71 protein-coding genes, 5 tRNA genes and 4 pseudogenes are annotated in these 80908 nt (G+C 41.3%); 28 read left to right on the forward strand and 52 right to left on the reverse strand.

Annotated features, from left to right (window positions below; all coding sequences use genetic code 11):
• Window positions 1-68: 68 nt before the first annotated feature.
• The 9 genes and pseudogenes from HYG89_RS09020 to HYG89_RS09060 form a co-directional block, all read right to left on the reverse strand.
• Window positions 69-539, reverse strand: a complete 471-nt coding sequence (locus HYG89_RS09020; RefSeq protein ID WP_178867179.1) for a DNA double-strand break repair nuclease NurA — start codon at window positions 537-539, stop codon at window positions 69-71.
• Between the two features lie 8 nt (window positions 540-547).
• Window positions 548-1747 carry a hypothetical protein gene (locus tag HYG89_RS09025; RefSeq protein ID WP_218644938.1) on the reverse strand — a complete coding sequence of 400 codons (1200 nt, stop codon included), beginning with the start codon at window positions 1745-1747 and terminating at the stop codon, window positions 548-550.
• Window positions 1748-1821: 74 nt separating this feature from the next.
• On the reverse strand, window positions 1822-2778 hold the full coding sequence (locus HYG89_RS09030) for a helicase HerA domain-containing protein (RefSeq protein ID WP_178867181.1): 957 nt from the start codon (window positions 2776-2778) through the stop codon (window positions 1822-1824).
• Window positions 2779-2882: 104 nt separating this feature from the next.
• Complete coding sequence (locus HYG89_RS09035) at window positions 2883-4475, reverse strand: Tn7-like element transposition protein TnsE (RefSeq protein WP_178867183.1); 1593 nt, start codon at window positions 4473-4475, stop codon at window positions 2883-2885.
• Window positions 4476-4578: 103 nt separating this feature from the next.
• Window positions 4579-5886, reverse strand: coding sequence for an aminotransferase class I/II-fold pyridoxal phosphate-dependent enzyme (locus tag HYG89_RS09040; RefSeq protein ID WP_109426805.1), 1308 nt, complete (start codon window positions 5884-5886; stop codon window positions 4579-4581).
• Window positions 5887-5907: 21 nt separating this feature from the next.
• Window positions 5908-6382, reverse strand: a pseudogene (locus HYG89_RS09045) (hypothetical protein).
• Window positions 6379-7566, reverse strand: coding sequence for an aspartate aminotransferase family protein (locus tag HYG89_RS09050; protein WP_109426804.1), 1188 nt, complete (start codon window positions 7564-7566; stop codon window positions 6379-6381). Before HYG89_RS09050 ends, HYG89_RS09045 begins: the two are co-directional and overlap by 4 nt.
• Window positions 7563-7823, reverse strand: a complete 261-nt coding sequence (locus tag HYG89_RS09055; RefSeq protein ID WP_004910162.1) for a hypothetical protein — start codon at window positions 7821-7823, stop codon at window positions 7563-7565. Before HYG89_RS09055 ends, HYG89_RS09050 begins: the two co-directional genes overlap by 4 nt.
• A 3-nt stretch (window positions 7824-7826) precedes the next feature.
• Window positions 7827-8567: a YggS family pyridoxal phosphate-dependent enzyme gene (locus tag HYG89_RS09060; protein WP_109426803.1), complete on the reverse strand. Its 741-nt coding sequence runs from the start codon at window positions 8565-8567 to the stop codon at window positions 7827-7829.
• Between the two features lie 172 nt (window positions 8568-8739).
• Here HYG89_RS09060 and HYG89_RS09065 point away from each other — a divergent pair, with 172 nt between their 5' ends.
• Window positions 8740-9369 carry an FMN-binding negative transcriptional regulator gene (locus HYG89_RS09065; RefSeq protein WP_004910158.1) on the forward strand — a complete coding sequence of 210 codons (630 nt, stop codon included), beginning with the start codon at window positions 8740-8742 and terminating at the stop codon, window positions 9367-9369.
• A 5-nt stretch (window positions 9370-9374) separates the two neighbouring features.
• Here HYG89_RS09065 and HYG89_RS09070 read toward each other — a convergent pair.
• The 3 genes and pseudogenes from HYG89_RS09070 to HYG89_RS09080 all read right to left on the reverse strand — a co-directional run bounded on the left by HYG89_RS09070 (window position 9375) and on the right by HYG89_RS09080 (window position 11582).
• A pseudogene (locus tag HYG89_RS09070) lies at window positions 9375-9827 on the reverse strand (hypothetical protein).
• A gap of 82 nt (window positions 9828-9909) precedes the next feature.
• Entirely contained in the window at window positions 9910-10794 is an 885-nt protein-coding gene (locus HYG89_RS09075) for a dihydrodipicolinate synthase family protein (RefSeq protein WP_109426801.1), read from the reverse strand.
• Window positions 10795-10799: 5 nt separating this feature from the next.
• A complete protein-coding gene (locus HYG89_RS09080; protein ID WP_004910147.1) occupies window positions 10800-11582 on the reverse strand; it encodes an aldolase in 783 nt (260 codons plus the stop codon).
• Window positions 11583-11686: 104 nt separating this feature from the next.
• Here HYG89_RS09080 and HYG89_RS09085 point away from each other — a divergent pair, with 104 nt between their 5' ends.
• Window positions 11687-13141 (forward strand): PLP-dependent aminotransferase family protein, encoded by a 1455-nt coding sequence (locus tag HYG89_RS09085; protein WP_004910143.1) that lies wholly within the window; start codon window positions 11687-11689, stop codon window positions 13139-13141.
• Between the two features lie 145 nt (window positions 13142-13286).
• On the forward strand, window positions 13287-14078 hold the full coding sequence (locus tag HYG89_RS09090; protein WP_004910141.1) for a DUF4145 domain-containing protein: 792 nt from the start codon (window positions 13287-13289) through the stop codon (window positions 14076-14078).
• Window positions 14079-14122: 44 nt separating this feature from the next.
• Here HYG89_RS09090 and HYG89_RS09095 read toward each other — a convergent pair whose 3' ends face one another.
• The 3 genes from HYG89_RS09095 to HYG89_RS09105 all read right to left on the reverse strand — a co-directional run bounded on the left by HYG89_RS09095 (window position 14123) and on the right by HYG89_RS09105 (window position 17148).
• Entirely contained in the window at window positions 14123-14578 is a 456-nt protein-coding gene (locus tag HYG89_RS09095; protein WP_004910135.1) for a GNAT family N-acetyltransferase, read from the reverse strand.
• Window positions 14579-14696: 118 nt separating this feature from the next.
• The gene (locus HYG89_RS09100) at window positions 14697-15884 is read right to left on the reverse strand and encodes an MFS transporter (RefSeq protein ID WP_109426800.1); all 1188 of its coding nucleotides are present in this window, start codon (window positions 15882-15884) and stop codon (window positions 14697-14699) included.
• A gap of 67 nt (window positions 15885-15951) precedes the next feature.
• A complete protein-coding gene (locus tag HYG89_RS09105) occupies window positions 15952-17148 on the reverse strand; it encodes a benzoate/H(+) symporter BenE family transporter (RefSeq protein ID WP_004910129.1) in 1197 nt (398 codons plus the stop codon).
• A gap of 104 nt (window positions 17149-17252) precedes the next feature.
• Here HYG89_RS09105 and HYG89_RS09110 point away from each other — a divergent pair, with 104 nt between their 5' ends.
• Complete coding sequence (locus tag HYG89_RS09110; RefSeq protein WP_178867186.1) at window positions 17253-18740, forward strand: PLP-dependent aminotransferase family protein; 1488 nt, start codon at window positions 17253-17255, stop codon at window positions 18738-18740.
• A gap of 283 nt (window positions 18741-19023) precedes the next feature.
• Here HYG89_RS09110 and HYG89_RS09115 read toward each other — a convergent pair whose 3' ends face one another.
• The 13 genes and pseudogenes from HYG89_RS09115 to HYG89_RS09175 all read right to left on the reverse strand — a co-directional run.
• Entirely contained in the window at window positions 19024-19470 is a 447-nt protein-coding gene (locus HYG89_RS09115) for a hypothetical protein (RefSeq protein WP_004777553.1), read from the reverse strand.
• A gap of 129 nt (window positions 19471-19599) precedes the next feature.
• The gene (locus HYG89_RS09120) at window positions 19600-21099 is read right to left on the reverse strand and encodes a TnsD family Tn7-like transposition protein (RefSeq protein ID WP_178867188.1); all 1500 of its coding nucleotides are present in this window, start codon (window positions 21097-21099) and stop codon (window positions 19600-19602) included.
• Between the two features lie 2 nt (window positions 21100-21101).
• Entirely contained in the window at window positions 21102-22784 is a 1683-nt protein-coding gene (locus HYG89_RS09125) for an AAA family ATPase (RefSeq protein ID WP_004777549.1), read from the reverse strand.
• 29 nt (window positions 22785-22813) lie between these two features.
• Entirely contained in the window at window positions 22814-24955 is a 2142-nt protein-coding gene (locus HYG89_RS09130) for a Mu transposase C-terminal domain-containing protein (RefSeq protein WP_004777546.1), read from the reverse strand.
• The gene (locus HYG89_RS09135; protein WP_004777545.1) at window positions 24939-25742 is read right to left on the reverse strand and encodes a heteromeric transposase endonuclease subunit TnsA; all 804 of its coding nucleotides are present in this window, start codon (window positions 25740-25742) and stop codon (window positions 24939-24941) included. The genes HYG89_RS09130 and HYG89_RS09135 overlap by 17 nt, the downstream gene beginning before the upstream one ends.
• A gap of 154 nt (window positions 25743-25896) precedes the next feature.
• The gene (gene glmS, locus HYG89_RS09140; protein ID WP_178867190.1) at window positions 25897-27738 is read right to left on the reverse strand and encodes a glutamine--fructose-6-phosphate transaminase (isomerizing); all 1842 of its coding nucleotides are present in this window, start codon (window positions 27736-27738) and stop codon (window positions 25897-25899) included.
• 12 nt (window positions 27739-27750) lie between these two features.
• Window positions 27751-29115 (reverse strand): bifunctional UDP-N-acetylglucosamine diphosphorylase/glucosamine-1-phosphate N-acetyltransferase GlmU, encoded by a 1365-nt coding sequence (glmU, locus tag HYG89_RS09145; RefSeq protein ID WP_004974345.1) that lies wholly within the window; start codon window positions 29113-29115, stop codon window positions 27751-27753.
• A gap of 18 nt (window positions 29116-29133) precedes the next feature.
• Entirely contained in the window at window positions 29134-29655 is a 522-nt protein-coding gene (locus tag HYG89_RS09150) for a phosphatidylglycerophosphatase A (RefSeq protein WP_096902633.1), read from the reverse strand.
• Complete coding sequence (gene thiL / locus HYG89_RS09155; RefSeq protein WP_178867193.1) at window positions 29621-30550, reverse strand: thiamine-phosphate kinase; 930 nt, start codon at window positions 30548-30550, stop codon at window positions 29621-29623. Before thiL ends, HYG89_RS09150 begins: the two co-directional genes overlap by 35 nt.
• A gap of 25 nt (window positions 30551-30575) precedes the next feature.
• Window positions 30576-31025 carry a transcription antitermination factor NusB gene (nusB, locus tag HYG89_RS09160; protein WP_004974349.1) on the reverse strand — a complete coding sequence of 150 codons (450 nt, stop codon included), beginning with the start codon at window positions 31023-31025 and terminating at the stop codon, window positions 30576-30578.
• Between the two features lie 4 nt (window positions 31026-31029).
• Window positions 31030-31500 carry a 6,7-dimethyl-8-ribityllumazine synthase gene (ribE, locus tag HYG89_RS09165; protein WP_004974350.1) on the reverse strand — a complete coding sequence of 157 codons (471 nt, stop codon included), beginning with the start codon at window positions 31498-31500 and terminating at the stop codon, window positions 31030-31032.
• An 11-nt stretch (window positions 31501-31511) separates the two neighbouring features.
• The gene (gene ribBA / locus HYG89_RS09170; protein WP_096902634.1) at window positions 31512-32633 is read right to left on the reverse strand and encodes a bifunctional 3,4-dihydroxy-2-butanone-4-phosphate synthase/GTP cyclohydrolase II; all 1122 of its coding nucleotides are present in this window, start codon (window positions 32631-32633) and stop codon (window positions 31512-31514) included.
• Between the two features lie 346 nt (window positions 32634-32979).
• Window positions 32980-33149, reverse strand: a pseudogene (locus tag HYG89_RS09175) (secretion protein HlyD); the annotation flags it as partial.
• Window positions 33150-33392: 243 nt separating this feature from the next.
• Here HYG89_RS09175 and HYG89_RS09180 point away from each other — a divergent pair.
• Window positions 33393-34043, forward strand: coding sequence for a response regulator transcription factor (locus HYG89_RS09180; protein WP_178867195.1), 651 nt, complete (start codon window positions 33393-33395; stop codon window positions 34041-34043).
• Window positions 34044-34901: 858 nt separating this feature from the next.
• On the opposite strand, the gene HYG89_RS09185 is transcribed toward HYG89_RS09180, so the two are convergent.
• Window positions 34902-34992, reverse strand: a tRNA-Ser gene (locus HYG89_RS09185).
• A 119-nt stretch (window positions 34993-35111) separates the two neighbouring features.
• On the opposite strand from HYG89_RS09185, the gene HYG89_RS09190 reads away from it, so the two are divergent.
• Window positions 35112-36992 (forward strand): potassium transporter Kup, encoded by a 1881-nt coding sequence (locus HYG89_RS09190; protein WP_004974367.1) that lies wholly within the window; start codon window positions 35112-35114, stop codon window positions 36990-36992.
• Between the two features lie 83 nt (window positions 36993-37075).
• On the opposite strand, the gene HYG89_RS09195 is transcribed toward HYG89_RS09190, so the two are convergent.
• Entirely contained in the window at window positions 37076-37681 is a 606-nt protein-coding gene (locus HYG89_RS09195; protein ID WP_004974369.1) for a hypothetical protein, read from the reverse strand.
• Window positions 37682-38025: 344 nt separating this feature from the next.
• Here HYG89_RS09195 and HYG89_RS09200 point away from each other — a divergent pair, with 344 nt between their 5' ends.
• The gene (locus HYG89_RS09200) at window positions 38026-39102 is read left to right on the forward strand and encodes a DNA/RNA non-specific endonuclease (protein ID WP_004974371.1); all 1077 of its coding nucleotides are present in this window, start codon (window positions 38026-38028) and stop codon (window positions 39100-39102) included.
• Window positions 39103-39151: 49 nt separating this feature from the next.
• A complete protein-coding gene (locus HYG89_RS09205; RefSeq protein ID WP_004974374.1) occupies window positions 39152-39397 on the forward strand; it encodes a hypothetical protein in 246 nt (81 codons plus the stop codon).
• Window positions 39398-39549: 152 nt separating this feature from the next.
• Here HYG89_RS09205 and aqpZ read toward each other — a convergent pair whose 3' ends face one another.
• Both aqpZ and HYG89_RS09215 read right to left on the reverse strand, forming a co-directional pair.
• On the reverse strand, window positions 39550-40200 hold the full coding sequence (gene aqpZ / locus HYG89_RS09210) for an aquaporin Z (RefSeq protein ID WP_178867229.1): 651 nt from the start codon (window positions 40198-40200) through the stop codon (window positions 39550-39552).
• Window positions 40201-40353: 153 nt separating this feature from the next.
• Window positions 40354-41355 (reverse strand): AraC family transcriptional regulator, encoded by a 1002-nt coding sequence (locus HYG89_RS09215; protein ID WP_178867198.1) that lies wholly within the window; start codon window positions 41353-41355, stop codon window positions 40354-40356.
• 127 nt (window positions 41356-41482) lie between these two features.
• Between HYG89_RS09215 and HYG89_RS09220 the strand changes: the two genes are divergently transcribed.
• Entirely contained in the window at window positions 41483-42097 is a 615-nt protein-coding gene (locus tag HYG89_RS09220; protein ID WP_178867200.1) for a hypothetical protein, read from the forward strand.
• Between the two features lie 352 nt (window positions 42098-42449).
• Here the strand turns inward: HYG89_RS09220 and hisF are convergent, their stop codons facing one another.
• Window positions 42450-43208 carry an imidazole glycerol phosphate synthase subunit HisF gene (hisF, locus tag HYG89_RS09225; RefSeq protein ID WP_004974384.1) on the reverse strand — a complete coding sequence of 253 codons (759 nt, stop codon included), beginning with the start codon at window positions 43206-43208 and terminating at the stop codon, window positions 42450-42452.
• 113 nt (window positions 43209-43321) lie between these two features.
• Here hisF and HYG89_RS09230 point away from each other — a divergent pair, with 113 nt between their 5' ends.
• From HYG89_RS09230 to HYG89_RS09240, 3 genes are read left to right on the forward strand one after another with little or no spacing between them, the layout of a single operon-like run.
• Complete coding sequence (locus HYG89_RS09230; RefSeq protein ID WP_154320233.1) at window positions 43322-44272, forward strand: homoserine kinase; 951 nt, start codon at window positions 43322-43324, stop codon at window positions 44270-44272.
• A 12-nt stretch (window positions 44273-44284) separates the two neighbouring features.
• On the forward strand, window positions 44285-44914 hold the full coding sequence (locus tag HYG89_RS09235; RefSeq protein WP_154320234.1) for a DUF1294 domain-containing protein: 630 nt from the start codon (window positions 44285-44287) through the stop codon (window positions 44912-44914).
• A gap of 40 nt (window positions 44915-44954) precedes the next feature.
• Window positions 44955-45359: a hypothetical protein gene (locus HYG89_RS09240; RefSeq protein WP_178867202.1), complete on the forward strand. Its 405-nt coding sequence runs from the start codon at window positions 44955-44957 to the stop codon at window positions 45357-45359.
• Window positions 45360-45414: 55 nt separating this feature from the next.
• Here the strand turns inward: HYG89_RS09240 and HYG89_RS09245 are convergent, their stop codons facing one another.
• The 6 genes from HYG89_RS09245 to hisB form a co-directional block, all read right to left on the reverse strand.
• The gene (locus HYG89_RS09245; RefSeq protein WP_178867204.1) at window positions 45415-46323 is read right to left on the reverse strand and encodes a DMT family transporter; all 909 of its coding nucleotides are present in this window, start codon (window positions 46321-46323) and stop codon (window positions 45415-45417) included.
• A gap of 92 nt (window positions 46324-46415) precedes the next feature.
• Complete coding sequence (gene hisA / locus HYG89_RS09250; RefSeq protein ID WP_004974395.1) at window positions 46416-47147, reverse strand: 1-(5-phosphoribosyl)-5-[(5-phosphoribosylamino)methylideneamino]imidazole-4-carboxamide isomerase; 732 nt, start codon at window positions 47145-47147, stop codon at window positions 46416-46418.
• 67 nt (window positions 47148-47214) lie between these two features.
• On the reverse strand, window positions 47215-47892 hold the full coding sequence (locus HYG89_RS09255) for a hypothetical protein (RefSeq protein ID WP_004974396.1): 678 nt from the start codon (window positions 47890-47892) through the stop codon (window positions 47215-47217).
• A 169-nt stretch (window positions 47893-48061) separates the two neighbouring features.
• The gene (locus HYG89_RS09260) at window positions 48062-48532 is read right to left on the reverse strand and encodes a DUF805 domain-containing protein (protein WP_004974398.1); all 471 of its coding nucleotides are present in this window, start codon (window positions 48530-48532) and stop codon (window positions 48062-48064) included.
• 248 nt (window positions 48533-48780) lie between these two features.
• Window positions 48781-49398 (reverse strand): imidazole glycerol phosphate synthase subunit HisH, encoded by a 618-nt coding sequence (gene hisH / locus HYG89_RS09265; protein ID WP_004974401.1) that lies wholly within the window; start codon window positions 49396-49398, stop codon window positions 48781-48783.
• The gene (hisB, locus tag HYG89_RS09270; RefSeq protein ID WP_096902642.1) at window positions 49398-49991 is read right to left on the reverse strand and encodes an imidazoleglycerol-phosphate dehydratase HisB; all 594 of its coding nucleotides are present in this window, start codon (window positions 49989-49991) and stop codon (window positions 49398-49400) included. Before hisB ends, hisH begins: the two co-directional genes overlap by 1 nt.
• Before the next feature lie 96 nt (window positions 49992-50087).
• Here hisB and HYG89_RS09275 point away from each other — a divergent pair, with 96 nt between their 5' ends.
• The 5 genes from HYG89_RS09275 (at window position 50088) to HYG89_RS09295 (ending at window position 52671) form a co-directional block, all read left to right on the forward strand.
• Window positions 50088-50465 carry a GNAT family N-acetyltransferase gene (locus tag HYG89_RS09275; RefSeq protein ID WP_096902643.1) on the forward strand — a complete coding sequence of 126 codons (378 nt, stop codon included), beginning with the start codon at window positions 50088-50090 and terminating at the stop codon, window positions 50463-50465.
• A 525-nt stretch (window positions 50466-50990) separates the two neighbouring features.
• Window positions 50991-51066: transfer RNA gene (locus HYG89_RS09280), tRNA-Phe, on the forward strand.
• Between the two features lie 134 nt (window positions 51067-51200).
• Window positions 51201-51276: transfer RNA gene (locus HYG89_RS09285), tRNA-Phe, on the forward strand.
• 166 nt (window positions 51277-51442) lie between these two features.
• Window positions 51443-52177, forward strand: a complete 735-nt coding sequence (locus tag HYG89_RS09290) for a class I SAM-dependent methyltransferase (RefSeq protein ID WP_131260652.1) — start codon at window positions 51443-51445, stop codon at window positions 52175-52177.
• A 98-nt stretch (window positions 52178-52275) separates the two neighbouring features.
• Window positions 52276-52671 carry a hypothetical protein gene (locus HYG89_RS09295; protein ID WP_004974410.1) on the forward strand — a complete coding sequence of 132 codons (396 nt, stop codon included), beginning with the start codon at window positions 52276-52278 and terminating at the stop codon, window positions 52669-52671.
• A 104-nt stretch (window positions 52672-52775) separates the two neighbouring features.
• Here the strand turns inward: HYG89_RS09295 and HYG89_RS09300 are convergent, their stop codons facing one another.
• The 3 genes from HYG89_RS09300 to ompR all read right to left on the reverse strand — a co-directional run bounded on the left by HYG89_RS09300 (window position 52776) and on the right by ompR (window position 57001).
• Window positions 52776-54299, reverse strand: coding sequence for an acetyl-CoA hydrolase/transferase family protein (locus HYG89_RS09300; RefSeq protein WP_178867206.1), 1524 nt, complete (start codon window positions 54297-54299; stop codon window positions 52776-52778).
• A 308-nt stretch (window positions 54300-54607) separates the two neighbouring features.
• On the reverse strand, window positions 54608-56068 hold the full coding sequence (locus tag HYG89_RS09305) for an ATP-binding protein (protein ID WP_178867208.1): 1461 nt from the start codon (window positions 56066-56068) through the stop codon (window positions 54608-54610).
• 168 nt (window positions 56069-56236) lie between these two features.
• Entirely contained in the window at window positions 56237-57001 is a 765-nt protein-coding gene (ompR, locus tag HYG89_RS09310) for a two-component system response regulator OmpR (protein WP_104852661.1), read from the reverse strand.
• Between the two features lie 347 nt (window positions 57002-57348).
• Here ompR and HYG89_RS09315 point away from each other — a divergent pair, with 347 nt between their 5' ends.
• On the forward strand, window positions 57349-59700 hold the full coding sequence (locus HYG89_RS09315; RefSeq protein WP_178867211.1) for a Tex family protein: 2352 nt from the start codon (window positions 57349-57351) through the stop codon (window positions 59698-59700).
• Window positions 59701-59788: 88 nt separating this feature from the next.
• Here the strand turns inward: HYG89_RS09315 and HYG89_RS09320 are convergent, their stop codons facing one another.
• From HYG89_RS09320 to HYG89_RS09335, 4 genes are all read right to left on the reverse strand, one after another.
• Window positions 59789-60100 (reverse strand): hypothetical protein, encoded by a 312-nt coding sequence (locus tag HYG89_RS09320; protein ID WP_019838218.1) that lies wholly within the window; start codon window positions 60098-60100, stop codon window positions 59789-59791.
• A 99-nt stretch (window positions 60101-60199) separates the two neighbouring features.
• The gene (locus HYG89_RS09325) at window positions 60200-60496 is read right to left on the reverse strand and encodes a hypothetical protein (protein WP_004974421.1); all 297 of its coding nucleotides are present in this window, start codon (window positions 60494-60496) and stop codon (window positions 60200-60202) included.
• A 199-nt stretch (window positions 60497-60695) separates the two neighbouring features.
• The gene (locus HYG89_RS09330) at window positions 60696-61583 is read right to left on the reverse strand and encodes an SDR family NAD(P)-dependent oxidoreductase (RefSeq protein WP_004974423.1); all 888 of its coding nucleotides are present in this window, start codon (window positions 61581-61583) and stop codon (window positions 60696-60698) included.
• A 307-nt stretch (window positions 61584-61890) separates the two neighbouring features.
• Window positions 61891-63168 (reverse strand): O-acetylhomoserine aminocarboxypropyltransferase/cysteine synthase family protein, encoded by a 1278-nt coding sequence (locus HYG89_RS09335; RefSeq protein WP_178867213.1) that lies wholly within the window; start codon window positions 63166-63168, stop codon window positions 61891-61893.
• A gap of 281 nt (window positions 63169-63449) precedes the next feature.
• Between HYG89_RS09335 and ettA the strand changes: the two genes are divergently transcribed.
• Window positions 63450-65111 carry an energy-dependent translational throttle protein EttA gene (gene ettA / locus HYG89_RS09340; RefSeq protein WP_004974427.1) on the forward strand — a complete coding sequence of 554 codons (1662 nt, stop codon included), beginning with the start codon at window positions 63450-63452 and terminating at the stop codon, window positions 65109-65111.
• Window positions 65112-65238: 127 nt separating this feature from the next.
• Here the strand turns inward: ettA and HYG89_RS09345 are convergent, their stop codons facing one another.
• From HYG89_RS09345 to HYG89_RS09365, 5 genes are all read right to left on the reverse strand, one after another.
• A complete protein-coding gene (locus HYG89_RS09345) occupies window positions 65239-65580 on the reverse strand; it encodes a hypothetical protein (RefSeq protein WP_178867215.1) in 342 nt (113 codons plus the stop codon).
• A gap of 154 nt (window positions 65581-65734) precedes the next feature.
• A tRNA-Glu gene (locus HYG89_RS09350) sits at window positions 65735-65810 on the reverse strand.
• A 36-nt stretch (window positions 65811-65846) separates the two neighbouring features.
• Window positions 65847-65922, reverse strand: a tRNA-Ala gene (locus tag HYG89_RS09355).
• Window positions 65923-65979: 57 nt separating this feature from the next.
• Window positions 65980-67488: a glutamate--tRNA ligase gene (gene gltX, locus HYG89_RS09360; RefSeq protein WP_154320243.1), complete on the reverse strand. Its 1509-nt coding sequence runs from the start codon at window positions 67486-67488 to the stop codon at window positions 65980-65982.
• A gap of 141 nt (window positions 67489-67629) precedes the next feature.
• The gene (locus HYG89_RS09365) at window positions 67630-67917 is read right to left on the reverse strand and encodes a hypothetical protein (RefSeq protein ID WP_178867217.1); all 288 of its coding nucleotides are present in this window, start codon (window positions 67915-67917) and stop codon (window positions 67630-67632) included.
• A gap of 504 nt (window positions 67918-68421) precedes the next feature.
• Here HYG89_RS09365 and HYG89_RS09370 point away from each other — a divergent pair.
• The 8 genes from HYG89_RS09370 to HYG89_RS09405 all read left to right on the forward strand — a co-directional run bounded on the left by HYG89_RS09370 (window position 68422) and on the right by HYG89_RS09405 (window position 77639).
• A complete protein-coding gene (locus HYG89_RS09370; protein ID WP_096901291.1) occupies window positions 68422-69435 on the forward strand; it encodes a sulfate ABC transporter substrate-binding protein in 1014 nt (337 codons plus the stop codon).
• Window positions 69436-69631: 196 nt separating this feature from the next.
• Window positions 69632-70543, forward strand: a complete 912-nt coding sequence (rsmH, locus tag HYG89_RS09375; protein WP_178867219.1) for a 16S rRNA (cytosine(1402)-N(4))-methyltransferase RsmH — start codon at window positions 69632-69634, stop codon at window positions 70541-70543.
• 11 nt (window positions 70544-70554) lie between these two features.
• Window positions 70555-70884 (forward strand): cell division protein FtsL, encoded by a 330-nt coding sequence (gene ftsL, locus HYG89_RS09380; protein ID WP_372595708.1) that lies wholly within the window; start codon window positions 70555-70557, stop codon window positions 70882-70884.
• Window positions 70885-70896: 12 nt separating this feature from the next.
• Complete coding sequence (ftsI, locus tag HYG89_RS09385) at window positions 70897-72720, forward strand: penicillin-binding protein PBP3 (RefSeq protein WP_131260649.1); 1824 nt, start codon at window positions 70897-70899, stop codon at window positions 72718-72720.
• 10 nt (window positions 72721-72730) lie between these two features.
• Complete coding sequence (locus HYG89_RS09390) at window positions 72731-74224, forward strand: UDP-N-acetylmuramoyl-L-alanyl-D-glutamate--2,6-diaminopimelate ligase (protein WP_178867221.1); 1494 nt, start codon at window positions 72731-72733, stop codon at window positions 74222-74224.
• Between the two features lie 9 nt (window positions 74225-74233).
• Complete coding sequence (murF, locus tag HYG89_RS09395; RefSeq protein WP_178867223.1) at window positions 74234-75643, forward strand: UDP-N-acetylmuramoyl-tripeptide--D-alanyl-D-alanine ligase; 1410 nt, start codon at window positions 74234-74236, stop codon at window positions 75641-75643.
• A complete protein-coding gene (mraY, locus tag HYG89_RS09400; protein WP_168418907.1) occupies window positions 75644-76762 on the forward strand; it encodes a phospho-N-acetylmuramoyl-pentapeptide-transferase in 1119 nt (372 codons plus the stop codon).
• A 73-nt stretch (window positions 76763-76835) separates the two neighbouring features.
• Entirely contained in the window at window positions 76836-77639 is an 804-nt protein-coding gene (locus tag HYG89_RS09405) for a putative RNA methyltransferase (protein WP_178867225.1), read from the forward strand.
• A gap of 106 nt (window positions 77640-77745) precedes the next feature.
• On the opposite strand, the gene ponA is transcribed toward HYG89_RS09405, so the two are convergent.
• Window positions 77746-80298, reverse strand: a complete 2553-nt coding sequence (gene ponA, locus HYG89_RS09410) for a penicillin-binding protein PBP1a (protein WP_178867227.1) — start codon at window positions 80296-80298, stop codon at window positions 77746-77748.
• 169 nt (window positions 80299-80467) lie between these two features.
• Here ponA and pilM point away from each other — a divergent pair.
• A pseudogene (gene pilM / locus HYG89_RS09415) lies at window positions 80468-80788 on the forward strand (pilus assembly protein PilM); the annotation flags it as partial.
• Between the last annotated feature and the right edge of the window lie 120 nt (window positions 80789-80908).

The raw sequence follows: 80908 nt of genomic DNA on the forward strand, positions 1-80908 counted from the left end.
TACATAGTGCACTAGGTTATGTGCCACCTTTTGATTTTGAAGCAATGTACTATGATAAAATTAATCCGTTAGGTCAGGTGGCCTAACTTAAATAAAAAGTCTCCGACAAACCCGGTACGGTTCACTTTGGCATCTTTCTCAGAATCTAAAATAACATTATACCCAGGGAATACACTTTCAAGGGTTGAGGCTTTTTCTGTTTCTCGAAATTTTTTGGGTTCAATAAAGTCTTGTTTTTCCAGTTCACTAACTTGGACCAAATCAATTAATACTGAAGCAATAGTTACATATCCAAATTCGGCACCTGGGAAACCATTTTGAACTTTATGTACTTGATAACTTCCATCAATCGCTAAAATAAGGTCAGGTTGTAAAGAGCTTTCAATTAATTCAGATTTTCTGATAATTGAAATTCCGCATTCTTCTCCACTTTTTTGTTGCTGTCTTATTTTTAAACGCTCTTGAAGTAATTTGACTTTTTCACTATCAAGTAGTCTTCTTAATGGATCATAACTTGCGAATTCGCCTTCAAATCCCATTTTCTTCCTTAAACCTCAAATTTATTTACTTGAACAGGTATTACAAAAAGATTACTCAAAGTTTTCACTCTCAGAAAGCCTTTATCTTGTGCTCTTCTAATAGATGGTTCAAAATCTATAAAATCATAATATTTACAGAGTTCTTTAGTCTCATCAGTATTATTCAAATGGCTAATAAACCAGTTAGCAGTATTCTTCAAAATATTTTTTTGAATACTACTAACTTCTTGAGTTGCATATACCATTCCAATACGATATTTGGATCCCTCTTTTGCTGTTCTTACCCATACATCTGTTAAATCTAGATCATTACCCGCAGGTAAAATATTGTGAGCTTCTTCTAAATAAACTAGAATCTCAGGAATATCAGTTTTTCCGTGAATAAATTTACGCTGATTATCCTTAAAAATTCTCGTCATAATTCTTTTAGCAGAAGATTTATTTAATTCAGGTTCACCGCTTGATTGGTCAATGATGACTAATTTACCTTGTACTAAATGATTGTAAATATCTTCTGCGTAGTCGCTTGTTGTATCTGCACTATGTTGTTCTGCTGCTTTTCCGATTTTTCTTGTTCCATTTGGGTATTGGAAAATACCTATGATTTTTTTCAAATCTTCATCTGCCCATCTGTCTCCTGAACTGTTTGCACGATTAACATAAGCTGTTTCAAATGCTTGATAACCACTTTTACTATCACGCATAAACTTATCAAGAGTTTCAAAAGCATTCGCAAGTTGTCCCCAAGTTGGGGCTGAATTCCCAAAAATTTGTGCTGCTGACTGATACTCTGCTGCATTGTCACCTGTACTATTTTGTAAGGCATCTCTTAACTGTTGATTGAAAAGGCCTGTTGTAACTGGTCTTTGGTTTTGTGGAATGGTAAAGCCTGCTCTTGCTAACATAGCTTTGTATGCTAAAACTCTGCGATTATGTCTTGTTAAAGCACTTCTATCATTAGCGGCAGGAGGTTCAAAACTTACTTGGCAAAAGTTTTTTATGTACGTTGTGCTATCTTCGAAAAGAATACTGTCAATAATTTCTTTGCCAGTCTGAAGATTCTCTGTTTCAAAGAAATTTAGAAGCATTAAAGTTCGGTCAGGATCATTTGGGTGCTTTGTAATACCATAAGTAATAACTTCATTTGCTTTTATTCCATCTGGAAGAAGTTGCCAAACATTTTTTAATGCTGAATGGCTTTGTTGCATAAATATGTAAGCATCTGATTTAAATAAATTTAATTTTGGATCAAAAAATAATCAAAACTTTTAAAATCATATAGTTATGAAATCTTTGTGCAACAAAGCCATGCTGAATTATTGTCTTGCACATTTTCATTTGCATATTCACCATTTGGGTCAAAAATGATTTGACCAATTCTAATATCTTTATTTTCCTTATCTCGTAACTTTCTTAATTCGAAAACAGATTTGGCAATAATTTTTGTTGTATTTGATTTCCCTGTTCTTGTCATACCAAAGAGAGCCGTTTTTTGATTCAGCAGGTCCATTGGGTGAATATAAACGGGTACATCATCTATATTTTGATACTTTCTATTGGTAGAAGCATATCGAACATGTCCAATTTGTACTTTGGCATCTTTTGCTACATTTCCATAGCGATTCTTTAACTCTAGAATATTTGATGGATCAATATAATTGACAATACTGTTTAGAGCATCCCCGTTAGGTTTGTAAACTTTTAAACCACGATTTGGATAATAGTTAGAAATGTCACTTCCGAATTTCAAGTTAAGGGGAGCATTTTCTTGGTGTCCACTTGCTTCAAGAAAAAATGTTCCAATGATTCGACATTGAACGCCAGCGAATCCAAGTAAATTCTTTGTTCTTGCATCCATTGCACTAGCATGATCCCAATGTTTTTCAGTTTCACCACTGATACGTTGAGCAGTTTCCACTCTTATTCTTTCTGCTTCTTTATCTTGTGGTAATGAAGCAGCATCCATGACCCTTAATAAAATGAATGAGGCGTCTTCTGTTTTGAAATCAATATTTGAACTATTAGGGTCTACTCGAGATGCAATTAAAAAACTTAGGCTTGGAATTCCTCCAACCTTTGCACGATAAAAGTCATGAATAATTACTCGTGCAGTTTCGTAGTTAATCGAGTATAAATCTCCAACGTACTCATTAGGTTGTATGAGCCTTTGAAACCATTGTTGAGCATCAGCTTTTTTATCATCCTTTAGTCTTGAGATAAGTCCTTGCTCTATATTCATAAATTTAAACCATTTTCATATTCTTTTATCAAAGAATTATATCTAGATGTTAGATAGCACTAAAATCTATTTTTGATCTATTTGTAACACATTGATAAAAATAATTATAAATTCATCAAAATATCCCCAAACCGTCTCCCCCAATTTTTAAACTCTTCATCAGACTCAGCCATTTCAACTAGATTTCGTGGATGATTAAAGGTTTTCCTTATCCCTATATTTTGTAGAGATTTAGCGGTTGGCCAACGTAAAGAGCGTTTAACGATTTGCTTCCGAAAAGTTGGAAAATATGAGTTCCATGTGTCTGTATCTGAGATTTTGACAATCAGTGTAGAAAGAGGCTTTAGATTATCGCTGGTATCTATTTCCAGAATGACAAATTTTTTGCCTTGAAAACTAAGTTGGACTTCAATAATACACCTCGGATTACCATCATGGGTTCTATGTAGCTTGGAACGATTGACCGCAGGCAGCTTATGTACATGAATGATGGGCTGAATACGATGTTGTGATGCAAATTGTTCAACCATGGCTTTGAATGCTTCAAATCTTTTCATGAAAAATGCAAGGTCATCACTATCATCATGGACATTCTCAAATTCTCCACGGCCAATTTCACCAAAGATCGTGGCTTCACCTGTACTCACACTATGATCAGGTAGAATTTCAACATCATTATGATTCGGTATACCTTTCTTACCTGAACGTTTAAGTGTTGCCTTTTTTGTTTCATAAGGACTGGCAAGGGACATAGTGATTTTTGGAGATTCAATTTGGGTAATTTTCCGATCACTATCCGCTTCTTTTTCATCATCAATGGTTGGATCATCGTTGGAGGTATTACGTCCTCCAGAGTTTCCACCTGTTTTTTCATAACTATTTTTTACGGTAAATTTTGGACTACAAAAAATCACTTCATTAGAAATATCAGTCGGTAAATTAGCAATCCCAATGATTTCATTCACATAATATTGTTGGCTTTTTTCACTGAAGTAAACTTTCATTGTAATTTCAGCCCCTATTAGTGAGGGCGGTGCAAAATTGAAATTCCAAAAGGTTTGTGTTTTAGTTTTAACTTGCTCAATCGAAAAATGTTTGGAGATACTTTCATAGGACGCTCGTGCCTCAGTATCAAGTAATATCCATGACAGTAGGCGACGCATACCAACACTATCATATTGATTGGGGGGAAAGCGGCAAAATTCATGAACGTGAATAATGGTTTGATGTTCTTCTGGGACAATATAATATTCTGTTGTTAGCTTTCTTTGATCTAAAGCTGCCTTAGATAAATAAGCATTATGGAAAAACAAAACTCGTGCCAGTTCTATGTGTGGTAAATGGATTTGAATATCCTTATATGTACCTTTTAAGTCGCTCACAATGTAGCTAAATATGTACTGTCCTGATTTATTTGTTGTTATTTTCCAATTGTTAAAATCATCAATTTGAATGGTGATGATCGATTCATTGTAGGAGGGGATTTCTTTGGTTTGATTAAATCTTCTATTTTTTGCTAATAGTGGCATGTTGGAAAAACGAGCATGTTTTACCATATATTTTTCATAATCTGGTAAATGGGTATAGTGATTTTCTAAACCAATATGAATATTCCATTCACTATTTTTATGATCCTTAAAAATAGAGCCGAGAAAGGTAATTCGGGCATTTTCTGGAAAGTTTCTAATCTTTATCATATTGCATCCCTATTATTGATTTACTTAAATTGTATTGTCAGAAATAATGGAACTATGCCCTACAAGAACACTATTGCCAGATTCTTTAAGAGTAAAAACCTTTTTATAAATTAACCACCACCTCATAAATTTGTTGTAGCTGCTGACAAAATTCCTGCATCTGTGTTTCTGTCATGTCTGAGGTGCTGACTCTGATTGCTGATATATCCTGATTCACTCTAAAGTCTTGTCCTGAACGCACTAACCAGCCTCGCTGCCGTAGAATTTGAGTCGTTTTATCTGCATAAGGGAGGGATAACCAGATATTTAGCCCATCATAATGGGTTGCACAGGGGATGCTAAATTTTTGTAAATAATGAACAAATTTTTGATTTTGTTGTTGATAGTAAGATTTGGCAGTGTGTAGTGTTTCAGGGAACTGTTCTGAGCTGAATAGTTGATAAACCATTTCCTGAATAATATGGCTGACCCATGTTGAACCCGCATTCAGCTTGAGGTGTAGTTTTTCTGAAGTTTCAGAGTCGCAACATACAAATGCAAAACGGAAATCAGGAGATAAATATTTCGATACTGAACGAATGACTGCCCAGTGCTTCGTTGAGGGCGGAATAATATGCTGGTATTGAGCCTGAGCTAATAATGAGAAATGATCATCGACAATGACCAGTACATGTGGATAGTCTTCAAGGATGTTATAAATTTTTTCAGCCTGTACTGTATCCAGACTATAACCTGTCGGATTCTGCGAGCGTGGCGTAATAATCACTGCTTGCACATTTGCCTGTAATGCTTGCAGTAATTCATTGAGATCAAAACCCTGTTCACTGACTGTAAAGGGATACATTTTAAACTGTTGTTGTTCAATGGCAGAAATACTGGTGATAAAGCCAGGCTGTTCTACCGCAATCATATCTGATGAAACCAAGTAGGCAGCTAGAATCCTTTCGATGGCATCCACTGCACCATAAGTAAATTCAATACTAAAGGTCTGTGGAATATCGGCAAATATTTTTTCCTGCGTGATTTTTAATAGTTCAGGATGGTAAATAGTTTCCCCATAGAGTGCACAGTTAAAATGAGTTAAATTAATGTGCTTGAGAGAAGGCAACAATTCACGTTTTGGATTGCCATGTGCTAAATCAACAGTTCCTTGTAACAGGGGTTGAAAGCCTTCTAATAGACGTGAAGATTGATAGGATTTAACCTGTGTCCCTAAACGTCCTCTGGAGATCACAATCCCCATCGCAACCAGATTCTTATAGGCAGCCGCAACTGTATTACGATTAACACCGAGCTGTTCAGCCAGTTCCCGTACACTCGGTAAAAAGTCGCCCTCTTGAAGCTGTCCCTCTTTAATCAGTGTACGGATATTATCCTGAATATCTTGAGCGGTATTGCCTGTAATGTTCATAAAAAGTTCTATCTCAGGGGGTTATACAGGGATTAAATTGCTGAACCAGTCACGGAGTAACAGGCTGGCTTTTTCCTGTAATGGTTTGCCATAGTATGTATTCTCTTGGCGTAAGGTTAAAATATCAACCTGTGCCTGATTTAATTCAGCAGTATGTCCAATCAGCCAGCGTTCAAAAGTATGTGGATCAACTTCGGCATGGAACTGTAGTGCCAGAATATTTAAACCCACAGAAAATGCCTAAAGTTGGATAATTCTTTTTTAAACGTTGAGTCAGTGCTGCAATAAAATCTGTTAAGTAGGGATAAGTTTCAGTTTCATATACGCCAATAGGACCGCCTAATACAATGACAGGTTGTTTCGATGCCAATGCCTCATTCAGTACATCAACACCAAGCTGTAAATATTGAATTTGATAGCCTAAATCCTTGAAGACTGGAGCAAAACTTCCCAAGTCCTCAAGTGCCAAACTTTGAATTGCATAAATGATTTTCATGGTTGTGACTCTACATAATTCTGACTTAATTCTTTTAATAACAGCGCAATTTGTTGGGCTAAATATTCGACTTGGGCATCAGTCATAATGAGGGGCGGTAATAAGCGAATGACTTTGCCTTGTGTCACATTGAGTAGTACCCCAAATTTTTCACTTGCCAGTTGAGGAATATTGGCAACAGGATGAATGAGTTCAATCCCAATCATTAGACCTGCACCACGTACGGATTGAATGTTTTGCAGTCCTGTTAATCTGGACTGTAATAAATCCAGTAGCTTATAGCCCTTATCAGCAATGGTTGCTAAATATTGCTTATCCAGTAAATCCAGAACGGTATATGCAACCCGACATGCCAATGGATTCCCGCCAAAGGTTGAACCATGTAAACCTGATTGCAATAAATGCCCCAATTTTTCATGTGTTAGACATGCCCCAATAGGAACACCATTCGCTAAGCCTTTGGCAATGGTTAAAATGTCAGGACGGATTCCAGCCTGTTGATAGAAAAACCATGTGCCTGTACGTCCAAGTCCACACTGGATTTCATCCAGGATCAGCAACCACTGTTGTTGGTCGCATAATTTTCTTAACTGTCTCAAATAAAGGGGTGAGGCAATATTAACCCCTGCTTCACCCTGAATTGGCTCAAGTAAGACAGCAACTACGTCTGGATCATGCTGATAATGCTCAATCGCTGCCAAATCATGAAAAGGCACAAACTCAAAACCATCCAATAACGGCCCAAATGCCTCTCGATATGCTGGTTTTGCTGTTGCAGATAACGCCCCAAGCGTTCGACCATGAAAGGCATTCTGCATCACAATAATTTTAGGTCGTTGTATACCTCGTTGATGACCATAGGCACGAGCGATTTTAATCGCAGCTTCATTGGCTTCTGTCCCTGAGTTACAGAAGAATGCCTGTGTTAAGCCTGTAATTTCTGCCAGTTTTTCTGCCAGACGTTCATTCCAGCCATGCTTAAACAGGTTGGAAAGATGCAAAAAGGTTTGTGACTGTGCCACGATCTCTGCATGAATCACTGGATGGGCATGTCCTAGCAATGTGACACCAACGCCTGAAATGGCATCGAAATAACATTTATCCTCTATGTCCCATAAATAACAACCCTCACCACGCTGGAATTCGATTGCCAAAGGTTGATAAATCGGCATTAAATAACTCATGTGGTTAGCTCTTTCAAAATATCCATAGAACAAGGTTGATAAAGATGTTTGCTGCCCAGTAATTGCATTGCACCATCTTTTTGCATTAAAAATCTTGTATCTTCAATGACCTGATAAAGTTCAAAACTTAAATCATCATGGGGTTGTAAATATTCCACTAAGGTCTTCATGTCTTTCAACGGCTGCAAGGAGCTGGTCTGAAAATTGCCCATGAGCTTGCCATGTTGATAGATAGTGAGTTGATAACTTTGGCTCATCGTTTATTGCTCCGACCAGTAATAGTTATCGGGCAAATCCCTTGCCCCAAAAATTGCCTGTCCGACCCGAATATCGGTTGCACCTTCTTCAATGGCAATCTCAAAATCACCTGACATACCCATAGATAAACGTTTGATGTTGGGATAATTTTTTTGGATGTCATCACGTAACAAACGTAAAGTTCGGAAACAGCGTCTTACTTCAACAGGATCTTTGCTATGAATGGCAAGAGTCATTAAGCCAATGATTTTTAATTGTGGATATTGCTGACATTGTTCAATAAGAGCTAAGGCCTGTTCTGGTTTTACTCCGAATTTACTTTGTTCATTGGAAGTATTAACTTGAATAAATACAGGAAGTATTCGCTGTGCATCTGCTAAACGATGGTTCAGCTTTTCTGCAAGTTTAATACTGTCTAAAGCATGAAATTCGTCAATAAACTTCGCTACATACTTCACTTTATTAGTTTGTAGATGCCCAATTAATATCCATTGAATTGGTAAATGCTGCAAGGCTTCATATTTTCCTTTGGCCTCTAATACCCTGTTTTCACCAAAGCAACGAAAACCCAACTGATAGGCTTGTTCAACTCGTTCAGCAGGTAAAGTCTTGGTCACAGGCAATAAGCGTACTTCTTCTGGATTACGTCCTATTCTTTGGCAGACTGCATCAACCTGCTGCTGAATTTCTTGAATATTCTTTTGTAACTCAACAAGACTATGTGGCGTATTATATCGGCTCATTTTAAAACTATGACATATAAATTCTGTCATAGGACAATATTGTAATTTAAATAAAAGTGCAAATCTTTATTTGATCTTTTAAAGCTAGACAGAAATATCTTATTGTCTTAGATTAATAAATATTGTCATAGGACGTTTTTTTGCTGTATTTAATGAAAGGAGAAATGGATAAATGTTTGTTCCTAATGATTTTAAAGAAACACGAACATCAGAAATTAATGATCTTGTTCAAAAATTTCCTTTAGCCTGTATTGTTGCAAATACAACACAAGGACTAATCGCCTCCCATATTCCGTTGGTGATGAAAGATGATCAGATTCTAGTGGGGCATCTTGCAATGACCAATGAAATGAGAAGTCTTATTGCTGAAAGTGAGGAGGTCTTATGTATTTTTAAAGGACCAGATGCTTATATTTCGGCAAACTATTATCCAAGTAAATTTGTAGATCATAAAAAAGTACCAACATGGAATTATCAGGCAATCCATATCTACGGTAAGATCAATTTTTTTACCAGTAATAAGACCAAACTGGCGGCTGTTGGCATGTTAACCAAGCAAAGTGAGCAAAAGGCAAATGGTGCATCAGGTTGGAAAATGTCAGATGCTCCAATAGACTATCTTATGGAAGAACTAGCAGGGATTATTGTTTTTGAAATAACAATTTCCCGAATTATCGCTAAGTCTAAATTGAGCCAGAACCGAGACTCGAGAGACTTCAATTCAGTTGTTAAAGAGTTACAGGCTAGAGGTGAACATGGAGTTGCGGAGAGTATGTTAAGGTTAGATAGAGGTCAAGGTTAATCATTTTAGGTTAAAAATTTGAAGATTGTCCCTATTAGAAGAATAGTTGTTGTACTTAATTCCGCTATGATCAATGCCACCATCATAAAGGTCATGCACCAGCTAGGAAGTGTCCAGTATCCAAGTTGGTGAGGCTGTTTAAACTGATTGGTAGTATCTTGAAGCAGCCCATGCAGAATATAAGATAAAATGGCAAAGGTAAAAAAAGAACAAATTCGCTAGTACACAAAGTAAGGCTACAGGATTGGATAACACGGTAAAATGGCTGAGTGTTGCCAAGATTAAGCTTGCGGCTACATACAGTAAACTACTATGATGGGCAAGATATAATAATGTGCTCTTGCACGTTCAGTGTGTCTAATCTGATAATATTTCCAGACACCTGTAAGCATGCCAATCCATAGAAAAATACCACTAAATACAATCGCCCACTGTGTTGCAACAGTTAAAATATACATTTCATTCCCTGCAAAATGAATTTGAATCACTACTACCTAGACAAGGAAAAATCTTGACTAGGTAGCAATATATTGTCTCAATTTAAGTTGCCATTGCCAGTTTCATTAATGACTTCAATTGGTTCACTTCAGATGGATTGGCCTTCTGTAAGGGCTTTCTTGGATCACCCACATTAAAGCCCAATTCATTTAAACCTGCTTTTACCGTTTTTGGTAAACCGCCCTGAACAATAAAGCGTAACAGTGGGAGTTGTTTGTAAAATAGCCTTTGAGCTTGGGCAAGATCACCAGTTTTTGCTGCCTGATACAACTGGTTTGGCAATTTACCTAACAGATTTGGGGCAACTGTACACCAACCACTTGCACCTGCACAAAATGCCTCTAATGCCAACGGATTACAGCCATTATAAAATGGTAGTCTACCTTCTGTAAGTTCATGGAATTTATGCATACGTTGAATATCACCTGTACTATCTTTGACCATACAAATATTCTCAATTTCTTGAAACATCTTGGCAATTAATTCTGGTGACATATCTACGCCACTGGTGGCAGGATTGTTATAAATCATAATTGGCAGTTTGGTGGCTGCTGCAATTTGCTGATAATAATCATAAATTTCTTGATCTGTCAGTTTCCAATACGAAATTGGCATGACCATGATCACATCTGCACCCAATTCTTCAGCCTTTTCTGCTTTCTGAATTGCCATTGTGGTGGTGAGTTCGGAAATCCCTAAAATTACAGGTACACGATGATTGACCACTTCAATACTTTTTTCGGCAACCTGTTGCCATTCCTGCCAAGACAGATAAGCACTTTCACCAGCACTACCTAAAGGTGCAATCGCATCACATTGATGTTCCAGTAGAGCATTTAGGGTAATGGTTAGGGCATCGAAATCGATTTCCTGACTCTCAGCTTTAAAGGGAGTTATTGGGTAAGCAATGATGCCTTCTAATTTCATGGTGATTATCCCTCAATGCAATCTAAATGATTTTTTAAAGCCTTACGAGCGTAATAGGCAAAATTGACCTTATTACGTTTATCTGTTGAAACCCAGTCATGGGCTTCTTTGGCAAGTTCATGTGGAATTTGTTGAATTTGTCCTGCTGCCATTGCCAAAAGCTGTAAACGTGCTGCACGTTCAATCAGGATTGCCAGATTACAGGCTTCTTCAATCGTTTTTCCCGTGACCAGTTGTCCATGATGAGAAAGTAAAACAGCACGGTTTTTACCTAGAGCCGCTGAAATGAAAATTCCTTCCTCATTTCCAACAGGTACACCTGGCCAGTCTTCTACAAAAGAGCAATCTTCATACAAAGCACAAGTATCCATATGTGAGACTATTAATGGCACACGAAGCATGGATAATGCAGCCACATGCGTTGGGTGGGTGTGAATAATACAATTCACTTCAGGATGCTCTTTATAAATCCATGTGTGAAAACGATTGGCTGGATTTGCCATGCCTTCGCCATTTAATGGCTTGAGGTCTTGGTCAACTTCTAACAGATTTGCTGCGGTAATTTCATCAAAGCCTAAACCGAAACGTTGGGTAATAAAGGTATTGCCTTTTTCGGTACGACTGGTGATTTGCCCAGCAAGCCCAGCATCATGACCATGATCGAATAAGATACGGCAAGTTAGAGCAAGTTTTTGTTTATCGGTATAGCCTTCATCTTTAAAAAGCCGTTGCATACTCTGTTGGGCATTTTGCATCAACTGTTGCTTATCAAGTAGTGCGGTTTCCATAAGATCTCCTATTCGGTTGATTTGTCATTGCGACACGGGCAGAATAAGAAATCTGTGGGTGATTTAAAATATCCAGTTTTTAAAACTTATATGGTCCAGAAAAGATGATTCAGAAAATCAGGCAACAATCATGGGAAATGCGACTACATCTTGCCGAACGTAAAGAAAAGACCATTTTTCTTAAACTGGCAAATCAGATTATTCAGGAAATTTTGTCTGGACGATTACGACAAGGTACACGTTTACAGGGTTCACGCACTTTGGCGGATGAACTGGGGATTAATCGAAAAACCGTACAATCGGTCTATGAAGATTTAGAAGCACAAGGCTGGTTGGTATCTAAGCCACGACAAGGGACGTTTGTTTCTGAACATTTACCTGACCTTAAACTTGAATCACCGACAATCCCGATGACACTAGCCCAATCCGCTACTGAATCATCCATCCCACAGGAAGCCATTAAAAATGATGGTATTCCCGATACCCGATTGATTCCTTATGAACTATTTTCCCGTGCCTATCGTCATGCTTTAATTCAGGTGACTCGACAGCAAATTATGGGCTATGGCGAGCCGCAGGGGTGTCTGGAATTACGTCAAGCCTTATTGAATATGTTGTCAATGGAACGCTTTATTCAAGCGACCATACAGCATATTTGTGTGGTTCGGGGTAGTCAAATGGGGATATTTCTTGCGGCTCGTGTACTTGCCAAACAACCACCACAACGTCAGGTGATTGTGGTGGAACAATGGTCTTATCCGCCAGCCGTAGAAACCTTTTTATCCAATCATTTTCAGATTGTTCGGGTTCGATTAGACCAATATGGTCTGGATACTGATCATCTATTTGAAATACTGAAAAATCATACTGTTGCAGCAGTATATACTACGCCACATCATCAGTATCCTACTACTGTTTCTATGTCGATGGATCGGCGATTAAAACTTTTGGAGCTGTCTAAAACTTTTGATTTTTATATTATCGAAGATGATTATGACCATGAGTTCCATTATGACAGTCGCCCTATTCCACCTTTAATCAGTTTGCCTAATGCAGATAAAGTCATTCATATTGGCTCGTTGTCTAAGGTTTTTGCACCAAGTTTAAGGGTAGGTTATGTGGTGGCAGATTTGGAGATTATCCACGCCATGAAACAGGATATTTTGTTGATTGATAAACAGGGTAATGCGATTACTGAATTGGCAATTGCTGAGTTGATGCAACAAGGTGAAATTAAGCGACATACCCGAAAAATGCGGAAGATTTATCAAAGTCGTCGAGATTTTGCAGTCATGACCTTTCAGCAGATTTTTAAGGATAAAGTTGAGATTGTTACACCTGCGGGAGGCATGGCATTATGGGTGAAATTTAATCTGCCTTATCAGGTAGAATTTGTAGAAGCTCTTAAACAGTTATATATTGATTCTGAATATCAATTTGGTTCAGTACTTCATAATATATCAAATTATTTCCATATCCGCTTTGGTTTTGCTGCTTTAAGTGAAGAAGAAATAGCCCACATTGTTCAGATGTTGTATCAGGCTCTTTTGGAGAGATAGGCGATGGTTTTTGTGCATAAAGACTATCTGTATGTACTTGATGATAAATTGTCCTTGAAAAATCAAATATCACACTTATAGTGTGACGTATTCGTGCAATTAAGAATACGTCATTTAATATAAATTTAAGTTATGTGACTTCACAATGACTGAAAAAATTATTATGGATAGACAACTTTTTAAAAAACCTTTTAAACAGACTGATAATGTTATTCTGCCTTGTCCAACTTGTAAGGGATTAAGCTTAAAACTTGATAACAGAAAATTTTATGCTTTTGATACAGCACTCTCAAGAAAAATTCAAGAAAGTGAAGAAGATTGGGATTTCGATTGGTTATCATCAGTTTTTACAGCAGTATTTATTTGTAGCAATGGTGCTTGTGGTGAGCATGTAATATGTTCAGGTACTGGTTTTGTTGATTGGGAAGCTGAACCTAACGAACATGGAGAGCTGGAACAACAGTATTATTGTTATTATTCACCAAAAACTTTCATACCTCCTATTAATTTTTTTAATATTCCTGAAAAATGTCCTAATAGTGTTAAAGAACCATTGATTGAAGCTTTTTCTTTAACATTACAATCTTCTGGTTCTGCTGCAAATAAAGTTAGGGCAGCTATTGAAAATCTTTTGACCGAGTTTGGAGTAGCTAGAAATTCAAGGAAAAATAATAAACTTCATCGTTTATCTTTAGATGCTAGAATTGCTAAAGCTAAAAATAAAAATGCAAATTTAGGTGATCTTGAAGATATTTTATATGCTATTAAATGGTTAGGTAATGCTGGCAGTCATGGTAATTCTGAAATAACAATAGATGATGTTTTTGATGCTTATGAATTGATGAGCCATTTATTGAATGAATTGTATCAATCTAAAGCTGAAATTAATAAACTAGCTAAAGCTATTAGGAAAAGAAAAGGTCCTGTCAAAAAATAATCAGAAAAGGAGTCCACTCTATTAAATGGTGGACTCCTATTTTCTTATTCCAAAGGCATACGATATTCAATGATTCCTGGCTTTTCAGCAACCCAGTTATAAAGTTTTTGGGCGGTATGATTGGTTTCCTGTGTATGCCAATATAAGCGGTCACATTTTTGGGCAATCGCCTGTTTTTGTACATATTCAATCAGGCGTTTACCAATATGCTGACCACGAGTTTCAGGTGACACATATAAGTCTTCCAGATAACAATAATTTTGTTCTGCCCAGGTTGAGCGGTGAATCACATAATGCACAAAGCCTAAAACTTTATCACCCTGTTTGGCAACAGCACAGTACACAGGCTCAGCTTTGTCAAAGAAGCGTTGCCACGTGGTTTCAGTCACCTTAGTGGATAAACAGACCTTATAAAAATCCTGATAGGCTAACCAGTAAGGTATCCATTGTTGATAATCTTGTTGCTGTACTGGAATCACCTGAATTTCTTGGCTTTGCATGATAATACTCCCATGATTTTGTGAGTTAAAAATAGATGAGCAAAGCATAATATTGATATGGTACTGTTTTAAGATACAGTTTTAATATTTTCCACAGTACCAGTTTTGATATGAAAATCTAGGATATTTTTCTATTCATCATCTCCTGAATAAAGATAATAATCACAGTCAATAGAATAAAAGCAACGGCTAACCATAAAATCTCTATGGCTAACTTTTTATCCAGTAAAAAACCACAGATTAGGGGGCCAACCACGCCACCCAGATTAAATCCTGTGGAAACAATACCAAAAGTACGTCCTTCTGCTCCGACAGGCGATGCCTTACGCACCAACATATCTCGGGATGGGGCAATAACGCCCATTAAAAATCCAGCACAGGCAAACGAAGCCACCAATGCCAAAGCAGACATCGGCATACAAATAATCATGATAAGCACTAAGGCAGCACTACCAAACGCTGCCGCAGCAAAAGCTGAATGATGCTGAACTCTATCTGCAATAACTCCACCTGCCAGTACCCCAAATGCACCCGAAAACATAAATGCAGTTAAAGCATAATTCGCTGTGTTGAGGTCAATATGTAATCCATCGATCAGTGAACTGACAGAAAACTTTTCAATCGCCCCTGTGCTTAAGCTGAGCAAGGTAAAAAACAGGGTCAAGATGGCAATGGTTGAAAAATGGATAGCATGAGGGCGAACTTCTGCATGGGAATGTTGTTGTTTTTTATCATATTGACGAGACTGAATATGAATCTGTGAGAGATTCAACATCAGTAATAGACCAACAAGGCTAATGATTGCCGCCAAAGCGAAAGCCCAGTTTATGCCAAAGCTCATGCCTATACTAATCATCATCAATGGCGTAATTGCGGCACCAAAGAAACCTGAAAAAGTATGAATGGAAAAAGCCCGACCCATCTGTTTTGCAGGAATGCCTGTAGAAAGTAAAGCATAGTTTGCAGGGTGATATACACCATTTGCCACACCTGCCAATGCCATTGCAACGATAAGTGAAATATAGGAGGTGCTGATAAAAACTAAAGTGAAGCTGATGGTACCCAGTAATAGGGCATAAATCAGCATCTTTCTTGCCCCAAGACGGTCTACTAAAAAGCCAAATGGAGCTTGTACCAGCAGAGAAACCACATTAAATACACCGATTGCAATGCCCAGTTCCATAAAGGAAACATTGATCGCCTTTGGTAAAATGGGCAATAAAGCAGGTAAAGTCATAATATGAATATGACTAATGGCATGAACAATAGAGATGTAAGTTAAGAGAACTTTAGCACTTCTTTCCAATGGATTGCCTCAAAGTGTTTAAATTGCAAAAAGGGTATGCGTGATACCCTGAATATCAATGGCTGACTCATGAACTGAACTTAAATTTACCATTCAGTACAAGATAAGAAATTAATCCTAGAACTAATCCCCAGAATGCACCACCAATCCCAAATAAGCTAATATTGGCAGCAGTAGCAACAAAGGTAATTAAAGCGGCTTCACGGCTATTAACGTCACTCATGGCATTGGCAAGGCTTCCTGCAATTGTGCCTAACAAGGCAAGCCCAGCCAGTGTGCTAATAAATGCGGTAGGAAATGCTGCAAATACTGCTGCTAATGTCACGCCAAAAATCCCGACCAAAATATAAAATATCCCTGCGGCAATCCCTGCAACCCAGCGTTTTGATGGGTCTTCATGTGATTCTTTACCTGTACAGATTGCTGCGGTAATAGCAGCCAGATTAAACGCATGTGAACCAAAAAATGCCATGATGAATGAGCCTAAACCTGTCACAGCCAGAATCGGTTTGGCACTGGTTTTAAAACCATCATTTTTAAGCACGAATAAACCTGGCATATATTGCCCTGTTAAGGTAATAAGGAATAAAGGCAAGGCAATACTGAGTATCGAGTTAATCGAAAACTCAGGGGCAGTAAAAATTGGGGATGCCAATTTCAACTCAAATCCAGCAAAGTCAATTCGTGATTGCAACATCAGGAAAATAAAACCAAAAACTAAAACGCTGACAATCGCATAGCGTGCTGAAAAACGCTTGGTGATGAGGTAAACAAAAAATAAGGAAATCGCCAGAAATGGGTCAATGGTCATATTGGTAAAGGCAGCGATCCCAAACTGTAATAAAATTCCTGCCAATAAACCTGAGGCAATGCCAATCGGAATCAGGCGAATGAGTTTCTCAAAATAGCCTGTAATCCCTAAAATGACAAAGGCTAAGGCAGAAAGTAGGTATGCCCCAATCGCTTCGGCATAAGGTACGGTCACAAGAGCAGTAATCAGAAAAGCTGCCGCAGGGGTTGACCATGCTGTAATAATCGGTTCTCGTGTGTACCAGCTTAATATTATCCCTGTGATACCGACCCCAATCGAAATCGACCATACCCATGAAGCTGTAAGCTCAGGGCTAAGTCCTGCCATCTGTGCAGCCTGAAAGATTAAAATAAATGTACCGCCATAATTGACAATGACTGAGATTAAACCTGCCATAATTGGGGGCAGCAAATCATTGGAATGACGCTGAAAAGATGAGTATTGACCAGACATAACCCAACCCCTAAAAATTTAAAAATTAAGTAGCAGAGTGTATTTTTAATGATGGTATTGTCATAAGATACAGTTTGGATATTTTTTAAAGTACCAGTTTAATCATGGCAACGTCACCTTCTGCTTATTTTCCACACTTAATTTTGCCCAAAGGGCAGCAAATTAAAGACGGTTTATATTGTATTTTGCGTGATGCGATTTTAGAGGGCCGCCTATCTGCGGGTACAAAATTGCCCTCAAGCCGTACTTTGGCAGAAATGATGTTGATTTCCCGTAATTCGGTCTTGGCAGCGTTGGAACGTCTGCTTGATGAGGGTTATTTAGTCACTAGACCGAGTTCAGGCACGTATGTTGCCGATATTATCCCTGACCAACTGATTCAAATTCAAAATGATAGACAACAAGCGGTATATCAGCCTACGCAAACACTCAACATTAATCCTCATATTGCCAATTTATTGCCAGATTGGCATCAGCAGCGTTTTTCTAACCAAGAAAAGAAAATGTTTCATATAGGTGTGGGTTGTGTGGACTTATTCCCCCATCAACTTTGGGGGAAATTATTAGGTCGAGCATGGCGACAGTCCTATTATCAACTCGGACAATTCCATGATCCACGAGGATATTTGCCATTGCGTCAGGCAATTTGCCAATATGTCCAATCAACACGAGGATTAAACTGTAACGAAGAACAAATTTTGATTGTGAATGGTACACAACAGGCAATTCATCTGGCAGCTTATGCCCTGTTACAGCCACATGACCAAGTATGCTTAGATGAACCAGGTTATGATTCGGCTCTTCATATATTTCGTAGCTTTGGCGTGACGGTACAGCCGATTGAAAGTGATGATGAGGGGATGAAAATCCCTAAGATTATTCAGCACCATGCAGCCAGTAAATTAGTCTATACCGCTCCCTCGCATCAGTTTCCACTGGGTGGCACATTAAGCCTTGCCCGACGTTTTGCCTTACTGGATTGGGCGGCTCAACAGCAAAAATGGATTTTTGAAGATGACTATAACAGCGAGTTTCGTTATGGCACACACCCTATTCAGGCATTGCAGGGTTTAGACCAACAGCAACGGGTGATTTATGCAGGCACATTTTCCAAAATGATGTTTCCTGAATTTCGATTGGGGTTTATGGTCGTCCCTGAAGCCTTAATTGATACAGTTAGTCTGGCAAAATATTATACCGATACTCGTAGTTCTTATCTGGAACAAGTGGCACTGACTGAATTTATAAAAGATGGTCATTATGCTCGGCATGTGCGTAAAATCCGTAAAGCCTGTTACGAACGGCAACAGGTTTTAATTGCAGCAATTCAACATCATCTCTCGGATGTATTGGACGTACAATCTACCGATTCAGGGATTCATTTGGTGTGTTGGCTAAAAGCAAATTGGACAGAGCAGGATTTTATAGCCCAATGTATACAAGTAGGTTTATCAGTACAACCATTATCCCGATATTGTCAGACTTCATCGCAAAAAGCAGCCGTATTGTTTGGTTATGCGGCACATACCCCTGATGAAATCAAAGAGCATATAGAGAAACTGGCAAGACAAATTCAAAAAGAGACGATTTAAGGAATTAGAAAGTTTAAAAAAGAAGTGGCTTCTTCTGTAAGCCTTTCCTCGCTGAGACCTGTAATCAAACATTCAATTTAGTAATAGATAATTTTATATGCAAAAGTAGTTCTGTAATAAGAAATTTTACTGAATAGCCCCAACCAAGAATTTTCGTGTTTTGGGGCTTATAGTTCGTTGAAAATATTTAGAAAACTTTCTCTTAAAAAAATGATCACTGTCCTCATACTAATCGGATATGTATCATTTAACATAATTTGAAGTTATGCGACTTCAGAATGACCTATGATTTTGGAAGGGAATTTAGAACGTTTTCCAACCACTCTTTTAGTTTCCCTTTTTTTTCAAATGTATAAATGTCGTATTCTTCGGGATATTTTTCTTTAAATGCTAGAATAAAATCATCTATTGTAAATGATTCACCTGTAATCGAATTTCGAGTTTTCAAAATCTTTTTATTGATGTCTTTAACAAGATGCCCTTTTTTCTTTCTAGGTAACTTTACATCCTCACCAAATGCTTGTAATGCTAAGAAAGCATCATGTTGTACAGCATAAACTTTATCATTAATCATTAAACGCCAAAGAATATCAATGCTTTGACGGCATTTGAATTTCTTAAGTTGTGCCACAGAAGATTGACGATTTTTATAGCTGAGTTTATCCGCAGCAAGTTTTTTTAGGTCTTCAATGTTTGTAGGTGTAATTTCTTCAAAAGTACATTTTGCCATTTTTAACTGCTTCCATATTTGTGAAATATAAGTGATGATTAAAGTAATAAATATGGTTCAATTTCAATAATTCAATAGAAGTTAAAGAAAAGTCCACGCTATCTAATGGTGGACTCTCATTCCAACTTTTTACAATACTTTGAGCAGAAACCGAGCAGCTTCCGAAACCATACGTTCATCACTTAGACCTGCTTTGCGTAAAATTCTCCAACGAGGCAGAACTTCTGCCTTTATTTTCATCTCAATGAAAATTTTGGTTAAACGTCTAATCTGGTATGTCCCGATATCTTCACTATATTTCTCTAAAAATAATTTGGTTAAAGACAACATATCTAGATTTTTCTCAATGGTTGATACATGGGAGGTCTGTTTCATCCACCATTTTGCTGAACGTCTAGGACTATTTAAATCCCAGAGTAAATCATTGTTAAGCTTAATGAGCTGTTTCACGAAGAATAAATCACGGCTATGCCAATCCACTTTAGTGCCTTGAGGGATATATTTTTGGTGAAAACCCTGATTGGTCTCTAATAACCAATGCTTATCATTACGATATAACCAAGCATATAAAGCGGCATTTAAAAGTCGGGCAGGCTTTACGCCATTTTGTTTGATTAAGTTCAGCCATTTTTCTCTGTTTTTTATGGTGAGATCAGTAAGATGGCTGTTAGGAACATTTACATGATTATCTTGATTTATCTTACGGAAAGAGTGGACTTGGTTGAGAATTTCGGCAAAAGACCATTCTCTATTAATTAAAGCCTCAATCGTAATGATATGTTCCAGATAACTAAAACTTTTGCGATGTTTTCTAAAAATGTGGTGTAGCCAAGAGGTCTCGGAAGTTAAATCGGCTAAACAATACTGCTCTAAAAATTTCTTTGACCAACGGACAGTTATTCTTTCTAAAATACGTTCATGCAAAATTTGGTTTTCCCCCCGAATACAAGCATTCTGCCGAGCCAATTCATAATAAAACATGGTCCATTGTTCATAACTGGGTGACTCAGAGGGAGGCAAGGTCAATAACTCTAACAATTTGGACGTAATAAAAATATCGTCAGGATTAGCAATGGTTTGTTCTGTTTTAGGACATGATTGATGAGATGGAACTAAAAAATCATGCCGATGTAATGATCTTAAATCCAGTTCTGAGTCAATGAGTTGACCATGTTGGATACAGCAAGCACCCTGTATTTGCCATAAGCGGAACCAATAATATTCACCATATTTGTCTAATTGTTCTGCTAAACATTGTGGGCAATAACGTAATTTATGAATAGGTGGGATACGTGAGGCATTAATGCCTAAAGCCAGATGAATCGAACCTTGAAAAACATCAGCCATCCACTTTAAGCATTGTTGTCGTCTTTTTTCGGGCACAAAAGGTGCATAGATTGGAAACAGCGTATGCTGATAGGCGATATCCTGAACGGTAAACTGATGATTCGAAAACTGATGAATAATAGCGTTTAGGTGACAAGGCAAATCTACCGTTGCAATCACCTTGCGGTTTTTAAAGACTTCATCCAGTAATTGTTTAGGACTATCTAAAGCCAAACGAGTCCCTGCCCGAGCCACAGTACTGTAAATCAGCTCGTGTTGGTAAGGCATGGGAAAGTTTAACATAGCTAACTGACCTGTTTGAGCCAGTGATCAATATCAAAAACGATATTGGTTTGAGCTTTTAAATGTTCATAAAAGCTATGTTCACTTTCTTTTTGTGAGAATTGGAAACGTAAGTCTACCGTATCCAAGGTTTGCCATTGATCAGCCTTGGTGCTTTTACCTTGTGATAATTTTGGTTTTGATGACGATGAGCTCGATTCTTGCGGTATATCCTGATTTAACCAACGCATAATAATAGGGAGTAGCTCAGTTAATTTTCGATCTGGATGTTCTTTAAATGCTCTTTTCACAAGGGGGATTAAAAGCTGGGAATCATAACCAAGCTCAAGCAATAAATTATGCAAGCGTATGGATTCAGCATGCCCTCGATATTCCGCCAGTTGGTCATTTTGATCTAGGCTACTTTCTTCAATTCGGGAGATCAATTTTAATAATTGCCGATCTACTTCAGGTGTAATCAAGTCGGAATATTCTGCAATTCGTCTTGCATCACCAGAGCGTAAAACATCTATAATTTTATGAATCGGTTTAAAATCTTCCTGAAATGTGGTTTTAAGCAGTTTAACCGTAATGCGTTCCAAACCTGATTCAATTGCTCGTATCTGTGCCAGAACGAACAGTTTGACCACAATGTCCAGAATACCCTGACTCAGATCAAACCAGCATTGGCGTAATTCTTCAGACAATACAGGGTCCGATTTTCTCAACCATTGATATTTCCAGAGTGAATCAGTAAATGTCATCCATTCGGATTTTCTGACTTTTCCATCTGGTGTAGTGATTGCAGGCTCATTTTTCATTGGTTCCCAATGAATTGAACCCAAACCTACCGCTCTACGTGATGAGCGGAGATCTCGCTCAAAGATTTGAATTGCTTTAGGTGTCCCAACCATGACGATGGGGAGACTATAAATATTGACTAAGGTAACAAAGAAATTGAGCATCTCATCCGAATTTTTGGATCGATTTGCCAATAAATGTTGAATTTCATCAATGACTAATAAGCCAATGGCATGCAGATGGGCAATATGTCCCATAAGCTGTAATAGCTTTTGTTCATTATGGCGTTTTTGCGTATATTGCTTTTCGTAATTTGTTCCCAATGCACGATCTACTGCACTAAAGAAATTTAAATATAAAGACTTAAGTGAACCATTATAAGGACAGTCGATTTTTAAATAGACAAGTTGGGTAAAGTTATGCTCAGGGTGGTAAATCTTTTGTTTATAGTTTTTTAAGATTCGGTTTAGTGTTGTGGTTTTTCCACTGCCAGAAAAACCAATAAAGGTAAGGCTCTGGGCGGTAGAACGTATATCATTAGAGGGTGTTGGTTCAAAATTGTTGGATAAAGCAATTTGATGACTACGGTTTAGAATTCGATTAAAGTCACCAGTCACAATATTCCTCCCCACATAGCCTTTCCTCAGCATGATGGAGATTTTCTGCTCTAATTCTAAGTGTCTGCGGATAGGATGAAAAAAGTTATTAAATAACTGTGAAATAATATGGGCACGAGTATTATTCGGTAACTGTCGATCAGATTGTTTAAATTCGATTGAACCTTTTATCGCTTGAATCGTATCTTGTGCCTCAAAAATGGGTGGCAAAGCCTCGATAAAAGGATTTCCCTGATAATCTGAAACTGGGCTAGGTGTATATACTGCATAATCATTTTGATTGGTCATAAACATATCCTAGAGTAGAGCTACATGTATTAATCATCATCTGAGTGATCAATATCTTCCAGCAAATCCTGATAAATACCAAAAGTAAGTTGGTAATCCTCATCATGTTCCAGCTTCTGTTTGGGCTTAGGCATCTGAATAATGTTATTTGTTGATTCAGATACTGTTTCAGTTGGTTGTTCAGGAAGTGGATTTTTCAGATAATCTGTTTTCCTCGCCAAACGTTCATGATTCTTTTCCCGTTGACGGTTTTCCCTAATGCCAGTAACACGTTGTTTTTTGCTTGATGCTGTCTTTGGATTTTGAGCATTGGCCTGAGCAATAATGGATTCTATATGTTCTTCAAGAGCAGCTTTAGATTTATTGGTTTCCAGTTCTTGAATTGCTTGGGTTTGCTTCTGTTCCTGTTGAACCTGCCAAACTTCCCAGAAACTACAACCAACAAATTCTCTTGATCTTGGTGCAAGTGTGGCTTCCCAATAATGAAGACTATCATCTTGATAAAAAACATAAATTATTTCAGCATTACTCGGGTCATAAGCAACTTGTAAAGTATCTGGTCTTGAGATTGATTTTTTACGGTGCATCCAGCCTTGTTGATTAATCTCAGCACAATAATAGAATACACCAAAAACTTTGAGCCCAAGATCAGATAAGGTTGCTTTGGTTTTAGGAAGCAGTGCAACACGTAATGCCTTTTCGGAAACCTGTTTTAATCTGCCCACTCGGTTTTGTATACCCCAGTTCCAGAGATGAATCGGAACTAAGGGTAAATCCGTTGGCATATCAAGATCACGATCATACTTTTTTAATTGGTGTGTCAGGTTGTAGGTGAGGATTGAACCAATAATAATTTGCTTAAAATCATGAATTGTTAAAGTAGCATCTAGACGATAATCTGAGCCACCTCGTTTTTTTTCTTTAAAGGGCTGTACCACACCCTGAGCAAAAGGTTTAAATTTTGCTTGAGCAGTTCTGAAATAACGTTCTACAATAGGCTTTAAATCCCCACGATATGGCGCAGTATTTTCAATCCGAATTGAGAAACTATGTTCGAGTGCCTCAATCTGATGACCTAATAATTCTCCACGATCCGCTAAAATCGCATCAGGCAATCCAATACAAGGCCACTCTTCACTGGTAATTTCATAACCATATTGTTTGCATAACTCCACTTTATCGGTCATAGCGACTTGTAGAGCCTGCATTGCGGTTACATATGAAGCATTCTCAAAACCAATATAAAAACCGACCACCATTCTGCTAAATACGTCAACAACGAAGTAAATCGTTGGTCTTCCCACAATACAGGCACGATCAGAATCTGAAACAAGATAGATATCAGCAATCGTTGCATCAATCTCATAACGTGATCCTGGCCCTAAGACTTGGGTATTCACTGTCGAGTGAAGTGCCCGAATGTCCTTGTTATAGAGAATTGGATTGCTACGGGCAGTAAGTTGAGCAACTTTAGGAAATTCACGTTCATAAAAATGTTTAAATTGCCATATTGATGGAATCTCAGTATCTGGAACTTCAGGAAATAATGAATGATACATCGTATAGAACTTACGGTAGGCATAACCTAAAGAATGTTTATCCTTGGTTAACATATATTTATTGATATTAATTCTAAATAGTCGCTCTATGTTTACATCAATAAGTGCCCCTGTACCTGGCATAAGTTTTCTGGGTCGTCCCAGCTTTTTATCTTTGGCAACTCGTTTACTGCCTTTAGCACCAGAATTTTGATAACTCGGAATAAGTGCATTAGGTATTTGACCTCGTTGCCAATATCGACGGGCAAGCCTGTAAATCGTCTGGTGAGTAGATTTCTGCTGCTCCAATATACGTTTAACAAGGTCAAAGCGAATAGATGGGTCAAAAAATTGATCATGTGTAATGAGCGGTTTGATTAACGCCATTCCAGCATCACGTTTTTGCTGCTGGATACTACCCTCAACAACTTTTAGCAATGCGATATCTGCAAAGGGGTCTTCAATCCATTCAGCTTCGTTTGCTTCTATAGATTTAGTTAACTCATTTTTTTCGATAAGAAAGGGGTTAGCACTCTGACTATCAATATCAATCCATACGATGTGATAAAGTGTCATTTTAAGGATACGAAAAGATGTATCTTGCAGCTTATAAACATCATTGATTCGAAACATGGCGAATTTCCTCCCACACTTCAACATCACCTAATGTAATTTCAGATAATTTGAGCTTTTTATAGTCCTTGGTGATATCAAAAATAAAATAACGTTGAGCAAGAAGCTCTCGAATTTCTGATAGCGATGAACCCAGTTCTAAATCATATGCCTGATCTAATTTTTTACTTAATTCAATTAATGTGAGATGAGGATATTGAGCAAATTTCTGCATATAGTCATCGAGATTTTCATAAACAGGAAGAGAAGATTCCCTCATAGCAGGATAGAGCCATTTGATATTGTGAAGTACAGTCGCAGGAATATCTTTTTCTGTAAGAATGTACCAAGGTATCTTTGTACTTTCCCAATATCTTCGTTCTAGCTCAAGTTTTTCAATGGTTCTGATATCTTCCAAATCTGTTACATACTTGGTTTGGAGAACAAAATTGGGTTGCGTGGAATCTTTATGATCTACATAAAAATCTGAACTCATAATTTGTAGGGCATCACGAACTCTAGGATGAGTAATTTGAGCTTGTTCTGCAATTTGAGTTGTGGCTTGAAGTGGTAAAGGAAACTGTTCCCGAATATCAGTAACTGATGGATTCCAGTCTAAAAGTAGAAAGGTTGCAAGTTCTAAATCAGACAATAAGTGATGTGTACGTTTAGTTGTGTGCCCATATACCCGATGTGAGCGACCTTTTGAACCAAAATCACGAACAGTCACCCAAGGCTTATAACTCTTTAAGTAGCCCTGACCACGACCTTCTTTAATCCAATTGTCTTGTTGTTTTTCAGTCGCCATAGCAAATCGCCTGCTACTCTCATTAATTTAAGAATAGCAGGCGATTGTTATTTGAGCAATATGAGATGATACTTTATTACCTAAGATGAAACTATATTACTTAGGATGATACTTTATTAATCTCATACATTTAAATCATTGAATTTAATCAATATTATTCCACTGTTACGCTTTTTGCCAAGTTTCTAGGCTGGTCGACATCTGTACCACGTAAAACCGCCACATGGTAAGACAACAACTGCACAGGAATACTATACACAATTGGCGCAAGCAACGCGCTGACCTGTGGTACATAAACCACATGCTGGCGTTCTTTATCTGCAGGAATGCCGCTGTGTTCATCTGCAAATACAAACAGCTCACCACCACGTGCCTGTACTTCTTCCATATTGGATTTCAGTTTATCCAGCATGTCATCTTGCGGTGCTAAAATCACCACAGGCATGTCATTATCGACCAATGCCAATGGGCCGTGCTTTAATTCACCCGCAGCATAACCTTCTGCGTGAATATATGAAATTTCTTTCAGTTTCAAAGCACCTTCCAAGGCGATTGGGAATTGTGTGCCACGACCCAAGAACAAGCAGTGATTTTTCTCTACAAACAATTCAGACAAACGTAAAATTGCCGTATCATTTTGCAAAGTATCTAAAATCACTTTTGGTGTGTGCCATAAGCCTGCAATAATTTCAGCTGTTTCTGTCGCTGCAATTGCATTTTTCACCTGACCAATTTTGAGCACCAATAGCATTAATGCTGCCAATTGTGTCGTAAAGGCTTTGGTCGATGCCACACCAATTTCAGGGCCTGCGAGTGTCAACAAACTATGATTGGTTTCACGCACCATAGATGAAGTTGCCACGTTACAAATGGTCATGGTGCTAATATTTAAGCCTTTTGCAGCAGCACGTTTTTGCGTATCACGTAAAGCAGCTAAAGTATCTGCAGTTTCACCAGATTGTGAAATGCACACATACAATGTGTTATTCACAATGACTGGGGTGCGATAACGGTATTCGCTGGCAATTTCCACATGACATGGCAAGTTAATTAGCTGTTCAAACCAGTATTTTGCAATCATCCCTGCATGGTAGCTGGTACCGCAGGCAATAATCTGTACCTGTTGAATCTTGGCAAAATCAAGCTCGGCATCTTTCAGGAAATCTTCACGTAAAGCGTTGCCATTCAATGCTTGTGAAATGGTTTGTTGAATTGCTTCAGGCTGCTCATAAATTTCTTTGAGCATGTAGTGTTTATATTCACCCTTCGATGCATTGCTTACAGTTGCATCCAACTCTTTTACAGGGCGTTCAACCGTTTGACCGTTTACAAAAACTTCAATGCTGTCGCGAGTTAAGCGTGCGATATCACCTTCTTCCAAATACATAAAACGGTTGGTGATTGGCAATAATGCCAATTGGTCTGAACTGATAAAGTTTTCGCCAATACCGACCCCAATCACTAAAGGCGAACCTTCACGTACCGTGATCAATTCATCTGGATAATCGGTATGGATAATTCCAAGTGCATAAGCACCTTTCAGTTGTGGTACGACTTGCTGTACTGCAGCCAATAAATTCGGTGCAGTTTTAAGGGCATGGTCGACCAAGTGCGCAACCACTTCAGTATCCGTTTGAGAACTGAACACATAGCCTAAAGCTTCTAGCTCATCTTTCAGTTCTTGATAATTTTCGATAATACCGTTGTGTACGACAGCAACATTGCCAGAAATATGCGGATGCGCATTGTTTTCTGTCGGTTTACCATGTGTTGCCCAACGTGTGTGTGCAATACCGAGTGAACCTGTGACTTGAGAATCAAGTACTGCTTGTTCAAGATTTGCTACTTTACCGACACGACGCTCACGCAAGACCTGACCTTGACTAATCAATGCCAAACCTGCGGAATCATAACCGCGATATTCTAAACGCTTTAAACCTTCAATGAGGATATTGGTAATACTACGTTCTGCAACGCCACCGACAATACCGCACATAGGAACTTCCTCTTATTTTTTCAATTTCTGTGGACGTTGATAATTTTCTTTAGTGAACTGTTTAGAACGTTCCACAGCTAAACACTGTTCTGCAACATCACGGGTAATGGTCGAGCCTGCGCCTACCGTTGCACCATTGGCAATGGTGACAGGTGCAACCAATGAACTATTTGAACCAATAAAGACTTGGTCACCAATAATAGTTTTAAATTTATTGGCACCATCATAATTGCAAGTAATCGTACCTGCACCAATATTGCTGCCTGCACCCACTTCGGCATCACCTAAGTAGGTAAAGTGGTTGGCTTTGGAGCCTAAACCAATTTGACTGTTTTTCACTTCAACAAAGTTGCCAATATGCACTTCATTGGCCAATACCGCACCCGGACGTAAACGTGAGAATGGACCAATTTGCGCAGCTTCACCTACAACCGCTTGGTCAAATACGCTATACGGCTGAACTTTAGTGCCCGCAGCAATTTTGGTGTTTTTGAGGATACAACCTGCACCAATTTCTACGCCATCACCCAGTTCGCAATCGCCTTCAATAATTACGTTAATATCAATGCGAACGTCTTTACCTGCAGTGAGATTACCACGTAAATCAAAACGGGTTGGGTCTATTAAATGCACACCTTGTTGCATGAGTTGCTTGGCTTGGAAGTTCTGGAACTCGCGTTCTAATGCAGCCAATTGCACACGGTCATTCACGCCTTCTACTTCAAAAGCCAGTTGAGGTTCTACCGATGCAACTTCTAAACCATCGGCAATTGCCATCGCCACAATATCGGTCAGGTAATATTCACCCTGCGCATTGTTATTGCTCAGTTTTGGCAGCCATTCATGTAATTTGGCATTGCTGACGCAGTAAATACCCGTGTTGATTTCTTGAATTTGACGCTGTGCTTCAGATGCATCTTTATGTTCAACAATCGCTTGAATTTTACCGTTTTCACGCACAATACGACCATAACCCGTGGCATCGGCAAGGGTGAGTGTCACCAATCCAATTTGGGTTTCACGTGAAACATCGAGCAGCTTTTGTAAAGTTTGCTCTGTAATGCAAGGTACATCTCCAGATAAAATTAGGGATACGCCTTCATGTGGTAAAACAGGCAAAGTCACTTTGACTGCGTGACCTGTGCCGAGCTGTTCCGCTTGTTCGACCCACTGCACCTGTTCATGTGCAAACGCATTTTGAACCAAAGTACCGCCGTGACCGTAAATGGTAATAATATGATCGGCTTGTAATTTTTTTGCGGTATCAATCACGTGACCCAAGAGTGGGCGTCCTGCAAGAGGTTGTAATACTTTTGGTAAATTTGAACGCATGCGCGTGCCTTTACCTGCAGCAAGAATAATCACGGTAGTAGACATGTTGAATCCTAGTGATGGCTAAACCAAAGTAAAAGATAAATAAATATAAATACATAATGCGGCCCAAAGACCCGCAATAATATCGTCCAGCATGATGCCAAAACCACCCTCGACCCGACGGTCAATCACACGTATTGGCCAAGGTTTCCACACATCAAATAGTCGGAATAGGGCAAAACCCACAATTACCCAGACCCAGCTGATTTGATTGATAAAAATCAGGGGTAAAAAGGTAATCGATTGTCCTGCAAATTCATCCCAAACAATACGACCATCATCATGTACGCCCATAACCTGTGCAGTACGTCCACAGATATATATGCCAACGAGGGACATGATGGCAATGGCAAAAAGGCTTGGAATGAAACCAAGCGCGAACCAAATGGGAATGAACAGTAGGGCAAAGGCCGAACCAAAGGTACCGGGAGCTTTGGGTAGTAGACCTGAACCGAAGCCAACACCACAGCATACAATCAGTCGGTCAGTCCAAGACATGGCTTTGAAATTAATCGCGGGTTTTTGCAAAGTGTTGGTATCCATGAAAATGAAGTGAACGATCTACGCCATTCTGTTCAAAGCTTAAGCGGTTTTGGTTGTTAATTTTGCCAATAATATGAATAGAGGTATTCAGCGGTTTTTGCAAAAGCTGCTGATAATTTTGTGGGCTTATTGTAAAGCATAACTCATAGTCATCGCCACCTGCCAAGGCATATTGCCACTGCTTTTGTTGTGGTAATTCGGTTAATGCAGCATCTATAGGCAGTTGGCTGAGTTCAATACAAGCACCGACCTGAGAGGCTTTGAGAATATGCCCTAAATCTTGTGCCAAGCCATCTGAAACATCAATCATGCTTGAAGCCAGACCTTTGAGTTGTTGCCCGAGTTGGCAGCGAGGTGTCGGGTAGTCTAAGCGTTGTTTTAAGGGGTGATCGAGATGATCTAAACCAAAAGCGGCATCGCCGACTTGTCCGCTGACACAAATATAATCGCCGACTTGTGCGCCTGAACGTGGAATTGCTTGTCCTTGTTCAATCCAGCCTAAGGCGGTAACGGAAATGGTGAGATGCTGGCTTTGTGTGGTATCTCCACCTATTAAACTTACCCCGAATTGATCGCAACAATCATGTAAACCCTGACTAAAACCTTTGAGCCAGTCATGATCAATTTGGGGTAGGCTCAATGCCAGTAAAATACTGTGTGGGGTGGCACCCATGGCGGCAATGTCAGATAAATTGACCGCAACCGATTTCCAACCAATCGCATGTGGGTTGGTATCGAGGGGGAAATGTCGTCCAGCGACTAAAGTGTCGGCACAAATGACCAATTGTTGTTGCGGCGGAGGGGTGAGCAGAGCTGAGTCATCACCGACACCTAAATCGACTGCATCGGGACGCGGTCTGTTGAAATAGGTCTCAATAATGGAAAACTCAGCCATACAACAATCGACTCAATACTTTGAATTAGTTGCTTTGTTGCTTTTCTGCTGCACGTAAGCTGTTGGCAAGACGGTCTAATACACCATTGATGTATTTGTGGCTGTCTGCACCACCAAAGTGTTTTGCCAATTCAATCGCTTCATCCAATACCACACGGTATGGAATTTCCAGATGTTGTTCTAACTCATAAGCACCTAAACGTAAGGTGGCGAGTTCAACACCATCGAGGGCTTGAATGTCACGATCAAGAACAGGCACCAGTAATGCATCCAATGCTTCATGATTGGCAACCACTTGAGTCAACAATTCATGATAATAGCCGAGATCCACTTTGTGCATGGCATTTTCCACACGGGTACGTGCTTCAATTTCATGTACTGGATTGTGGCTCATCTGCCATTCATAAATACCTTGCACAGCAAAACGACGTGCTTTACGTTTTGCTGCATAAGTTGCTTGAAGTGTTTGCGACATAGCGTTAAATAGCCTTTAACAAGTTAACCATTTCAATTGCAGTTAAGGCAGCTTCACTTCCTTTATTACCTGCTTTTGTTCCAGAGCGTTCAATTGCTTGTTCAATACTATCCGTAGTCAATACACCGTTAATCACAGGTAAGCCAGTATCTAAACCAACCACACCTAAGCCTTTGGCACATTCGCCTGCAACAAAGTCAAAGTGTGGAGTGCTACCGCGAATCACTGCGCCGAGTGCAATAATGGCATCATAACCATTCGATGCAGCTAATTTTTTAGCCACAACAGGAAGTTCCCAAGCGCCTGGTGCATGAACAACGGTGATATTATCCTCTGATACGCCATGACGTTTCAATGTGTCAATTGCGCCATCAAGCAAATGCTCAACCACAAAACTATTAAAACGACCGACTAAAATCGCATAACGGCCTTCGCTAGCGAGATGTAATAAACCTTCAATACGGCGAATTGCCATAGCAACCTCGATTATTTCTCTGATGTTGGATCTGCGGTGATATATTCCACCACTTCTAAGTTAAAGCCTGATAAAGCATTGAAACGTAATGGTGAGCTGAGTAGCTTCATTTTTTCAACGCCTAAATCACGTAAAATTTGTGCACCCACGCCAATGGTTTGGTATTGCTGTGACAATGCAGCATTGGCTTTGCCTTGTTTCGGGGATTTAAGGCTGTCTAGGGCAGGGCCCAAGTCTTGCAATTGAGCTTGACCAATCCAGACCAAAACACCACGTTCACTGTTGGCAATTTCTTTTAAAGCACGGTCTAAATTCCAAGTTGCCGAACCATCTGCTTTTTTCAGCTTCAGCAAATCACGGGTTGGATTAAAACCATGCACACGTACTGTGGTAACGCCTTCTTTCGGCTCGCCTTTGACCAATGCCAAGTGAATGTCTGGGTTCCCCAGTTCACGGTAGCGATATAAGTCAAAAGTACCATATTCGGTGTCGATGCTTTGCTGATCCAAACGCTCTACAGTTTGTTCATTGGTCATGCGATAGTGGATTAAATCGGCAATAGTACCAATTTTTAACCCGTGCTTTTCAGCAAAAATTTCTAAATCTGGACGACGCGCCATCGTGCCGTCTTCATTGATGATTTCACAAATTACCGATGCAGGCTCTAAACCTGCCAAACGGGCAAGATCACAACCTGCTTCGGTATGTCCTGCACGGTGCAATACACCACCTGGCTGTGCCATGAGTGGGAAAATATGCCCAGGCTGAACAATATCGGCAGGCTTGGCATGTGCAGCGACAGCGGTTTGAATGGTATGCGCACGTTCTGCGGCAGAAATACCCGTGGTAATGCCTTCAGCAGCTTCAATCGACAAAGTAAAGTTCGTACCGTGTTGTGCACCATTGGCATCAACCATTAACGGTAGGTTTAATTGCTGGCAACGGTCACGACTTAAGGTTAAGCAAACAAGACCACGCGCGTGTGTGATCATGAAGTTGATATCTTCAGGGCGAACGTGGGTTGCGGCAATGACTAAATCACCTTCATTTTCACGATCTTCATCATCCATGAGGATGACCATTTTTCCTGCACGGATATCTGCTACAAGCTCTTCGACAGTATTGAGCGGCATCAACCTTCACCTTCTTATTTGTCTGAAACGACATTGAATGAGAGAGATGCATAGTCTAACGGTTTTTTACCTGTTTTGCCTATGCTTATCATTTTCATTGCGTGACTTATGGTTATACACAGTGTCATCAGGCTTGGAAAGAGGTGAAAAGGAGGATTTGCTGCGTTGCTGTAGATTGTTTAGGCAATTAAGATGAAATGCAAAATCTGTGAAAAATAAAACTGTAGAGGGCATAGGATATTATCGCCCTCATTCTCGCCTTCACTTGAGCCCAGTTGGGTTTTGGGAGAAGGCAAGAATCAGAGATGAGATAATTCATTAAATTCAGGTATAAGAGAATTTCTGTTTAGCGCTCACGTAAGGCTTCTTTGGCTTTGTTGAATGGTTTGATCAGATAATCCAACACCGTTTTTTCACCCGTTTTAATATCGACTGTTGCGACCATGCCTGGGGTATATCAAACGCTTGTCCTGCTTTGTTGCTGAGTTTGTCTGAATCGGTACGGATATAAACCCTTATCTTGGGATATTTTCTATTTCATATTACATCTTGTTTTGAGCGTTTTGGTTGTAAAATAAAACTGATTAAAAAATCCACAAAATGATCAACCTTTTTGACTGAGCGCTGAAAACATAAAAAATAAACGCTTTTCTGTGATTAATTGCACAATAAATGCAAAAAAGTCATGTCTTGCATATCCTTAATTGTCTTTGTGTGGTTAGAATATAACAACTGTGCCCAAGATCTCTCACGTCTGTTATGAATATATTAATCGTTGATGATCATCCGCTGTTTCGCCATGCCTTAATTCAGGCGGTTCGTTATAGCTTACCGCAAGCTCAAATTCATGAAACTGCTGCAGTTAATGAATTGTACGAACGTTTGGAAAATGGACCTGAGCCTGATCTTGTTTTATTGGACTTGAATTTACCAGGGGCATCGGGCTTTTCTGCATTGGTGCATGTGCGTGCGCAATATCCATCTATCCCAATTATTGTGGTGTCCGCTCACGAAGAAGCATCGATTATTCAACGTTCAATTGCGCATGGGGCGATGGGTTATATCCCAAAATCGGCACATCCGAGCCATATTGGTGAAGCAATTCGTCAAATTTTAGAAGGTGAGATTTGGTTGCCGCCAAACTTGGCTGCGAATGTTAACTTTGACCCTCGCGCTGCAGATGAAACGGCTTTGGCTGAACGTATTCAGTCTTTAACACCACAGCAATTCCGTGTATTGATGATGGTGGCAGAAGGTTTGTTGAATAAGCAAATTGCCTATGAATTAGATGTTTCTGAAGCGACGATTAAAGCGCATGTGACCGCAATTTTCCGTAAATTGGGTGTGCAAAATCGTACTCAGGCGGTATTGGCAATCAATGCGTTAAATATTGAAGAAAAGAAAATGTAAGATGTGACTGATCTGTAAAAGATGAGTTTAAAACCGCTGTGTTGATCTGGAAGATTGAGCAGCGGTTTTTTTATTGGGTGGGTGGTTGGCTGATTATGACCTTTTTAAAAAGCTAATTCGCTTTAGGATGTGACATTTAGCGTTCAGGTTGTTGATGTGCTTAAAACCTAAAAGGAATATTGTCTTATTCCTTTAGCTGTATGGCATAAACATATTCAGGCTTTCATGTCGATAAAACTGACAAAAATCGACATGAGAGAGTTGTCATGTCGATGACATAAACATATTCAGGTTGTCATGTCGATAAAATGGGTAAAAATCAACATGAGCTGAATAGCTATCAGTCTAATGCAGGCGATATGCTTCTTTCAGATTCTTAGGCTTTGATTGTATCTGTACCCATAAATCCAATCGTGTGAAGTTGTCCTCAGCGAGAAAACCCGCCACTAATAAGAAATACATAGAAGGACGAATATGTTTTAATAGTAATAGATGAATGGTGATTTGAATAAATCATACCTAAGTGAGTAGGGGGCTTTCCCCTATATGGGTTCAACTTTTAGAATTCACGATAACCAAGCCCGCCAGCCGTGATATGTGCTAGATTTCGATCATAGGTAATTATTTGGCTTTCTTTTCCGATGGTTTTATTTTTCTGACTTGAGCATCTGTAAGCATTGCAATGATTCCACAGAATTGGGGGTATAGTTTTGGGGGTAATTTATTATACCCCTAGTTATAACCCCAACTAGATCAAGCTTGCAATAGATAAAGTGGATTGCATTAAACATAAAAAAGGCCTAAACCCTTTAGATTCAAGCCCTTAAAACTACGGGATAATACCGTAAACAACTAATTTGGCGGTGAAAGAGGGATTCGAACCCTCGATACGCTATTAACGTATACACACTTTCCAGGCGTGCTCCTTCAGCCACTCGGACACTTCACCATAGGCGGTGGATAATAACCAAAAAATAGTACAAAGCCAAGTTGAAAAATTTGATTTAGAGAAAAACTTTCAGCGTAGTGCTATGATTCTCAAAAATACCGTCTAAATCGAAGACACCTATGCAAAGTACTGCAAAAAAAGCAGCCTTACCCGTCATTACCTTGGCTGCACTCGGAGTTGTATTTGGGGATATCGGAACCAGTCCTCTGTATGCCTTCAGACAAACTTTTTTAACGGCGCATCTTGCAATTACCCAAGCCAGTGTATTGGGAATTTTATCCCTAATTTTCTGGTGCATGATGCTCACCATCAGCTTCAAATACGTCACCATTATTATGCGTGCCGATAACAATGGCGAAGGCGGGATCATGTCATTATTGGCATTGAACCTGCGCACCACCCGCATTGCCGAAGACAAAAAAATCTTTCTGATCGCACTTGGCTTTATTGGCGCATCCCTGTTCTTTGGCGATGGTATTATCACCCCCGCTATTTCAGTATTGTCGGCTATCGAAGGGCTAAGTATTGCCACGCCTATTTTTAATCAATGGCTCGTACCGCTCTCCATTGGTATTTTGGCGGGACTGTTCATTGTGCAGCGTCATGGTACAGGTACGATGGGCAAATTTTTTGGACCACTGACTTTGCTGTGGTTTTTAGCCATTGGCGGTGCGGGGCTGCTCAGTATCATCCAAACTCCATTTGTATTGGCCATGGTCAGTCCACACTGGGCGTTTAACTTTGTAGTAGAGCAACCCTTTGTTGCATTTCTCACCATGGGTGCGGTGATTTTAACCATGACGGGTGGCGAAGCACTCTATGCCGATATGGGGCATTTTGGGCGGATGCCTATTCGCCTCGCGTGGTTTTTAATTGTCTTACCTTGTTTGTTATTGAATTACGCGGGACAAGGCGCATTACTGCTACGCAACCCTGCAGCAATTGAAAATCCGTTTTATATGTTGGTGCCTGAATGGGGCTTATACCCGATGATTGGTTTAGCTACGGCTGCGGCAGTGATCGCTTCTCAAGCGGTGATTACAGGGGTATTTTCAATGGTCAATCAGGCCATTCAATTACGTTATTTGCCTCGCCTGACTGTACGTCACACCTCCGATGTAGAGCGTGGTCAAATCTATTTGCCGTTCATTAACTGGGCCTTATTTATATCGGTGCTTATCTTAATTTTACTGTTTGAAAATAGTGCCAGACTTGCCAGTGCTTATGGTGTGGCAGTGACCATGACCATGCTGTGTGGCACGATTTTAATTTCAGTGTTGGCCTATGGTTTTTGGCGTTGGCCGATGTGGAAAGTTGCCCTTTTTGCAGTGCCATTTTTAACCCTAGATTTAATTTTTGTGGCTTCGACCTCGCTCAAAATTGTGTCAGGGGGATGGGTGCCAATTTTAATTGGCGCCATCATGTATACCATTTTAATGACGTGGAAAGATGGTCGTGCATTGGTTTTCAATCGTTTGGAAAAAGATGCCTTGCCGATAGACCTATTCATTCACAGTATTAGTATGGGCAATGAAACCAAATTTGTCCCTGGCGATGCGATTTTCTTGACAGGTACGCCTAACATTGTGCCACATGCCATGTTGCATAATATTAAGCATAACAAGGTCTTACATGAACGCAATATCATGGTAACGGTCATCACGCGTGATATTCCATTTGTGGCGCAGCAAGATCGGATTCAAGTCGAAAAACTGGATGATCGTTTTTATCGGATTGCCATGTATTACGGTTTTAAAGATCAGCCAAATATTCCAAATGCCTTGAAACAAGCCTATGAACAGCTTGAGTTTGAATTCGATATGATGCAAATGAGCTTCTTTATTTCGCGTGATCGAATTGTGCATACGGTGGGCGATGGCATGTCACCGTGGCGTGAAAAACTGTTTATTTCAATGCAGCGCAATACCAGTCCTGTGAGTGATTTCTATCAAATTCCAACCAACCGTGTGGTGGAATTGGGTAGTCAAATCGAAATTTAAAAACTGCTCAATAGATTTTAAAAAACCAGCATTATAAAGTGCTGGTTTTTTATTTTTAGCTCAAGATTGGTCTTAAACAGATCTTATTGTTCCGTATCACTTGGTTGTAGATGGCTTAAATCTATATCGTTTACATCTGCGCCCTGTGCCGCAGGTGCTGTGGTTTCAAGCCGTTCAGTCGTGGGCAGATTGACTGCTGCTTGTTCAGATGCAGCAGGGTTTTGTGGTGCAGCATTTAGCGCTTCTGCGGTGACATCCACATCATCGCCAGCATTTACAGGTAAATCGGCTGAAGATGACAATAATGGCGCAGAGGTGGCTTGTATGTGTTGTTCGCTCACTTGCTCTGCCTGCGCTGCGTGTTGCAGTTCGGATTCAGTCCCGACAGGCATCGTCATCGGTACATTGTCTTGAGCCAGATTGGCTTGTTCGGCTGAAATTTGGTTTGCAGGCTGTTGCGCTATATTTTCTGCTGGACTTGTTAAGTTTGTATCTGTACTCGGTACAATGCGTATCTGACCATTGGCGATTAATTCTTGTAGTGAGCCTGCTTGCCCATTAATCGTGGTGCTTATTTTGACTTTAGATAAACTTTCTAAAGTATCACCTGCTTGAATGGGTGGTTCGGCAAAGGCAGAAATGCTGATACTGCTACCAACCAAAGCACAAGCAAAAAGATGAAAACGCATGTATTTCTCCATCAAAAATCGCAAAAATAAAGTTAAAACCAATTTAAATCGTCAATGACATCCAGCTAGAGCAGCGCAATGCGCTTGGGTGTCGCTGAGCGATGTCTTTAAGGTGTATTTAGCTTGGCAGATTCGCTAAAACGGATGCAATCAAATCTACCAAACTTGATCTAGACTGATGTCAAAAGTGCTTAAAACTCAGGCTGTGTATGGCTTTTGTGGTGTTATGGCGCGGGTTTTGTTTAATTGTTAGACGAACAAGAGGTGCTTCATATACAAGCTGTGAGTGGATTGTTAAGCTCGGGCAAACTCTGCGGATTTAGAGCGAAGTCACAGTAACGGTTATGGCAAGAAAACGGCGCAATTCCAACAACATTTGGACTCAAATTTTCAATCAAAACAGCTTGAAAGTGCTACTCGGTGTAGTGGCAACAGGGAGTTTTGTGATTGCTTTTGGTCAAGAAAAAATTAGCCAGTGGACTTCACTGGTGCCGAGTTCAGGAAATAGTGCTTGCCTAACCCAGTTCTATCGAGAAACGCCGCCCTATTTACTGAAAAATAGCCTGCAAAAAGACAGCTATCCGCTGTGTTTTAATGACTTTAATGTGATGTATTCAGGGGTATCCAAAACCCCGTTATGGGTGGCAGAAGCCTTAACACCAGCGCGTTTGAGTCAGCGGATTCCACGTGAAGATAACTTTCACGAAGAACCGCGCGTCAAAGCCGAGCATCGTGCGACTTTGCTGGATTATCGTGGTTCGGGTTATGACCGTGGACACATGGCACCGAATGCCGACATGACCAACTTGGCAGCCCAGTTTGACAGTTTTTCTTTGGCAAATATGGTGCCGCAAGCCCCTAAAAATAATCAGCAGGTCTGGCGTGAACTTGAAGAAGCCACCCGAGCGGTGGTGACTAAGCAAAAGCAAGATGTGTATGTGATTACGGGGCCAAGTTTTAATGCCAAGCGTCTAAAAACCATTGGGCAGGGCGTTATTGTGCCGACTGCGGTGTATAAAGCTGTGTATATGCCCAAAACAGGCGCGATAGGGGCTTATTACGCGCCCAATAACGACTCGTTACAGGTGCAAGTGGTGAGTGTCTGCTATTTAGAAGAACAGTTGGGCATTAATTTATTCCCACAATTAAGTGAAGAACAAAAGCGCAATACCTATAAATTGCCTTTGACTGCAAATGCTGTAAAAGCCAATACACCGATTGCCTACTCACATTGGGATGCAGAAAGCCAGTGCGCAGAAGATGTATCTGCTGAGCAATTACAAGCCTTGCAAACCGAATTTAAACGCTCAGGCAGTAGTCCTGCATCGGGTGCTAGCATTGATGCAGATACCCAAGATGCAATTGTGAAGCAATTGATTGAAGCTTTATTGCAATATATTTTACAGTTGTTGAAATCTTAAACTGGGTTAAGATGATGGATATTGCATCCTTCATGCTAAGGTGAATTCAATGTTTAAACCGTTTCAAAATGGGACTGAATCACATGCGATTCATGACTTAACCTTAGAAAATGATTTAGATTGCATCAATGTGTATGGCAATTTGCAAATCAGCAAAGATCAGGCGGGTTTACAGGCAGCCAAAGCACTACAGGCTTTTTTGAATGAAGTTGTTGCAACTTTGGAGCAGACTCCGAATCTGCCTGAAAAGTTAGATCGTCCCGAAGCGGGTGAAATTGAAAATCCATTTTTATAATGGATGCCATCTCAAGATATTAAATCTACTTTAATCTGCTCATCTAAGCCATTAAAAAGCCCGCTCAAACGCTTGAACGGGCTTTGTTGTTTTGTGTGTTTTTAGATAAATCCCAGACATCTTGAAAAGCTGTGGATTTAAAGTTTTGAAGATCAGTCTTCAGCTTTTGCCATAGCGCGATACAGCACCGCACCAATCACCGCACCTACAATCGGTGCAACCCAGAAAGCCCAAAGCTGGCTGAGTGCTGCAGTTTCAGCAAAGAACGCCCCACCTGTACTACGTGCAGGGTTCACGGAAGTATTGGTTACAGGAATACTGATCAGATGGATTAAGGTCAGTGCCAAACCAATTGCAATTGGAGCAAAACCTGCAGGTGCACGTTTGGCGGTTGCACCCATAATCACCATCAAAAAGCCAGCAGTGAGTACCACTTCAATCAATAATACTGAACTGAGGGCATATTTTCCTGGAGATAAATCACCATAACCGTTGGTCGCGAAACCGCCTGTGCCTGCAAAACCTGCCTGACCCTGTACAATCAGATACAACACCAGTGCGGCCAGAGTCGCACCAATAATTTGTGAAATAATATACGGTGCGAGTTCTTTGGCTTCAAAACGTCCACCTGCCCACAAACCAATACTGACTGCAGGGTTAAATTGACCACCTGAAATGTGCCCAAGTGCATAGGCCGCGGTTAATACGGTCAGACCGAACGCGAGGGATACCCCCACAAAACCAATGCCCAATTCAGGAAAAGCTGCAGCCAATACCGCACTACCACAACCACCAAATACCAGCTAGAATGTGCCAGCCAGTTCTGCGAAATACTTATTCAATTTGATTCTCCAGTGCTTATTTTTTGAGTTAATTAATCAAACTTCAATTAAATTTATCGCATTTTAGATCGATATTGTGATGAATTTAATATAAATTAAAGTAAAAAGAAGCAATCATGAAGCACGTTGCATCCGCCATTGTTGTGGTGTGTGCTGCGTCCATTGTTTAAACGCACGCTGAAAGGCACTTTGTTCTGAATAACCCAGCAATAGCGCAATTTCTTGCAGACTTAAATGTGGGTCTTGTAAATATTGTTCTGCCAATAAACAGCGTACTTCCTGCATGCGTTTTTGGTAGGTCGTGCCTTGCTGTTGCAAATGACGTTGCAACTGACGTACAGAAATATGTAATTGCTGAGCAATATGTTCAATTTGATACATATTTTTTTGCAGCCCCGTCAAAATGGCTTGCTGTAAACGCTGATCGGTTCGGGTGCTATTCGGTAGCTTTTCCAATAAGGCTTGTGCCTGTTGCAACAATAAATGCTGTAAGGTCTGATCGCCCTGATGAAAGGGTTTTGCCAGTTCGGAAACAGGCAGCAACACTTGGGTAATTGGCTGAGAAAAACGCACTTTGCAATGAAAATACTGCTCATACAGTGCAATATTTTTAGGCGCAGGATGATGAAAATGTACTTCGTGCAGGCAAATATCTTCAAACTGCATAAAGTGCTTCAAAAATTCCATCATTAAAGCAATGGCAATTTCATCGGTTAATTGTGTGGTCATATGCACGGGCAATTCTGACCAACGAATGGATAAATAATCGTTTTGTGCTTCGACTTGCAACGGGCCACCATCGTAAATCAAGCGATGAAAATCGTGGTAACGCTGTAATGCTTCACCCAGATGATCACAGGACAAGGCTAAATACGCAATGATGCCTAAATGTTTGGGCTGCACGTATTTGGCAATTTCCAAACCCAAAGCAGGTTGTGGTAATTGTTGCTCCAAAGTGCTGAGCAAGTCACGCCAGAGGGCATAATCAAAACGTTCCAGATTTTGAATCTGATGTAATTTTTCTGGAATGGGCAGCTTTTTTGCTTGGTAATAGCACATCAATAAATGCCCTAAGCCACCATAGACCGAGCCCGTATATTCTTTGAATTGTTGCATGTGTTATCGGTTTATTTTTGTCGTCATTTGTCAATGATATTGATTTTTTTGGTCAAGATCTAGTCAATCTCACATGCCTATAGTGAACATCAGAGTCAAGATGTCCTGTGTTTAAGGAGAAATAGCGATGTGGAAAGGATTTCTAGCAGGTTTGGTGGTTGCCAATGGTTTTGAATGGGTGGCACATAAATATATTTTGCACGGAATGCATCGAGCAGGGCAGCGCCGTTATAGTCCTGTGCCTGAAAGTATGAAATCACATTGGGAACATCATCGTGAAGTGCGTAAAACCAGTTTTCACGATCATGGCTATGTCGAAGGGATTCGCAACTGGCGTACCAAAAATGAAATTGTGTCTTTGGCTGTGGTGGCAACGGTGGCCAGTGGCGTGTTCTATCCAATTTCTAAGGGTATGAGTTTGGCTGCGCTATATAGTGCTGCGAATTATTATTATATTCACCGTCGTGCGCATTTAGAGCCAGAGTGGGCAGTTAAGAAAATTCCGTGGCATTATGACCATCACATGAACAGCAATCAGGATGCGAACTGGTGCGTGACCAAACCGTGGTTTGATTATATTTTAGGAACGCGAGTCATTTCAGCACCTGCCTTACAGGAGCAAAATCCGTTAGGCATTGCCTTACCTCGGGTGATGGCACAAGGTTTAAACCATTTGTCGGCTGCGTATTTTCCTGCCAAGTGGGTCGAGAAAAAAGTGACGGTGGCAGAACGAGTCGCCTAAACGGTATAGGTGCTCATGACGCTTTAAACTGACTGATTTGGCAAGGCTTGTCGCAAATGGTCAATATTTTTGGTGTTTTTGGTCAATATTTCTGCTGAAATGCTGAATATATTATGTGCAGTGAAATACCTAAGGGTATTTTGAGCGAATTTAATTGTTTATTGCTTTGTTTTATTTATTTTTTTTAAATTTAAAAGATATAAAAACTTCATCGCTGTGGTTTTTTGAGTTAATAGGAGTCTTCGGACTCCTTTTTTTCTGCCTGTATTTTGGGCTAAATAAAAAAGTGTAACCCGAAGATTACACTTTTAAAGCTCAAAAACTAAAGTCTAAAACAGTTTTGTTTTAGAAATTACAAACGCATTTCAATGCCTTGCGCTGCCAAATATTGTTTGGCTTCTGGAATAGTGTGCTGACCAAAGTGGAAAATTGAGGCAGCTAGTACCGCATCTGCACCGCCTTTTAAAATACCATCTGCCAAGTGCTGTAAATTACCTACACCGCCAGACGCAATGGTGGGTACAGTTACACGGTCATTGATGGCACGCATGAGCGCCAAGTCATAGCCTGCCTTGGTACCATCGGCATCCATTGAAGTGACCAATAGCTCACCTGCGCCGTAGTCTGCCATTTTCACTGCCCATTCAATGGCATCAATACCTGTTGGTTTACGACCACCGTGGGTGAAAATTTCCCATTTGTTATCACCCGTTTTTTTCGCATCAATGGCAACTACAATACATTGCGCGCCAAAACGCTGTGAGGCTTCTTGCACAAATTCAGGGTTAAAGACGGCTGCAGAGTTAATGCTGACTTTATCTGCACCTGCGTTCAATAATAGGCGAATGTCTTCAACCTTGCGCACGCCACCACCAACGGTGAGGGGCACGAACACGGTTTCTGCCATACGTTCTACGGTACGATAAGTCGTATCACGACCATGATGGGTAGCGGTAATGTCTAAAAAGGTGATTTCATCGGCACCTTGTTCATTATAACGACGCGCCACTTCGACAGGGTCGCCCGCATCACGAATATCAAGGAATTGCACGCCCTTAACCACGCGACCATTATCTACGTCTAGGCAAGGAATAATACGTTTCGCTAGCATAAATTTTTCCAATTATTACAGCCGATTATGAAACTCACCCACACAAGCGCTACACCTTGGCAGATGGAGCGGGTATTCTATCAAACTTAGCTCAGGTTTTTCGCAGGTTTTCTATGTCGGTTTATACTCCTTTGACTTTAAAGGAAGTTCAGGTCTTTGCAGCGCCTTATGGATTGGAGGTGGTCGAGCTGATTCCCATTCAAGGGGGGATTCAAAATACCAATTATTTTTTGCGCTGCGACAATCAAAACGAGTACGTGCTGACCATTTTTGAAGAATTAGATCAGCAAGCGGCAGGTGAATTAATTCCTGTATTGCAGCATTTGGGGCAAGCGGGTTTGCCTGTGGCAGTGCCTTTATCCTATTCGGGACAAGCCATTCACCAATTAAAAGAAAAACCTGCACAAATTGCACCGCGTTTAATTGGGCAGCATCCGACACTGGCAACAGTGGCGCAAGTGGAAGCGATTGCGATTGCACAAGCCAAAATGCATGTGGCCTTACAAAATTTTCCTTTGCAGCGCGATCATGTACGTGATCATGCTTATTGGGCAGGGGTCGCACGCCAATTAAAACCAAGCATGCATGTGGCCGATCAAGCCTTACTGTCCAAACTTTTGGGCTTGTATGAAGCTTTAACCGCAGTCTATCCGCAGCGTCCCAAAGGTTTTATTCACTCGGATTTATTCCGTGACAATACCTTGTTTGCAGATGATCAGTTGCAAGGCATTTTAGATTTTTATGAATTAAATCAAGATGAATTGCTGTTTGATATTGCGATTACGCTGAATGATTTTTGTACCGATTTTCCTGAGCTGAGCTTAAATGAAAGCAAGGCGATTGCATTTTTAAATGCCTACGAAACGGTGCGTCCTTTAACCCAAGACGAAAAGGCTTGTTTAGAACTGTATTTGGCAATGGCGGCAGGACGTTTTTGGTTAATGCGTTTGCAGGTGGCTGCTAAAAATGCGGCAGAAGGGCGGACAGGCGCAGATATTCTGCAGAAAAATCCAGATGAAATGCGGAATATGCTGATTGAACGCTTAAAGTTTGTGACAGCTTGAGGGATATAGAACATGCGTGATCAAGGGCGTTTAGTCGAATGGTTTGATGAGCAGGGTTATGGGTTTATTCAGCCGAATGACCACCAAAAAGATCGCGTGTTTTTACACATTAAGGACTTCGCCCGACAAGGTCCACGTCCAATTGTGGGCTGTGCCTTAGAATACACAGTGACTGTGGATGAGCGTGGACGTTACCGAGCACAGCAAGCGGTGTATTTAAAAGCTTCGCAGACCAAAGCAGCAAAGGCATCTGCTGTGAGTACGAAAATATCCAACAGCACGCAAAAAATGCAGCCGATGCAAATATTGTGTGTGGCTTATATTGTTGCTTTGGCTTTGCTGATGCTGTTGGGATTGCTCAGTGGTATGTTGTTATTATTCATCAGTTTGATGAATGCGCTGAGTTATTGGCTGTATGCACAAGATAAAGAAGCTGCACAGCAGGGCGGGCGTCGTATTCCTGAAAATAACTTGCATATCGTGGCTTTTTTAGGGGGTTGGCCTGCTGCATGGTTAGCACAACAAAAATTACGCCATAAAACACAAAAACAACCCTTTGGTAAGATTTATTTTTGTACGATAGGCTTAAATATCTTGCTGATTTTATGGTTAATTTCTCCGCTGAATCAGCTTAATATCTAATTGGGAATATTGTTCCAGTAACAGGCTTATCAGGTGCATTATGTCAGACGCAGAACATTCATATTCAGTAGATCAAGACCCACATCGCTTATTGACCATGATTTTATATGTGCTGTATATCGTAGCGATTTTTTCTGCGGGGATATTGGCCATTATTGCCTTGATCATCAACTATTTAAAACGTAGTGATGTACAAGGTTCAATTTTTGCCAGTCATTTTACTTGGCAAATTCGCAGCTTCTGGTGGTATCTATTTTGGAATATTGTGGCATTTGTGCCTTTCTTTTTGCTGTTCTTTAGTCCAGATGCGCAAAGCTTTGCCAGTATGACTTTGGCTGCGACACTTTTCTGTATCGCAGTAGTTGCTATTTCATGGTTATGGATGGTTTACCGTGCCATACGCGGTTTAATTCGTGTGAATGACAATTTACCGATGTATCATTAAATCCACGTTCATTGGTCTTTTTAAAATTTTTTGAGCGATCTCGCCGAGATGCTGTTTATTCAGCTTTTTGGGAGCATGAGTTACGTTTAAAAAATTTTGGTCGCCATTCGCTGACCAGCACCCCTAAAACCACCAGTAGTCCCCCGAACAACGCCAAAACGGCTAAGCGCTCGCCTGCCAAACGTCCAATCAATGCTGCCCAAACAGGTTCACCTGCATAAATAATAGCCGCTTGCGCAGGGTCAACTTGTCGTTGTGCCCAGTTCATCACCAATTGAATTACGGCACTGGCAATGCCTAAGCCAAGCAAAACAGCAAGGAGTGACCACTGAAATTCGGGTAATTGGGTTTCTCCGACCAGTGGCGCAATTGTAAAACACAACAACGATGCACAGCCCAGTTGAATGAGAGTAATGCGCTTTAAATTGACCCGATTGGCAAAGTAGCCAATTAAAATAATTTCAAAGGCAATCGCAATTGAACCGATTAAAGTAATGGCTTGTCCAAAATTTAATTGAATTGCGCCTAAGCCATTGCCTGTTAAAAAGACCAAGCCGACAAATGCCAAAATAGCACCCAACCATGTCATGACATGCGGACGTTGACCAAAACATAACCACAGTAACAGCGGTACAAGCGGAACATACAGTGCCGTTAAAAAGGCGGATTCGCTACTGCTGATACTTTGTAGACCAATGGTTTGAGTGGCATAACCTAGCGCAATGACTGCGCCTATAGCAAAACCTGCATAAAGTTCATCGAGGCTAAAACCACGTAGGCTTCGCCATGAAATTAATCCCACAGCCAAAGTGGCTGCGGCAAAACGTAAGCCTACAAACAGTACTGGACTGCTGAAATTCAAACCGTATTGCACGGTAATGAAGGTTGCCCCCCAAATTAAGGTAATCAAAATGAGCGCCAGTTGCGGGGCTTTACTGCGAAGCATTGGTGAAAGCTGAGACATATAATTTGTAGGAGATGAAAAACTTAAGATGAGCAAAATAAAATCAAAATAAAAAAGAGGTCCGCAGACCTCTTTAAAAATACGCGGCAGAATTACAAAGATTGCTCATCTAAAAGCAACTGTGCCTCACGCAGGCTTAACGTGCCTTCGTAAATTGCACGACCTGTAATCGCACCTAAAATGCCAGGCTGACCTTTTAGGTTGCGTACGTCATCTAAATTGGTCACACCGCCAGAAGCAATCACGGGTAAGCCTGAATATTGCGCCAAGTTTACGGTTTGTTCTACGTTCACACCTTGCATCATGCCATCACGGGCAATATCGGTATAAACAATGCTAGATACACCTGCATCGGCAAAACGCTTAGCTAAATCTGTTGCCTTCACGTCTGTGACGTTGGCCCAACCATCAGTAGCCACCATGCCATTCATGGCGTCAATGCCGACAATGATGTGTCCTGCAAATTTCTTGCAGGCTTCTTCTACAAAAGTAGGCTCTTGTACGGCTTTGGTACCAATAATCACGAACGATACGCCTGCATCCAAATAGTGTTCGATGGTTTCGAGTGAACGAATACCGCCACCAATTTGAATTGGAAGATCCGGTTGTGATTTTGCAATCGCTTCAACCACAGGTTTATGAATTGGCGTACCTGCGAAAGCGCCGTTTAAATCGACTAAATGCAAGCGACGCGCGCCTTCATTTACCCAGTGTTGTGCTGTTGCCACTGGATCGTCAGAAAATACAGTATCATCTTCCATACGACCTTGTTTTAAACGAACACACTTGCCATCTTTCAGGTCAATTGCAGGGATGATCAGCATGCTTTCGCTCCTTGCCAAAAACTTATTGAATTCAATCTGTGCATCTTAACAAAGTATTGTTAAATATCTAAGCATCTGTTGTAGGTTTTGTTTTAGAGGGACGAATCCGCAATTTGAGTGAACTGTTTGGGATATGCTCGGGCAATAGACCCAAACGCCCCAATTCTTCAAATATCAACACAGGTGCGTAGGCATCGGCGGCAGCATAGGCAATTTGTGCTTCACTGAGCTGTTTGCATGCCCAGTTTGAGGTGCTGATACTTCGGCTTTTAGGGAAATGAACGTGAAATAATAATGCCATGGCATTTTTAAGCCCAAGCGGACTTTTAAAACCAAAACTGCCAAAACATTTGGATAGTTCAATCACGCTATTCAGTTGTATACCTTTTTTACGAAATAAATGGGCATCATTTTTCAGCCCAAAACCTACTTTAATTTGATCGCGATTGGCAAAAACTGGCTGCAAAAATTGCCAAATGTCATCATTGAGCTGAAATAGATAGGCTTTTTCTAAGGTTGCGAGCTGAATTAAATGCGGGCCTGTAGAAACTTCGCCTACATTAAACGTGGGTTTAGATTCAGAATCGAAACCCAAGACAGCTGCGGTTTTCAGTTCAGCTTCAATTGCTAGACATTGCTCTAGATTTTGAATCAGTACAATATTTTGACGCGCAATATTTTCAAACAGTGGCAATTGCCGTATTTCATCAGGGCTAGGCAGGGTACGCAGACGAGTGAGATCCATAACATTCAAAGCGGTAAAGAAGCGGTTTTAGCCTAAAGCGTTTTGCGGAATTTGGCAAAGTTTAAAAGATTGAAAATGCTGTGCAGGACAAAGATTGCAGCGAATATCCTGAAAAAATAGCCCAATAGATGGGCTATTTCGAAATATCAACCAAGTGGAATATTTTTGCTTAGACGTTGCTGAATATACCTGACAAGAAGCTGCCAATAATCGCCAAAATCATCAGCACAATAAAAATCCAAGCCAGTACTTTTTCCCAACCTGCAGTTTCACGTACCGCACCATAGCTATTTTGACGATCATCGCCAGGTGCAAATACCAAATATAAACCCATAATAATATTCACCAAAGGCACCAAAATCAGCAAAGATAACCAGCCAGTATGATTGCGGTCATGCAAGCGGCGGATGGTGAAAATAAAGCTAAAATAGAACGCCACGATATAAATGATCACGAGCAAGATCATGCCGATGCCCATAGAGCCAGAGCCGAGCTCTAGCAATAAATTGGGTGCAACAACGGCAATAATTGCAATCAGTACTGCAAGCCCCAAGCTGAGCAAACAGTTCCACGCTAAAAATGATAATCGACCAAAACGCCCCGCTGCACTGAGTGCAGAATCTTCTACATATTGACTCATTGTTGTAATTCCTAGATTTTTTGAATTTTCTGTCGCATACCGTATATTTGCTCAAAAATCTTGTGAGATATCTCTCTCACATCGCAAACATAGACCAATTATCGACAGACCCTCAGTTTATTTTGAATAAAAGGTATAAAAAACGCTTTAATTTTAAACACAAATCAATGTGCAATAAAAGTGAAAAACATTCACGCAAAAATAAAGCCGAGATTAACTCGGCTTTATTGATTGAAGCATCCTGAATATTAGATATTCCATTCCACAAAGTTTTTTAGTAACTGCAAACCAACAGTGTGACTTTTTTCTGGGTGGAACTGCGTTGCAAACAAGTTGTCTTGATGCAGGGCTGTACAGAAAGTTAAACCATAATCACAGGTCGCGGCCACGATTTTTTCATCTTGCGGTTCAACATAAAAACTATGCACGAAGTAAAAACGCGCATCTTGTTCAATGTTGTTCCACATAGGGTGGCTCGGGTCACGTTGATGTACCTGATTCCAACCCATGTGTGGCACTTTTAAACCTGCTACTTCAGGAAAGCGTTTGACTGTACCTGCAAAAATGCCCAGTGCATCTGCTCCGCCATTTTCTTCGGAATGTTGCATCAGCGCCTGCATGCCTACACAAATTGCAAGTACAGGTTTATTAAAGACCGCGTTGCGTACCACGTCATCAATGCCAGCTTCATGCATGCCTTGCATACAATCACGCATAGCACCCACACCTGGAAACACAATTTTATCGGCTTGTGCAATCAGTTTTGGGTCATTGGTCACATCTACCGTTGCACCCACATGCTCTAAAGCTTTCGCTGCAGAGTGTAAATTTCCCATGCCATAGTCAAGAAGGGCAATTCGGGTCATTAGAGTGTTCCTTTGGTTGATGCCACTGTATTTTCAGCACGCGGATCGACTTCACATGCCATGCGTAAAGCACGTGCAAATGCTTTAAATACGCTTTCAATTTGGTGGTGGCTGTTTTTACCTTTGAGGTTGTCGATGTGCAGTGTCATTAATGCATGGTTGACAAAGCCTTGGAAGAATTCTGAGAATAAATCCACATCAAAAGTACCAATACGTGCGCGGGTAAATGGAATATCCATAAATAAACCCGGACGACCCGATAAATCGACAATCACACGGCTTAAAGATTCATCAAGTGGTGCGTAAAAGTGACCGTAGCGTCGTAAACCTTTTTTATCGCCCAAAGCTTGAGCAAAAGCTTGTCCAAGCGTGATACCACAGTCTTCTACAGTGTGGTGATCATCAATTTCCAAGTCGCCATCACAATGAATATCAATATCAAACAAACCGTGTCGCTTGATTTGATCAATCATATGGTCTAAAAATGGAACTCCAGTGTTGAGTGTGCCTTGACCCGTACCGTCCAGATTCACACGAACTCGAATTTTAGTTTCGTTGGTATTTCTCACCACTTCACTGATACGTTGGGTCATAGACACGTTCCTCAAAAAACGTCAAAAATGATTGATGTAAAATGTTTTCGCTGTGACGAAGTCTCAGCATATTAGATTGCTCAGGAGGGTTAATCAATGCCTATTACCGTACATGCCTATACTTCACTGGAAAATACCGAAGTGCGCAGCCAGCTTGAGCGACTGTATGATACCAGCCCTGAATTTGGCGATGGGCAAGATGCGGTAAGCCAACTTGAGCAGAACTTGGCTCAGTATACCCTACTTTACACGGCAGAATTTAATACTAAAGTGATTGGTGCGATTTGGTGCACAGGGCAAGATGATCATCGTACGCTTGAATATATTGTGGTGCATCCTGCAAACCGTGGTCGAGGTGTGGCAGATCGTTTGGTGAGTGAGGTGTGCCGTATGGAAGAAGCCAAAGGTGTGCAGCACTTTCAGCCGGGTTGTGGTGCGATTCATCGTTGTTTGGCGCATTTGGGTAAGTTGTGAGTTTTTAAAAAGCTGACGTTGTGTCTGTCTTTTCAGTTTATCCGTATAGGTCAAAATTAAATTAGTATCGAAAATCCCTTCTCTTGCGCCATATATGGCTCAGGGATGAGGAATATCTTCCGTAAGAGGATGATGGGGGATTGAAGTATGGTTTTAATCGGATTTGTGAAAGAAGTTTATCTAAATCCTATATTGTTTTTTGTGCTTGCACAGCCACAATTTTTAGCTAAGGTTTAAATAGCTTTGCGTAGGCATCTTCCTACTTTGGCAAGACCCAAAGTAGGCAAAAGTCTTTTGTTACCCATACACGACATCCTTGTCGTGATGGGTAACGTGGGGCATCCGTGCCCCACATTCGCGTATCGGAAGTTTGTCAAAATTTAATTGGAAAAGAACTCATTTTTAAATTTTTGGGTGATATTTCAGCAGAAATAGAATGAGGTTGCTGTAAAAGTAAACATTTGCACTGAAAAGCGAAAAAGACTATTGACGATTTACAGCTGAAACTGTTTAATACGCGTCATTGGCGTGATAGCTCAGTCGGTAGAGCAACGGATTGAAAATCCGTGTGTCCCCAGTTCGATCCTGGGTCTCGCCACCATATTCAAAACGGTTAAACGTTTTCAATCCCTGATCCCATCAGGGATTTTTTTTGCATAAAATTTATGCGATCAAATAAAAAAGTGATGATTTTTATTGACTATTCAGCCGAGATACGGCTTAATACACGGCATTGGCGTGATAGCTCAGTCGGTAGAGCAACGGATTGAAAATCCGTGTGTCCCCAGTTCGATCCTGGGTCTCGCCACCATATTCAAAAAGCCTCAAACAATGTTTGGGGCTTTTTTATGCGCAAAATTTTTTATGTCTAAAATAAAATCTTGTATTCAAACCCGCTTTGCATCTTCATCTAAAGTCCACAATACGTATTAAACAAGCTGAATTAAAATCAAGCGATCATGGTCAGGGAATGCAGCATGAAAGATTTGTTTTCGCAGGGCAGCGATTTATATCGTCAGGCACGTCCGCAGTATTCAACCGCGATTGTCGATACGATTTTACAACATGTGCCAGAGCGCGGTTTGACATGGGACTGCGGTGCAGGTTCAGGGCAGTTTACTCAGTTATTAACGCCACATTTTCAGCAGATTTTAGCCACGGATTTAAGTCAGGCACAGCTGGATCAAGCACCACAGTGGGAAAATGTGCGTTATCGCGCTTGTTTGGCGCAAGACAGCGGATTGGCAGATGCGAGTGTGGATTTAATTACCGTTGCACAAGCGATTCACTGGTTCAAGTTTGATGCCTTTTATGCCGAAGTGCATCGGGTGCTAAAACCGAGTGGAATATTTGCTGCGGTGGGCTACGGTCTGATTCAAGCTGTAGATCCTGAGGTGAATACCGCAATTCAACGCTTGTATTTTCAGACCTTAAAAGGTTGTTGGGATGCTGAACGTCGTTATATTGATGACTTATATCGCACGATTCCTTTCCCATTTCAAGAAATCGTGACACCCGAACTTTGCCTGAAATATCGTTGGTCGGCAGCACAATTGCTGAATTATTTAAACACTTGGTCGGGACTGCAGCATTATTTAAAGCAACATACTGATACGCCCTTGCTTGAATTACAGCAATTGTTGCAGCAGCAACCTGCTCAGGGCTTGGAAATTCAGTTTCCAGTTTTGCTGCGTTTAGGTCGCTTGGTATAAAAAGTCAATGTATTGAGTGATTTTTGAACTTAAAATATAAGTTGGTGAAAAAAGGATGTTTCTCCACAGGTGTAATTTACCTATGTGCGAGGTGTCCAATGTTAAAATTTTCTCTCCCTATTTTATTCAGTCTTGCGCTGAGTCTCCCTGCGACTGCTTTTGCCAATCTTGATCAGCCTTTACAGGTCTTGGATGATTGTGCATTAAGTGCAGAATATGGGCAATCCAACAGCTTAAATTTGCTGCATGATCAATACCGTTTTACCGCGCAAGATGTGGTGAATCAAGTTCGAGCTGAACAAAACCTAGACTTAGCAAGCAAATTTGCAACTTTGGGTTCTCGTTTTTATATCAACCCGCAAGGTCAAACTGTGCTGCAAATTCAACGTGATGTGGTGTCTTTGGGTGTGATTGAAACCACACTCAGTGTGGATGGTTTACGCCAGTTAGGGCAGCATTTTATAGATGAATTTAAAGCTTTGGCATTTGAGTAAAATGGAGTGCGTTGTCGCAAATGACCTTGTGACAATCTAAGACATAAAAACTTAAGACATAAAAAACGCCCTGAAAAATCAGGGCGTTTTTTATTGCACGCGAATTATGCTGGTTGTGCAGATTCTTGTTGTGCAGGAGTCAACATCTGACCGTGTTCTTCGAAGTTTGCATGCCAAGATAATGCTTCACGAAGTAGGTGAGGAGTGTGACCACCTTTTGCACATGCACGCTCAAAGTAATCATTCAATGCATTGCGGTACATTGGGTGTACACAGTTGTCGATAATCGCACGAGCGCGTTCACGTGGTGCAAGACCGCGTAAATCTGCTAAACCTTGCTCAGTAACCAAAATGTCAACGTCGTGTTCGTTGTGGTCTACGTGCGCAGCCATTGGAACGATAGATGAAATGTCACCGCCTTTCGCAATTGATTTAGTCACGAAAATCGCCAAGTGTGCGTTACGCGCGAAGTCACCTGAACCACCAATACCGTTCATCATTTTGGTACCGCATACGTGGGTTGAGTTCACGTTACCGTAAATATCAAACTCAAGTGCAGTGTTAATGCCAATGATGCCTAAACGACGTACTAACTCAGGGAAGTTAGAGATTTCTTGTGGACGTAAAATGAATTTGTCTTTGTAGTGTGCAAGATTACCAAATACGCGATCGCCACATTTTTCAGACAAAGTCATTGAACAGCCAGAAGCGAACTTCATTTTGCCTGCATCAATCAATTCAAACGTACAGTCTTGGAGTACTTCTGAGTACATCACCAAGTCTTCAAAGTTAGAGTGTTTGAAGCCTGTTAATACTGCATTTGCAATTGAACCGATACCTGCTTGTAAAGGTGCCAAGTTTTTCGGTAAACGACCTTGTGCTACTTCGTTTTCAAAGAATGCGATCAAGTGATCTGCAATTGCTTGAGTTTCGTCATCTGGATCGGTCACGTTAGATGGAGAGTCAAGCAAGGTATCGTTAAATACAATACCCACAACTTTTGCAGGGTCTAACTGAATACCTTTGGTTCCAATACGTTGTTCAACGTGAGTTAATGGCACTGGACCACGTGTTGGACGTGCTTCAGGAATATAAATGTCGTGTAGGCCTTCAAATTCTGTGCTTACAGTGGTGTTGATTTCGATAATGACTTTATCTGCATATTCAACAAAGCTTGCAGAGTTACCTACAGAAGTTGTTGGAATAATTAAGCTGTCTTCAGTAATTGCAACTGCTTCAACAATCGCGATGTCTGGGCGTTTTAGCGTGTTGTTACGCATTTGCTCAACAGTTTCAGACAAGTGTTGGTCAATGAACATGACTTGACCTTGGTTAATTGCTTTACGCAAGGTGTTGTCTACTTGGAACGGCATACGACGAGCCAAAACACCTGCTTCAGTCAATTGCTTGTCTAAATCATTACCAAGACTTGCGCCAGTAATTAAGTCAATTTTTAAAGGGTTGGTTTTAGCGCGTGCCACCAATGCAAGTGGAACAGCTTTTGCTTCACCCGCACGAGTAAAGCCACTCATACCTACGGTCATACCATCTTGAACGAATTCAGCAGCTTGTTCTGCGCTGATTACTTTGTCGTGGAGGGAGGCTAAACGGATGCGATCTAAAGACATGGCGAACTCTCGTAAAATACTAGACTGATACCGATTGTACCGATCAAAAAAGGTATTTTGCATAGGTGTTAGGCTAAGGTCTAATTTTTTGCCTAAATGGTGGTATAAAAATATAAAATAATACATAAATAATTGAATTTAATCGTTTATTTATATATCAAAAGGTAAATATTACAATTTGTTTGATATATTTTTATACAATTTTGATATGCACCATCTGAATTTTTTACTTTGATCGTCCATCCGATTTGCTGTTGGTCTGAAATTGGTATATAGCAAGCCAGATAGAGATCAAAAGCGTCAGCCGTTTAGAAGTGTTCACTCAAACTTTGTTTGATTTTTTCCAGCGTGCCAACATTATTTTTTTCTTCAACGATTTCAGGTTGTAACGGCAGGGTAATGATGGCTTCAAGACCACCGTGTTCACGGTTTTGAATGGTGAGCTCGCCCTGATGAATATCGACAATACGTTTTACAATTGCCAAACCTAAGCCACTGCCTTGTACAGTACGTGCTTCATTGCCGCGTACAAAAGGCTGCATTAAATCGGCAATTTGGTCTTCTGGAATGCCTGTACCGTTGTCTGCCACGCTAATCCGAATGTGTTCATCCAGCACTTTTGCAGACAACTCAATTGGCTCTGCACCATAGCGTTTCGAGTTATTAATCAGGTTGCCAATCAGACGTTTCAGCGACAAACTGCGCGCCTGAATTAAAGGTAATTCTTGTGCGTTAAAGCGAATATCCAACGGTTTAAATTGAATAATCAATTCCTGCAGCAAAACATTTAAATCGGTTTCTTGTAATTCTTCATCGGAACCATCACGCATATAAGAAATGAATTGATTTAAAATCGCATCCATATCTTCTACATCGTAAATTAAGCCTTCTTTTAAAAAATCATCATCGGGCATCATTTCGGCACTTAAACGAATCCGTGTCAGTGGCGTGCGCAGGTCGTGTGAAATACCTGCCAACATGATACGACGGTCACGTTCAGTCTGTTCCAAGGTATAAATCATGTGATTAAAGGCTTGGTTGACCTCACGAATTTCCTGCGGACCGTGATTGGTTTCCAAATAAGGTGCTTTGCCTGTTTTACTGTAGCTATTGGCGGCATTTTGCAGACGACGCAAAGGACGATTCAGCTGACGTACTAGAGTTAAAATAATCGCTGCAGCAAAAAGCGGAATACCCAAAAGCCAGCCAAAGACCAGTTCAGGGCTGTAGTTGGCATAGGTTTTAAGGGGTTCACGTACCCAGTTGCCATTCATTTCTGGGGTTTGAATCCAAATACGCGGGCTTGGTTTGAACTGGAAATAGACCGTGACATCCTGCATTTTTAATTCAGTTGCCAGTTTCTTTTCTATTTGTTGGGTAAAAAACTCTGCAATGACTTTTTCCCTTACATTAGGAAACTCACGTGGATCGGTTACATATTCAATGCCGACCCGATTTTTAAGCCACGCATCGACATCGACTTCGGCTTCATTGTGAAAAATGCGCAAATCTGGATTGTTTAAAATTTCCAGTTCAACCGCTAAATAGCGGGCGTGTTGTTGAATTTCAGGTAAATACAAGGTGCGCCAAAAGAACCACAACGACATAAACAGGCTAAACAACACCACAAAAACCACCAGTACCGTGGTGCGCATGGCTGCAGAGCGTGGTTTGATTTTGTCCAGAAAACGCTCCCAGCGGGTACGTTTCTTTTCAGAATACGCCACATAGTCGGTAAATTCTTGTGGGTCGATGGGTTCGAGTTTCACATCTTGTCCTGTGGCAGAGGTTGTAAAGCGAATTTAGTGAGTGAAATTTTATGATGAATATACTTGTTATTGGAATGTCTGTTCTTTAAATCTAGCACAATGATCGGTGTGCATAAATGTTGATCATTGCATGAAGATGTGAGGCTGAAGCCTCACATCATTTTCAACTTATTCCGCACCATCTGGAACAAATACATAACCGACACCCCAAACCGTTTGAATATAACGTGCACGGGCAGGGTTTTCTTCAATTAAACGACGTAAACGTGAAACCTGAACATCAATCGAACGCTCCATCGCACCCCATTCACGACCACGCGCCAAATTCATTAACTTGTCACGGGTTAAAGGCTCACGAGGATGTTGTACCAACGCTTTGAGTACTGCAAATTCACCTGTAGTTAGGGTCACGACCTGACCTTCACGTGTCAAAGTACGGGTCGATAAATCTAGTGACCATGGGCCAAAACCAACCACTTCCATTTGCTGACTTGGTGCACCTGGTACCTCGCGCACTTGACGACGCAATACAGCACGAATACGCGCTAACAGCTCATTTGGATTAAACGGTTTTGGTAAATAATCATCTGCACCTGCTTCAAGTCCTGCAATACGGTCAGAGTCACTGCCGCGAGCCGTCAGCATAATAATTGGCGTGTCGATGTTAGATTGACGTAAACGACGGCAAATACTTAAACCATCTTCAACAGGCAGCATAAAATCAAGCACGATTAAAGAGAACAGTTCACGCTGTAACAAACGATCCATTTGTGTCGCATCGTGGGCAGTTTTGACCACAAAGCCCTTATCTTCCAAGAAACGCTGTAACAGGGTACGTAAACGCACATCATCATCGACAACGAGAATGCGTTCAACGCGGTCAGTTTCGCTGTGTACGGCATCTGTTTTTTCAGCAGGTACAACTAAACTCATGATGTGCTCCTTTATTCTTTATTGTCATCGTAAACAAAAAGTTGAGTTGGCTTTGAGTATACGATTCATTGGTATCTATTGCCTATGCTCTAAAGCAACAAATATTGCAGATAAAATCAAGACATAGATACCAAATATATACAGCATTTCCATGCGAAAAACTGACATATTTGTCCGTTTGAGTCTAACATAAGCCTGAATTTTATTTAGATTTATAAAATTTAGCCGAATTGGCAAAAATCGCCAAAAAACCACCATTTATAAAATTCATAAAACAATTGTGGATTTTATAGTCTTGGTCTTTATAATCATGGCTTTTAGTACTTATCCTTGTAGGATCACACACGATGACTGACTTAGTTCAGCAGTTAGCAAAAGAACTTGCCGTACGACCAAATCAAGTAGAAGCTGCCATCAAACTTATTGATGAAGGTGCTAGCGTTCCATTTATTGCACGTTACCGTAAAGAAGTGACGCAAGGTTTAGATGACACGCAGCTACGTCAGCTCGATACACGTTTATCGTATTTACGTGATTTATATGAGCGTCGCGAAAAAGTAATAGAATCACTCAAAGAACAAGATAAATTATCTGATGATTTATTGGCACGGGTTAACGCTGCTGAAACCAAAAATGCTTTAGAAGAAATTTACGCGCCTTACCGTCCAAAACGCACCAGTAAATCGTTTAAAGCTAAAGAAGCAGGTTTAGGCCCAATTGCAGCGCAAATTTTTGCAGAACAGGTTGAGCCAAGCGAAGCTTTAGCAGGCTTTAGTCATGCAGACTATCCTGATGCAGACAGTCAGCTAGATGCGGTACAACACATTCTGATTGATGAATGGGCACAAAATATTGCCTTAACCACAGAATTAAAAGAAATTTTTGCCAAAACAGCGGTATTAAAAAGCTTGGTTGCTTCTGAAGAGAAAAAAGAAGTGGGCAAAAAATTCCGTGATTACTTCGATTTTTCAGAAAACATCAACAAAGTGCCTTCACATCGCCTATTGGCGATGTTGCGTGGTCGCCAAGAAAACGTCTTGGGTTTAAAAGTTGATGGTGAAGACAGTGCACCTTTGGCACGTATTGAAACTGAATACAATTTAGATCAAATTCAGCCGCAAGCACGTCAGGACTTTTTAAAGCAAACGGCAAAATTGTTCTGGTTGGGCAAAGTGCGTCCACAAATCGAACATTCATTATTGACTGAAAAGCGTTTGGCTGCCGAAGCTGAAGCGATGGATGTCTTTGCAGAAAACTTGCGTCATTTATTGCTCTCTGCACCTGCAGGTGCGCGTTGTACGCTGGGCGTAGACCCTGGCATCCGTACAGGTGTCAAACTGGCTGTGGTGAACCAATCTGGCGATGTGGTTGCACATAGCACGGTTTATCCATTTGCACCTAAAGAAGACAAAGCAGGCGCGATTGAAGAACTTGCACGTTTATGCCGTGAGCACAATGTTGATTTAATCGCGATTGGTAACGGGACTGCAAGCCGTGAAACTGAAGCGGTTGTGGCAGAAATGATGGCGGCGCACAGTGACTTGAAATTAACACGTGTGTCTGTATCTGAAGCGGGTGCATCTGTGTATTCAGCTTCTGAATTGGCATCGCAAGAGTTGCCAGAACTAGATGTGTCGATTCGTGGTGCAGTGTCGATTGCACGTCGTTTGCAAGACCCATTGGCAGAGTTGGTAAAAATTGATCCAAAATCAATCGGTGTGGGTCAGTATCAACATGACGTGAATCAGGCAGGTTTAGCAAAAACCTTAGAAGCTGTGGTAGAAGACTGTGTGAACTCGGTCGGTGTCGATGTCAACACGGCATCTTCAGCAATTTTGGGTTATATCGCAGGTTTGAATAAAGCCATTGCACAGCAAATTGTTGAATACCGTAAAGAACATGGCCGTTTTGACAATCGCCAAGCTTTGAAAAACGTACCGCGTTTAGGCGAACGTACTTTTGAACAAGCAGCAGGTTTCTTACGTATTCAGGCAGGTTCTGAGCCTTTGGATGCTTCTGCAGTGCACCCTGAATCTTATGGTTTAGTAGAAAAAATTGTGGCTGCCAAAGCGACCACGGTTAAAGATATTATTGGTAATACTGAAATTATCCGTTCGGTGAATGCTGAAGAATTTGTGGATGAGCAAGTCGGCTTACCAACTATTCAGGATGTTTTGTCTGAATTGGAAAAACCAGGTCGTGACCCACGTCCTGAATTCCGTACGGCTAAATTCCGTGAAGATATTACTGAAGTGGCGCAGTTGACTGAAGGCATGCAGCTTGAAGGTGTTGTAACCAACGTGACCAACTTTGGTGCTTTCGTGGATGTGGGCGTACATCAGGATGGTTTGGTGCATATTTCTGAGTTGGCCAATGAATTTGTGGCTGATCCGCATAAAGTGGTGAAACCAGGTCAAATTGTTCAAGTGCGTGTGTTGCAGGTTGATGTAGAGCGTAACCGTGTGAATTTATCGATGCGTCCTGAAGGTTCGGCTGCACCTGCAAAAGCAGCGCGTGCACCACGTCGTGATCAAGAACAGCGTACAGAGCGTAAGCCACAAGCGAAACGTCCACAGCAGTCACGTCCTCAGACTGAGCGTCCACAAGCGAAAAAACCACAAGCCGCTAAACCACAAGAAAATAAAATTGGTGGTTTAGGTGCATTGTTGTTACAAGCAGGGATTAAAGGTTCGAAGTAATTTTGAATTGCTCTAACAAAAAGCTCCCGAAATTCGGGAGCTTTTTGTTTTGCAGGAACATTTTTATATACAGATTTTTTGATGGATTTTAAATCAACGGTACAATCCAACTCACCAAAATCAGCATAATTCCCAAATGTCCAAGTTTACGAGTCACTGCGACTAGTTTTGACGGTGGTGCTTCAAGTTGGCGAGCATATTCCTGAAGATTTAAACCTTGTGAGGCTTTGCTGCTAAATAAAAATACGCCCAAATCAATACAAATTAAAATCGTGCCGACATCGGCAACAACCTCTAAAAGTTCATATTCTTGCTGATAAAGCGCCGTTGCAACCTGATAACTCAGAAACAAGGCAAAGGCAAAACAGCCATACTGTAAAATGAGGGCCAGTGCTCGCATAATCCATTCAAAATACTTAAAACAGCTGTGTTATAGCATAAAAATGCGGTGCAATTGAATGTTTTGTTATGGTTGAGATTGTGGATCTTAAATAAGCAATTAACGGATTAAGCCTTGCAGAACAAAACTTGTGGCAATACTGCCTGCTGCCAATTTAGACATGAAATAACTGTAATTAGAAGAGGCAGAAACTTCGGACATCGCACCAGATGAATGCGACATGGACACGGCAAGTTGGCTGCGATAGCCCAATTCGACTAACAAGACCACCAGGCCTGTCAGTGTCATCACTTGAAATGTGTCTACATGATTGCGCGTAAGCTCAGTATATAAGTGATAAAAACTTAAGCCCGCAGCAGAAAAACAAAATAGCTTAAACAGATACAGAGTTTTCATGTGTTGTACCTTTCATTATTGTAATGTCATTTTGAATGCTATTTCTTAAACCAATATTAAAATCACATGAAAAGTTGCGGCTGCACAATTTAAAAATTGTTGAAGTGATGTTGTATTGTTGTGCGCTGTTCAACCTAAGCTGTAAAAACAAATAGGCGACCCGTAGGTCGCCTAAAGCAAAACTTGAATTGTGTATAAATTACCAGTGTTCACCTGGGAACAAGCGCGCATACGCTTTTTGTACCCAGTTCAGTTTTTGCTGCTCGCCCACAGAAGCGGTAGAGCTTGGGAATAAGTTATAACCAATCGACATGAGTTTGTTGTTAATGTCTGGTGCAATCGCATAAGTGATTGAAGCCAAACGACCCAAATGTGTCGCAATTTTCTTCGGACGTTTCACAATCGCATAAGCAATTAAATCTGCCGCTTGCTCAGGTGAAAGGGTGGGCACGTACTTATAAATTTTGGTTGGTGCGATCATTGGGGTACGAACCAATGGCATATACACCGAAGTAATCGCAATTTTGTGTGTATGCGCTTCTGCAGATAGACAGCGACTAAACGCATCCAATGCGGCTTTAGATGCCACATAAGCCGAGAAACGCGTTGCGTTGGCTAATACACCAATCGAGCTGATGTTGATGATGTGACCATCTTTACGGTGCATCATCTGCGGCAAAATATTGAGTACCAAACGCACAGCACCAAAATAGTTGAGCTGCATGGTACGTTCAAAGTCGTGGAAACGATCAACCGACTCATGTACTGCACGACGGATTGAGCGGCCTGCGTTGTTAATTAAAATATCAATATGATCGACAGAGGCAAGAATTTGTTGCGATACAGCATCAATAGAGTCCATATCGTTTAGATCACAAGGGAAAACTGAAGCCTTGCCACCACGTGCTTCAATTTCAGCTTTGACTTGTTCGAGCGTTTCCTGAGTACGTGCCACCAAAAGCACATGCGCACCTGCATCGGCTAGCTTATGTGCCACGGTTAAACCAATACCACTCGATGCACCTGTAATAAGGGCAACTTTACCATTTACACGCTGTTGAAAAAGTTTCTCTAATTTTGGCTTCACGCTAATATTCCTGATTTAGATTCCTGAGTTGTCATTTTTATTGAGATTGACGATTCAAATTTCAGACTGAATTTGAACTGTTTTACTTGGCTTTATGATAGCCGATTGCACAAAAAAAGCTATGGAATAAGTGTTTGAATTTAAAAATGAATTTAGAGTAATTGCTCTATTTTTGTGAGCTGTATATCTTTATTTTTACCATGAAATAAAGCTAATGCAAAGACATACAAAGAAAAATTAAAATAAAAAAGCATCCTGTTGAAATTAATCAGCAGGATGCCAGTACAAAGTTTGAACTGATGAGTTTTTATACGGCTGCTAAAGCTTGCTCTAAATCGGCAATTAAGTCATCGGCATGTTCAATCCCGATGGATAAACGCACCATATCTTCACTCACACCAGCCGCTTTGAGTTCATCTGCACTCAACTGACGGTGAGTGGTGGTTGCAGGGTGGCAAGCCAGACTCTTGGCATCGCCAATATTGACCAAGCGTGTGAATAATTGCAGTGCATCAATAAAGCGGGTTCCGCCTTCACGGCCATCTTGCACACCAAAAGACAGAATTGCAGAAGGTTTGCCTTTCACATATTTTTGTGCCAACGCATGTTGCGGGTGATCTTTCAAACCTGCGTAATTGACCCATTTCACTTTTGGATGTGCCTGTAAATATTCCGCTACTTTTTGCGCGTTTTCAGTATGGCGTTCCATACGCAGGCTTAAGGTTTCTAAACCTTGTAAAATTAGGAATACGTTATGCGGGCTAATCGCTGCACCTGTATTGCGTAGTGGTACTACACGTGCACGTGCAATAAATGCTGCAGCGCCTAAGGCTTCTACATAGTTCACACCATGGTAACTTGGGTCAGGTGTATTTAAGGCTTTAAAACGCTCAGGATATTTGCCCCAAGGGAATTTACCGCTATCGACAATAATGCCGCCAATAGACGTACCGTGACCACCAATATATTTGGTCAGTGAGTGAATGATGATGTCTGCGCCAAAATCAAATGATTTTTGCAAGACAGGCGTGGCTACAGTGTTATCCACCACCACTGGAATGCCGTATTTGTGCGCAATTTTCGCAATCGCTTCAAGGTCAATAATATTGCCCAATGGGTTACCAATGGATTCTACAAAGACCAGTTTGGTTTTGTCATCAATCAGGTCGCGTAAGCTTTCAGGCTGTTGATAATCGAAGAAACGTACTTCAATGCCTTGTTTAGGCAAGGTGTGGGCAAATAAGTTGTAAGTACCGCCGTATAAAGTTGATACTGAAGCAATGTTATCGCCTGCTTCGGTAATGGTCTGAATTGCGTAGGTAATTGCAGCCATACCCGATGCTAAAGCCAATGCGCCAATCCCGCCTTCAAGTGCTGCAACACGTTGCTCCAATACTGCAGTGGTTGGGTTCATAATACGGGTGTAAATATTGCCTTGTACTTTTAAATCAAATAAATCGGCACCATGTTGCGTATTATCAAAGGCATAAGAAGTGGTTTGGTAAATAGGCACAGCCACGGCTTTGGTGGTTGGTTCTGGGCTATAGCCTGCATGAATGGCCAAAGTTTCGTCTTTATAGGTCATGTTTACTTCATCTTCGTGAGTTAAATTGGTTTGAGTCTAGCACTTTTAAATATGAAAGAAAGTGTAAAAATGCTGCAATATTTAGCTGTAAATTTGATATAGCAGGCAAAAAGTCCTGTGCTTATCCGCTGATCGCTAGAGTTGTAACAAAGCATGCAAGATGTTTGTGGTGTCTTATTTTTTCTCCGTATTCAGGTATAATACCCGATTATTTTTTCGCTCATTAGAGCAGGGGCTGCTCATCTGAGCCCCAGATTTGGTTTTCTATTGAGGAGTCCTACGTGGCCCAATATATTTATACGATGAACCGAGTGTCGAAAATGGTTCCGCCTAAGCGCGAAATCTTGAAAGACATCTCCTTATCATTTTTCCCAGGTGCGAAAATTGGTGTGCTTGGTTTAAACGGTGCAGGTAAATCGACTTTGCTCCGTATTATGGCGGGCGTAGATAAAGATTTCTCTGGTGAAGCTCGTGCACAGCCAGGCATCAAAATTGGTTATCTTGAGCAAGAACCACCACTAGACCCGAGCAAAGATGTACGCGGCAACGTGGAAGATGGTGTGCGTGAAGCTTTAGATGCTTTAGAGCGTTTAGACCAAGTTTTTGCAGAATATGCAGATCCAGATGCAGATTTCGACAAACTTGCAAAAGAGCAAGAGAAGTTAGAAGCGATTATCCAAACTTGGGATGCACACAACCTGAACAATCAGCTTGAACAAGCAGCGGCAGCATTAAATTTGCCAGCTTGGGATGCTGATGTTAACAAATTATCGGGTGGTGAGCGTCGTCGTGTGGCTTTATGCCGTTTGTTATTGTCTAAACCAGACATGCTGCTTCTAGACGAGCCGACGAACCACTTGGATGCAGAATCTGTATCTTGGTTAGAGCGTTTCTTAAAAGACTTCCCGGGTACGATTGTGGCAATTACCCACGACCGTTACTTCTTGGATAACGTTGCAGAATGGATTTTAGAACTTGACCGTGGACATGGTATTCCATATCAAGGTAACTACTCTTCATGGTTAGAGCAGAAAAATAACCGTTTAGAGCAAGAACAGAAGCAAGAAGAATCTTTTGCTAAAGCCTTGAAAAAAGAATTGGAATGGGTACGTTCCAATGCGAAAGGCCAGCAAAAGAAAAACAAAGCGCGTATGGAGCGTTTTGAAGAGCTTAACTCGCGTGAATTCCAACAGCGTAACGAAACTTCTGAAATTTATATTCCACCTGGCCCACGTTTAGGGAACAAAGTGGTGGAAGTGGAAAACATCAGCAAGTCATTTGGTGATCGCTTACTTTACGAAAACCTTTCCTTTACTGTGCCGCCTGCAGCGATTGTGGGGATTGTCGGTCCAAACGGTGCGGGTAAAACGACCTTATTCCGTATGATGACTGGCGAGCAGCAACCTGATACGGGCAGCGTGACTTTAGGTGACTCGGTAAAAGTGGCTTATGTCGGTCAGATTCGTGACACTCTAGATGATGACAAAACTGTTTGGGAAGAAGTTTCTGGCGGTTTAGACATTTTGAAAGTGGGCGATTATGAAATTGCATCGCGTGCTTATATTGGTCGCTTTAACTTTAAAGGTCAGGATCAGCAAAAACGCGTTGGTGAATTGTCGGGTGGTGAGCGTAACCGTTTACAACTGGCAAAAATTCTACAGCAGGGCGCAAACGTGATCTTGCTGGATGAGCCATCAAACGACTTGGATATTGAAACTTTACGTGCACTGGAAGATGCAATTTTAGTCTTCCCAGGTACAGTGATGGTGGTATCGCACGACCGTTGGTTCCTAGACCGTATTGCAACGCACATCTTGTCATTCGAAGATGAGCAACCAGAATTCTTTACAGGTAACTATACTGAGTTTGAAGAATATCGCCGTAAGAAATATGGTGATGATCTGGCAACCAAACGTAGCAAATACCGTAAAATTGGCGCTTAAGTCTAAAAACTTGAGTTCTCATTAAAAAAACCAGCCGAGAAGGCTGGTTTTTTATATTTGCTCGATGATGTGGTCTTGTGATCAACCTAGCAACATTTTTCTTAATCTAGATGTAGACCAGTGAGGTTTAAACTTCCCACTCATGTGCACATTCACGGCACTTCCATTTTTTTTGTGACTGCATAAAGGCTTGCATAGAAATTTTGAAATCAGGCAAATCACGATAAAACAAGAAACCTGCAATTACACACAGCACAAATACCGCCACAGTAATGCTTTGTAAGGTTGTGCCTGCACCATCACCAAAAATCCACATGGCGATACTGATCAAAACAAGAAGTAATAAGACAAATACCGCTGGAATAAGCATCACCAAGCTTTTTGGCACGACAGGACGCGGTGTTGCTTGACCTGACTGTGCAACAGGCATGATTTTTGGGCTTTGACATTTAGGGCATCGGTATTGCATTACAACTCCAAAATTCTAATCTGATCGTTATTCTAACCAAATGTACGGCAAATCAAAAACAGTCTGTCAGAAAACAGGGCAATAAAAAAGCCCAAGTCATTGCTTGAGCTTTATTATAAGATGAAGATAAGTGAATTTATATTCATCTTGAATATGGCGTCCCTACGGGGATTCGAACCCCGGTTACCGCCGTGAAAGGGCGATGTCCTAGGCCTCTAGACGATAGGGACTTGATGAGGCAACACAGGTAAAGCCTTATTTAAACTTGGTGGAGTCAAGCGGGATCGAACCGCTGACCTCTACAATGCCATTGTAGCGCTCTACCAACTGAGCTATGACCCCAGTCTGTGTGAGCGCAATATTAGGGCTATTGCGCGCACACGTCAACAAAAAAATGAATTAAGCTGGATCAATTGCATCATTTTTCGGCAATTTGATGCTTTCATTCAGTTTTTCCCAGACTTTCACTTCTTTTTTGCTTGGTCCGCCAACCACTTCTAAGGCATGACGCAAACGCGCAAAGGTCAGGTCAGGACCAATGGTGACCATGGTTTGCATCACAGGGGTAGATGCGGTTGAACCTGCAATTGCAATAAAGAACGCAGGCATGAAATCACGCAATTTGATTTCCATTTGGTTCGCTAAATCCATTAGGGTTTGGCTCACCGTGTCGTTGTTCCAAGTAAATAGACTTTCTAAACGCCAAATTGCAAATTGTAGGCTTTGACGCACTTGTTCTTCAGACAGTTTTTTACTTTCAAACTGTTCCTTGCTCAAGCTTGGGAAATGGTTGAAGTAATGTGCAGACCAATTGACCGCTTCTGAGAGTAAATTAATACGTGGTTGAATTGCGGCAGCAATTTCTTCCAATTTGGCACGATCTGCTTTCCAAGCCAATAAGGTGTCTAATAGTTCAGCAGGTGAAAGTGCTTTAATCCATTGACCATTTAGCCAATTGAGTTTTTCAACATCAAAGATCGGGCCGCCTAATGAGACACGTTGAATATCAAAGTGTTCAATCATTTCGGCCAAGGTGAATTTTTCGCTTTCATCTGGCATTGACCAACCCATGCGACCTAAATAGTTCAGCAACGCTTCGGGTAATACACCAATGTCTTTATAGTAGTTAATTGAAGTCGGGTTTTTGCGTTTAGATAATTTTGATTTGTCTGGGTTACGCAACAGTGGCATGTGGCACAACACAGGCATATCCCAACCAAAATATTGATAAAGCAATTGGTGTTTCGGTGCCGATGGAATCCATTCTTCACCACGAATCACGTGGGTGATTTGCATCAAATGGTCATCGACCACATTCGCCAAATGGTAAGTTGGTAAGCCATCTGTTTTCAGCAGAATTTGCATATCGACTTGCGCCCATGGAATTTCCACTTCACCGCGCAGCATATCATTAAATTTACATACGCCTTCGGTTGGTACTTTCATACGAATGACATGCGCTTCGCCTGCCGCTAAACGACGCTGTACTTCATCTGCAGACAAGTTTAAACCACGACCATCGTAGCGCGGGCTTTCACCACGTGCTTGCTGTTCTGCACGCATTTGATCGAGTTCTTCGCTAGTAGCGAAGCAATAGAAAGCATGTCCTTGTTCAACCAATTGCAAGGCGTATTGCTTATAAATATCCATACGTTCAGACTGACGATACGGTGCATGCGGGCCGCCGACATCTGGACCTTCTGCCCAATTTAAGCCTAACCAACGCAATGAATCCAAAATCATTTTTTCAGATTCAGGGGTTGAACGCAGTTGGTCAGTATCTTCAATACGAAGAATAAACTCACCACCGTGTTGTTTGGCAAAACATAAGTTAAACAAGGCGATATACGCTGTTCCCACGTGCGGGAAACCAGTAGGAGAAGGCGCGATACGAGTACGAACAGTCATAAGCAAAAATTAATTCAAAATGTAAATTGCAACCATTATAACGAAAAAGCCCAAGTACTTAATGTTAAATTCAACATTCTGTACTTGGGCGTTTCAACTGCATTTGAAAAGGGGATTAAAGGCAGTGAGTTTGATGCAGACTTATGAGTTACCTTGCGGGAATAAGGCTTGTACGAAACGGCTAAAACGCTGATTTTGCAAGGCAAAGAAATTTTGAGTTGGGGCAAGATTAATTGAAGTCAGCACTTTTAAATCATTATTTGATTCAAACTTTTGCTTGTCTGCCTGTTTTTGTTGGGTAAGGGCTTTTTCAATTAAAGACCCCTTTTCCGCAGTTAAATGGGTTTTACTTTCAGTAGACTTGATCACAGCACTGTGACTGACTGTGCTTAAAGTGAGTAATGCTGCGCATATGAGTTTAGATTTCATCTTGATTCCCCCTTTCCTTTATGAATGAACTCACAATTTATAAATAGTTTTAATTACTTAAATATTTAATAACAAAAACCTTAATAAAAGCAGACTTTCGTCACACTTTCAATAAGATCTTTATCATTATTTACTCACTATATACCGATTTGTCCATTGAGCTTTGGATTAGAACATGTTGTAACAAACAACTGTGGAGATATCGTGAAGATTTTTACAAAAGTCACAATAAAATAGTTTTAAAGCGGGTTTGATTGCTGTGATGTCGCTTATTTTACCGTTGAGTCTAAAAACGGATCAAAGTTTTATTCACTTTTTATATATCTAATCCATAAAAAGGTATAAATTTGGAATAAACGCCGCATCTTGAATTAAATTGATTAAAAACAATTAATTAAAGCTAAATTATTTGAATTTAATCATTTTTTGCATGTTTTTTACAAATTGCGCAGCGCCTGAGCATTGCATATATTGAGCGACAGATTAAAGGTGATGTGTGCTGTAATGAAAACTCAATTGAAAGCTTTATTGGCTGCTGCGCTATTGGCAACAGGTTTTGCTGCAACGACTGCTCAGGCTGCAGATCGTCAGTTTTTAAATGTATCGTATGATGCGACCCGCGAATTTTATGATGAATTTAACAAGTCGTTTGGTCAGTACTGGAAAAAACGTACAGGTTTAGACGTCAACTTTAAACAATCACATGGTGGTTCAGGCAAGCAAGCGCGTTCTGTGGTCGATGGTTTAAAGGGTGATGTCGTAACTTTGGCATTGGCGAATGACATTGAAGAAATTGTAAAGTCAGGTCAAATCCAAGCAGGTTGGCAAAAAGAATTTCCTCATAACTCTGCGCCTTATACCTCGACCATCGTCTTTATGGTGCGTAAAGGCAATCCGAAAAACATTAAAGACTGGAATGACTTAACCAAACCAGGCGTACAAATTATTACCCCTAACCCGAAAACAGGTGGTTTGCCACGTTGGGTGTATTTATCGGCTTGGGGTTATGCAGAAAAGCAGCCGGGCGGCTCTAAGGCCAAAGCGCAAGAATTTGTGGGCAAGATGTACCACAATGTAAAAGTGATGGATTCGGCAGCACGTGCGTCGATGACTACATTTGCTGAACGTGGCATTGGTGATGTGTTGTTGACTTGGGAAAATGAAGCCCTTGTAACTTTAAAAACCTTAGGCAAAGACAAGTTTGATATTGTTTATCCATCTATTTCTATTTTGACTGAACCTTCGGTGGCAATCGTAGACCGCACAGTAGAAAAAAATGGCAATAAATGGTTAGCGACAGGCTATATCAACTATTTATATTCACCTTTAGGTCAGGAAATGGCGGCTAAGCATTTCTACCGTCCACGTAATGAAAAAGTCCTTGCAAAATATGCAGCACAATTCCCGAAATTAAAAACCTTCACGATTGATGAGGTGTTCGGTGGCTGGGAAAATGCACAAAAAACACATTTTGTGAATGGTGCGATTTTCGACCAAATTTATAATACTAAGCGTTAAACAGATATCCATTTTCGGCTAATCTTTTATTGGATTGGCACACAAAAAAATCTCTACGGAGATTTTTTTGTGCTTTAAAAAGTCAAAAACGGTTTTCCCTATGGAAAGTAATATTTATCTACAAAAAGACGTTTGGAGCTTTGCCAAAACAAGGTAATAATGTGCAGTTACATTTTAGCTGTATTGATTGAACCTTATGTCGCATATTTCTGTATTACTTCATGAAACTGTTGATGCCGTGTTGGCAGATCGCAATACAGGAATTTATGTCGATGCCACCTTTGGACGAGGTGGACACACGCGTTTGTTGTTATCCAAATTGGATGCGCAGGCACGAGTCTATGCCTTTGATAAAGATCCACAAGCTTTGGCCGTGGCAGCAGAATTGGCGCAGCAAGATTCGCGCTTTCAGATTATTCATGCCAGTTTTGCCGATATGCAGCAAGCGTTGAATGATTTGGGCGTCACTCAGGTCGATGGTGTGATGGCCGATTTAGGCGTGTCGTCACCACAGCTAGATCAGGCAGAACGCGGTTTTAGCTTTATGAAAGATGGCCCGCTTGATATGCGTATGGACAACTCACAAGGCCCGACTGCGGCAGAATGGCTGGTGGATATTGAAGAAGAAGCCTTAGCCAATGTGATTTTTCAATATGGTGAAGAGCGTTATAGCCGCCGTATTGCCAAAGCCATTAAACAGGCGGGTTATATTGAAACTACCGCACAATTGGCTGAAATTGTAAAAGTTGCCCATCCGAAGTGGGAAAAAAACAAACACGCTGCAACGCGTACTTTTCAGGCAATTCGTATTGCGATTAATAAAGAATTAGAAGATATTGAAAACTTCTTACCGCAAGCGGTTGAGGTATTAAAATCCGAAGGTCGTTTGGCGGTAATTAGCTTCCACTCTTTGGAAGATCGTTTAATTAAACAGTTTATTCAAAAAGAATCGAGCCTGCCTGAAGATTCAGGTTGGGGCTTGCCACAACAGCAACAAGATACACGTCGATTGAAAAAAATCTCACGTGTGCGTGCCAGTGATGAAGAAGTCAAAGCCAATCCACGCTCACGCAGCGCATGGCTACGTGTTGCAGAACGATTAGCTTGAAAAGGCCAATAATGAAAACTGAAAGCGTTAAAAAAAATCAATCTCAAGTGCGACTGAAAAAAATGGTCGCCTATTTTATTTTATTGGCGCTGGTGTTTATCAGCGCGATTATGGTGGTGTTTCAAGTGTTTGAATATCGACATGATTATCGTGAGCTGAGTTCTTATATGCGCGAGCGAGATGACTTAAATGCCGAATGGGGACGTTTGTTAATTGAACAGCAGACCTTTGGTGCAACTGCACAAATTGGCACCCGTGCGGTGACGCAACTGCGTATGTATTCACCGCCCGCACCGCAAACTGTGGTGATTTCTTTGCCTACAACCTCAGAACAACAATAAGGCGAGTTGCACATGGTCGATACGCGTAAAAAGCAAACCCGAAAGAAACAGCAATCGGTAACTGGAAAAAATGCCATTCATGTAGAAATGTGGCGTTTTTACTTAATGTGGGCTGTGGTACTGCTGGTGTTCGTGGCACTGGTGGGACGTGCTTTTTATGTGCAAATTGTGAACCATGACTTTTTACAAAACAAAGCCAATGCCAATATTTTAAGAACAGAAAAGCTCAAAGCTATGCGCGGGGTGATTTATGATCGCCACGGTGTGCCTTTGGCAATTAGTACCCCTGTAATGAAAGTGGTGATTGATCCACGTGATTATTTTGACAATAAAAAACTGTTTGAAGAAATTACAGCCGAGTTGGAAAAAAATCCGACCAGTCGTAAATTGCAGCGCCAATTGCCAGATAAAAACTTGAATTTAGATGAACTTGCCGATGCAGTTGGGATGGATCGCCAAGAACTGAAAAATAAAATGAACGAGCGTCCGCGTTCACGTTATTTGGTTTTACAAAAAGAAGTGCCGCCGCAACAGGCAGAGCTGATTCTAAAACGTAATTTCCAAGGGGTATATACCGAGAAAAACTATAAGCGTTATTACCCGCAGCCACAGCCGAATGCACAAATTATTGGTTTGACCAATAGTGAAGGCACAGGCATTGAAGGCTTGGAAATGCAGCTAAATACCCGCTTGGCAGGCGTGGATGGCGAACAGCAAATCGTGCGCGATAAAAAGGGTAACCGTGTCAAAGACCCAGAAGTGGTGAGAGAGGTTGAACCGGGCGAAAATATTACCCTGAGTATCGACTCACGTTTGCAATACATTATGTATCGTGAATTGACTGCAGCAGGGGTGGCAAATAATGCCCGTTCAGCCACAGCAATTGCGGTAGATGTGAAAACGGGTGAAATTTTGGCGATGACCAGTTGGCCGTCGTATAACCCGAATGACAAAAAAAGTTTGTCCAATAAAGATGCCATGCGTAACCGTGGTGCGGTGGATTCTTTTGAACCGGGTTCGACCATGAAGCCTATGACGGTGGCAATGGCACTGGAAAGTGGCAAATATTCACCGAATACCGTGGTCAATTTAAGTGGTGGTTCAATGCGGGTGGGTAATCACACCATTCGTGATACCCACAATTATGGCTCACTGACTTTGGCGGGAATTATCCAAAAATCGTCAAACGTGGGTGTGGCGAAAATTGCTTTATCTTTACCGTATGCAACCTTACCGACTTTTTATAAGCGTTTAGGGTTTGGTGCGCGTTCTGCAGTGAAATTTCCGGGTGAAAGTGCAGGTTTAATTTTGCCGCCAAGCAAGTGGAATGTGTCGGAAGTGGCGACCATGTCTTATGGTTATGGTTTGAACGCCACTGTGCTGCAATTGGCAGATGCCTATGCCATGCTTGCCAATAAAGGCGTAAAAATGCCGCTGAGTTTATACAAATTAGAAGAACAGCCTAAAGGCGAACAAATTGTTGATGCTAAAATTGCCGATCAAGTTCTACTGATGATGGAAGCCGTAACGTTACCCGGTGGTACGGCACGTCAAGCCAATATTCCAGGCTATCGGGTTGCAGGTAAAACGGGAACAGCGCATAAACTTCGTGCAGACCGCAAAGGCTATTCACAGACTGAATATCGTGCCTTGTTTGCTGGGGTTGCGCCAGTCAGTGATCCGCGTTTAGCCATGGTTGTCGTGGTGGAAAATCCAACAGGACAGTATTATGGTGGTTTGGTGGCAGCGCCTGTATTTGCTCGTGTGATGCAAGAATCTTTACGTTTAATGAACGTACCTTTAGATAAACCTTTAGAAACTCCCAACATCCAATAACAGGTGACGCATGTCTATCAGCTTTCAAAATATTTATCGCAGTTCCCGCGTTGCAGATTGGATGATACAAGACTTTCAGGGCTTTCAACTTGACAGCCGCCATGTGACAGCAGGGCAAATTTTTATTGCCCTGACCAGTTTGTCGCAGCCTGAAAAAACCGCACAATTTGCACAAGCAGCTTTAGATCAAGGTGCTTTGGCGGTGATTTCGGAAACTGAACTGGCAGTTGCCAATAATTTGGTGGTGCCAGATGTGCGTCAGCGCATGGGACAGTGGCAAAAACAATATTTACAAGCACGACAGCCTGTACCTTTAGCGCGTATGCTTGCAGTCACGGGCACCAATGGTAAAACCACGATTTCCCGCTTAATTGCTGAGTTGTTAATGTTACAAGCCCAACGCTGTGCGGTAATGGGCACCACAGGCAACGGAATTTTGCCTAATTTGGAAGCTTCAACACATACCACTTTAGATGCCTTGCAACTGCAAAATGCTTTATACAGCTATGCACAACAGGGGGCAAAATTTGCCGCAATTGAAGCCAGTTCACATGGTTTGGAGCAAGGGCGCTTAAATGGCTGCGATATTGAAATTGCGGTATATAGCAACCTGAGCCGTGATCATTTGGATTATCACGGTACTTTAGAGGCGTATGCTGCAGCCAAAGCCATGCTGTTTCAGTTTGCCAGTTTAAAAGTTGCAATTGTCAATTTAGATGATGAATATGCTGGGATCATGTTGCAAGCGGCGCAACAGAACCCTGCGCAACCGAAAATTTTGACTTATTCCACGCAGCAAGCGGCAGACTATCAAGTACAGCAGATTGAATACAGTCTGAATGGTGTACGTTTCCATCTACAAACTGCTACGGCAGAATATGTGGTGCAAAGTCCGTTGCTCGGACATTTTAATGTTGAAAACTTGGTCGCGAGTTTAATCGCAGCAGAGCAAGCAGGTTTTGCATTACAGGATTTAATACACACGACTGCACAACTTAAAGGCGCACCGGGGCGTATGCAAGTGCTGCGTGATGCAGAGCGTCTGTTTGTGGTGGATTATGCACATACCCCAGATGCCTTGATTCAAGTACTGCAAACCCTAAAACGCCATGTCAGCGCACAGCTTTGGGCAGTATTTGGTTGCGGTGGTGACCGTGACCGTGGCAAGCGTCCACTCATGACCCAAGCAGCACTAGATTATGCCAATGTTGTGCTCTTGACCTCAGATAACCCACGCACAGAAGATCCTTTACAAATTTTTGCCGATATGCAGGCAGGTGTAGATTTATCAGTAGTACAAACGCATGAAATTCATGATCGCCGTGAAGCGATTAAATATGCCGTTCAACATGCTCAATCAGGTGATATTGTGTTGATTGCAGGCAAAGGTCATGAAAATTATCAAGAAATAGATGGGGTAAGACACTGGTTTGATGATGTGATTGAAGTGCAAGCTGCGATAGATGCACAACATTGCTCACCTTCTGCTTACCCAGCGCAATAAGGAATTTGTATGCACACTTCCACCACCAGTACTGCAATTTTAGAACCTTGGACTGCTGAGCAACTGCAACAGGCAACACAAGGTTATTGGCTGAATGGACACACACCGCAGGGCGAGATTAAACGTATTTTGACCGATTCACGACATGCTGAAGCAGGTGATGCCTTTTTGGCATTAAAAGGTGAGCGTTTTGATGCGCATGACTTTGTGGCTCAAGTGGCGACTCAGGGCTGTTCAATGGCGATTGTCAGCCAGCCAGTAGAGGTGAATATTTGCCAATTGGTCGTGCCAGATACACGTTTAGCCTTAGGACACTTGGGTGCCTTTCGTCGTCAGCAACATCCACAATTAAAAGTAATTGCCTTAACAGGCAGCAGTGGTAAAACCACTACTAAAGAAATGCTCGGCAGTATTTTGTCGCGTTTGGCACCGACCTTAATTACCCGTGGCAACCTGAATAATGATTTGGGTGTGCCGATGATGTTGCTGGAATTGAATGCAAGCCATCAATACGCGGTAATGGAATTGGGTGCCAGTCATCAAGGTGAAATCGATTACACTTCAAACTTGGTGCAGCCGCATGTGGCAGGCATTATCAATATTGGTACGGCACATTTGGGTGAATTTGGTGGACGTGAGGGCATTTGTCGGGCGAAGTCAGAAATCTATGAACATCTTGCACCACAAGGTACTGCCATTGTGCCTGCTGCCGATGATTTTACAGAACAGATTCAACAAGCCGTTCAGTCAGAACAGCGTCTAAGTTTTGGTGAAGGCGGTGATGTTTTTGCCACAGAAATTCAGTTGCAGCCACAATCGGCAAGTTTTTGCTTAAATACCGCACAAGGCATACGTCAGGTCAATTTACCTTTTGCCGGCGAACACAATGTAAAAAATGCTACGGCTGCTGCAGCCTTTGCACTGGCAATTGGAGTGAGTTTAGATGATATTGTGGCGGGCTTGGAGCAAGCACAAGGGGCAAAAGGCCGTTTAAACTTTATTCATCAAGGCGCACATTTGTTCATTGATGACACCTATAATGCCAATCCAACTTCTATGCGTGCTGCAGGTGAAGTTTTGGCGCAGCAAACGGGTGTGCGGGTCATGGTGATTGGTGATATTGGTGAGCTCGGCAATAGTGCGGCACAGCAACACTATATGCTAGGACGGGATTTAGTTTCTATTCGTGGCATTAATTTTGTGGTGGCTGTGGGTGAATTTTCACCTGCGACTCAAGAGGGCGCACGTAGTACCCAATATGGAAAAAAATTACAGGCCTTTGTAACGCAGGAACAAGCCTTGCCATTTTTAATTGATCTGGTAAAAACACATCAACCTCAGTCCATGAGTTTCCTGTTCAAAGGTTCTCGTTATACCCATATGGAAACGTTGATGGCTGCATTGATGGAGAAAATTTAAATGCTGTTATGGTTATTTGAACAGCTGGCGGGCTATCACAGCTCGTTTCAGGTGGTTCGTTATTTAACATTACGTTCATTACTGAGTGTATTGACTGCGCTTGGCATCGGTTTGGTGCTAGGCCCTGTGATGATTCGTAAATTACAAGCATTAAAATACGGTCAGGCAGTCAGCTCTTATGCACCTGAAGGGCATGCCAAAAAAATGGGTACGCCAACCATGGGCGGGGTATTAATCCTGCTTTCCATTGGTATTTCGACCCTATTGTGGGCAGATTTATCTAACCCTTACGTCTGGATTGTACTGGCAGTTATGGTCATTTTTGGCGCTGTAGGCTGGGCAGATGACTGGATTAAAATTCGCTACAAAGACAATGCGGGTTTGCCAGCGCGTAAAAAATTCTTCTGGACTTCGGTAGCATCATTGGGTGCAGGTATTGCGTTGTATGTGATTGCAACCCAACAGCCAAATCCTGCACAAACTGCAGATATGCTGGATGTGTTGATTCCATTCTTTAAAGATTTCAGCATTCCTTTGTCGCTGATTCCACTCGGTATTGGCTTCATTATCTTTACTTATTTGGTGATTAACGGTGCCTCAAATGCGGTGAACCTGACTGATGGTTTAGATGGCTTGGCAATTATGCCAATCGTGTTGGTTGCGGCAGGTTTGGGCGTCTTTGCCTACTTAGCGGGGGATGTTCGTTTTGCCGATTATCTGCATATCCCTTATGTGAAATATGCGTCTGAGTTGGTGGTAATCTGTGCCGCGATGATTGGTGCGGGCTTGGCCTTCTTGTGGTATAACGCGCATCCTGCACAAGTCTTTATGGGCGATGTCGGTGCACTGTCTTTGGGGGCAATGCTGGGTACGATTGCCGTGATGGTACGTCAGGAAATCGTGTTTGCGATTATGGGCGGTGTATTTGTAGTGGAAGCCATTTCAGTATTCCTGCAAATTGGTTCACTGCGTATGCGCAATAAACGTGTCTTTTTAATGGCGCCGTTGCATCACCACTACGAAAAGAAAGGCTGGCGTGAAACCCAAGTGGTGATTCGCTTCTGGATTATTACAATTATGCTGGTGGTTTTAGGCCTAATGACCTTAAAATTACGCTAAGCCAAAAGAACCGAAAAACCTTGAAAAGTCGGCACCTGCCGACTTTTTTATGCCGCCTGCTTTGGAGAAAATCATGAATCTGCTGATGTGTCCTGTGTGTCGTCAGGTCTTACAACTGCATGACAGAACGTGGCGCTGTGCCAGCAACCACAGTTATGATGTCGCGAAACAAGGCTATGTCAACTTGCATGTCGTGCAGCATAAACACAGTAAAAACCCAGGAGATACACCTGTTTCGGTACAGGCACGCCGTGCCTTTTTAAGTGCGGGGCACTATGCACCTTTGCAACAGGCAGTGGTACAAAAATTGCGTGAACTACGTATAGAAAATCTGTTGGATATTGGCTGTGGCGAAGGTTATTACACGGCAGCTATGCAAGCTGAAGTCATGCAATGTGTAGGGGTAGATATTGCCAAAAATGCAGTACAAGTGGCGGCTAAACTGAATTCAGAAGTGACTTGGGTGGTGGGTACAGGTGCAACTTTGCCTGTGTTGGATCATTGCATTGATGTTTGCAGCAGTTTGTTTAGTCTAATACCCAAGCAGGAAATTTTACGGGTACTCAAGCCCCAAGGCTATTTGCTGGTGGTTACGCCAGCGCCTGAACACTTGCTGGCCATGCGTCAGGCCTTGTTTGAAGATGTCAAACCGCATGAGCCTGAAAAATTTGTTACTCAATTACAAGATGCTTTTGAATTGGTGGATGCCAGTGTGGTGAAGACACCGTTACAGCTCAGTCAAACAGATTTAAAACATTTGATTGCGATGACACCTTATGCCTATAAGGCCAAACCTGAGCGTCGTCAGGCATTAGAGCAACATGCTCAATTTGAACTATCTGCACAACATCAAATTTACCTGTTCCAAAAAAAGTAAGCGCTAGGTTTTAAAAATCGGGCTGCTATTTAAGTCCAAGCTGTGCTCATAAAAAAGCCCTCATCATTGCGAATGAGGGCTTTTTGCTAGCTGATGGTGTCTGTGCTTACAAGACTTCATCAATTAAGTTTTCCAAAGCATCGGGTGCAGGTTTTGGTGCAGGCGTTGGTTTAGTCGGTGCATTTTCTGGCGTTTGCATCGGTGGTGGCGTATTGTTGTCTGGTATCAACACTTCCTCGCCTGGCAAGTCATCAAAATCACGTTCAGGTGCACGTACCGGTGCAGCAGGTGCAGGGCGATACAACGGACGTGCCAGAGGTGGAGAGGCGCGATAATCTTGTTGCTGTTCTGCGGTCAGTTGATTCAGCTCACGCTGTGGTGCTTTGGCTTTGTTGTCCAAGCTTACCCAAGCTTCAGGTGTTCCTTTGAGCGCATTGCCCATAAAGTCCGTCCAAATTGGTAAAGCAGCCACACCGCCGTATTCACGACGACCTAAAGTGGTCGGTTGGTCAAACCCGACCCAGGCCACAGTCACCAGCTTGCTGTTAAAGCCCGCAAACCATGCATCTTTGGCATCATTGGTGGTTCCTGTTTTACCGCCAATATCGCCACGACCAATTCTGAGCGCAGCACGTCCAGTACCGTGTTGAATTACGTCACGTAAAATATTGGACATATCATACGCCGAGCTAGATTTTAAAATACGCTGTGCCTGTTTGTACTGACTACGCTCTGCCAATAAGTTCGGATATTGTTCAGCTTGTGCCAGTTTTTTATTGGTGACTTCAATCACTTCATCATCTGGTGTAGTGGCTTCGGCACTTTCAAGCGTTTGTTCTTTGGCATTAATACAAGCAATACACGCATATTCAGGATTAGCTTGATAAATCACTTTGCCATAAGCATCTTCAATACGGTTAATGAAGTGCGGTTGAATACGGTAACCACCGTTGGCAAAAGTGGCATAGCCCGTTGCCATTTGAATAGGCAAAACTTGTGGTGTACCCAATGCAATGGTGTAGTTACGCGGAATCTGATCTTCCTGCAAACCAAAATCCATGAATAGTTGGCGGGTACGCTCAATACCGACTTCTTGTAATAAGCGTACCGAAACCGTGTTACGAGATAAATAGAGAGCACGACGTAACGGAATCATGCCTAAATGGCGACCATCGGAGTTACGTGGTGACCATTTACCAATGGTGATTGGACTGTCATTGACCATGGTGTGTGGCGTCATACCACGCTCTAAAGCCAGAGCATACACAAAAGGTTTGATGGTGGAACCCGGTTGACGCCAACCTTGTAAAGTACGGTTGAACTTAGATTGATAGAAGTTGTATCCACCGACCAACGCTTCAATGGCGCCATTATTCGGGTTAATTGCGACCAATTGACCTTGCACTTTCGGTACTTGTACCAATGACCAAGCGGTTTTATTTTCATTTGGACGTAAACGGACAATATCTTTGACTTTTACAATCTGTGCCGCACGACTTGGCGCATTGCCTACACTGTTGGCATTGCGATAGGGGCGCGCCCAAGACATACCTGACCATGGTACAGTAACTGTTGTGCCATCTTGCATTAACGCTTCAAAAGAATTATTCAGCACTTTGCTGACTTGCGCAGGGTAGGTGTTGGCATAAGCACGAAACTCATTCAGCGGTTTGTCGTGTGCCTCTGCACCACGCCAGCCGTGGCGACGGTCATAGGCTTCTAAGCCTTCTTGTACCGCCTGTTCTGCGTACATTTGACGTTTGCTGTCTACCGTGGTGTAAACTTTATAGCCCGAATCAACCGCTTGTTCGCCAAATTTACTAACCAGTTCAGCACGCACCATTTCACCAATATACGGATGTTTATTGCTGATGCTGCGGTCTGGCATATCTAAATTAATGGGTTCAGCAATGGCTTTTTGGTATTCATTTTGGTTGATATAGCCCAGTTGCAGCATACGCCCCAAAATCCAGTTACGACGTTCTAAAGCACGCTCAGGATTCACCACTGGATTGTAGCGTGAAGGTGCTTTAGGTAAGCCTGCAATCATCGCCATTTGTGCAATTGTCAGCTCTTCTAAGCTTTTGTTGTAATAAATTTTGGCAGCTGCCGCGATGCCATAGGCATTTTTACCCAAAAAGATTTTATTGACGTATAAAGTCAAAATTTCTTCTTTGCTCAGGTTCTGTTCAATTTTACGCGCTAAAAAGATTTCGGTGAGTTTACGCTTTAAAGTACGATCAGGGCTGAGATAATAGTTTTTTGCCACTTGCATGGTAATGGTTGAGCCGCCAGTTTGCACATTGGAGCCTGTTACCGCCTCGCTCAACGCGCGCCCTAAGCCTTTGAAGCTAATCCCACTGTGTTCAAAAAAGGCAGAATCTTCTGCAGCTAAGAATGCAAAAATGAATTTTTCAGGAATATGTTCATAATCGACAGGCACAGAAAGCTTGCCGCCATACTCGGCAATTAGCTCATTATCGGCACTATAAACCTGTAATGGTTTTAATAATGGCGCTTTTTTTAAGGTGGTCATTTCTGGCAAAGATGGGGCAATATAGAGATACATGCCATAGAAACCCATCGGTATTGCGACCAAAATTATAATTATGATCAAAAAAAATGGATGAACACGACCCGAACAAGATAGCTTTTTCATAACAAGTGCGTTTTAATAAGCGCTAATAGCAAACTAATTGCTGGTCAGTATAGCGAGTAGATTTACGGATTGTTAGATGAATTATTGTATCCGTAAAAAATTATAGACCAGCGCGGATTAGTAGGTTAAATTTTTTTGGGGATAAAAAAATAATAGGAATGGTACTATTGTGCGTAGGTTATATCGTAAGCCAAGTAAGGGGTTAATAGGTGTAGATATTAGTTCTACTTCTGTTAAGTTATTAGAACTCTCTGTTAAGAATGGTAGATACTGGGTCGAGAGCTATGCGCTGGTCCCACTTCCAGAAGGCAGTGTGGTTGAAAAAAACATTCTCAATCCAGAAGCAGTCGGGGATGCGCTTGAACGTGCATTGAACTTAGCAAACACGCAATCTACATCTGCAGCATTAGCAATTCCAACCTCAATGGTGATTACCAAAATCATTGAAATGGATGCAGATATGACCAGCGATGAGTGTGAAGTGGCTTTGTTGCACAAACCTATCTGTAAAGGCTTTTTCAGCGATATAATTTTCAAATGAAGAAGCCTACACACAAAATCTACCGTACAACCAATTGGCCCGCATATAACCGAGCACTCATGAGTCGCG

Origin of the sequence: Acinetobacter sp. SwsAc5, from assembly GCF_013391485.1 — a bacterium.
Taxonomy (GTDB): Bacteria; Pseudomonadota; Gammaproteobacteria; order Pseudomonadales; family Moraxellaceae; genus Acinetobacter; species Acinetobacter towneri.

Coding starts and splice junctions, on each gene's coding strand:
- HYG89_RS09390 (WP_178867221.1), top strand. CDS start 72,731: ATGTCTATCAGCTTTCAAAATATTTATCGCAGTTCCCGCGTTGCAGAT.
- HYG89_RS09240 (WP_178867202.1), top strand. CDS start 44,955: ATGTCAGACGCAGAACATTCATATTCAGTAGATCAAGACCCACATCGC.
- HYG89_RS09060 (WP_109426803.1), bottom strand. CDS start 8,567: ATGAGCCGATATAATACGCCACATAGTCTTGTTGAGTTACAAAAGAAT.
- HYG89_RS09065 (WP_004910158.1), top strand. CDS start 8,740: ATGTTTGTTCCTAATGATTTTAAAGAAACACGAACATCAGAAATTAAT.
- ftsI (WP_131260649.1), top strand. CDS start 70,897: ATGGTCGATACGCGTAAAAAGCAAACCCGAAAGAAACAGCAATCGGTA.
- HYG89_RS09120 (WP_178867188.1), bottom strand. CDS start 21,099: ATGTTAAACTTTCCCATGCCTTACCAACACGAGCTGATTTACAGTACT.
- HYG89_RS09255 (WP_004974396.1), bottom strand. CDS start 47,892: ATGGATCTCACTCGTCTGCGTACCCTGCCTAGCCCTGATGAAATACGG.
- HYG89_RS09335 (WP_178867213.1), bottom strand. CDS start 63,168: ATGACCTATAAAGACGAAACTTTGGCCATTCATGCAGGCTATAGCCCA.
- HYG89_RS09130 (WP_004777546.1), bottom strand. CDS start 24,955: ATGTTTCGAATCAATGATGTTTATAAGCTGCAAGATACATCTTTTCGT.
- HYG89_RS09105 (WP_004910129.1), bottom strand. CDS start 17,148: ATGTCTGGTCAATACTCATCTTTTCAGCGTCATTCCAATGATTTGCTG.
- HYG89_RS09290 (WP_131260652.1), top strand. CDS start 51,443: ATGAAAGATTTGTTTTCGCAGGGCAGCGATTTATATCGTCAGGCACGT.
- HYG89_RS09205 (WP_004974374.1), top strand. CDS start 39,152: ATGTTTAAACCGTTTCAAAATGGGACTGAATCACATGCGATTCATGAC.
- HYG89_RS09315 (WP_178867211.1), top strand. CDS start 57,349: ATGACTGACTTAGTTCAGCAGTTAGCAAAAGAACTTGCCGTACGACCA.
- HYG89_RS09220 (WP_178867200.1), top strand. CDS start 41,483: ATGTGGAAAGGATTTCTAGCAGGTTTGGTGGTTGCCAATGGTTTTGAA.
- HYG89_RS09190 (WP_004974367.1), top strand. CDS start 35,112: ATGCAAAGTACTGCAAAAAAAGCAGCCTTACCCGTCATTACCTTGGCT.
- HYG89_RS09260 (WP_004974398.1), bottom strand. CDS start 48,532: ATGAGTCAATATGTAGAAGATTCTGCACTCAGTGCAGCGGGGCGTTTT.
- HYG89_RS09050 (WP_109426804.1), bottom strand. CDS start 7,566: ATGAGTTATTTAATGCCGATTTATCAACCTTTGGCAATCGAATTCCAG.
- HYG89_RS09150 (WP_096902633.1), bottom strand. CDS start 29,655: ATGGATACCAACACTTTGCAAAAACCCGCGATTAATTTCAAAGCCATG.
- gltX (WP_154320243.1), bottom strand. CDS start 67,488: ATGACTGTTCGTACTCGTATCGCGCCTTCTCCTACTGGTTTCCCGCAC.
- HYG89_RS09320 (WP_019838218.1), bottom strand. CDS start 60,100: ATGCGAGCACTGGCCCTCATTTTACAGTATGGCTGTTTTGCCTTTGCC.
- HYG89_RS09230 (WP_154320233.1), top strand. CDS start 43,322: ATGTCGGTTTATACTCCTTTGACTTTAAAGGAAGTTCAGGTCTTTGCA.
- hisA (WP_004974395.1), bottom strand. CDS start 47,147: ATGCTGATCATCCCTGCAATTGACCTGAAAGATGGCAAGTGTGTTCGT.
- HYG89_RS09030 (WP_178867181.1), bottom strand. CDS start 2,778: ATGAATATAGAGCAAGGACTTATCTCAAGACTAAAGGATGATAAAAAA.
- HYG89_RS09035 (WP_178867183.1), bottom strand. CDS start 4,475: ATGATAAAGATTAGAAACTTTCCAGAAAATGCCCGAATTACCTTTCTC.
- HYG89_RS09235 (WP_154320234.1), top strand. CDS start 44,285: ATGCGTGATCAAGGGCGTTTAGTCGAATGGTTTGATGAGCAGGGTTAT.
- nusB (WP_004974349.1), bottom strand. CDS start 31,025: ATGTCGCAAACACTTCAAGCAACTTATGCAGCAAAACGTAAAGCACGT.
- HYG89_RS09055 (WP_004910162.1), bottom strand. CDS start 7,823: ATGAGCCAAAGTTATCAACTCACTATCTATCAACATGGCAAGCTCATG.
- HYG89_RS09135 (WP_004777545.1), bottom strand. CDS start 25,742: ATGGCGACTGAAAAACAACAAGACAATTGGATTAAAGAAGGTCGTGGT.
- HYG89_RS09300 (WP_178867206.1), bottom strand. CDS start 54,299: ATGTCTTTAGATCGCATCCGTTTAGCCTCCCTCCACGACAAAGTAATC.
- HYG89_RS09245 (WP_178867204.1), bottom strand. CDS start 46,323: ATGTCTCAGCTTTCACCAATGCTTCGCAGTAAAGCCCCGCAACTGGCG.
- glmS (WP_178867190.1), bottom strand. CDS start 27,738: ATGTGCGGTATTGTCGGTGGCGTTGCAGAACGTAGTATTACCAATATC.
- HYG89_RS09345 (WP_178867215.1), bottom strand. CDS start 65,580: ATGCAATACCGATGCCCTAAATGTCAAAGCCCAAAAATCATGCCTGTT.
- HYG89_RS09195 (WP_004974369.1), bottom strand. CDS start 37,681: ATGCGTTTTCATCTTTTTGCTTGTGCTTTGGTTGGTAGCAGTATCAGC.
- HYG89_RS09180 (WP_178867195.1), top strand. CDS start 33,393: ATGAATATATTAATCGTTGATGATCATCCGCTGTTTCGCCATGCCTTA.
- HYG89_RS09075 (WP_109426801.1), bottom strand. CDS start 10,794: ATGAAATTAGAAGGCATCATTGCTTACCCAATAACTCCCTTTAAAGCT.
- hisH (WP_004974401.1), bottom strand. CDS start 49,398: ATGACCCGAATTGCCCTTCTTGACTATGGCATGGGAAATTTACACTCT.
- hisB (WP_096902642.1), bottom strand. CDS start 49,991: ATGACCCAACGTATCAGTGAAGTGGTGAGAAATACCAACGAAACTAAA.
- HYG89_RS09085 (WP_004910143.1), top strand. CDS start 11,687: ATGATTCAGAAAATCAGGCAACAATCATGGGAAATGCGACTACATCTT.
- ribE (WP_004974350.1), bottom strand. CDS start 31,500: ATGGCAATTCGCCGTATTGAAGGTTTATTACATCTCGCTAGCGAAGGC.
- glmU (WP_004974345.1), bottom strand. CDS start 29,115: ATGTCTACTACCGTGATTATTCTTGCTGCAGGTAAAGGCACGCGCATG.
- ftsL (WP_372595708.1), top strand. CDS start 70,555: ATGAAAACTGAAAGCGTTAAAAAAAATCAATCTCAAGTGCGACTGAAA.
- hisF (WP_004974384.1), bottom strand. CDS start 43,208: ATGCTAGCGAAACGTATTATTCCTTGCCTAGACGTAGATAATGGTCGC.
- HYG89_RS09370 (WP_096901291.1), top strand. CDS start 68,422: ATGAAAACTCAATTGAAAGCTTTATTGGCTGCTGCGCTATTGGCAACA.
- HYG89_RS09325 (WP_004974421.1), bottom strand. CDS start 60,496: ATGAAAACTCTGTATCTGTTTAAGCTATTTTGTTTTTCTGCTGCGGGC.
- ponA (WP_178867227.1), bottom strand. CDS start 80,298: ATGAAAAAGCTATCTTGTTCGGGTCGTGTTCATCCATTTTTTTTGATC.
- HYG89_RS09090 (WP_004910141.1), top strand. CDS start 13,287: ATGACTGAAAAAATTATTATGGATAGACAACTTTTTAAAAAACCTTTT.
- HYG89_RS09405 (WP_178867225.1), top strand. CDS start 76,836: ATGAATCTGCTGATGTGTCCTGTGTGTCGTCAGGTCTTACAACTGCAT.
- HYG89_RS09115 (WP_004777553.1), bottom strand. CDS start 19,470: ATGGCAAAATGTACTTTTGAAGAAATTACACCTACAAACATTGAAGAC.
- ompR (WP_104852661.1), bottom strand. CDS start 57,001: ATGAGTTTAGTTGTACCTGCTGAAAAAACAGATGCCGTACACAGCGAA.
- mraY (WP_168418907.1), top strand. CDS start 75,644: ATGCTGTTATGGTTATTTGAACAGCTGGCGGGCTATCACAGCTCGTTT.
- HYG89_RS09025 (WP_218644938.1), bottom strand. CDS start 1,747: ATGCAACAAAGCCATTCAGCATTAAAAAATGTTTGGCAACTTCTTCCA.
- HYG89_RS09275 (WP_096902643.1), top strand. CDS start 50,088: ATGCCTATTACCGTACATGCCTATACTTCACTGGAAAATACCGAAGTG.
- HYG89_RS09080 (WP_004910147.1), bottom strand. CDS start 11,582: ATGGAAACCGCACTACTTGATAAGCAACAGTTGATGCAAAATGCCCAA.
- HYG89_RS09110 (WP_178867186.1), top strand. CDS start 17,253: ATGGCAACGTCACCTTCTGCTTATTTTCCACACTTAATTTTGCCCAAA.
- HYG89_RS09295 (WP_004974410.1), top strand. CDS start 52,276: ATGTTAAAATTTTCTCTCCCTATTTTATTCAGTCTTGCGCTGAGTCTC.
- HYG89_RS09040 (WP_109426805.1), bottom strand. CDS start 5,886: ATGAACATTACAGGCAATACCGCTCAAGATATTCAGGATAATATCCGT.
- HYG89_RS09200 (WP_004974371.1), top strand. CDS start 38,026: ATGGCAAGAAAACGGCGCAATTCCAACAACATTTGGACTCAAATTTTC.
- rsmH (WP_178867219.1), top strand. CDS start 69,632: ATGTCGCATATTTCTGTATTACTTCATGAAACTGTTGATGCCGTGTTG.
- murF (WP_178867223.1), top strand. CDS start 74,234: ATGCACACTTCCACCACCAGTACTGCAATTTTAGAACCTTGGACTGCT.
- thiL (WP_178867193.1), bottom strand. CDS start 30,550: ATGGCTGAGTTTTCCATTATTGAGACCTATTTCAACAGACCGCGTCCC.
- HYG89_RS09365 (WP_178867217.1), bottom strand. CDS start 67,917: ATGAAATCTAAACTCATATGCGCAGCATTACTCACTTTAAGCACAGTC.
- HYG89_RS09095 (WP_004910135.1), bottom strand. CDS start 14,578: ATGCAAAGCCAAGAAATTCAGGTGATTCCAGTACAGCAACAAGATTAT.
- HYG89_RS09125 (WP_004777549.1), bottom strand. CDS start 22,784: ATGACCAATCAAAATGATTATGCAGTATATACACCTAGCCCAGTTTCA.
- HYG89_RS09215 (WP_178867198.1), bottom strand. CDS start 41,355: ATGCAACAATTCAAAGAATATACGGGCTCGGTCTATGGTGGCTTAGGG.
- HYG89_RS09020 (WP_178867179.1), bottom strand. CDS start 539: ATGGGATTTGAAGGCGAATTCGCAAGTTATGATCCATTAAGAAGACTA.
- ribBA (WP_096902634.1), bottom strand. CDS start 32,633: ATGCCGCTCAATACTGTCGAAGAGCTTGTAGCAGATATCCGTGCAGGA.